Source organism: Saccharococcus sp. Marseille-Q5394, from assembly GCF_946901335.1.
Taxonomy (GTDB): Bacteria; Bacillota; Bacilli; order Bacillales_A; family Planococcaceae; genus Sporosarcina; species Sporosarcina luteola_C.
On record NZ_CAMPPQ010000002.1, the window covers coordinates 1,172,844 to 1,288,186 of the forward strand.

Below are 115,343 nucleotides of genomic sequence, written 5' to 3' on the forward strand. Positions count from 1 at the left end.
TTCCGGAAGGAATCATCGTCTCCAATCCGTTCACTGCCTTAACGGATGTATGGCAGTATATGCTTTTCCCAGTAGTCTTTTCGTTCCTCATGGTGACGATTTTTGATACGACAGGAACGATGATCGGGGTTGCACAGCAAGCGGGGTTAATGAAGGATAATAAAATGCCAAGGGCGCGCCAAGCTCTACTCGCAGATTCAGTTGCCGCCACTGCTGGCTCGATGTTCGGGACAACCCCAACAAGTGCTTATATTGAATCATCTGCAGGCGTAGCAGCAGGTGGACGAACTGGGCTAACTACGGTGACTGTCGCCATTTTATTTATCGTTGCAGCATTTTTCGGGCCGCTTGTCAGTGCGGTTTCAGGCTTGTCTTCCATTACAGCACCAGCATTAATTATTGTCGGCAGCTTAATGATGGGGGCTATTGCCAAAATCAAATGGGATGAGATTGACGAAGCATTCCCAGCATTTTTAATCATCTTAAGCATGCCGCTCACTTCGAGCATTGCAACAGGGATTGCATTAGGCTTCATTTCTTATCCAATCTTAAAGGTTGTAATGGGGAAATGGCGTGCTGTCCATCCACTTGTGTACGTGTTCGCGATTCTGTTCTTTTATCAATTGGCATTCTTGCCGCACTAAACTTTGCAAGTAACGAAAAGAGCAACTCCCGATTTTCTGGGTGGTTGCTCTTTTTTTTGCAATTCATCAACTGAACTCAATGGGAAGCCTAATTCTTTCGTTTTAGACATTTTGGTGATAAAGTAGAAACTTATGTTTACATAGGTAGGTAACGAATTTGCCGCCTTTAAGCTTAGAAAGGTTGAAAACATCATGAAAACATTAACAGGAGCTAAGCGCTTAAAGCTGGCACTGCTTTTAGGGGCGCTTGCAGCGATGGGTCCTTTAACTATTGATATGTATTTACCGTCATTCCCGACAATTGTTACTGCTTTTGGCACAACTCCTTCCTTGGTACAAGTGAGTCTGACAGCGACGTTAGTCGGAATTGGATTAGGACAGTTAGTGCTAGGTCCGATGAGTGATGTTCATGGACGAAAGAAACCGTTAGTCGTTGCACTGATCGTTTATTTGGCCGCCTCCATCCTTTGTGCCTTTGCACCCAATATTGGATTGTTCATTGCGGCTCGTTTCCTGCAAGGATTTGCGGCATCTGCGGGAATTGTCATCTCCAGAGCAGTCGTCCGGGACGTATACAGTGGAAGGGAATTAACGAAGTTTTTCGCACTCCTCATGCTGATCAATAACCTGGCGCCGATTCTCGCACCTCTTCTAGGAGGAGTTATTCTCGCGTTTACGGATTGGAAAGGCATATTTATCACATTAAGTTTTATTGGTCTTTTGTTGGCCATTGTTGTGATTTGGAAGATGGAAGAATCATTATCGCACGATATGCGAGTCCCCAGCAATCTCACCCAGACATTTAAAAACTTCCAATCATTACTGAAAAATCGTAGCTTTATGGGCTATGCACTCGCACAAGGGTTCATTATGGCTGGTATCTTCGCTTATGTCGCGGGGACTCCCTTTGTGTATCAAACGATTTATGGTGTTTCGCCGCAACTATTTAGTGTGTTATTCGGCATGAATGGAATAGGACTCATCATCGGCTCGCAAGTTGTCGGGCGCTTAACGGGCATCGTTTCTGAACAGCGTTTTTTACAGACAGGATTATTCATTTCCGTCACATCAGGCGCATTTTTACTAATTGCGGTTCTTGTACACGGCCCGCTTCTCTCAATCGTTGTGCCCATCTTCTTTTTCGTTGCGTCGATTGGTATCATTGCTACGTCCTCGTTTTCATTGGCGATGGAATCGCAAGGCCATATTGCAGGAAGTGCTTCCGCGTTGCTAGGGTTATTGCCATTCATCTTAGGCTCAATCACTGCACCGCTCGTTGGCATCGCAGGAGAGGAAACAGCAATCCCTATGGGGGTCATCATTTTTGGTACATCTATCATTGCACTTCTCTCTTATTACGGACTTGCACAGAGAAAGAGCGTGGAAACATAACAATAAAAGGCATTTTGGAAGTAGAGCATTCCCGGATGCCTTTTATTAAATTTGCAGCTAAACTGTCAGGGGGCCAGTAAGAAGGAGTTTTATTGTGAATGAAGAATACTATTAATCAGGCGCATTTCCGAAGCAAGGAACTGCGCTTTTATTCTTAGAACAGCATCGCAATTGGACCGTTTTTTTAAGAAAGGAGTTTTGATTTGAAAAAAATTGATGATTTAAAAGCTGGAGTTGCTGTAATTATTTTGAACACAGAGAACCAAGTTTTATTGCAAAAAAGAGCTGATGTGGGTTTGTGGGGAATCCCGTCAGGACATGTGGAAATTGGTGAAACAGTGTCTGAAGCAGTTATGAGAGAAGTAAAAGAAGAGACGAATTTAGATATAAGTATCAAAAAGCTGATTGGTGTTTATTCCGATCCAGATTCACAAGTGTTCAATTATCCAAATGGCAAGGTAGTGCATTTTATTACGACTTGTTTTCTTGCCGAAATTACAGGCGGGGAACTTACATGTAATTCAGATGAATCGCTTGAAATTAAATTTTTTAGTCAGGACAATTTACCAGAAGATTTGTTAACAATGCACCCCCAATGGCTTGAGGATGCTCTTTCAGAAAGGGAAGCGGCATTTATTCGCTAATCAATATTCAATAATCGGGCGTGTTTATACAATCAGGACTTTAATTAGCTTTGAAGAAGCACAAACCGGGTCCATGGTTTGTGCTTCTCTTTATCTTTTTTGTCTTTGCAGCGTAACATTTACGCTCCAATAAAAGCTTTAATGGCATCGATCAAACTATATATACCGAGGAACGTACAAATGACAGCGACGATTCCGCCGATAATATTGGCCTTCACAGAGTTTCCAAATTCACCGAGACGCTTTTTGTTATTCATAATGACAAGAAGCGTAATGACGATTACTGGGAGTAAAATACCGTTCAGCGCTTGTGCGAACAATAACACGTCGAGAGGATTAAAGCCAAGACCTGAACAGACGATGCCGATGATCATCACAGTTGCGAAGACAGTTTTGAAACGCTTGTCCTTCATGCCGTTTTCCCATTTCAACACACTGCTTACGGTCATCGCCGCTCCGAGCGGGGAAGCGAGTGCCGAAGAAAATCCTGCTGCAAACAGTCCGAGGCTCATGAACGCTTTCGCCCATTGTCCTAGAATAGGTTCCAGTTGAAGGGATAAGTCTGCAGCGCTTGAAACTTCAACACCTTGAATCATCGCACCGGCGGTAATTAACACCGCCGCTGTAATCAGTCCCCCGATACTGATCGAGACAATCGTATCAATGCGCGCTTCTTTCAAGTCGGTCGGTTTATTCCAACGTTCCTGTACCATGGAGGAATGTAAAAATAAATTATAGGGCACAACAGTCGTTCCAATCAGAGCTATGATCATAATGATGGAACCGCTTGGGATCGTCGGAAGGAATGCACCTTGGAACAATTCGCCAAGGTTAGGCTTTGCAACAAACATCGTCGTAATGAACGTCAAACTCATGATGGCAATCAAAGCGACCATGATCCGTTCAATCAATTTATAACTTCCGCTCAGTCCAATAAATAAAATGATGATGCCTACAATTGGACCAAGCACATTTGGTGAAATGCCCGTCAACGTTGAAATGCCGAGCGATGTCCCGAGCAGATCACCGGCCATATAAGCAGCACACCCGACGCTGATTGCAATCATGACAAGCCACATGGAGCCATATTTTAAGATGGGATTGGAGAATTGTTCACGAACGGCTTCCCCCAGACCTTTGCGCGTAATGATGCCGAGACGTGCTGTCATTTCTTGCAACACGATTGTCGCGATGATCGAAAAGACGACCGCCCAGAGGATTGCATATCCATACGAAGCACCTGCTCGAGTAGCAGTTGTTACTGTCCCCGGGCCAATAAAAGAAGCAGTAATGATGGCGCCAGGACCAATCACTTTTAATCTATCTAGTAATGATTTTCTCTCTGCAACTTGGACGTTCTCAAGTTCAACGTTAGTCATTGTAGTACACCTCTCGTTTCAACGTTTGAAATATTTCGTTTATTCAGGGTGGATGAAACCAACTAGGATTTCATCATGTGTATATTCTATTTTCTTCTTACTTCATTCTAAATAGTTATAGATCGTTTGTTTTGAAACACCCAGCACAGTAGCGATGCGGTCCCCGGAACCTTGGATTAGGAAAGCGCCTCTCTCTTCCAACTTCTGAACAAAACGAATGCGCTCGTTTCGGGACATTTCGGGAATAGGAACTCCGATTTCAAGCGTTACAGAGCTAATTAAATGATGAAAAACTTCATCAATATTCTTCGCATAAGATTCATCCAGGTGATTACTACTTTCTTCAGCATCGTATACAGTGGTAAATTCTTTAATCACTTGGTTAACCATTGAAAAAGCAGTAATATCGAAGTTTATGCCCAAATAACCAATGACTTCACCTTCATCGTTCCGAATGAAAGAGATGGAGGTTTTCACCATTTTTCCGTCTGTCGTTCGTGTCGTAAATCCAAGTTTATCTTTCACTTCATTGCCATGTTGGCGTAGTTGTTTCAAAATAACTTCGGTTGTAGGGGCACCTACTTCACGACCTGTCACGTTTCCTTGAATATAAACAAGGGAAGATTGGACGTTGCTTAGATCATGTATGACGACTTCACAATTGCTGCCGAAAGTAGCATGAATCATATCAGCAATTGGCTCGTAGCGCTTCAAAATACTGTTAATTTCTCCGTTTGTATCAGCCATTTTTATCACCATTTTTCATTTTCTTATGTAAGCGCTTTAATTGCGCTTTGCATAGAAGTCTTCAACCTCAGGAAAGGGTTGAAGACTTACAAAATTTACGGGAAAGAGAATTACGAGTTTTGTTGTTTGTGGGCAATTTCACCAGCGAGTGCATATAAAACGACTGTTGAAACAAAGTGTGCTGAGTTTTGGTTCGGATCCTGTTGTGGGTAGATTTCCACGAAATCCATCCCGATGACACCTTGCTTACAAATTTCGTAGACAAGCGTTAGCAGCTCATAGGAAGTAAGACCGTTGCCGTCAACTGGACCGCCAGGGTTGAACGCAAAATCTAGCACGTCACTGCAGATGCTTAGGTAGACACAATCTACATCTTTGCTTGCCATTGCATATAGTTCACCAGCAAGTGCTTTTAAGTCTTTCGCATTTCGAATATCGTTAATCGTTACTGTAACAGCGCCGGCTTCCTTCGCATTACGGCCAGCTTCGGGCATATTTCTTGGCCCGTGAATTCCTGTGTGAATAATGCTTTCGTTGCGGACGCCTTCTTGCTCGTATAGACGGGCGAACGGGCTGCATCGTGCATATTGATCACCGTTATGAGAAGGGAGGTTGTCGTAATGTGCATCAAGATGAATGATGCCGACTTTTTTACCCGTTTCAGCAAGCGCTTTCACGATTGGGAAAGTAACGCCATGATCGCCGCCCAAGCCAATAAGAAATTTCCCGCTTTTCCATAGATCGCTCGAAAATTTTGTAATGCGATTCATTGTTTCATCTACATCCGCAGGTACGACATCGATGTCTCCGATATCTCCGATTTTCATATGTTCAAACACATCAATATGATCAAGTTCCGGTAAATAACCGCTATAACGAGCAGAAGTTAAGCGCATCACTTTCGGGCCAAGTTCACAACCTGTGTAATCTCCCCATGTAACGGCTCCTTCCCATGGAATTCCGTATACAACGGCATCTATATTCTCGAAAGATTTAGTAGCAGAGATGTTTTCTGCTCCTAAAAAGCAAGGTGTATTACCATAAAGAATTTTAGTCAATTAAATCAATTCCTTTCGATGTGTTTTGAAAATTAGTCAACTTCTAAAATGAATCGTACTGTTTCTTTGAAAAAAAGTCAAAGGTTTTTTAAATAAATTAAAAATGTTTAGAGGGGCTAAATACTAGTGGAATTGGCTGAGTTCCATTGGGGTCAACTACTTTTACTCGTTAAACAACTCTTCTTTACTATAAATTGGCATTTAATCGCGTATGTCGGTGCCTGTGCATGGTGCATTTATGACAATTCATTAAAAGTTATATAAATACAATGGGAAGCCAACCAAAGACCGATTTGGAAAGCTTCCCGTTTTCTATTTATGCAATTGTAGTGTATTGACTGAATTGTCTCGGTGCCTGTGCACGGTGCAATTATGACAATTCATTAAAATTCATATAAATACAAAGGGAAGCCCACCAAATACTGATATGATGAGCTTCCCATTTTTCATTTATGCAATTGCAGTGTATTAACTGAATTGTGTCATGCACAGGCACCTAAGTAAAAAAATATTAAAAGGCTTTTTATATTGTAGGGAAGGTAATGATGATTTGTCCGTTATTATTTTCGACTTCTATGATTTCGTTATCAAATAGATAAGGGGTGTCATTTTCATCTTGTGGTTTAATCTTCTCGTACATGTTCCTTACGGATAGGACAGGGAATGTCACGGGTATGAATCGCCCTTTATGTAATGCTTTCATATTGCCCATTAAAAATAATTCTTTGCTTGATGCTGCGAAACTTAAGTGGCCAATTTCCTTATTGGAGTCACCCGATAGTAGTTTAACGTTTTGCAATAAGGAAATAATACATAAAATGAAGTCGTTAATTACTTCGGGTGTCATTTTTTCATAGCCTTGGTCGATGAAAAACGCGTTGAAGCCGTTCCGAATCTCCTTAAAGGAGAACAGGTTCTCGATCTTTTGCTTTCTTCCTTTTCCGAGGTTTTCAATGATCTGCTTGCACTCCTCGAAAAATTCTTTGACGAACCCTGTACAATTTTCCCTTTGTACAATAAAGTCTCCCAGTTCCTTCATCACTTTATTGTCTTGCACATCTTCTCTTATAAACAGTAAAAAGCTAAAGACATCTTTTTCATCAAAGCTTCTATCTGCAAACTTAGTGTAGTAGTAATCAACTAATTGTCGCTCTTTTTTATCCATTGTTCGTCACTCCTAAAAATCCTTGTGTAATTGTAGCTCAATGCCATTTCTTAATCATATCATGCAATGTTGTGGGGGATATTATATTCTAACAGGAAATACTCGAAAATTAAATGTTGCACGAAGGAAACATGGCGCATATAATAGCGATAATCTATACAATAAAGACATAAGAGGGTGACTATTGATGTTGGATTATTTTATAGGACTGAATCCGATTGCACAGGCATTGATCGCCACTTTATTCACGTGGGGAATGACTGCTGTCGGAGCAGCTTTGGTCTTTACAACGAAGAAAGTCAATCAGAAGTTGATGGATGGGATGTTGGGGTTTGCGGGTGGTGTAATGATTGCGGCAAGTTTTTGGTCGTTACTCGCACCTTCCATTGAAATGGCCGAACAAAATAGTTCGTTTCCATCGTGGTTTCCGGCAGCTATCGGCTTTTTATTGGGAGGCCTCTTTCTATGGGTTGCGGATAAGATCATTCCCCACTTGCATCCGAGCTCTTCCATGAAAGACGCGGAGGGCATCAATCCTGCCAGTAGACGGCGGAGCACCCTTCTCGTATTTGCGATTACGTTACACAATATACCTGAAGGTTTAGCGATCGGGGTTGCCTTCGGTGCTGTGGCGGCAGGTATGCCATCCGCGACAATGGCAGCTGCTATTGCTTTGGCGATTGGAATCGGGATTCAGAACTTCCCTGAAGGGACAGCGGTTTCAATGCCACTGCGGAGAGACGGAATGTCACGCAGGAAAAGTTTCTTCTATGGACAATTTTCAGGGGCGGTTGAACCTATTTCAGCTGTATTCGGTGTAATTGCAGTAACAACGATGCAACCTCTTCTTCCATTCGCCTTAAGCTTTGCTGCAGGGGCAATGATTTTTGTAGTAGTGGAAGAGGTTATCCCCGGATCACAGGAAAATGGCAATAAAGACTTGGCATCGATATGCTTAATGCTAGGATTTGCAGTCATGATGATACTTGATGTCGCATTTGGATAAGGGATGAACAATACTATCTGCTACTATCCAGAAGACAGCGCTGTATAAAAAAATAATACATTTCATAGAGCAGTCAGTGTGTACTTATTCACACTGGCTGTTTTTATTTTTTTAAAAATGAAGGCACCTGTTTTATGCAGGGATTCTTACGAAAATAAATGATATAGTAATTTTTTTATAATTAAACATCTTTTAAACCTTTCTAATTCACCTCGCTGATCAATTGTGAACAATCGAGATAATTGTTTTGTCACAATAAGATTATTGATCACAAATCCGCCAAACTTTGGACAAAGAAATGTCGTTGATTAGTCATCGTTTCGGCATGGATAGTGTGTAAAGATACATGTATACTTGGATACTCCATGAAGAATCCCAAGTAAATTGGTTTCATGGAAATATTATTCGTAGCATTACTTTAAAGGAGTGTATTTGTGAAATGGATCCGATATTTTTAGCAAGGATACAATTTGCTTCTACAACAATATTTCATTATCTTTTCGTCCCGATGTCAATCGGTCTCGCACTGACGATTGCGATTATGCAAACGATTTATCATCGAACAGGCGATGAAAAGTATAAAAAAATGACGAAGTTTTGGGGAACCATGTTTCTCATTAACTTTGCAGTCGGTGTTGTAACAGGAATTTTACAAGAATTCCAGTTCGGTATGAACTGGTCGACATATTCAAGATTCGTCGGAGACGTCTTTGGTCCATCACTTGCAATCGAAGGACTGCTTGCGTTCTTTATGGAGTCAACATTCATTGGATTATGGGTGTTCGGTTGGGATCGCTTGCCGAAACGAGTTCATTTGCTATCCATTTGGCTCGTTCTGTTTGGAACTGTTCTTTCCGCCTTTTGGATCTTAACAGCCAATTCATTTATGCATCACCCCGTAGGCTTTGAATATTTTGAAGGCAGAGCCCAAATGAATGATTTCCTCGCTTTATTAACAAACCCGCAATTATGGGTTCAGTTCCCGCATGTTTTATTCTCAGCTTTTGCAACAGGTGCTTTTTTCGTTGCAGGAATCAGTGCATGGAAAATTCTAAAGAAACAACAACTAGATATGTTCAAGAAGTCTTTTCAGATATCCATCATCATTGCAACGGTTTCAACAGTTGTCGTTCTGTTCGTCGGTCACCAACAAGCGGTGCATCTCCTTACTACGCAGCCTATGAAAATGGCGGCCGCGGAAGCATTATGGGAAGACAGCGCTGATCCGGCACCGTTTACGGTCGTAGCAAAAATAAACCCTTATGAAAAGACAACGACAAATGAAATACAAATCCCTTATATGTTAAGTGTTTTATCGTTCAATAAATTTAGTGGACAAGTTGAAGGGATGAATACGATTCAGAAGCACTATGAAGAAAAGTATGGGCCTGGCAACTATATTCCACCTGTTCGAACAGTATTTTGGAGCTTCCGTACAATGGTGTTTGCTGGCACAATCATGCTTCTTCTCGGAGTATACGGCTGGTTTGTATCAAGGAGAAACAAACTTGAACAAAATCCATTGTTCATGAAAGTAATGGTATACGCTATAGCGTTACCGTTTATCGGGAATACTGTCGGTTGGATAATGACGGAAATGGGTCGTCAGCCGTGGGTCGTCTTCGGTGTCATGAAAACAGAAGATGCCGTATCCCCGAATGTGACAGCAGGGCAGGTTCTATTTTCGTTAATTTCATTTTCAACGTTGTATGCGATTTTAGCGGGGGTAGCGGTTTATTTATACGTCCGCACAATTAAGCAAGGTGCATATCAGGAAAAAACGGTTGAGGTTGATGCTGATGCTGACGCTGTTGACCCATCCGGTCGGGAGGATGATTATATTTGGAACTAAGTGAATTATGGTTTCTGCTTATCGCTTTTATGTTCACATTATTCTTCGTGCTTGAGGGATTTGACTTTGGTGTCGGCACGGTGGCTAAGTATTTAGGACGCGATGATTATGAGAAGCGAGTGTATTTAAATTCAATCGGCCCGTTTTGGGATGCCAATGAAGTGTGGCTCATATCAGCTGGTGCTGCAATGTTTGCGGCATTTCCACATTGGTATGCAACGCTGTTTAGTGGTTTCTATATTGCCTTTGTGTTCATGTTGCTTGCGTTAATTTTACGCGGCGTCGCATTTGAATTTAGAGGGAAGGTAGATCATCCCGTATGGAAACAGGTGTGGGATTGGGCAATCTTTATTGGAAGCGTTGTCCCCCCATTCCTTTGGGGAGTGGCATTGACGAATTTTATGACAGGTGTTCCAATCGATCAACATAAGGAGATGATCGGTGGGTTTCTACAATTGCTTCATCCATTTGCCTTGCTTGGAGGTGTGATGTTTACGCTTCTTTGCATCGTACATGGGTTGCAATTTATCACACTGCGAACAGAAGGCGAACTACAAGAACGAGCAAGGGTTGCGTCATCGAGATTTGCACCCGCGGTATTGCTTGCCTTGCTTGCTTTTGCCGCAGCAGGTCTTTATAAGACAGATATCTTCACTGCACACGGAACTGGGTGGATAGCGTTGCCACTGTTAGCCTGGGGAACATTGCTCCTCTCAACGATATTGAATAAAAAGAAGAGGAACAGACTCTCATTTTTAATGACGACCATTACAATCATTGCGTTAACCGCAAGTGTCTTTATCGGACTGTTTCCACGTGTCATGATCAGTACGCTTGGCGTAGCAAATGATTTAACGGTCTATAACGCCTCATCGGGAGACTATTCGTTAAAAGTGATGAGTTATATTTCGTTAACGCTGATTCCCTTCGTGCTAGCTTACCAAGGGTGGAGCTATTACGTATTTCGTGAACGTCTCAAAGGGAAGGACCAGTTGGAGTATTAATGAAAAGAAAAAAAGGACTCCCATCTTACCCCGGCAGCCGTTCTCTCTATACGTCCCTGACGTTCCTCATTTTAGTAGAAGCGTGTGCAATCGTCTTTCAAGCCATTTTCTTGGGACGAAGTGTGACATCTTTATTCCAAGGGGCAACTGTTCAAGAAATCTGGAAAGACCTCCTTTTATTCCTAGTATTTTTCGTCATGCGTCACGTTTTATCCCACGTCCAACAACTGTTGTCAGAGCGCTTTGCAGTCCGAACAACGAAAGCGTTACGAGAACAACTTACCGCTTCCTATTTTAAACTCGGTCCACGATTTGCGCAGACTAACGGAACGGGGAGACTCGTTACGCTTGCGATTGAAGGGATTGAACAAGTCAAAACGTATTTGGAGATCACGATTCCACGTATGATCCGTACCTTTATCATCCCTGCGGTACTTGCGATTACTATTTTTACGTTCGACAAAATATCATCCATCATCTTAATCGCCACTGTCCCGATCATTATCATTTTCATGATTTTACTTGGGATGGCGGCGCAAAAGATGGCAGACAAACAGTATAAAACCTATCGCATCCTATCGAATCACTTCATCGATACGTTAAAAGGATTGGAAACGTTAACGTACTTAGGAGTAAGCGAAAGGCATGAAGGCAAAATTGCACGTGTCAGCAAACGATATCGGAAAGCGACGATGAAAACTCTTCGCATTGCATTCCTTTCATCGTTTGCACTCGATTTTTTTACGAGTTTGTCGATCGCATTCGTTGCGGTTGGGCTTGGTTTCCGCCTCATTGATGGTGCGATCGTTCTTCTACCGGCATTAACGATTCTTATTTTAGCACCTGAATACTTTTTGCCAATCCGACAAGTTGGAACGGATTATCATGCGACGTTGGACGGGCAAATTGCCTTGGGACAAATAGAAACCATCATTAAAGAACATGAGGATACAACTCTCCCTGCGATGAACGCGAAAATCGAATGTGGACCGATGAGCAAGATTGCGTTTCATGGAGTAACAGTTAGTGTAGATGAAAAACAGATTGTAAATAACCTGCGATTTGCATGGGAAGGTAGCGGAGCAATTGGGATTGTAGGTGAGTCAGGGGCTGGAAAGTCAACATTCATCGATATTATTGCTGGCTTTTTACAGCCGACTAGTGGGCTGATCGAAGTGAACGAAGAGAAAACACCTTCGCTCATGCGAACGGATTGGACAAGTCAGATTGCCTATATCCCGCAGCACCCTTATATTTTCCCGGCGTCGATTAAAGAAAACATTCGATTTTATGAACCGACTGCCACTGATGAGGAAGTCGAGCAGGTCAGCGATGAAACAGGTCTTCGCGCTCTCGTTGAACAATTGCCTGAACAAGCGGATACCCAAATCGGCGAGGGGGGGCGTTCAGTAAGTGGCGGTCAAGAACAACGAATTGCGATGGCCCGCGCATTGTTAAGTAAACGCCCCATTATTATTCTCGATGAACCAACAGCACATCTTGATATTGAGACAGAATATGAGTTGAAACAATCAATGCTTCGCCTATTTGAAGGGAAACTCGTCTTTCTTGCGACGCATCGCATTCATTGGATGAAGGATATGGATCATGTCATCGTGTTAAAAGAGGGGAGTCTCATCGAAAGTGGTACACATGATGAATTAATTCGGAAACAAGGTGTGTATACAGATTTAATTAGACATAACCGGGGAAGGGGAGGAGAGCTGTGAGAACTTGGATTATCCCTTATATGAAACAACATAAAGGGCGGATGCTGCTTACCGTATTGGTAGGCGTGCTTGGAGTCGCATCTAGTGTGATGTTATTGTTCATATCGGGTTATTTAATTTCAAAGTCAGCCCTTCGCCCGGAAAATATTATGATCGTCTACGTTCCCATTGTGGCGGTACGGGCGTTTAGTATAAGCCAGGCAGTCATGCGTTATTTAGAACGACTCATTGGCCATGACGTCATTTTGCGCATTTTGGAGAGAATGCGAACACGGCTGTACCGTGTTCTGCAACCTCAGGCATTAGTATTGCAATCACGTTATAAAACGGGTGACTTATTGAGTATGTTATCCGAGGACATCGAGCATTTACAGGATTTCTATTTACGAACTGTATTTCCAAGTATCTTATCGCTATTCGTTTATGGTGCATTGATTGGCGTGCTTGGATTATTTGACTGGGTATTCGCCCTCATGATGGCGCTTGTGTTAGCGATTATTGTATTCGTAATTCCTTTTATTTCATTACTCGTGACGCGACGTAAATACATCGCGCTAAAACAAGGACGCAATCAATTATACGCGCAATTAACAGATGCCGTATTTGGCTTATCGGATTGGATTGCCAGTGGACGAATTGAATCATTTTTATCTGATTATAAAACCGATGAACGCGACTTGTTAGAAATTGAAAAGAGAATGAATCGATGGCAACATGTGCGAAATGCTATAGTTCAACTTGTCATCGGCATTGCAGTGATGGCGATGATCGCTTGGGCAGGCAACCAAGCGGAGACAGGGCAAATAGCACCAACTGTAATTGCAGCTTTTGCATTAATGATGTTAGCAATTACCGATGCCCTTTCACCGGCTTCTGAAGCAATTGAACGGATTCCCGCGTATGAAGAATCACTTCGACGTTTACAAGAGGTGGAAACCGAAACCAACGATGCTCCAGGGCACGCTCCGCGGTCAGCGGCAGCAGCTATTCGCGAAGCAAACGGACCAGCGATTGAAATGCAAAACGTATCCTATCGTTATCCAGAAAGTAAGGAAGATGTCATTAGTGGGATGACCTTGACGATTGACAGAGGTAAGAAAGTTGCAATCTTAGGTCGGAGCGGTACGGGCAAATCAACGCTGCTAAAACTTTTGACAGGCGCACTTCAGCCGACAGCAGGAAATGTGTTCATCAACGGTGAACAAGCAAGCCAAAGCTTGCTTGCCAAATCGCTATCAATTTTGAATCAAAAATCACATCTTTTTGATACAACGGTGGAAAATAATATTCGGATTGGAAATCCCGAAGCATCTGATGAAGAGATTTCGGAAGTTGTTGAACAAGCACAACTAACGAAATTACTCGCTTCGATCCCTACAGGACTGAAAACGCCGATGGAAGAAATGGGACATCGGTTTTCAGGTGGAGAACGCCAACGAATTGCATTCGCCCGTGTCCTTTTACAGCAAACGCCGATTGTTATTTTTGATGAACCAACGATTGGACTTGATCCGAAAACAGAACATGACCTACTGCAAACAATGTTCGATGCGGCAAAAGACAAGACGGTCATTTGGGTGACACATCATTTAGCGGGCATCGAACAAATGGACGAAATCATCTTTCTGGAAGAAGGCAACATCGTCTTACAAGGAAATCATGAAAACCTGCTAGCGACTTCATCAAAGTACCGTGCGTTGTATGAAATGGATAAAGGGATTTGATGAGTTGGGAACTGAGCGATAAAGGAGTGGAACTACTCTATTTACCGCTCAGTTTTTTCTTCTGTAAGAACATGACATAATAAGCACTTAGCATGCATGGACGGATTTTCACCGTTCATGCTTTTTTGGTGTGCCCAGCATGGGCGTAGTCTATAGGGTGCAAGTCCCGAACCGCGAAGGCAGAAGTAGCGGTTAGCCTAACGCAAGGGTGTCCATGGTGACGTGGAATCTGAAGGAAGCGGGCGGCAAACCTCCGGTCTGAGGAACACGAACTTCATATAAGGCTATGTACGATTGGGTGAGTTTGCCAAACAAAACAAAGCCCTTTCTGCCGAAGGTCGTATGTAGTAGATGAAGCAGATAGGTGGAGGGAAAGACTACGCTCTTACCTGGGGAGGTCTGATTGAAACGCCAAGTACACTTGGTAACCTATCCAGTGATGGATAGCTGAACAATCAGAAGTCAGCAGAAGCCATAGTACCATTCGAACTCGAGAAGAATGGGAAGGGCTGAACAATTAAGAGAGAACAACATCTTGGCATTCAGTAACCTGTGAAGAACACAGATAACCGATAAGGCATGCCCGAAGGAGGAAGTGGTGAATCCCACTGGGGACTTCGGGATGGTGGAGCAGGACTGGCATAAGAAGAACCGTTGTTCACGGAAAGAGGCGTAACACATGTTGATGGAGCGAATACTATCACGTGAAAACTTGCTTTCTGCCCTAAAGCGGGTGGAGCGCAATAAAGGAAGCCACGGTGTGGATGAAATGCCTGTACAAAACCTACGGAAGCATTTCCTGGAACACTGGGAATCCATGAAAATGGAACTCCTTCAGGGAACCTATGAACCGCAACCTGTCCGCAGGGTCGAAATCCCGAAACCTGACGGAGGCGTGCGTCTATTAGGTATCCCTACCGTGATAGACCGCTTCATTCAACAGGCGATAGCCCAAGTGTTAACTTCCCTATACGACCCTACGTTTTCAGACCATAGTTACGGATTTCGACCAAATCGAAGTGCCCATGACGGAGTGAGGAAAGCGAAAGGATATATACAGGAAGGAAATCGTTGGGTTGTCGATATGGACCTGGAGAAATTCTTTGACAAGGTAAACCATGACAGGCTCATGGGGACACTTGCGAAAAGAATCAAAGACAAGCGTCTCCTTAAGTTGATCCGTAAATACTTGAAATCGGGTATCATGATTAATGGTCTCGTGACAAACAGTGAAGAAGGTACTCCGCAAGGAGGACCATTGAGTCCCCTTCTCTCCAACATAGTCCTTGACGAACTGGATAAGGAATTAGAGAAAAGAGGTCATAAATTTGTCCGATACGCTGATGACTGCAATATCTATGTGAAAACAAAGAAAGCAGGGAATCGGGTCATGAACTCCATCACCTCTTTTATTGAAGGAAAGCTTAAGTTGAAGGTGAATCTAACTAAATCTGCAGTTGACCGTCCGTGGAAGAGGAAATTCCTTGGATTCAGTTTCACCAGTGGTAAGGAACCGAAGGTTCGTATTGCCAAGGAAAGTGTGAGACGGATGAAGATTAAAATCAGGGAAATCACCTCAAGGAAGAAACCCTACTCCATGGAATATCGGATAAACAAACTCAACCAATACCTTATGGGCTGGAGTGGATATTTCGCCTTGGCAGACACGCCAAGCGTGTTCGTTAAGTTCGATTCTTGGATTAAAAGAAGACTCCGGATGTGTATGTGGAAGGATTGGAAGAAACCCAGTACAAAGACGAGAAAACTCATCGGTTTAGGCATCCCGATAGGGAAGGCATATGAATGGGGAAATTCACGCAAGAGCTACTGGAGAATTTCTAAAAGTCCTATACTACACAGAACCCTAGGGAACTCCTATTGGAGTTCCCTAGGGCTCAAAAGTCTAATATCTCGTTACGAAGCTTTGCGTCAACAATCTTAGTTGAACCGCCGTATACCGAACGGTACGTACGGTGGTGTGAGAGGTCGGGAGTTAATCGCTCCCTCCTACTCGATTTGCTTGGAAAAGAGTTTTCCTCTCTCACGCATCTGAAGTAGTAGGTGATACGGTAGATGAACTTTACAAACTCCTAGTTCAATTTGCACTTTTTTGAAACTACTAAAGCTTAATTCTTCTATTCAGTTTATAATTTCATTCATGTCATTAAAGTAATTAATTTGTAATTGACTTACTATTTTATTTGTCTTACAATATTAAAAAGAGATATTTTATAACAGTCAGACTACTAAAAGTCTAAGTGAAGTGTTATGAAATAGTAAACTTTTCCAACGGGAGGGACGCTTATGAATTATGAAGAGAAAATTGAAGGTTTAGGCTATAAACTTTCAGCACCAGCAAATAAGCGCATATTTGAAGATGGGGTACGCACCGGCAATTTGATTTTTGTTTCCGGTAACGCAGCAAAGGTAGATGGGGTTTTAAAATATCAAGGAATTGTAGGAAATACAGTTACAATCGAAGAAGCACAAGATGCAGCGAAAATTGCATTCGTTAACTGTCTGGCTACTGTCCGGAATATGACAGGGAGTCTTAACTCAATTCGGAAAATCGTCAATATTAAAGGGTATGTGGCGAGTTCACCAGACTTCATCGAGCAGCCGGAAGTCATGAATGAAGTCTCAGCCTTGGCCATCGAGGTTTTCGGTGAAGTAGGAGAGCATAGCAGAGTTTCCCTGGGGGCGAGTTCTCTTCCCGGAGGGACACCTGTAGAAGTAGAAATCATTGTTGAAGTAGAGTAACGGAAATTGGGCAATGGATTTGAAATGAAATTGAAAATGAAAAGGGGAAAATAATTATGGAAAATGTATTAGTAAAATCAAGGACAGAAATGCTGGAAGATTTACCACTCGGGATTAAACAATTATTTACGAGTATTACGCATTTAAAAGAAGGAGAAAAGGTGCTCGTCATTACCGATGAAAACAAGTTGGAAATCGGTGAATTTGTTTACAAACATGCAAAAGAGTTTTTTGAAACGACCTTGATGGTAATGCCTACAAGAGAAGGGCATGGAGCCGAACCGACGGAAGCTGTACGAGCTGCCATGAATAATTGTGATGTGGCTTTTGGAGCGACAACGTATTCGATGTATCATTCAAAAGCGAGATTAGATGCTAGTAAGAACGGTCGTCTGCGTTGGATTGGGCTACAAGACTATGCTCTTCACATGTTTGAAGAAGGTGGATTAACTGCAGATTTTGATGAAGTTACTGAAGTGGTCAATCGAGTTGCTCCTCATTATAAAGGAAAAACGTTCACACTTACTGCCCCTGGCGGAACGCATATGGTGTGCAGCATTGAAGGAAGAGACCCTGTATTGGATCATGGGACAGCCACTGTGCCTGGAGCTGCTTCGTTTCCTCCAAACGCAGAAGTTGCATTGGGACCGGTTGAAGGAACTGCCAATGGTGTATTAGTGTTTGACGGCAGCATTCCACATCCATTATTGAACCTTATTGAAGAACCGATCACATGCGTCGTTAAGGATGGCTTCATTACAGAAATACAAGGTGGTCGCGAGGCGGATATTTTACGTAAACTATTGGCGGAATTCAATGATCCGACAGTCTACAATATTGCTGAACTGGGACTTGGGTTGAACAAAGAAAATATCCTTTGCGGCCATATGGCACCTGACGAAGGCTCTTTCGGCAACATCCATATTGGAATCGGTAAGAACTTGAACTTTGGCGGTCATGTCAATTCGCCGCTGCATCTTGATATGGTAATAAAAACGGTGACTTGTGAGATTGATGGCCGAGTTATTATGAAAGACGGAGAATTGCTTGTCTAATAGATGAATAAAACCTCTTAGTATACAAAGTGGTTTTCTCAATAGAAGACAACAGGACGTACTAAGAGGTTGCCAGTAATTCGTCCGCTCCAGTTGGTAAGCGCTTACATGGATACTTGATTCGGAAATAATCATACAAGGGTGAGGATATGAGGATGATTAGAAAATATTCAGCTGCCGTTTTATGCATGATCTTAATGCTAGCCTTAGCCGGGTGTTCCACTTCGGTGAGTAGTGAAGAATTAAGGAGTAAACGAATTATCAGCATTGCAACCGTACAGCCCGATGACCACCCGATAGCACTTGGTTTACAGGCATTCAAAGAACATGTGGAGGAAAATCTGGGGGACCGGTACGAGGTGAGGATTTTCCATAATGGGGTTATTGGCGGAAATTCTGAAGTGCTTGAATTACTGCAGATGGGCTCGTTGGACATGGTTGTGACGAGTGGAAGCAATCTAGAAGCATTTGCAGATGAATATAAGATTTTCAGCTTACCATACTTGTTTAACGATGAAGCTAGTTTCCGAGAAGTCATGGAGAATGAAGAGTTTGTCAATGAGATTTACAACTCAACGGTCGATAAGGGCATTCAGGGCGTTACCTGGTTTGCTAATGGCGTAAATAATATCTACGCCTCAAAGAGAGTTGAAAAGCCCGAAGACCTCAAAGGATTGAAGATTCGTGTTCAGTCCAGTGAAGCGAATGTGAAGATGGTTCAAGGCTTTAATGCAGCGGCAGTCGTTATGGCGTACGGAGAAGTATATACCGCCCTGCAGAATCGTGTCATTGACGCTGGAACGAATCCTGAGATGGCACTTGTGAAAATGAAACATGGGGAAGTGGCAAAATACTATTCACGTACGGAACACCAAATCTTTACAGACGTGTTCGTCGTAAGTACGAAATTCATGGATTCCTTGACGGATGAAAAAGAAGTGTTTCAAGAAGCGTTCAAGTTAAGTACACAAGTTGCCAACGGAGAATGGGACAATCAAATTGCAGAAGCGATTGAGGAAGCAGAAGAAATGGGCGTCGAGTTTATTACCGTCGACAAAAAACCCTTCGAAGAAATGCAGCAGCCTGTCAAAGAAGCTTTGTTGAAGGGGAATCCAAAATTGCAAGAGTTGTATGACCTGGTTCAACAAATCCAGAACTAATGGAAAGAAGATGATAACGATGATCAAGGTGAGAAGCATTTTAGATAAATCGCTTGCTGGGATATGTGCTTTCCTCTTAGCTTTCATGACATTTCTAGCAACGTACCAAGTGATTACACGATATGCCTTTAAAACTCCTAGCACAGTGTCGGAGGATTTGTTGAGCTATTCATTTGTATGGGTATCCTTGCTTGGCGCTGCACTTGTATTTGGGAAAAAAGATCATATGCGATTGTCCATTATTCCAGATAAGTTAACAGGAGCATGGGGTCTAGCGCTATCCATCTTTACGGAATTGCTGATTATGGTCATTGCAGTCATTGTCTTTCTAATGGGAGGAAAGGATTTTGTAGGAGTGGGTGCCATACAGGCTTCGCCTACTCTAAACATAACATTGGATTGGATTTATATGATTCTTCCGATCAGCGGGATATTGATTATCGCTTACAACATCTTGAATATTATCCAAGCTGTCCAAGAGTATAACGGAGATGGAAAGGAGGAATTCCAATGAGTATAGCAGCTTCAGCAGCTCTATTGATTCTTGTGACACTGGCTGTTTTATTACTCTTAGGTGTCCCAATTGGAATTACATTGGTTGTTGCATCGATATTAGCCATTACACAATCATTAGGTTTTTCATCAGCTGTTCCTTCTTCCGCGTTAAAGATGTTTCAAGGAATTAACATTTTCACCTTATTGGCAATTCCTTTCTTTATTTTAGCCGGAAATATAATGAATAAAGGAGGGATTGCGCTCCGGCTCATCAATTTTGCGACAGCTTTGACGGGGAGGATTCCCGGCTCATTAGCTCATACGAACGTTGTAGCGAATATGTTGTTCGGATCAGTCTCCGGTTCCGGGACAGCTGCAGTATCTGCAATGGGGACAATAATGAGCCCTATTCAGAAAAAGAAAGGGTATGACAGCGACTTCACGGCTGCCATTAACATCGCAACTGCACCAACGGGCTTATTGATCCCTCCAAGTACAGCTTTGATCACCTATGCGTTGATCAGTGGGGGAACTTCAGTGGCGGCTCTTTTCCTTGGCGGGGTGATTCCCGGCGTACTATGGGGGCTTAGCTGTATGGTTGTTGCATTTTTTTACACGAAAAAAAATGGCTACGTTGATAAAACACCTATCTCCCTAAAGGAGTTTTTTACAGTAACACTGGAAGCAATTCCAAGCTTATTATTGATCATTATCGTTATCGGCGGAATTGTCGGCGGTATATTTACGGCTACAGAAAGTGCTGCAATTGCAGTCGTTTACAGTTTGCTGTTATCAACGATCTTTTATAAAACATTAAAAATAAAAGAATTGTATAGCATTTTAATTGATAGTGCAAAGTTGTCGGCGATCATCATGTTTTTAATTGGTGCGTCAAATATTTTAGGTTGGGTCATGTCGTTTACGGGGATTCCAAACTTCTTGGCTGATGCAATTTTGGGGATATCAGACAATCCAATCATTATTTTGCTCGCAATCAATATTCTATTGCTGTTCGTCGGAACGTTCATGGATTTAACACCTGCGATTTTAATCTTCACGCCAATTTTACTTCCTGTCTGTTTGGCGTTAGGAATGACACCTTTGCATTTTGGAATTATGCTTACGTTCAATCTATGCATTGGAACAATTACTCCACCTGTCGGTAATATTCTATTCGCCGGCATTAAAGTGGCCGATCGAAAGCTTGAAAAGGTTTTGCCGCATTTATTGCGCTTTTACGGTGCTATTTTCGTAGTGTTGATGTTAATAACTTACATGCCGTGGTTTTCAACATTCTTACCATCATTGGCTGGATATCGGTAATCCGAATTAAGTGAATCCATTCAGCTGGTAACCATTATTTTCTGAATTTATGAAAATAGCATTTGACAGACTAGTTTAATTGTCTTACAATAAGACATATAGAAAGTCACTATTATATTTGAAGGGTGGAATTTACATGGCAACGTCAAGAGCAAAGGCACCGAAAGGAATATTAGGGTTTCCCGTAGCACCAATGGATGCAGAAGGTAAATTGGATTTAGTTGGACTGGGGAAGAATATTGAGTTCTTAGTGGAAGAAGGGTTATCTTCAGTTTTTGTAGCTTGTGGCGCGGGTGAATTGCATGCGATAAGCAATGAAGAATATAGATCCATGGTAGAAGTGGCTGTTGAAAAGACAAAAGGGAAGGTTCCTCTCTATACAGGAGTCGGCGGCAACATTACGCACGCGTTGGAGCAGGTGCGGATTTCTGAAGAGCTTGGCGTAGAAGGGTACTTGATCTTACCGCCGTACTTGATCGAACCATCACAGGATGGCATTTACAATTACTTGAAAGAAATTATTCAAAGCTCGGATTTGAATGCGATCGTCTATCAGCGCGACAATTGTATTTTTGAAGCTGAAACACTTCAAAAGCTGTGCGAACTACCGCAACTCGTCGGGTTTAAAGACGGTATTGGAAATATGGAAAAGAACGTGGAATTCACACACCTAATCGGGGACCGTCTGGAGTGGATCAACGGAATGCCGCTTGCGGAAGTGACGATGGCAGCGTATGTGAACCTAGGATTCACATCGTATTCGTCAGCGATTTCCAACTATATCCCTCACATTTCAGCAAAATACTATGAGGCACTTCTTAGCGATGACAAAGAATTGGTGAATGAATTGTATAAGGATGTTATTTTCCCAATTCACCGTATCCGTAAACAGAAGAAAGGCTATGCTGTTTCGCTGATCAAAGCGGGCATGAAAATCGTCGGTCTTCCTGTCACTACGAACGTTCGCGCACCAATTGCTCCTGTCGAAGAAGGGCATTACGAAGAGTTGAAAGTCATTATCGAAAAGGCTTTGGAAAAATACCCTGCTAAAGTTACAGCGGTCTAATAGGAGGAAATTATGACAACTACAACAGAAGCAAAAACAAAAACCTACTTGAATTACATTGACGGTGAATGGGTCGCGTCTGAAACAGGCAAAACAGGCGTCAGTAAAAATCCGGCTCGAAAAGACGAAGTTGTTGGTGCTTATCAGCTTTCCAACAGCAGTGATTTCGACAAGGCGGCATCTGCTGCACGCAGAGCCCAAAAAGCATGGCGCAAGCTGACCGGTAATGTACGGGGAGATTATTTGTTGAAAGCTGCTTCCATTATGGAAGAGCGTATCGAAGACATTGCAACAGCGATGACTCTCGAAATGGGTAAGACTTTACCGGAAGCGAAAGGCGAAACGGCTCGTGGCGTAGCGATTCTACGTTATTATGCAGGTGAGGGAATGCGGTCGGTAGGCGATGTGATCCCTTCAACTGACAGTGAAGCTTTGATGTTCACGACGAGAGTTCCAGTAGGGGTTGTCGGCGTCATAACACCATGGAACTTCCCGGTAGCCATTCCGATTTGGAAAATGGCGCCTGCTCTCGTCTATGGAAACGCTGTTGTCCTTAAACCGGCAAGTGAGACAGCGGTGACGAGTGCGAAAATCATCGAGTGCTTACATGACGCAGGCATTCCAGCCGGCGTAGTGAACTTGGTTACAGGATCCGGATCTCTTATCGGGCCGGAAATGGCGAACCATAAAGAAATTGACGCCATTACATTCACAGGTTCGAATACGGTTGGCAAACAACTGGCACAAATCGCCGTTTCCAGAGGCATTAAATATCAACTTGAAATGGGTGGGAAAAACCCTGTAATTGTTGCAAATGATGCAGATCTAGATTTGGCGGTTGAAGCTACGATCAGCGGAGGATTAAAATCATCCGGACAAAAATGTACAGCGACAAGCCGGGTCATCGTTCAACAGGATGTCTATGAGGACTTTAAAGGGAAACTACTTGAAGAAGTGGCGAAAATCACTGTCGGAGACGGCATGGATGCAGGAACGTGGATGGGTCCAAGTTCCAGTCAAAGTCAGTTGGACACAGTGCTTTCCGCGATTGAAAAAGGGAAAGCGGAAGGGGCCACACTTCTCCTCGGTGGAAACGAAGTGAAGAAAGAAGGATTGAATGGCTACTTCGTGGAGCCGACAGTTTTTGAAGATGTATCTTCTACTATGTCACTCGCGAGGGAAGAGATTTTTGGCCCGGTCCTTGCCCTGATGAAAGTGGAGACGATCGAAGAGGCGCTTGAATTGGCAAATGACTCGGAATACGGGTTAAGTGCTTCCATTTTCACAACGAACATTAGCAATATGCTGGCGTTCATCAATGAAATGGACGCAGGTTTGGTTCGTATCAATGCGGAAAGTGCCGGAGTTGAACTGCAAGCTCCGTTCGGCGGCATGAAGCAATCCAGTTCCCATTCACGCGAGCAAGGTCAAGCTGCAAAAGAATTCTATACAGCGATTAAAACAGTGTTTATCAAATAAGATGACAAAGCAGGAGTAATGCGATAGATCGTCTAACTCCTTGTCTTTAAAATATCAAAGGATAGGCCAGCGAAACTCGTTGGTCTCTCTTCTGTTTATAGAGAAAACCTACTATTGAGGAGGATACCAATGCGTTTTATTGACGAACAAGAAATCAGAAGCCTCATTACAGTGAAAGATATTATCGATACAATCGAAGAGTATTATTTGAATGACGGTGAGAGCAGATCGTTAATTCCAGATCGTTTGTTCATCAATGACGACGACAATTCCGCTTTGCTCATGCCGTCTTTTTACGAGGATTATTTTGGGGCGAAAGTAATTGGAATCGCGCCTGGAAATGCCGCAATCGGTGAAGCGACGTTACGGGGCATCTTTTTATTGAATGATAGGAAGACAATGAAACCGCTTGCTATAATGGACGCTCGAACGATTACTGCCATGAGGACCGGTGCTGTCAGTGGGGTGGGTATGAAATACTTGGCGGCAAATGAGGCGGATACGGTTGGTGTAATCGGGACAGGAGACCAAGGGTGGAGTCATTTACAGGCAGCATGTGCTGTCAGACAAATAAAGCGGGTTTTGGTGTATAATCGTAGTCAGGAAAGACTTCATCCTTTTATGGAGAGAGCGAAAAAGGAGTTCCCAGCAATTCGCTTTGAAATTTCTACTCCTGAAACGATTTTGTCAGAAGCACAACTCATCATTACGACAACAACTTCAACTGACCCAGTCATTCCTTATGATGGATCCGTGGACCTGACTGGAAAGCATTTCGCAGGTTCAGGTGCGTTCAAATCATTCATGCAGGAAATTCCTGACGCAATCATCAAAGAAGTGGATCACCTCTACGTCGATACGCACGCCGCGTTTTCCGAGTGCGGCGAGATGAGGAAAGCCAGAGAATTCGGCCATAGTGAGGAGACGGTCCCTGAACTGAAAAGCCTTGTACAAGGTGGGGAAAACGATGAGATGAAGCAAAAAACAACGCTATTCAAGTCTGTAGGCATCTCCATTCTTGACATCCTAACGGCGAAATTGGTATATGAACGAATGACGAGCACTGTAAAAGCAATTTAGAAATGAAAGGAGGAGCCTATGAAAGAATATAAAATGGATACAGTCCGCAGAAGCACCCTTTCACAATTGGTATTGGAACAGATTGTCCAACTGCTCATGAATGGACAATTGAAGCCTGGAGATAAGTTACCAGCGGAAATGAATCTGATGGAGCAATTCGATGTGAGCCGACCAGTGCTACGTGAAGCTCTTAGCTCGCTCGAGACCTTGGAAATAATTACGAGAAGGCCCCGCGGAGGGACATTTGTCAACGAAAAAGTCGGCAGCAACCCGTTCAAAGTGATGCTCGCCTTATCCATCAATAATGTTCCAGCAGTTATTGAAGCCCGTATGTCTTTGGAGTTGGGACTTGTCACCATCGCCGCCGAAAAAATAACAGACGACAAGCTCGAGCTGTTAAAGGAAACCATCGACAGTATCCAAGCCAATCCAGAAGGCGACTATGGTCAATTGGATAAGGAATTCCATCGAATCATCGCACAAAGCGCCAACAACCCGGTCGTTGAAGGAATGATAGAATCTCTGCTGATTTCCCACGAAAAAACGGATAGCCTAATTCCGTACCGTGAACCTGATGTCACTGTGGAACATCATTTAGCAATCTACGAGGCGCTGAAAAACAGGGATCCATATGAAGCATTCAAACAGATGTATAAGCATTTGAGCTTTGTAAGGGCGAAACTCTTGGATAGCATTGAAAGAGAATAGGTAGGGAAGGAGTCCGCATTTTGCTGCGGGCTTTTTTAATGGTTTTATAATGCAAGCAGGGACGGATTATTTCCCCGTTCCTGCTTTTTTCGTTGTTGGGAAAATTTTATAGGGAACTGTTCATAAATGTTTACGAATAAAACTGTGTCAAATGACATTCAAGTTGAATAACATGAAGGATGAACGTCTTGTGGCAAAGAGGGATTCAGCAGAGCTATGACAATCCGCTGTAAAGGGGAGTATTATGCCTATTGAAGAAACGATCAGTCTACATGATTTGTTTAGAGTCTTAAAAAGGCGGTCCGTATTCATAATTAGTACGGCCCTATTAGCAGTGATACTATCTGGAATTATAAGTTACCTTTTCTTGACACCTATTTACCAAGCGTCAACACAAATCCTTATCAATCAAAAACAGACGGAACAAATCCAAGTTAATGCGCAGGATATTCAGACGAATATTCAACTCATTAATACATATACCGTCATTATCAAAAGCCCCGCAATTCTCACGAAGGTCATTGAAAATCTGGACTTGGATACAACACCGGCTAAACTTGAAAAAAAGATAAAGGTCGAAACTACACAAGACTCCCAAGTGATAAAAATTAGTGTTAACGATCCGGAACATTATAGATCTGTAGATATAGCCAATACAATTGTAGAAGTTCTCCAAGAGGAAATCCAAATACTAATGAACGTTAATAACGTTTACATCCTCTCGCCGGCTGTCTATCTCGAGAATCCAACACCTGCTAAGCCAAATCCGTTGCTTAATATGACAATCGCGGCTGTCAGTGGATTGATGATAGGAGTAGGAATGGCGTTCCTCATAAATTATTTAGATATGACGGTTAAAACCGAGCGTGACATTGAAGAATTATTAGGATTTCCGGTTATTGGGATTGTAAGTCCGATTTCAGAAGTGGATGTCAATAAAATAAAAGGGTTATTAGGTCGGATATGGAGAAGGGGAAGGCAGGGTGTTTAAGAAGAGAAAGAAAAACACGCAAACAGCGTCACGAAAACTTGTTACGAGAGATGCGCCTAAGTCCATTACTTTAGAACAATTCAGAATGATTCGAGAGAATATTAATTTTTTGAGTCCTGACAAAAAGGTAAAGACTCTTCTTTTCACTTCTTCTTCCTCTGGGGAAGGTAAGTCGACAATGGCAGCAAACGTCGCCATTGTTTTCGCGCAAGCTGGGAAGAGAGTACTTCTAGTTGATGCGGATATGAGAAAACCTACGACACATTATACGTTTAAATCGACAATCTCGCCTGGTCTCTCCCATTTATTAACAAAACAGAGGGGTTTGGACGAGGTAATCAAGAGAACCCATTTCAAAGGGCTGGAACTTGTTACTTGTGGGAAGATGCCTATAAACCCCGCCGAACTCCTTAGTTCAAAAGTGATGGAAGATCTGATCATTGAAATGAAGTCGAAGTATGACATTATCATCATCGACGCACCTCCGATTCTTTTAGTTGCTGACGCCCAAATTCTTTCAAATAAATGTGATGGAACAATTTTAGTCGTCAGTTCTGGAGAAACTGAGAAAAACAATGCTAAAAAGGCGAAGGGATTGTTGGAGAATTCTAAGGCTAATGTCTTAGGAGTCATTTTGAACAATTACAAACTTGAAAAAGACCATTACTATTACAACTACAATAGTGCTAAAGAGTAATTGGCCGTGTCAATCTTTACTCTATTATTGCTAGGGAGGTGAAATGAATGATTGACGTTCACTGCCACATCTTATTTGGTGTAGACGATGGACCGAAAACAATAGAGGATACAATACGAATTGTGGAAAGAGCAGCGAAGGAAGGAATTACAGATATGATTGCAACACCACATGCATTCAGTCCTCATTACCATGTCCCAAAAGAGGAAATCAAAGGGCAAATTCGACTTCTTACAGATTGTTTGCAAGCAGGGGGGTATCCAATCAATCTTCACACCGGACAGGAAGTGAGGCTCCATGAACATGTCGTAGAAAACGTCATAAAGGGTGAAGCGATGACGCTAGCAGGATCGCGTTATCTACTACTCGAATTGCCATCACAATCTATCCCGCTTTATACAGAAAGTGTCATACAATCAATGCTTGAAAACGGAGTTTCACCAATTATTGCACACCCCGAACGGAATAGAGCCATTGCTGAGAAGCCCGCGCGACTCGAACGGCTAATCCGGCATGGTGCCCTTGCACAGGTGAATGCAGGTAGCCTATCAGGTCAGTTCGGGAAAAGTGTTCAAAGACTTTCAATTCAACTCGTCGAAGCGAATTTAATCCATACATATGGATCGGATGTTCATGATACAAAAACAAGACCATTATTGTTCATTGCAGGACTCAACTATCTAGAAAAAAAGAAAAAACTTGATAGTATTGACATCTTACTAAAGAACAACAAACGTATTTTAACAGACGAACCTTTCATCATTCTAGAGCCGGAAATTCCGGCAATGAAAAAATGGTGGAAACCAATCAACTAAAATCCAGTATAGAACTCAGGGGGGGTCTCGTGTTAATCAGAATGAGAATGAGAATGAGTATATTAGCAATTGTCGATTCCCTTATCGTCCTATTTTCAATCTATGTCGGGTATTTCATCTTGCATCCTTACATCAATGTATTTACAAACAAAATGCTCTTTATAAGTGTCGTCACAATTCAAATTGGACATCACTTCTTCGCATGGAAGTTTGGACTCTATAGGAAAGACTGGTCCTATGCTTCCACTGGGGAGCTGTATTCGATTTTGAAGGCAGTAACAATGACCATTACAGTTGTCATGATCGTCCAATTTGTCCTTATGCATGAAGTATCCTTTAGGGCACTCATTCTTACATGGATGATACATATTCTTTTAATCGGCGGATCGAGATTCTCTTTTCGACTCATGCGTGACACGGTCAACCGACAAAAGAACATCGAGACAACCCGCATAATGATTGTCGGAGCAGGCAAGGCAGGGACAATGATAGCTCGCCAAGTCCTTCAGAACCCCGAATCAGGAATGAAACCCATACTCTTCGTTGACGATAATCGCTCTAAAAGTGGATTGGAGATTTACGGCTTGAAAGTCGTACACGGTACAAAGGATATTCCAAAACTAGTAAAAGAATATGAAATTGAAAAGATAGTAATAGCTATTCCTTCCCTTGCGAAACAGGTTATGTTGGATCTGTTGAAAATCTGTATTGAAACCGGTGTGAAGACAATGACAATACCACGCATCGAGGACTTGATGACTGGAAAAGTTTCCGTCACTGACATGCGCGACGTGAAAATAGAAGATCTCCTCGGTAGAGAAGAAGTTGAGCTCGACTTGAAAGCAATCGAAGAAAAGCTTTCAAATAAAACAATTCTCGTCACAGGCGCGGGAGGGTCAATAGGATCAGAAATTTGTCGGCAAGTGAGTAAATTCAAGCCTAAGAACATCATACTTTTAGGCCATGGTGAAAACTCAATCTATAACATAGACATGGAATTACGAAAGAGTATAGAGTTTTCTACAACCATCATTCCAGTGATTGCTGATATCAAAGACCGAATGAGGATTTTTGACGTAGTCAGTGAGTTCAAGCCGGATGTCATCTATCATGCAGCAGCATATAAACATGTCCCTTTAATGGAAGAAAACCCAACAGAAGCCGTCAAAAACAACATATTCGGCACGAAAAATGTCGCTGAAGCGGCAGATGCATTTGACGTCTCCTATTTTGTCATGGTCTCGACCGACAAAGCAGTTAACCCTATGAATATTATGGGTGCGTCGAAACGATTCGCTGAGATGATTGTGCAGAACCTTGCGAAAGAGAGTAAAACGAAGTTTGCTGCAGTGCGTTTTGGGAATGTGTTAGGGTCTCGCGGAAGTGTAGTCCCGTTGTTTAAAGAGCAAATTAAGCAAGGCGGCCCAATTACTATCACAGATCCTGAGATGACAAGATATTTTATGACAATCCCCGAAGCTTCTCAACTTGTCATTCAGGCTGGTACGCTCGCTATGGAGGGGGCGGTTTTTGTACTCGACATGGGTGAACCGGTCAAAATAGTCGACCTGGCGAAGAACTTGATTAAACTCTCGGGGTATCGAGAAGATGAAATCGATATCATTTTCACCGGAATTCGTCCAGGCGAAAAACTTTTTGAAGAGCTGTTAAATGAAGATGAAATTCAAAACGATCAAATTTTCCCTAAGATTTATGTAGGGAAGTCAGCACCAATGAGCAAGAAGGAATTGAACATCGTGCTTGAAAAACTCCTGGAGATTCCGACAGATGAGATGAAGAAGAAGTTGATTGACTTAGCTAACCATAAAACGACTGAAGCATAAAACAAATATCCATTGATTGAATGGGGCAGCATAGGGGATTCGTGAAAAAATCATTCGACGAACGAGGGAGAATCATAATGAATTCAAACAAAATGATTCCCATCCTTCTTGGCATCGCATTAAGCTTTACTACCTTTACGAAAATAAGGTTTATTGGTCCTGTTGGTATAGGGGAACTGTTATTACTCATCACAGCGATACTCCTGATCATCCAACTGGCCAAAAACCAAAAGATATATGTAACTGAAAAAAGCATTAAACTTGTTTCTCTTTTATATTCATTTGTACTATTGGCTTTCATTTCAAATTTGTTCGGCGCATTAAAAGGGACAATTGAAATAATAGACTTTAGGGATACAATTGCATACTTACTCCCGATCGGATTAATTATTCTAATCGTCCATTTACCCGACTATCAAAACGTATTAAAAAAGGCTGCTTTACATTTCTACATTTACTCGCAAGCATATATTTACCTCTGCTTATTGTATTTATTGGTCTTTCGTAACTTCTTCTATATAGACTTCTTTTATTATTACTCAACTAGATTTAGTGGACTTTCTCTTAACCCCAATCAATTAGCTTTATTAACCCTCATCCTACCAATTATCTCTTTATATTTAATGAGCAGAAAAAGAATATCCATTCCAATAGGCATTTTAAATATCGTGGCAGTTGTCTGGATAGGATTGAAAATCGAAAGTGATGCACTCGTTTTAGCTTGGATCCTATCATTTTTTATCTATAGTTACGCTATATTCATCAAAAAGATAAAATTTAAAAATCACCTTAAGGTAATCGTAAATATCTTCGTGCTTTCATTTCTTGTCAGTATGCTGAAAATAGCATTAGACATCTTTAAAAATGTTTCAAATTCGTTTAATGAAGTGAGCAATCAATCATCTATCCGATTTATATTATGGGAAAACGGAATAAAAGCATTTTTGAAATCACCTTTAATTGGTAATGGAACTAAATCACAATCCGGATTAACCTCTCCATTCGAAGGATTTGAAGCGCACAATACGTTAATTGACTTACTTTCGATGTTAGGTCTTTTTGGAGTAATCGTTATCCTATTACTATTCTTATGGGCGATCATTAATTCCGGAAAAAATTTGCACTATCTAATTTTATTACTACAAGTATTAATTTTTTCTAACTTTCATAATGTCATGAGGCAGCCGATTATTTGGTTTGTGTTATTTCTTCTATTGTTAACGAATCATAAACAGGAATTAATGCGATTCGGTGTAGGGAGCAAAATCGGGTAGAGCTTCTTTTATTTGCTTGGGGAGGGATGGATTTAGTAATGGCCGGCTTTAATGGTGTTTTAAATAAATCAAGCGCTGAATTATATTTTCATGACAATGACGTGCTATTTGAAAGTGATTTTAAAATAATTGCTTTTAACGGCAAAATTTACAATGCTCTAGCACTCAAAAAGAAATTAGAAAAAAATAATTACCTATTTAAAACCAATTCGGATTCTGAACTAATCCTTAAAGTATATGAAGAATACGGTGAAGGTTTTATTAATTACTTGCATGGAACGTTTGCGATAGCAATCTGGGATGTATCTAACAAGGAACTAGTAATGGTTAGAGATCGAGTAGGGAAAAAACCGTACTATTATTGCAATGGGCTTGATCAGTTGCTATTTGGATCCGAACTGAAAAAGATAATGGCTCATAACGAACAAGAAATCAATTACGAAGCCGTAGAGAATTTCTTGCGTTTTTATTATATCCCGCAGCCGATGACAATATTTAAGAATGTCTTTCAATTAATGCCGGGGCATTCTATCAAATATTCCTTGGAAAACGATACGTTAACAATAAAAAAGTATTGGGATGTAAACCCGGATGCTACCGAAAAAGATGGACCTTATCGAACCATACAACAACGAGTAAGAGAGACATTGACTAGCTCTGTTCGAGAGCGTATGGAGAGCGAAGAATCGGCTGGTGCTTTTTTAAGCGGAGGCATTGATTCGAGTATTGTTGTAGGTTTGATGGCTGAACAGTCAACTAAGCCCGTAAATACGTTTACGATTGGATATAAGGATCAAAAGCAATATGATGAGTCAGCTTTAGCAAAGACTGTTTCCGCATTGCATAATACAAATCATCATGAACTATTTATCGAATTTGATGACTTACATGAAGTCATCGAAATAATCATTGAAAACTTGGAAGAACCTTTTGCCGATTCTTCCGCGATCCCAACTTACTATGTTTCCCGACTCACTAAACATCATACCCCTGTCGCTTTAAGCGGTGATGGAGGGGATGAATTATTTGCTGGATATAATAAATACACAAGTGTCTATTACCAACAACTGTATTCTAAAATACCAAAGATGATAAGAGAGAAGTTAATTGAAGCTCCTTTACATTTGATTCCGGAAGACAAACGAAATCCAATTACTGCATTTGCTAGGAAAGCAAATAAGTTTACGAGAAGCGCTACGACTGAAATTTTTCAAATGCATGTTAAATTGATGGAATCATACGACCAGGATCAGATTTCCCGATTAGTTAAACATAAATCAATAAACAGGTTTAAGGTAGAAGAGCAGTTGTCTGACTACTTCTCTTATTTAAATACAAATGAGTCAGTGAACAGGATGATGTATACAGACTTCAAATTCGCTTTGCCGAATGACATGTTAGTCAAGACTGACCGAATGAGCAAAATAAATGGGTTGGAAATACGATCACCTTTTCTTGACCATAAAGTAGTGGAATTAGCATATGAAATTCCATTGAAATTTAAAATGCGTCGTGCAAACGGGAAAATCATCTTGAAGGAGACATTTTCAGACCTGCTTCCCAATAAAATACTAACCGCTAAAAAGAGGGGATTTGAGATCCCATTAGCTGAATGGTTCAAGACCGAACTAAAAGAATTGGTAGTTTCCTCTTTGACGAGAGAAACAGTAGAAAAAGTAAATCTCGTTCATTTTGATACAGTCGAAACAATCATTGAAGAACATATGAAGAGTAAAAAAAATCACGCGAATCTTATATGGAGTCTAATTGTTTTGCACAAATGGCATGAAAACTTCCTTAGAAATGTTGAGGGAGGAGAAAAATGAAAATCTTAGTTACGGGTTCTTCCGGTTTTATTGGCTATCATTTATCAGAAAAACTGTTGTTAATGGGTCATGAAGTCATAGGATTCGACGACATGAACGATTATTACGAAACCTCGTTAAAGGAAGCGCGTTTAGGAAAACTAATTCCTCATAAATGTTTCAAGTTTTATCATGCTGATTTGGTAGACCGAAAGAAAGTTCAAACGGTATTCAGCGAAAATGAAATCGATATCGTTGTGAATTTAGCTGCGCAAGCGGGCGTGAGATACAGCATTGAGAATCCTTACGTATATATCGATACGAATATTGTTGGCTTTATCAATGTGTTGGAAATGTGTCGTCAATATAATGTAAAGCAATTACTATATGCATCGTCCAGCTCAGTTTACGGGGCAAATACGACATTACCATTCTCCGTGCACGATACGGTCGATCATCCTCTTAGTTTATATGCTGCGACAAAGAAAGCGAATGAACTGATGGCACATACGTATAGCAGCCTTTACAATTTACCGACGACCGGTCTTCGTTTCTTTACGGTATACGGACCATGGGGGCGACCGGATATGGCTCTCTTCAAGTTTACAAAAAACATTATTGAAGGTAAGCCGATCGATATATTTAACAATGGAAAAATGATGCGCGACTTCACATATGTGGATGACATTGTAGAGTCCATTTCCCGTCTTCTTCATAAACCTGCAATGCCTAATCCGGATTGGTCTGGGAAAAATCCGGATCCTGGCACAAGCTATGCCCCTTACAAAGTATACAACATCGGAAATAATAGCCCTGTGAACTTGATGGACTTCATTTCTGCGATTGAAGAAAAACTAGGAAAAGTAGCGATTAAAAACTTCATGGCATTGCAGGATGGAGATGTTCCTGCCACTTATGCAAATGTCGATGACTTGTATAAGGAAATCGTTTTCAAACCGAAAACATCCATTAAAGATGGTGTCGGCAAATTTGTCGACTGGTATTTGGCGTATTATCAAATAAAGTTGTGAAAGGGTCTGTGATGAATAGAAAAATAGCTGTTATCGGCTTAGGATATGTAGGGTTACCTGTGGCGGTTGCTTTCGGAAAAAAACACCCGGTAATCGGCTTTGATATAAATGAACATCGTATTTCCGCATTACAGACCGGTGTCGATTATACAAATGAAGTAGCGGTGGATGATTTAAGGGAAGCACAGATTGATTTCACGTCTGATAGTGACAGATTGAAGGAGTCTGACTTTTTGATCGTGTCCGTTCCCACACCGATCACTGCACATAAACAACCTGATTTGTCACCTTTACTACGTGCTTCCGAAACAGTGGGCAAAAACCTTCAAAAGGGAGCAATCGTTGTATTCGAATCAACCGTTTACCCAGGCGTTACAGAGGAAGAGTGCATACCTGAATTAGAGAAGCATTCAGGCCTGAAATCGGGCGTCGATTTTTTCGTCGGCTATTCTCCAGAACGTATTAATCCAGGTGATAAAGAACATACATTTACGAAAATCACAAAAGTCGTATCGGGTCAAACGCCTGAAGCTTTGGAAACTATTGCTCAAGTATATAGCGATGTTGTCCAAGCGGGTGTATATAAAGCCAGTTCAATTCGTGCAGCGGAAGCAGCAAAAGTAATTGAAAATACGCAAAGAGACCTTAATATTGCACTTATGAACGAATTAGCCTTGATATTCGATAGCCTCGGGATTGACACGGCAGAAGTATTGGAAGCGGCAGGCACGAAATGGAATTTCCTTAAATTTTCTCCAGGCTTAGTTGGTGGTCACTGTATTGGTGTGGATCCTTATTATTTAACCCATAAAGCACAGACTGTCGGCCACTATCCAGAAGTCATCCTGGCCGGTCGTCGAATAAATGATGGGATTGGACGTTATATTGCGAGGGCATTGGTAAAAAAAATGATAAAGCTCAATCTGCCCGTGCAAGGTGCAAAGGTAACTGTTCTTGGACTGACATTTAAAGAGAATGTCCCAGATCTTCGAAACTCTAAAGTAATAGACGTAATTCGGGAGCTGCAGGAATTTGGTGTGGAAGTGCAAGTAGCCGATCCGCACGCAGATTCTAATGAGGCATTGTCTGAATATCAACTCTCACTGACACCTTACGACAAACTACCACCTGCGGATGCCGTTGTTTTGGCAGTATCTCATATGGAGTATGTCAATGAAGGGTGGTCCCAGTTCGATCGATTATTAAAACATGGTAAAGGAATTGTTATGGATATTAAGAGTGTGCTTGACAAGGCAAGAAAGCCAGAACAGATTCATTTATGGAGATTATAATGAAAGTTTTACAAATTACCAATGTAAGCTTTACTGTAAAGAAGTTTTTGCTGCCACTTGTAGATGAGATGATTGAACAGAAATACGATGTCCATATCGCTTGTTATAAAGATGAGGCTGGATATGAAGTTGAAAAGGATGGCTATGTGGTTCACCACATACCGTTTCAACGAAATATGAATGTCTTTAGCCACTTTAAAAGCATGGTCGCATTAGTGAAATTGATAAGAAAAGAAAGATTTGACATCGTCCACTCACATACCCCAGTTGCCAGTCTCGTTGCAAGAGTGTCAGCACGATTGGTTAACGTACCGTTAAGCGTCTATACTGCCCACGGATTTTACTTCCACGAAAATATGAAACCAATACCCTATAAAATTAATTATTGGCTCGAAAAGATTTGGGCTAAGTATTTTACAGATAAACTTTTCTTCCAAAGCAAAGAAGATTATGAATTGGCCTTAGCGAAATGCTTTCAAAAGCCGGAAAACCTCATTCATATTAGCAATGGTGTCTCGGGTAATCGATTTAACCCGGAATTATACAGCAGAGAGAAGAGTCGAGAGTCATTAGGTAGTAACGATGAAAAAGTAATTATATTTGTTGGGAGATTAGTAAGGGAAAAAGGCATCGTTGAACTCATTGAAGCATTTCATTTGGTTCTGAACGAAATAAAGGACGCAACATTACTGATCGTCGGCGATTCAGTTACTGGGGATCGGGATGGGATGAATGTTGAACAGCTTATTCAATCAATGCCTTTTGAAACAAAAGAAAGGATTCAACTTTTAGGGATGAGAGAGGATATACCCGAACTATTATGTGCAGCGGATTTGTTTGTGTTGCCTTCTTACCGTGAAGGGTTGCCACGTTCAATCATTGAAGCGATGGCAATGGGTAAACCGATTGTCGCGACTGATGTCCGGGGATGCAGAGAAGAAGTCTTTCCTGATGTTAACGGATACTTGTGCAAGGCTAAAGATAGTAACTCATTAGCGGATACGATTATCGAAATATTGAAAGATGAGACCAAGTTGAAGCTGTTCGGGGAAAATTCACGAAGACTATTTCTGGAAGAGTTCAATGAGAAAGTAGTTTTAGAAAGACAGATGAAAGTATTTAACCAATTTAGAGAGGAAAGGTCACTGAACAAAAGACCAAGGAAGTGAGGAATGAAAAACAATCTTACTTTTTTTGAGAGGATTGTAAAACGATCTTTTGATCTTCTGTTTTCTATAATAGGGATCATCATGACAGCGTCGATTATACTGATAGCTTTCCTAATTGCTTCAATCGAAACGAGAAGTAGTGGTTTTTTCATACAAGAACGTGTAGGTAAAAACGGTAAGATTATCAAAGTGATTAAAATAAAAACAATGAAAGATGAAAAGTATAAAGGGTCTACGGTAACAACAAGCCGTGATGCAAGAATCACTATATGTGGCCGGTTTTTCAGGAAAACAAAAATTGATGAGTTGCCTCAGCTATTGAATGTATTGAAAGGCGATATGAGCTTTGTGGGCCCTCGACCGGATGTCCCTGGCTATGCGGATACGTTAACAGGGGAAGATAGGATCATTTTAACGATAAGACCTGGAATTACTGGACCTGCTTCTCTTAAATATAAAAATGAAGAACAGATATTGGCAAACGTAGGTGATCCTGAATGGCATAATGATCATATCCTTTTTCCTGATAAAGTGAAACTGAACGTGGAGTATGTTCGGAATTATAATTTTTTGAGAGATATAAATTATATCCTTAAAACGATATTGGGCGAAAAGAGGAGTAATGATTTGGAGCCGAAAAGAATTTTTCTCTCAACACCACATATGAGTGGGAACGAGCAGAAATATATAGATGAGGCTTTTAAAACAAATTGGATCGCGCCACTTGGAAAGAATGTAGATGAATTTGAGAAAGAAGTCGCCAAGTATAGTGGAACTACCGGAGCAGCTGCTATGACATCCGGGACTGCCGCAATCCACATTGCTTTGGAGTTGTTGGACGTTAGACAAGGAGATATCGTCTTCTGTTCAAGTTTGACATTTGTTGCAAGTGCAAACCCAATTTTATATCTTGGCGGTGAACCCGTTTTCGTAGATTCCGAATATGAGACGTGGAATATGTCACCTGTTGCATTAACACGTGCAATGGAGGAGGCACAACTAAAAGGGAAGCTTCCAAAAGCCGTTGTGATCGTTAACTTGTATGGACAAAGTGCAAAGATGGATGAACTGATGGCAATTTGTGATTCGTATGGAGTTCCCGTAATTGAAGATGCTGCGGAATCACTTGGTTCCTATTATAAGGGAAAGAAAAGCGGTTCGTTTGGTAAGTTTGGCATCTTTTCATTCAATGGCAACAAAATCATTACAACTTCAGGAGGCGGGATGCTCGTATCCGATGACGATGGTAAAGTGGAGCGTGCCCGCTTTTTAGCAACCCAAGCGAGAGAGAAAGCTAGGCATTACCAGCATCAAACTGTTGGCTATAACTATCGTATGAGCAATATTCTAGCAGGGATTGGCCGTGCGCAGTTAGAGGTGCTGGATGATCGTGTAAAGGCAAGAAGAGCCGTGTTTGCCCGTTATGAAAAATCACTTGGAGGAATTGAAGGTGTTTCACTCATGCCGGAGCTGGCAGGGACCTATTCGAATCGTTGGTTGACTGCGATGGAATTGAATCCGGAACTACTGAGCGTAACGGTAAATGAACTGATTGATGCTCTTGAAGTGGAGAATATTGAGGCGAGACCGGTTTGGAAGCCGCTTCATATGCAACCGTTGTTTGCAGGATGTAAGTTTTATCCACATGCAAAGGATGAAATCGTTAGTGAACGCTTGTTTGCGAGAGGAATTTGTCTGCCTTCCGGTTCGAACATGACTGTGAAAGAGCAGGAAAGGGTTATTAGTGTAATTAGAAAGAAACTACAATAGAGATGCGATGAAATCGCATCTCTATTGGCAAAATATTTCATGTGTATCTTCATGAAATAGCGTACAAAAGGTGTTATCAATATATAAAATAGGTGAAAAAATGCCGACTCCGATGTCGTTAAAAAGTAAAACAATCACAGGGGTTTTTTGGAGTTTCACGGATTTACTGGCGAACCATGGCATACAATTTCTCGTACAGATTATTCTTGCTAGGCTACTGCTTCCAGAGCATTTTGGGATTCTTGGGATGGTTTTAGTATTTATATCCGTTTCCAACGCAATTGTGGATAGTGGATTTTCCCAAGCGTTAATACGAGATCAGAATACGACCCAAGAAGACTATTCTACTGTTTTTTATTTCAACTTATTTATTTCGCTAGTCATTTACGGAATTTTATTTAGTACGGCGAATATGTTCAGTGTATTTTTCGAAGAACCCCAACTGACAAACATCATTCGAGTAATTACCTTAGTACTTGTCATCAATGCATTAGCAATTATTCAAAAAGCAATGCTAGTGAAGAAAGTGGATTTTAAAACATTAACAAAGATAAGTCTCATCGCTGTAATTATTTCTGGAGGTCTCACAATATTTTTAGCAATGTCAGGATTTGGTGTTTGGAGCCTCGTTATGAATATGATCGCTTTGCAATCTATTCAGACGGTACTACTTTGGTACTTTAATAAGTGGATACCATCTTTGACATTTAAGGTCCAATCATTTAAAAAATTTTATAGTTTTGGATACAAATTATTACTATCAGGACTTATTGATACTCTTTTTTATTATAGTTATTTCGTTATTATAGGAAAAATGCATCTCACAAATCAACTTGGTTATTATACAAACTCAGTTAAAATTAAAGACCTTGCTTCATTTGCTATCGTTTCGACCGTACAGCGAGTCACCTATCCAGTTCTTAGTAGCATTCAACAAGAAGAAGAACGTATGACATATGGATTTAAGTCTGTTATCAAGACTTCAGCATTTATTAACTTTCCTTTAATGGTTGGTTTAGCAGCAATCGCGAAACCGCTGTTTATTGTATTATTTGGCGATAAATGGATTCCTTCAGTTGCCTATTTTCAATTATTATGCTTTGCGGGTATGTTCTATCCACTTCACTCAATCAATCAAAATGTTCTTCAAGTGAAGGGAAGATCGGACTTAATTTTGCAAATGGAGATTATCAAAAAGAGTTTATTGGCGATTTTGATTGTACTTTCTTTAGTGTTTGGGTTCGGCATTATCGGTTTAATATGGACTTCAGTTATTAGCTCGTTTGTTTCTTTTTTAATAAATTCGTACTATACGTCGAGAGAAATCGAGTATTCGTCTATAGAACAGATAAAGGATCTACTACCAAGTTTTTTAATCTCTTTTATGATGGGATTTGTAGTATTTGAGGTTGGAAGATTCATGGATGGTAATGATCTACTGCAACTTATTAGTCAAATAACCATTGGTATTGCAATTTATATAATTATTAGCAAGATATTGAGAGTACAAGAGTTGAATACACTGTATCAAATGGTTTTGCCGGTAGTAAAGAAAGTTAAGGGGTTCAGTGGACGACGGTGATTTTAGTAAAAAAAATGTATAAATAGAATGAGAAATTAGTTTGATACGACTCATGCTATTTAGAGGAGGAGATTATGGAGCTCACACGGATTACAACTCTGGCTCAACTTGAACAATACCGGGATGATTGGTCGCTCATATTAGAAGAAAATCAGAACACAAATCCGTTTATTGAATTTGTCTGGGTTTATGAATGGTGGAAGCATTTTGGGGATGAATATGATATGCAGATCATGCTCGTCAAAAAGGATGATAGGCCTATAGGATTTGTTCCCTTCATTCACAAAAGACGATGGTTTGGTCATCTGTATTCTTTTATGGCCATCGGTCACGCAAATTATATGGATTTTGTTGTATACAATCATTTGTTACAGGAAGTTATCGAATTTATATTTGATGAACTGATCAAAGAGAAAAGAAATATTGTGTTCTACTTATATGGATTACTTGAAAGTAGTCAAACACCAAGTATTATTGAGGATTATTTACAACAACGAAGTTTAGTTTTTTCACTTCACCGAGTCATCACCCCATTCATTAATTTACAAGATATAAAGCTTGAAGAATACATGGAAAAGAGAAAGAAGCTTCACCGGCTTAATAAAAGAGAAAAGCGGTTACGAGAGAATGGAGAAGTAAAGTTTTCGCGGAGCGCACAAGAAGAAATGGAAACGGTCTTTCAACTACATGACAAACGATGGAAGAAAAAGCGTGACACAAGCGGATTTACGAATGACAAAGATAAAGAATTTTATCGAAGTCTTGTCGGTATTCAAGAAGGCCCAATGCAAACGGAACTCGATGCACTTTACATTAATGACACGATGATTGCTTTCCATTACGGATTCAAATGTCGGGGAAGAGTGCTTTCGTATGTCTTAGGTTTTGATGATAACTTTGAACCGTTTGGCCCGGGAAGAGTACTCGAAAGGGAAAAAATATTGCAATGCAAAAAAGATATGATGACGGTATTTGATTTAAGTATCGGCTATGAACCATACAAATTTGCATTGAATACAAATGTGGATTACACGAGAAAAATGATCTTTTCATCTCCTGCAATGACCGCAAAAATGACACGATCCTTATTATCAATGAAGGAATCATTGATCGAACGACTGAAGAAGAACTATGAATTTGTACTGTTTATCCGAATTACAATCGGTAAGATTCTATTTGTTTTCCGTAACCTATTCAACAAAAAAGAGTCGGCAGGTGCAAGAGGAGAAATACAAGAGTTTTTCATTCGCGTAAAAAAATTCTTATATGAAAAAGAACGTTATTTTGTTTATCGAATGGAGAACAAAGACGTACCTGTAGGAGAAAACGCTAATGACTTTATCGAATTGACGATCAACGACGCGATGAGCAGTCCAGCTATTTCCGAGCAACATTTAGAGGAAATTTGCGAAAAGATGTATCGAGGATATAAGGGGTATTATCCGGCTGGAGATCTAGCATTTGAAGATATAGTTTGGATGAATGATAAGGTACTCCGAATTGGCCCTATTTCCTATAGTGAACGCCTCGGGAGAAAAGCCATTCATTTCAAGAATTGGCATGATGGGAACTTGGAGGCTGCATGCTCCTTTGTCAAGAAAAGCAACAAAGCGAATACAGTGTTTGTAACTGTAAAAGATCATTCGGAAAATGATGCTAGAGTACTCGTAACTGCAGGTTTTTCCAATTGCAAACAAATCTACAAACGAACATTTTTTGGAAATGAAAAGTATGAAATCATTGAATGAAAAATTAGCAGGACAATTCATACTATTGAAAGGGGGAAAGTATGGAGCTCACACGGATTACATCACTGGAACAACTTGAACAGTACCGGAATGATTGGTCGCTCATATTGGAGGAAAATCAAAATACAAACCCATTTGTCGAATTTGTTTGGGTTTATGAATGGTGGAAACATTTTGGCGATGAATACAATGTAGAAATTATGCTCGTAATCCTAGATGAAAAACCGATTGGATTTTTCCCTTTTATCCACAAAACAAGATGGTTTAGTCATACGTATACTTTTATAGCCTTCGGACTTGCAAATTACATGAATTTCGTTGTATACGAACATTTGTTAGACGATGTTATCGAATTCGTATTTGACGAATTGATAAAAGTACAAAAGAATGTTGTGTTTTACTTACATGGATTACTTGAGAGTGACAAGACATCTGATAGTTTAGAAGCTTATGTACAGAAAAGGAAATCTGCTTTTTCAATCCATCGAGTAATTACCCCATACATTCATCTACAAGAAATAGAGCTTGAACAATATAGCGATAAAAGAAAAAGACTCCATCGGATTGACAAAAGGGAAAAGCGATTACGAAAAAATGGAGCAGTGAAGTTTTTACGAAGCAACCCAGAAGAAATGGATTCAGTCTTTCACCTGTTTGAAAAAAGGTGGAAGAAAAGAAGGTCTACAAGTGGATTTACGAGTGACAAAGGTAAAGAGTTTTTTCGAGGTCTTGCCGGTATTCAGGATGGATCGATGCAAACGGAAATTGATGGACTTTACATCAACGACAAGATGATCGCTTTTCAGTATGGTTTCCTTTGCCGGGGAAGATTTGTTGGGTATGTAAAGGGTTATGATGATGATTTCCACGTATTCGGACCTGGAATAATACTTGAAAAGCAAAAGACATTACAATGTATGAAAAATGCAGTGACAATATTTGATTTAAGTATTGGGTATGAACCATCCAAATTCGAATTGAATACAGGTGAAGATTATACAAGAAAAATGATTTTCTCATCTAACTCGTTGATTGGAAAGACTGTTCGTCACTTTTTCACATTGAAAGAATCATTGCTTGAGCGAATGAAGAAAAATTACAGCTTCGTCCTGTTTATCCGCAATACAATTGGGAAGCTGCTTTATGTTAGTAGGAATGTATTCAATACAGAATCTAAAACTATAAAGGAAGAATTAGTCGCGTATTTGACTCGTGTCAAAAAGTATTTATACGAAAGAAAGAAGTACATTGTATATAAGATAGAGAAAAAAGACATTCCAGGTTTATTTGATTCCGGAGATTTTATCGAATTGACGATAGGAGATGCTGTTACTTGTCCTAGTATTGCCAATAGCTATTTGAAGGAAGTTTGTAAAAAGATATTTGCTGGTTACACAGGCTACTACCCCGTAGATTGTTTGTCGATTCATTCAATATTTTGGATGAATGAAAGAGTCATGCGTATCGAAAGCATATCCTATTCAGAAGAACTTCATAAAAAATCTGCATTCATTCAGCATTGGTCGATTGATAATATAGAGAAGATATGCTCATTTGTAAAAAGAAACAACGCGGTGAATACGTTGTATGTGAGTGTGGAAGCTCGTTCAAAATATAAAAGAGCCAAATTGGAAGGTGTAGGATTTACTATAAGCAAATATGTGTTCAAAAGGAGATTCCTTGGTTTTGTACAAGAAATCAGCAAGGATTTTGAATAACATATACCATTACAATAGGTAAGGAGAATTTATATTCAGAAAAAAAAGCATGAGCAAACAAGGCGCAATCATCATCTCGCTTGATTTTGAATTGAATTGGGGCGTACATGATGTTATTTCATTAGAACAGTATCGAGAAAACCTGCTTGGGGTTCGAGAAGCAATACCGCAAATGCTTGAATTATTTCACCGCTTCGATATTCATGCTACTTGGGCAACCGTTGGAATGCTCTTTTGTGAAAATAAAAAAGAGCTGTTGGATAGTTTACCATCGCTCCAGCCAAACTACGAAAACAGTAATTTTTCGCCATATAAAAAACTAAATGTTGTTGGAGAAAATGAGTTAATAGATCCGTTTCATTATGCAAAATCTTTGATAAAGCAAATTGAAAATTATCCGAATCAGGAAATTGCGACCCACACATTTTCGCATTATTATTGTTTAGAAGAAGGACAAAACGAAAAAAGCTTTGAAGCAGATTTACAAGCTGCGTTACGAATAGCTAACTCTAACGGCCATGTCTTTAAATCGATAGTGTTTCCTAGAAACCAGACGAATCAAAGTTATTTACAAGTTTGTAAAAAGTATGGAATTCAATGCTATAGAGGTAATGAACTAGGTTGGCCTTATAGGGCAAGTCGTTACCATAGCGAAGGGATCATGAAACGAGCGCTTAGATTATTGGATAGTTATTTGAATGTTTGCGGACATGATACGTATCGAATTTCGGAAGTTGAGACAAAACCTGTCGTAAATTTGCCTTCTAGCCGATTTTTACGTCCTTACATTGCCAAGTTGAGAATATTGGAGCCTTTGCGTTTACGAAGAATTAAAAAAGGCATAACGTATGCCGCTCAGAAAGGTGAAGTATTTCACCTTTGGTGGCATCCTCATAATTTCGGTAAAAACATCGATGAAAACATTCGGTTTTTGACTGAGATTCTCCAGCTAGTATCAAATTTAAGGAATGAATACGGCTTTGAGAGCCTTAGTATGGCGGAAGCCTCGGACTTAGTATCGAAGGTGAAAAGAGAATGATCAACTTATGTTCCATGAAAAACCTCCATCCGAGATTGAACTGGATGGAGGTTTAGTTTGGAAAATGAATATTTCTGTTAAGACCGGCTCAATAGAGTCGGTCTTTTCTTTCCTGTTTTAAAAACAAGTAAACTGGTCAATCCGATTCAAATCGATTCCGAAATACTCCCATCTGCGCCGGCTTGGTCTCCAGCGGTATCCCGCGACAGACGTACGGCCGACGAATGTAGGGAAGTACCAGAAACCGTTCCGTCTGGAAGTCCAAACAAACGTATACCTGAACAAGCATCCTCTGATTGCGCCTGGGTCGACAGCGAAAAGTGATGGTTGATTACCGCCTGGATAGGACGGTGTGTAGTTCGGCGGTGGGGAAGATGGCGCTTGTTGGCCGCCTTGGCCGCCTTGCCCTGGAAATCCGCCACCCGGAAATCCAGGTCCGCCCTGTCCTGGGAATCCTCCGCCCGGGAATCCTCCGCCCGGGAATCCACCTTGACCAGGAGGAAATCCGCCCTGTCCCGGAGGAAACCCTCCGCCTGGGAATCCAGGTCTGCCTTGCCCAGGAAACCCTCCGCCTGGAAATCCTGGAGAACCGAATGGCAACTGAGCTGCCGAACCTCCATAATTCATGTCGAAATTCTGCATGCCCATGCCGGACATCCAGTCCATGCCGTAGTTCGGCATGCCGGTGCCTGGCATAAATCCTCCCATCCCCTGTCCTTGCATTCCATCAGCCCCCCCTGTATAGCCTTCAGGCAACTGTGGATACCATTGTTCATCCCCGAAATTATTCGTATTCGTCATCATGTCTCTCCCTTCAAGCGATTCCTCCTATCTTATGTAACAATGAAAGAAATGGGTTGGACTCTTGGGTACGAAAACTTTTTTCGTGTATTGGGGTCTAATGTATAGAGGGCAATTGGAGGTGGGGAATTGGCTGAGCAAGAAACTGAGCAAGAAATTGCAAAAAGGGCCATTCATGGAGATGATGAGGCGTTTTTGCAGTTAATCACTTTGAATAAAGAAGCGCTTTTTAGAACAGCACTCGCCTATTTGAAAAACGAAGATGACGCGTTGGACGCTGTACAGGAAGTGACAATGCGCGCCTTTGAGAAAATAAAAACGTTGCGCATGCCGGAATATGCAAAGACATGGCTGATCCGGATTATGATGAATCATTGTAATGACGTCCTTCAAAAAAAGAAGCGTTATGTGTTTGATGAAGGCATGGGTGAATTAAAAGGGATTAGCGATGATTTCACATACATGGAAGTGGAAGAGGCACTTAGTCATTTATCAGAAAAAGATCGGCAATTAGTGCATCTCAAATATCTCCATGATATCAAAATCAAAGACATTGCCGATATGACATCTACGCCTGAAGGAACCGTGAAAACAAGGTTATATAAAGCAGTCAAATCATTACGATCATTTTTCGATGGAAAGGAGGAGGGTCAACTTGCCGGAAGAGGAAAGAAAATTGAAGAAGTGGAAAGAGGAAATTGAGAAGAGGGAAGTCCCTGCGGAACGATTGGACCAAGCTATACAAATCGGGTTCGAAACAGCTAAAAGAAATCGTGAAAATAAAAAATGTGGCTTTTTAAAACGTGGCTTGTGGTCTACAGCTGTAGCTGCCATTCTTATGCTCGTTTTTGTCACATCTATCCGAGTATCTCCTGCCTTTGCAAATGCCGTGTCATCGATTCCAGGATTTTCAGGAATTGTCGAGCTAATCCAAGACAATAAAGGAATTCAAATGGCAATTGAAAATGAGCACTACCAAATTATCGGGACAACAGGCGAAACAGAAGGCGTAAAAGTCACACTCGAAGGCATTATTACCGATGAAACGAGTTTGATCGTCTTTTCAAAAATCGAGAATAATAAAAAGCACCCTGAACGATATTTAAATAGATATCGAATACTCGATACCGACGGGAAGGAAATCCCAAATGATCAATCCTTTGGTACGTCGTGGAACCCCAAAAATGACTTATTAGCGACCAATACGACAGAGATTAAATTTAAGGGTCCAGTGCCGACAGAAGAAATGATTTTGGAGTATCGATTTGCTGATGACATTAGAGATGGTCAAGTAATTGAGACAATTCAAATCCCTTTTAAAGTGGAATTGAAACCCGTGAAAAGAGAACAATATGCAGTTAACAAAACTGTTGTCGTCGATGGACAGAAAATCCACATCCACTCAATCACAATTGGACCAATAAAGACAGCTGTGGAGGTAGAATACGACGCCGAAAATACGAAAAAAATCTTCGGATTCGAAGACTTGCAAATTGTGGATGAAAAAGGTGAGGTATGGAGCGCCATTAAAAACGGATCATCAGCAAGCTGGAGTGAAGATTCCCCTGTTATTAGTTACTTCCTGCAAAGTAATTATTTCAGGGATACGCAACATCTTTACCTCCAGTTCAACAAGCTGATGGCGATGGATAAAGACGAAGCCGAATTGATCATCGACACAGAGACGCAAAAGATCTTAAAGCAGCCAAGGGACGAAAGATTCAACAACTTAAAGATAACTGGCTCGCATTTGGAAATTGAATTGAAAGGCGGAAAAGGGTACTATCATGACCCGTTTTCAACTTTTTATGATGTAGAAGGCAAAGCACTTTCTCCGAAGTCTGGATCCTTTTACCCCGGTGCTGACGATATCAATTACTTTGGACTGGAATTGCCGGACGTGGAATTTAAAAATCCTTTGAAATTTCCATTGCACGCATATCCGTCCTACATTAAAGGCGACGTAAAAATCAAAATCAAGTAGCTTGGATCCACGGATAATTGTTATCCGTGGATTTTTCATTACATCAGCACACTAAAACAACATCACATTACTATAGAACAAATCTTCGTAAAAATCACCAAAATCCTTTTGGCATCGTGTACGATGGACAGTAACAGATGATATTCTCTAGCCGAAAGGATGGTTTGAATGATTGAATTAACCGGATCTACTCTTACACTCGAACAAATGGAAGGTATTTTATATAAAGGGAATAAGGTAGTGTTAAATGCCAATGCATTGGAACGTGTTCAAAAGAGCAGAGAAGCGGTCGATAGGATTGTTCAGAATGACAAGACTGTGTATGGCATCAATACCGGTTTCGGCAAATTCAGCGATGTCAAAATCGACGAAAAGGATACGAAGGCTTTGCAGCTGCACTTGATCCGCTCACATGCATGCGGCGTCGGTGAACATTTTTCTGAAACTGTTTCACGGGCCATGGTCGTTCTGCGGTTGAATGCGCTAATGAAAGGATTCTCAGGAATCCGGGTTGAAGTGCTGGAACGGTTTGCTTTCATGGTGAATAACGGAATTCACCCGGTCATCCCGCAGCAAGGATCACTCGGAGCGTCAGGAGACCTTGCGCCGCTATCCCATTTGGCACTAGTTCTGTTAGGGGAAGGGTTCGTTTGGCGTGATGGGGGGCATATTCCGGCTGAGCGAGTGTGGAGGGAATTCGGGATGGAGCCGATTGTCCTTGAAGCAAAGGAGGGGCTTGCGTTAATTAACGGCACGCAAGCTATGACCGCGCAAGGCGCAGTCAATTACCTGGAGGCGGAAAAACTGGCATATAGCAGCGAATGGATTGCTTCTATGACAATGGAAGCGTTGCATGGAATTACTGATGCTTTCCATCCCGCCATTCATGAAGCGCGCGGTTATAAAGAGCAAGTGGATGTCGCGTCGAGAATGTTGGATTGGCTAGATGATAGCCAATTGACAACGGTGCAGGGGGAAAAGCGTGTTCAGGACGCTTATTCAATCCGTTGTATTCCGCAAGTCCATGGAGCGAGCTGGCAAGTGCTTTCGTATGTGAAGGAAAAACTGGAGATTGAAATGAATGCGGCAACTGATAATCCGCTCATCTTTGAAGAAGGTGAGGTTGTCGTATCCGGAGGGAATTTCCATGGGCAACCGATCGCATTCGCGATGGACTTCTTGAAAATCGGTGTGGCTGAGCTCGCAAATATTTCCGAGCGCCGCATTGAGCGACTCGTCAATCCGCATTTAAATGAAGGCCTGCCACCTTTCCTTAGTCCACAGCCTGGGCTGCAATCGGGAGCTATGATATTGCAATACTCGGCAGCAAGCCTTGTGTCGGAAAACAAAACGTTGGCGCATCCAGCGTCCGTCGACTCAATTCCTTCATCCGGCAACCAAGAAGATCATGTGTCGATGGGGACAATCGGTTCAAGGCATGCACAGCAAATAATAAAGAATGCAAGAAATGTCCTTGCTATAGAAGCGTTATGCGCTGTAACGGGTTGCACGTTCCGAGGCGTCGAGAAAATGGCGCCGAAAACACGGAAGGCGCTGGAAGGTCTTCTGCATGTCGTAACCCCAATTGATGAAGACCGGGTTTTCGGACCGGATATTGAAAAAATCGCAGACTACTTGAATATGTGAGCAGCGGAGGTTGAGCGGAAGGTAGGTGAATACTGACTTTCTGAGTCAGCCTCTATTGTTGATCAATGGTACAGGACCGCTCAAAGCGGGGTGTTTCGCGTTCAAAGCAAGTCAGCTGGCGCTCAAAGTGAGGTGTTTCGCGCTCAAAGCAGGATGTTCCGCGCTCAAAGTGAAGCCCCCTTGCTGCAGTTCTCGTCTAATTGGCAAGTGTTCTCAATCCAAGTTGATTAGTTCTCGATTAATCCAGAAGACTTCTCATTAATCCCCATAAAGTTCTCGTTCCTGCCGGGAAGTTCTCGTTTTCATGGAAATACTTCTCATTCGTTCAAATCGACTCAACCTGTTCAAACACGAGGCAAAGTTTGCTATCATTGAATTATTGGAGAAAGTACGTGTACGAGATAAAGATTTGAGGAGGACAACTTAGTGGAGAATAAACCACATATTTTGCTTATAGACGGCATGGCTTTATTATTCAGATCGTTTTTTGCAACGTCCGCAATGGGACATTTCTTTCCGAACGATGATGGAGTCCCGACAAATGGTGTTCAAGGATTTGCCCGACATGCTTTGACTGCAGCTTCGATTTTCAATCCAACCCATATGGCAGTTTGCTGGGATATGGGGGCGCATACGTTCAGGAATGACCTATTCGATGGCTATAAAGCGAACCGCCCAGCACCAGCGCCTGAACTCGTACCGCAGTTTGATATGACGCGGGAAGTGTCCGAGCTGATCGGTTGGAAGAATTACGGAATTCCAGGAATGGAAGCCGACGATTTGATAGGCTCGCTCGTCTGCGAATGGGAAGGCAAGGCGGATATCACAATCGTCACAGGAGACAAGGATCTTTTACAGCTGCTGCGTCCAGGTGTGCGCATCGCTTTCATGAAGAAAGGCTACAATGTGTACGATATTTATTCAGAAGACCGTTTTGTTGAAGAATACGAGATTGCACCCGAGCGGTTCGTGGAAGTGAAGGCGTTTACGGGAGATGCGAGCGACGGCTATCCGGGTGTAAAAGGAATCGGCCCGAAAACCGCTTTGAAACTCGTGAAGGAATACGGAACGGTTGAAAGTGTCATTGAGTCAATTGGCGAACTAGCTCCAGGCATGAGAAAGAAGATTGAAACGGATATGGATATGCTGCTCTTATCGAAACAACTCGCGCAAATCCATTGCGAGCTTGATTTCAATGATCCGATCGAGCAATTGAGCCTCCCTGACTACTCTGAAGCGAGGGAACACTTGGAGGAAAAGGGCTATTCCATGATTGTCAGACAGTTGAACTCGTTATTTCCGGAGCTGATTGCGTAATCGCTGGCGGTTTATGCGTGAATTTTCCATTTTATGAGGTTTTGAGGGAGTTTATGCGCTTTTAGGAGCGTTTATGCGTATTTAGAAGCGTTTATGGACTTTTGCGAGCAATTATGCGTGTTTGAAGGTATTTATGCGCGTTTAAATGAAGACAATCAAAAACCACTGCTACTTTTCGGCAGTGGTTTTTCTGATCTTTACAAATGAAAGGATGGGCCGATTAGGTTCATAGGCGATTTCGCGGATACGGCTTTCACGGTTCCGCCCTCCATTATCGTGGACGAGTAAAATGAGTCCGCTTTCGCATTCCTTGTAGCCGACGACCGGAACCCAATGATAATCAAAAGCATAATTGCCGAACCAATGAAAAGAGAACCATTTATCGAACTTTGCCGCAACTGGCCGTCCTTCATTGATTTCTTCCTTCATTTCTTCAATCCGACACTTTTCAACCCGCCACCCCGAACCTAACAGTTTGCGGAGATTCCGGATGAAACGCCATTTGAACAGGCCAATTCGAGTCCCCCCGAGCATACGGTAAAGATCATTCACTTGGATGCCCGAATCGTGAAAATGATGGCGGAGGATGGTGAAAGCGGTGACCGGACCACATGCGGAAGGTTGGAAACGCTTATTGATATCGTCGCCGTATTGTGACTTTCCTTGAAAACCTTCCACCTGTTTCATTTGCTGGTCCCTCCATGAAAAGGATTTACAATGTAACTTTTTTCTCTTTCAGAAGGGTTTTAAGTGCCATTCTGAAATTGATATACGATTCGAATTCCATTTGGACGCCGGCAGCAATGATCTTTCTAACAATTAACGGGTTGAAACCGACTGAAATCGGACGGACATCCATTAGCTTCAGCGTATTGTTCAGCATTTGCAGTTCAAGCGCGAGCGAGTCATAATCATGCAGTTCTTTTTCATTCAAATCAGCAGCCGTGAAATCGAACACAACACAATTCACACTGCGATTTTCGTCCAGATATTCCAATACAAGTGTACGGATCAGCTCAAATCGTTCCGTTCCGGTGTAGCCGACAATTGGCACAAGAATTGTGTCATCGACAATGGAAGAAATGATTGGCACAGATGACTTTTTGATCGTTTGTTCCAAAACTGCTATTCGTTCTTTATATTTTTCTATTTCTTTTTCGTAATCCATTTTGCACCTCAGCATATGCGTTTTCTCTTATTATACGATATACCAAATGAAAAAAGGCATAATAAAAGAGGAGTGGGCCAAATTAGCCACTCCTCTACTCGTTATTCCTATGATTTTGGAATCAGTTCACAGTTTCAAGAAAATCGGTTACTTGATCTGGAGTTTTTGCATTTGCGCTATGTAAGTGCGCTTTCTTTTCCCCATTTTGGAATATGAGCAAGCTCGGAATTCCCATCACTTCATATTTCTCAGCGATTTCAGGCAACACGTCACGGTCCACGTCATACCATGTATACATATCATAGTCTTTGACGATTGGATCGATGAACATATCCATGCGTGTGCAGTCAGGGCACCAGCCCGCTTGGAATTTAATTAGCGATTTGTTTTCGCTGTTGATGACCTTGTTGAATTCCTCGGCAGTTGTAATTGATTTCATCATGAACACACTCCTTTACTATATGTATAGTGTACCTTCTTTTTATGAATGAAGATAATAAAATGCCCATAACAATAAATAGGAAATTCATGCATTTCAATATTGCGAAAAAGAAGAGAATGATATAGACTGATAGATATAGATAACGTTTCTATTTTTTTTGCCTGTAAAATGAATGAGTGTTCATTCAAAAGAAAAAGGGAGGCTTCGCATCGTGGCATATCAAATCAAGAAAGCAGCAGTATTAGGTTCAGGTGTAATGGGATCTGGGATTGCAGCCCATCTCGCCAATATCGGCATTCCTGTCCTTCTGCTGGATATCGTTCCAACTAAGTTGACAGAGCAAGAAGAAGCAAAGAACCTTACATTGGAGGATCGGCAAGTCCGCAATAAATTTGCGGCGACAGCTTTGGAGAAACTTTTGAAGCAGAAGCCGGCGCCATTGGCTGCAAAACAGAATCTATCACTTATTGAAGTCGGAAATTTCGAAGACGACTTGGAAAAATTAAATGATGTTGACTGGATCATTGAAGTTATCGTCGAGAATCTGGACATTAAAAAAAGTTTGTATGAAAAAATAGATGCAGTTCGAAAACCAGGTACAATTATCACCTCAAACACATCGGGTATCAGCATTGAAGCGATGGCGGAAGGGCGTTCGGAGGATTTCCAAAAGCATTTCCTTGGCACACACTTCTTCAACCCGCCACGTTATTTGAAATTGCTTGAAGTGATTCCTACTGCGAAAACGGATGAAAGCGTACTCAATTTCATGCTCCAATTCGGAGAGGATCGTTTAGGCAAAGGTGTCGTTATAGCGAAAGACACGCCGAACTTCATTGCCAACAGAATCGGAACGTACGGCCTGCTTGTAACACTTCGTGAAATGGAGAAGCGCGGCTATTCAATCGGGGAAGTCGACTCGGTGACGGGCACGTTGATCGGGCGCCCAAAATCGGCCACTTTCCGTACATTGGATGTAGTCGGTCTGGACACCTTCATGCACGTTGCAAAAAATGCATATGACAAGACGGAAGGCGAAGAGCAGAAAGTGTTCGAACTTCCGGCATTCATGAAGAAAATGATCGACAATGGATGGTTAGGCGCGAAGTCGAAGCAAGGATTCTACCTAAAGGAAGGAAAAGAGATCCTTGAATTAGATCCAGAAACATTCGAATATGGCCCAACGAAGAAATTGAAAACGCCTTCAATTGAGATGGCGAAGCAGCAAAAAGGTCTTGCGAATAAAGTAAAGACACTCGTTTACGCAAAAGATCGAACAGGGGAAATCCTATGGAGCATCCTTTCACCGACACTCCGTTACTCCGCCGAATTGAATGGGGAAATCGCTGATGATATCGTCGCTATCGACAATGCGATGAAATGGGGCTTCGGCTGGCAGCAAGGACCTTTCGAGATTTGGGATGCGATCGGCGTTGCCAAATCGGTTGAGAAGATGAAGGAAGAGAATGTTGCAATTCCTGCATTTGTTCAAACAATGCTCGATAACGGGTTCGAATCTTTCTATAAGGAAGAAGAGGGTGAAATCTTTTTCTACGACGGTGAAGGCTATCAGCCGGTAACTGTCAATGAAAAAGCGATCAACTTGAAGCTTTATAAGAAAAAACACGGCGTCATCAAAAAGAATTCCGGCGCAAGCCTGATCGACCTCGGCGATGGCATCGCCCTATTGGAATTCCATTCCCAATCGAATGCAATCGGTCTAGACATCATCCAGATGATCAATTTCGCGGTTGATGAAGTGGAGAAGAATTTCAAAGGCCTCGTCATCGGGAACCAAGGGAAGAACTTCTGTGTGGGCGCGAATCTAGCGATGATTTTAATGGAAGCACAGGATGATAATACTTTTGAACTTGATTACACCATCAAAGCTTTCCAAAACGCGATGATGAAAATCAAATATAGCCGGAAGCCGGTCGTTGCGGCGCCATTCCAAATGACGCTTGGCGGCGGGGCGGAAGTTTGCTTGCCGGCTGCACATATCCAAGCTTCGATGGAAACATATATGGGCTTGGTTGAAGTCGGCGTCGGTCTGATCCCTGGTGGGGGCGGCAACGTCAACTTGTACACGAAGCATCTGAAAGGATTGCCGAACGGTGTGCACGTCGATTACCAATACGTAGCGAATAAAGTGTTCGAAACGATTGCCATGGCGAAAGTATCGACATCTGCGGAAGAAGCGAAAGAGAACAACTTCCTGAATTTCGCGGACGGCATTAGCGTCAATCCGGATCACCTGATTTATGACGCGAAGCAGGCAGCGTTGGCATTGTATGAAGCCGGCTATACCCCTCCTAAGAAGGAGAAGATCCCGGTCACAGGAGATTCCGGATATGCAACGATGCTTCTCGGAGCGGAAGGCATGCATCTGTCAGGCTTTATTAGTGACCACGACTTGAAAATAGCGAAGAAGCTCGCATTTGTTTTATCAGGCGGAAAAGTGCCTTATGGAACTCTTGTCGATGAACAATACATGTTGGACCTTGAACGGGAAGCATTCCTGAGTCTCATTCAAGAACCGAAATCCCAACAGCGGATGCAGCATATGCTCCTGAAAGGGAAGCCGCTGCGCAATTGATCTGCATAGATAGCAAAAGGAGGAAGTCGAATGCGTGAAGCAGTAATTGTAGCAGGTGCAAGGACGCCGGTCGGAAAAGCGGGCCGAGGGAGTCTAGCAACTGTTCGCCCGGATGATCTGGGAGCTTTGACAATTAAAGAAACATTGAAACGTGCAAATGGATACGATGGACCAATAGATGACTTGATCATTGGATGTGCAATGCCGGAAGCGGAGCAAGGCATGAACGTCGCCCGCAATATTGGGGCGCTCGCAGGATTGCCTGACACAACGCCGGCAATTACGGTAAACCGATTCTGTTCTTCGGGCCTTCAATCGATCGCATATGCGGCAGAGCGGATCATGCTCGGCCAGTCCGAAGCGATCATCGCTGGCGGCGTCGAGTCGATGAGCATGGTACCGATGATGGGGAATACGATCAGACCGAACTTCAAATTGGCAGAAACGGCTCCCCAATATTATATGGGAATGGGCCATACAGCTGAGCAAGTCGCAGTGAAGTACGGCGTAAGCCGCGAAGACCAAGATGCATTCGCTGTCCGTTCACATGAAAAAGCAGCAGCGGCAATTGAAGCTGGCAAATTTATTGACGAAATCGTTCCTGTGGAAGTAGTGAAACGTTTTGTCGACGGAAACGGCAAGTACCAGGAAAAGACGGTCCTCTTTGAAATGGACGAAGGCGTCCGTACGGGTACCTCAATGGAAGTGTTGGGCAAATTACGCCCGGCATTCTCCGTAAAAGGATCCGTCACTGCCGGAAATGCATCCCAAACATCCGACGGAGCTGCATCCGTCCTCGTCATGGATCGCGAAATTGCCGAAGGGAAAGGCTTGAAACCGATCGCGAAATTCCGTTCATTCGCCGTAGGTGGCGTGCCGCCTGAAGTGATGGGCATCGGACCGATTGAAGCTGTTCCGAAAGCATTGAAACTTGCTGGACTATCCATCGAGGACATCGACCTATGGGAGCTGAATGAAGCATTCGCATCCCAATCACTGCAAGTCATCCGCCACTTAGGACTGGATATGGATAAAGTCAACGTCAATGGTGGAGCAATCGCCCTAGGCCATCCACTCGGCGCAACAGGGTCCGTCCTGACACTTCGATTGATGAACGAACTAAAACGCCAAGGCAAGCAATTCGGCGTCGTCACAATGTGCATCGGCGGCGGAATGGGCGCAGCCGGAGTATTTGAACTGCTATAAGAAGTGCTTTATGAGCTTTTAGAAGCGTTTATGCGTGTCTGCGCAGATTTATGAGGCTTACCGGCGTCTTATGCGTCTTTGAAACCATTTATGCGTGATTCCGGTGAATTATGCGTAATTGGGACCGTTTATGCGTATTTGTAGTGAATTTATGCGTTTTAAAATAGACACTTAGGATTGCAGCGAAAGGCGGCGACTCCTGGGGGATTAGCACGAGCTGAAGACCCTGGACTGAGCGAACGCCGTTACGAAGAACGGCGTTTGCGAGCAAAAGCGCAGCGTTGCGAGCACTTGCGCGAGGGAAGCGGCTGAAGCCGTGCCCCCCGGAAAGCGTCCGCCTGTAGCGGAAATCCGTATTTAAATTACTATTTAAGAGGAGGAATATATAATGACTGAAACAACAACAAAGGATTTCATCCGCGGAGGAGCATTCCTCATCGAGGACATCGACGCATCACGCGTATTCACACCAGAAGACTTCTCAGACGAACAAAAAATGATCGCGAAAACAACAGAGGACTATGTGAAAAACGAAGTCCTTCCAGTCGTGGAAAACTTAGAAAAACATGAATTCGAACACTCTGTAAAACTATTGAAATCCGCAGGAGACCTCGGTCTTCTCGGTGCAGACGTACCTGAAGAATACGACGGCCTCGGCCTCGATAAAATCTCATCAGCGTTGATCGCTGAAAAAATGTCCGTAGCGGGTGGCTTCTCCATCACTCACGGAGCGCACGTCGGAATCGGTACATTGCCAATCGTCCTTTTCGGTAATGAAGAACAGAAGAAAAAGTATTTGCCGAACTCCGTATCCGGCGATAAAATTTCCGCGTACGCATTGACTGAGCCAGGCTCCGGATCAGACGCACTTGGTGCAAAAACAACTGCAAAATTGAACGAAGCCGGCACTCACTACGTCTTGAACGGTGAAAAGCAATGGATCACAAACGCAGGATTCGCAGACGTATTCGTCGTTTATGCAAAAGTCGATGGCGATAAATTCTCGGCATTCATCGTTGAAAGAGAATTCCCAGGCGTTTCTGTCGGGGCAGAAGAGAAGAAGATGGGCATCAAGTCATCTTCAACTCGTACATTGATTTTGGAAGATGCACAAGTTCCTGTTGAAAACCTGTTAGGGGAAATCGGAAGAGGCCATGTCATCGCATTTAACATTTTGAACATCGGCCGTTATAAATTAGGTGTCGGCACTATCGGCGGTTCCAAACGCGCTCTTGAATTGGCAATCACGTATGCAAACCAGCGCCAACAATTCAAGACGCCAATCTCTTCATTCAATCTAACGAAGGAAAAGCTTGCAACGATGGCTTCTAAGCTATATGCGACGGAGAGCTTGATCTACCGTACAGTCGGATACTTTGAAGAGCGCAACAGCCAAATGACGGCGGAGCAGCAAAAAGATGGAAAGGCGGTAGCGGCATCAATTGCAGAATACGCGATTGAATGCTCCATCAATAAAGTTGTCGGCTCCGAAGTTCTTGACTATATCGCTGATGAAGCGGTCCAATTGCACGGCGGGTACGGATTCATGCAGGAATACGAAGTGGAGCGCATTTACCGCGACTCACGCATCAACCGCATTTTCGAAGGAACAAATGAAATCAACCGTCTGATCGTTCCTGGTACGTTCTTGAAGAAAGCAATGAAAGGCGAATTGCCATTGCTTCAACAGGCACAAAGCTTGCAGGAAGAGCTTCTTATGATGATGCCTGAAGAAATCGGGGACGAAGCATTGGCTCAAGAAAAAGTGCTCGTGAAAAATGCGAAGAAAATCGGCTTGCTAGCAGCTGGAATGGCCGCTCAACGTTTCGGCACGAAACTCGAAGCGGAGCAGGAAGTCCTAGTAAACATCGCTGATATTGCAAACAACGTCTTCGCTATGGAATCCGCATTGCTCCGTACGGAAAAAGCGGTTGCTAAAAATGGTGAAGAGAAAGAGAAGCAAAAGATCTTGTACACGGAAATCTTCTGTCAGGAAGCGTTCGAAGCAATTGAAAAGGACGCAAAGGAGACACTTCTTGCTTCCGTTGAGGGCGATAACCAACGGATGATGCTTTCCGCATTACGCAAATTGACGCGTTCGAATCCATACAACATCATCGCGAAAAAACGCGAAGCATCCGTTAAATTGATTGACGCAGAAAAATACATCGTTTGATTACACACACCGCCCTGGATTTATCCCGGGCGGCTTCTCTGTTATACTTAGGTAAAATGGAGGTGTTGCGAATTGTCTTTAACATACTACGGGTATCCGAAATGCGGAACTTGCAGGAAAGCGAAAAAGTGGTTGGAAAACGCGGAGTTGGAATTCAAAGAGGTCAACATCGTTGAAAATCCACCGACTAAAGAGGAACTTCAACAAATGATCGGAAACTCCAACCTGGACATTAAGAAGTTCTTCAATGTGAGCGGAATGAAATACCGTGAGTTGAATTTGAAGGACAAGCTGCCTGGAATGACGGCTGATGAAAAGGTCGAACTGTTATCTACGGACGGCATGCTTATCAAAAGACCGATTGTTACGGATGGCTCAAATGTGACTGTCGGCTTCAAGGAAGAAACGTATGAGGAAGTTTGGGGAGCGTAATATACTTTCTTGTCTTTAGCTTCCGAATATGTCAAAATTGAATGGAAATCAATAAATGCATACTTAATGGAGGGGTACGGGATGAACACACCTAAAGAATTTCGTTATTCAGAAGAGCACGAATGGGTAAAGGATGAGAGCGGAAAGTATCGAATCGGTATTACACATTTTGCGCAATCCGAACTTGGCGATATCGTTTTCGTTGAATTGCCGCAAGTTGGAGATGAAGTGAAAGCAGATGAGCCATTCGGAAGTGTTGAATCAGTGAAAACTGTATCTGAATTATATGCTCCGATCAGCGGTAAAGTCGTCGAAGTGAACGAAGAATTGGAAGACAGCCCTGAATTGGTGAATGAATCTCCATTTGAAGGTGCTTGGATGATCGTTGTGGAAGCATCAGACGAAGCTGAGCTAGATGCACTCATGTCAGCTGAAGACTATGACAAAATGACTGTAGGCGAGTAAGTAAATGAAGTGGCGCTTGGACCAAACTCCGGCGCTTTTTTCAATGGAGGGGTGCAGGTGGATACTCATAAAGTCCTCATCGTCGAAGGCGGTTCGGACCGGAAAAGATTACAAAAGGTGCTGGCTGAGCCGGTTGAGATCATTTGTACGAATGGGACAGTGAGTCCGTATCGGATCGATGAGATGCTTATGCCTTATGAGGATTGTGACCTGTTCGTTTTTCTGGATGCCGATGAATCCGGAGAGAAGATCCGGACTTTATTCAAAAGGGATTATCCTGAAGCGATCCACCTTTATACAGAGCGGGTTTACCGCCAAGTTGAAACGACTCCATACAGAGTGCTTGCAGCCATACTCCTCTCCGAAAACTTTGATGTGCATCCCGAATTTTTACTATGAAGGTGATGAAGAGTGGCCACTATTGAGAATTGGACACGTGCGCAATGGGAAGACAGCAAAAATGTTTATCCCGAATCAATATTTTATTTATACACACCAATGTGCGGAACCTGTGCGGTTGCTTCAAAAATGATTGAAGTCATTGCTGCCATGAAACCGGATCTGCCCATTGGGAAGGCTGACTTGAATTATGTGGAGGATCTCGCTGTTGATTATGAAATTGAAAGCGTCCCTTGTTTATTAATTCAGAAGGATGGGGAGATTGTCCATAAAATTTACGCTTTCCAGTCGATTCCGCATCTTCTTGAGAAAATAGATTGACATACCTCAGAAGTTCATGATATAAGTATATCTATTAACTTTAACTGAATATGTCGCTCTTATAAAGAGAGGTGGAGGGAAGTGCCCTATGAAGCCCGGCAACCGTCACGAATGTGAAATGGTGCCAAATCACGCAAAGCATTTGCTTTGAGAGATGAGAGATCGGATTGACGTTTTTTTGAATATAACGTTTCAGCCTTTCTGCTTGTCTGCAGAAAGGCTTTTATTATGGAAAAGATCGTGTAGAGGTGATAGTGATGATTCAATTGATAGACGTCAAAAAAAGTTTTGGCCGGCTGAACGATGAAATCCTGGCGGTGGATAATGTTTCCCTTACGATCGAAGAGGGTGAAATCTTCGGTATCATCGGTTATAGCGGTGCCGGAAAAAGTACGTTGATCCGCCTTTTGAATGGGCTTGAAACTCCGACGACGGGAACAATAAAAATTGGAAACCGTGAAATATCGGCATTCACAGGCAAAGAACTGCGTGAAGCAAGGCAAAAAATCAGTATGATTTTTCAACATTTCAATTTACTTTGGTCCCGTACGGTCAAGCAGAACATAGCATTTCCTCTTGAAATCGCGGGAGTGAAAAAAGCGGAGCGAGAACGGAAGGTGGCCGAACTAATCGAACTCGTCGGACTAAGCGGAAGGGAGAATGCCTATCCATCCGAGCTTTCCGGTGGTCAAAAGCAACGTGTCGGTATTGCACGGGCGTTGGCGAATGATCCTGAAGTACTTCTCTGCGATGAGGCGACTTCCGCGCTTGACCCGGAAACGACAGATGCCATCCTTGATCTGTTGACAAGCATTAATGAACGGCTCGGATTGACGATTGTTCTAATAACACATGAAATGCATGTCATCCGGAAGATCTGTCATCGTGTAGCGGTTATGGAATCCGGAAAAGTCGTGGAAATCGGTCCTGTGCTGGACGTGTTCCAGTCACCGCAAGCTCCGATTACAAAGCGGTTCGTTTCCCAAGTGACGGAACCCGAGGGAACCGAACAGGCACTTGCCCATTTGCCTGGGGGCACACTCATAAAACTAATCTTTGTCGGGGAACGGACGGAGCAGCCTGTATTGGCGAGTTTGATCCGACAATTTGAGATCGACGTGAATATTGTCCAAGGGAATATATCCCACACGAAAGGCGGCGCTTACGGCTCGCTCATTTTACAGCTTGTCGGTATAGAGAAAGATATTGACGGGGCGATTGCCTATCTACATGAACAAGGTGTACAGACAGAGGTGATTGGCAATGATTGAGAATTTATTACCACACGTCAATTGGGATAAAATGTGGGAAGCGACTATTGAAACGTTATATATGACAGGGCTCTCCACTCTGTATACCTTCGTATTCGGGCTGGTTCTTGGCGTACTTTTATTCTTATCAAGCCCCGGCCAGCTATGGAGAAATAGATTGGTATACGGCGTCACTGGAGCATTCGTTAATATATTCCGCTCCATTCCTTTCATCATTTTAATTATCCTGATTATCCCGTTCACGACGTTGCTCGTTGGAACGATCCGTGGTCCGGAAGCGGCCATCCCGGCCCTTGTCATTGGAGCAGCACCGTTTTATGCGAGAATGGTCATGATCGGCCTTCGTGAAATAGATAGAGGTGTTATTGAAGCTGCAAGATCGATGGGTGCTAAAACAAGTACGATCATCTTCAAAGTATTGCTGCCCGAATCGATGCCTGCTCTTATTTCGGGGCTTACAGTAACTTCGATCGCACTTGTCGGATATACGGCAATGGCCGGAGTCATCGGTGCTGGGGGGCTCGGAAACCTTGCATACTATGAAGGATTCCAACGAAGCCGGACTGACGTGATGATTGTCGCAACTATTATTATTTTGATTGTCGTATTTGCAATCCAGATCATCGGCGACTTTGCGGTGAAGAAATTGGACAAGCGATAATTTGCAGGAGTGTCCTGTTAATTATAAATATCATCTAAGAATGGGGAGAGAAATCATGAAGAAGGTATTATCTGCACTACTATTGACGGTTCTCGTGCTTGCTTTGGCAGCTTGCGGGACAAAAGATAAAGAAGATGGGGCTAGCGGAAGCAAGAATGCTGATGGCGGCAATAAAGAATCGACGAAAATCGTAGTCGGCGCTTCCAATACACCGCATGCCGTCATTTTGGAAAAAGTGAAGCCGTTATTGAAGGAAAAAGGAATCGACTTGGAAATCGAAACATACCAGGAATATATATTGCCTAACAAAGACTTGGAATCAGGTGTATTGGATGCGAACTACTTCCAAACCATTCCTTACTTGGAAAGTCAAATTGCTGATTTCGGCTACGACTTTGTCAATGCGGGAGGAATCCATATCGAACCGATGGGTGTTTATTCGAAGGAATATAAATCATTAGATGAATTGCCGGACGGTGCAACAGTCCTTATGAGCAATTCGGTTTCGGATCATGGCCGTGTGCTTGAAATGCTTGAGGAAAATGGCTTGATCACACTTGCTGAGGGTGTTGATAAAGTGAAAGCGGAACTTACAGATATTGTGGACAATCCGAAAAACCTGAAGTTTGAACCGGATTACGAAGCAGCATTGCTTCCAACTCTATACAATAATAATGAAGGCGACGCAGTTTTGATCAACTCTAACTATGCAATCGATGCGGGCTTGAACCCGCTTGAAGATTCAATTGCAATTGAAAAAACGGATTCTCCTTACGTAAACGTCATTACGGTCCGTTCTGGAGATGAAGACAACGAAGCGATCAAAGCGCTTGTAGAAGTATTGACTTCTGAAGAAATTCAGGAATTTATCTTGAAAGAATGGGGCGGTTCTGTCGTTCCTGTTAACTAATTGAGTAAAGCCGTCTGTTTCCGTTTCATCGGAGACAGGCGTTTTTTTGTTTTTTGTCCTCCATAAAGTAGTAAAACCCATAAAGGTGTTCCCATTTATTCTTCACTATGGTAAAGTGGGTTTGTTGTTTTTTTAAACATTTGTACTTTTGAGGAGGACATTTTATGAAGAGGAAGATAGGCCTTATATGGCGAATCATTATCGCCATAGGGCTTGCGGTGGGCATTGGTTTGTTGCTCCCAGAAATACATGAAGGTTTTGCGCATTGGTTCACTAGGTTATTTGCGACGTTCAATATGATTTTCGGCGGTTTTCTAAACTTTGTTGTACCGTTTATTATCATTGCATTTATTGCACCTGGAATAGCAAAGCTTGGTAGCGGATCTGGTAAATTGTTAGGATTGGCTACTGTGCTCGCATATGCTTCTACGATTGCAGCAGGGATTATGGCATTTTTGGCTGCAACGACAATCTTGCCTAAATTCATTGGCGGCATTGGCTCTCAATCTGTTGAAAACGCTGGGAAATCCCCGGCCATAACATTCTTCGAACTTGAAATGACACCCGTAATGGGCGTCATGTCTGCATTGCTGCTCGCTTTCATTTTCGGTATCGGAATGGCATCCATCAACAGCAAAACGATGCTGTCATTCTTTGAAGAATTGAATACCCTTATTGAAAAAGTTATTTCATTCGTCATCATTCCGTTATTACCATTCCATATCTTTGGTATTTTCCTTAACATGACGTACAGCGGACAAGTGGCGAAAGTGTTGTCGGTCTTCTCACTCGTATTCGTCATGGTCATCGCACTACATATCATCATGTTGATGATTCAATATACAATCGCCGGAACACTTTCGAAGAAAAATCCGTTCTTCCTCATGAAAACAATGGCGCCTGCCTATATGACGGCACTCGGAACGCAATCATCGGCTGCTACAATTCCCGTAACGCTGCAACAAGCGAAGAAGACAGGGGCATCCGAGAAAGTGACGGACTTCACAGTACCGTTATTCGCAACGATCCACTTATCCGGAAGTACGATTACGCTAGTATCCTGCTCCATCGGCGTCCTGCTCATGAACGGCATGCCATTCAGCTTCTCGGACTATCTGCCATTCATCCTCATGCTTGGCGTAACGATGATCGCAGCACCTGGAGTTCCAGGAGGGGCAGTTATGGCGGCAGTAGGCCTGCTCAGCACAATGCTAGGATTCGATGAATCAATGGTCGCATTGATGATCGCACTCTACATGGCGCAAGACAGCTTCGGCACAGCCACCAACGTAACCGGCGACGGAGCCCTAGCCATGATCGTTGACCGCCTAACCCCAAAAGTGAAAGGCGTAGAAACGGAATAACTTAAAAAGTAGAAGGAGGAATATTAAAATTCCCTGCCTTCTATTTTTTATTTATAAATAAAGCTATATTCATTGATTCTCAGTAAGCAGCCGATAATTGAAAATGGGTTTCATTTCAAACAAACTAACAAAACGTTGTAATACTCATATTTTCCCCATAAAACGATAATAATTCTTAATGATTTGCAACAACGTGCAGAATGAGCTAAAATTAGAATGATACTAAATAGAGAATGGTTTACCCCGTTCATCTTTATCATATTGGAGGTATTGGAATGGCAACTTTGGAAATCAAAGACCTTCACGTAGAAATTGAAGGTAAGGAAATATTGAAAGGCGTCAACCTAACAATCAATACAGGTGAGATCCATGCGATCATGGGACCTAACGGAACCGGTAAATCGACACTTGCATCAGCAATCATGGGCCACCCAAAATATGAGGTGACTTCCGGATCTGTCTTGCTTGATGGCGAAGATGTCCTTGAAATGGAAGTGGATGAGCGCGCTAAAGCGGGACTTTTCCTTGCAATGCAATACCCGAGTGAAATTAATGGAGTAACGAACGCGGACTTCATGCGCTCTGCAATCAATGCGCGCCGTGAAGAAGGCGATGAAATATCCCTTATGAAATTCATCCGTGAATTGGACAGCAAGATGGACGTCCTTGAAATGGATCAAGATATGGCGACTCGTTATTTGAACGAAGGATTCTCCGGCGGAGAGAAAAAACGCAATGAAATCCTTCAATTGATGATGCTTCAGCCGAAATTTGCAGTACTCGACGAAATTGACTCCGGACTCGACATCGATGCATTGAAAGTCGTTTCAGAAGGAATCAATCAAATGCGCGGAGAAGGATTCGGATGCCTGATCATCACTCACTACCAACGCCTTCTCGACTACATCACGCCTGACTTTGTCCACGTTATGATGCAGGGCAGAGTTGTTAAATCCGGCGGAGCAGAGCTTGCGAAACAGCTTGAAGAGGCTGGTTATGATTGGATTAAGGAAGAATTAGGAATCGAAGATGAAACAGTAGGACAAGAAGCATAAGAAAGGGGACGATTCAAAATGACGGTTGAAACAAAAATGGCATTGACCGAACAGGACGTCCGCTCTTTCTCCGCAAACATGAATGAAGCCGATTGGATGGCAGATTTCCGCGCAGATGCGTTAGCTAAAGTGGAACAGCTTCCGATGCCAACACCAGATAAAACAAAAATCGACAAGTGGAACTTTGTTGAGTTCCCAGTACATGCAGTCGAAAGTTCGACATTCGCGACACTGGCAGACCTGCCTGCTGAAGCGAAGGAGTTGGTTAACGATGATCAACAGAACATTTATGTGCAGCATAATAATACACCTGCATTCCTTTCCCTTTCAGAGGATTTGAAAGCGAAGGGTGTTATCATGACTGATATTTTCACTGCTTCACGTGAGCATGCCGATCTAATGAAGAAATATTTCATGACGGATGGCGTGAAAGTTGATGAACATAAACTAACAGCGTTGCATGCAGCACTTATAAATGGCGGCGTATTCGTCTATGTGCCGAAAGGCGTCGAAATCGCAGAACCGCTTCAAGTTCTGTTTTTACACGACGACGCTCAAGCATCCCTCTTCAACCATGTCATCGTCGTAGCTGAGGCGAACAGCTCTTTGACATACGTGGAAAACTATCTGTCTACAGTCGAAGAGGCTGCAGGACAGGCCAATATCGTTGCGGAAGTATTCGCAGGCGATAACGCGAAAGTCATCTATGGCGCAGTAGACGTCCTTGCAAAAGGATTCACGACATACGTCAACCGCCGCGGAGTAGCTGGAGCGCAGAGCCGTATCGAATGGGCGTTAGGATTGATGAACGACAGCGATACGATTTCTGAAAACATTACGCATCTCGTCGGAAACGGCTCTTCAAGTGATATGAAGACTGTCGTTGTCGGCCGAGGAAGCCAAAGGCAGAACTTCACATCTGAAATCGTCCACTGGGGACTTGATACAGATGCATTCATCTTAAAGCACGGTGTAATGAAGGAGTCTGCTTCATCTATCTTTAACGGCATTGGCAGAATTGCAAAAGGTGCTACAAGATCGAACGCTGTCCAAGAGTCACGGATTTTGATGCTAAGTGAAAAAGCCCGTGGAGATGCGAATCCGATCCTATTGATCGATGAGGACGATGTGACTGCCGGTCACGCAGCGTCGGTTGGCCGTGTAGATCCGCTTCAATTGTTCTACTTGATGAGCCGTGGAATTTCTCAACAGGAAGCAGAACGCCTTGTCATCCATGGTTTCCTTGCACCTGTCGTAAGCAAATTGCCTATCGAGGGCGTCAAGAAGCAATTGACGGAGGTTATTGAAAGGAAAGTGCGCTAATGCTCAGCAAAGACATCCGCAAACATTTCCCGATACTTGACCAGGAAATCAACGGGCACCCGCTCGTTTATTTAGACAGTGCCGCGACTTCACAAAAGCCGCGGCAAGTCATTGAGGCAATCAATGACTATTACGCGTACGATAATGCGAACGTCCACCGAGGTGTCCATACACTTGGCAATAGGGCAACCGATCATTATGAAGGAGCTCGTGAAAAGGTCCGCAAGTTCATCAATGCGAAATCCACGCAGGAAGTGATTTTTACTCGCGGAACGACAACAGCCCTCAACATGGTAGCCCAAAGCTATGGACGTGCGAATGTCGAAGAAGGCGATGAAATCGTCATCACCCATATGGAACACCATTCCAATATTATTCCGTGGCAGCAATTGGCGAAGGAAAAAGGCGCAGTCTTGAAGTATGTCATTTTAGAAGAAGATGGCACACTCTCTCTTGATAAAGTTCGTGAAGCTGTAACTGATCGCACGAAGATCGTCTCGATCATGTATGTATCCAATGTGCTTGGTACGATGAACCCGATCAAAGAAATTACAGAGATTGCGCATGCTCATGGCGCTGTCATGGTCGTCGATGGTGCGCAGGCTGCTCCGCACTTGAAATTGGATGTCCAGTCATTGAACTGCGATTTCCTCGCTTTTTCAGGCCATAAAATGTGCGGCCCTACGGGGATTGGTGTCCTTTATGGAAAGAAAGAGTTATTGAACGAAATGGAGCCGGTTGAATTCGGTGGTGAAATGATCGATTTTGTCGGTCTATACGAATCAACGTGGAAAGAGCTTCCGTGGAAATTCGAAGGAGGCACGCCGATTATTGCAGGAGCGATTGGGCTCGGCGCTGCCATCGACTTTTTGGAAGAAATCGGTTTAGATCAAATTGAAAAGCATGAACACGAGCTTGCAGGTTATGCGATGGAGAAAATGTCATCCATGGACGGTCTGACGATCTATGGACCGCGTGATCCTGATAAACGTGCGGGCATCGTTACATTTAATCTGGATAATGTCCACCCTCATGATCTTGCCACGGTACTAGATATGAACGGAATCGCAGTGCGGGCAGGTCATCATTGTGCACAGCCGCTTATGAAATGGCTCGAATGCTCTGCGACAGCCCGTGCAAGCTTCTATGTGTACAACACGGAAGAAGATGTTGACCGTCTCGTAGAAGGACTCCAGATTGCAAAGGAGTATTTCCAATAATGCCTACAAATAAATTAGACCAGCTATATCGTTCAGTCATCATGGATCATTATAAAAATCCACGGAATAAAGGTGTGCTGGAAGAGAACAATATCACAATCGACATGAACAATCCGACGTGCGGAGATGTCATCCATCTGACCCTCAATGTCGAAGATGGGATTGTGCAAGATGCCAAGTTCGAAGGGGAAGGCTGTTCTATCTCCATGGCATCCGCGTCAATGATGACACAAATGATCAAGAACAAAGACATCGACACGGCGGTAAAATACGCCCACGTGTTTTCGGACATTATGCTTGGAAAAGAAATTGATGAATCCATCGATTTGGGTGATCTCGAAGCCCTTTCCGGAGTCGCCAAATTCCCTGCGCGCATCAAGTGTGCAACACTTGCATGGAAGGCGATGGAAAAAGGTCTCGGGTCAGAAGACGAGCAATAATCCGAAAACGGTTCCCGGCGATAACTTGCATGCCGGGCAACTAGGGTAAAGCAATACAAATGTTAGAACGGAGGAATAATGATGGCTAAGAAAATGCCTGATATTGGCGATTACAAATATGGTTTCGCGGATAAAGACGTATCTGTTTTCCGTTCGGAGCGTGGGTTGACACGTGAAATAGTTGAAGAAATTTCGAGTATGAAAAATGAACCTCAATGGATGTTGGACTACCGTCTGAAATCCCTTGAAATCTTCTACAGCAAACCGATGCCTCAATGGGGCGGAGATTTAGGTTCACTGAACTTCGATGAAATCACATATTACGTAAAACCTTCCGAAGCGACAGAGCGTTCGTGGGATGAAGTGCCTGAAGAAATCAAGCGCACGTTCGACAAATTAGGTATTCCTGAAGCTGAGCAAAAATACCTTGCTGGTGTTTCTGCACAGTACGAATCCGAAGTTGTTTACCACAACATGAAGGAAGAGCTCACAGATATGGGCATCGTCTTCAAAGATACAGACTCAGCATTGCGTGAAAACGAAGAGTTGTTCAAAAAATATTGGGGAACAGTCATTCCGAACACAGATAACAAGTTCGCTGCACTGAACTCCGCTGTATGGTCTGGTGGTTCATTCATCTATGTACCGCCTGGCATCAAACTGGACACACCGCTTCAAGCTTACTTCCGTATCAACTCGGAAAACATGGGGCAATTCGAACGTACGCTGATCGTTGTAGACGAAGGCGCAAGCGTCCACTATGTTGAAGGATGTACTGCACCTGTTTACACAACGAACTCACTCCACAGTGCGGTCGTTGAAATTATCATTAAAAAAGATGCGTACTGCCGTTACACAACGATTCAAAACTGGGCAAACAACGTTTACAACCTAGTTACGAAGCGTGCAGTATGTGAAGCGAACGCAACAATGGAATGGGTCGACGGTAACATCGGTTCGAAGCTGACGATGAAATACCCTGCATGTATCCTTAAAGGTGAAGGTGCACGTGGTATGACATTGTCCATCGCTTTGGCTGGTAAAGGGCAGCACCAAGATGCAGGAGCAAAAATGATGCACTTGGCGCCGAACACGTCATCCACAATCGTTTCGAAATCGATTTCCCAACACGGTGGTAAAGTTACGTACCGTGGGATCGTCCACTTCGGCCGCCGTGCAGACGGTGCACGTGCGAATATCGAATGTGACACGCTCATCATGGATAAACTATCGACGTCCGATACGATTCCATACAACGAAATCTTCAACGACAACATTTCACTCGAGCACGAAGCGAAAGTTTCGAAAGTCTCGGAAGAGCAGCTCTTCTATTTGATGAGCCGCGGAATTCCTGAGCTTGAAGCGACTGAAATGATCGTTATGGGCTTCATCGAGCCATTCACGAAAGAATTGCCGATGGAATACGCAGTAGAAATGAACCGCTTGATTCGCTTTGAAATGGAAGGTTCAATCGGTTAATATAGCAACAAGAAAAACCGCCTCATTGCAGGCGGTTTTTTCTATTTTCAAATCCTGCGCTCATAACAAGCCGCATCGCGCTCATAACCTGCAGTTTCGCGCTCATAACCTGCAGCATCGCGCCCATAACATGCGGCATCGCGCCCATAACATGCGGCATCACGCCCATAACATTCGGCATCGCGCTCATAACCTGTGAGATAATACCATCTAATAAGACAAACTATAAAGCGCACACTTATAATCAATAGTATAGGAGTGTTGCTAAAATGGAAACAAAGCCAAGGATGTATACGTTTGAGGAGAAAAAGGAAGTAGTGGAACTATTTTTTGAGGGCTATACAGTTAAAGAGTTGATGGAGAGATTTGATATATCCAACCGAAGAAGAATCTATGAGTGGTCCAAGAAAGTGCGGGATGCCAATTCATTTGACGTCTTAAGGGATCGGCGTGGCCTGATGAATAAAGGAAGAAAGAGGAAGGAATCCATCGAAGAGGAAAATGAACGTCTGAAATTAGAGGTTTTGTATTTAAAAAAGCTTATACGGCTGAGAGAGGAGTGAATGCGACACAAGCCGATTTTGAATTTGTAGAAGCTCATAAGGATGAGTTCTCAATCACGATGTTGACCAAGATAACCGATCATCTAAGCCGTACTCATTACTATAAACTTCTTGACGGTAAAAAGGGGCCGACGCGGGAAGAACGGGATAAGCCGTTATTGAACAAGATGTTGTCCCTCTATATCACCCACGGAGGAAATCTGGGAAATGAGAGGTTCAAGATCGAGCTTTATGAAAAATATGGTGACGTCGTAAATGTGAAGAAGATTTCACGGATGCGGAGGATGTATAACCTTCCTTTGAAGACGAAACGTAGAAAGCCGAGAAAAGCCGGGGAGATTCATCATATTGTAGGTAACCTGTTAAATCGTAATTTCAAAGCGAAGAGACCTGGAAAGAAACTTTGCATCGACATCACCTACCTGAAAGTCGTCAAGCCACGTGAGAACTTCCTGTTCCTCTGCGCCATCACGGATCTGTACAACAATGAAATCGTTGCCTACAGTATCGGGGAGGACATGACGACAGGGCTGGTGTTCAAAGCACTTGATCAACTAAAAGAAAAAGGACTTGTAAAAAAGAACACGATCCTACACAGTGATCAAGGTGTTCAATTCACAAGTCCCAGATACGTGAACCGGTTGAAGGAAATGAAAATCATCCAATCGATGTCCCGCAGAGGCAACTGCTGGGACAATGCCTGCATCGAAAGCTTCTTCGGCAAGTTGAAGACAGAGATGCCGGGCTTCTCCGTTCCGGAGACCCGTAAGGAGATGATCAAAGCCGTCACCGATTACATCACCTATTATAACGAATTGAGGCCGCAATTGAAATTAAAGAAGAGTCCAATCGCTTACCGGCTGACTGAGGCTGCTTGAGCGGAAGGAACGCAAGGCACTGGCTGGCGACTTTACGTGGAGCAGCAGGCATGATAGCCTCATCGGGTAGAACCAGCTGTCACCGGCTGGTTATCCTGGTTCGGGAATCATGCCTGCAGAGGCTCCATGTCAAGTCGCAAACCGGTATATTTGTAAATAAATGAGATGTGCGCAACAAAAATTACTGAGCGTTTTATTAAGTGTCCTATTGACAGGTAGTAAGTCACCTGCAGTTTCGCGCTCATAACCTGCAGCATCGCGCCCATAACATGCGGCATCGCGCCCATAACATGCGGCATCACGCCCATAACATTCGGCATCGCGCTCATAACATGTGGCATCGCGCTCATAACATGCGGCATCGCGCTCGTAAACCCGGCCCCCGCGCTCATAACTTCTCCTTCCGCGCTTAAAGCCATGATGCAAAATGGCGGAATCCCCTCATCGACATATGATATGATGACATTATTCATCTACGAACCGGAAAGAGGGATCATATGATACACGTCGGATTGACAGGATGGGGCGACCATCCGGATGTCTATTCCCCAACTTCCAAAAAAAATGAGAAATTGATCGATTACAGCTCCCACTTTCCAATAGTTGAGCTGGACGCATCCTTTTATGCAATCCAGCCGGAGCGTAATATCCAAAAGTGGATTGCCGAAACACCAGATGACTTTCAATTCATCGTAAAAGCGTATCAAGGAATGACAGGCCATCAACGAGGAAAGCTGCCGTATTCATCTCCTGAAGAAATGTTCCAGCAGTTCAAGCTTTCCATCGATCCGATGTGGACCGTCGGAAAGCTTGCTATGATTCTCGTTCAATTTCCGCCTTGGTTTGATTGCAAAAAGGAAAACGTGGACCAAATCAGATATATAAGAAGTCAGCTCGATGGCTATGACGTGGCGATCGAGTTCCGCCATCAATCCTGGTACGCTCCCTCTATGCAGGAAAAGACACTTTCATTCCTTAAGGAGCTGGATTTTATTCACACCGTCTGTGACGAGCCGCAAGCTGGCGTAGGAAGTGTCCCGCTCGTTGCTGAAACAACACGAAGCGATAAGGTGTTTGTCCGCCTGCACGGTAGGAATGTAAATGGCTGGCGAAATACGACTGGTGACAATGAAGCATGGCGCAAAGTCCGTTATCTCTATAATTATTCAGACGGAGAACTAGAAGAAATCCGTCAGGCGACCCGAAAACTGGAGAGCGAAGCGGAGAACGTATTTGTCATTTTTAATAATAATTCTGGTGGCCATGCAGCTGAGAACGCAAAACGCTATCAAAAAATGATGGGCATTAACTTCCAGGCACTCGCACCTAAGCAGCTTGACTTTTTTGAGGAGGGGTAATAATGGCGTTTCTGTTGTTAGCAATTATTGGTGCAATATCCGGCGTAATGGGATCCATCGTCGGACTCGGAGGCGGAACGATTCTCGTACCGCTGACACTATTGGTTGGCATCAATTTTGGGTGGATTCCGGGCATCACTCCTCAAAGCGTAGTAGGGATTTCCGTTATCATGATGATCTTTAACGGCCTATCTTCCACTATTTCGCATATGAAAGTGAAAACCGTGGACTACCGAACCGGATGGATCTTCTTCGCAGGCTCCATACCAGGGATGATTCTCGGGGCATTTGTGAATAAAGGAATGGATTTACCATCCTTTAATTTATATTTCGGCATACTACTCATTGTCCTTTCCATTCTTTTGCTTGCACGCAAGTATTTAAAACCGATCCAATGGTTTGTCGAGCACGGCAAGCCAAGGACATTTATCGACACGCAAGGCGAGTCGCATGTATATGGGTATCCGGTATGGTTTGCACTCATATTGACATTCATCATCGGATTCACATCCGGCCTTTTCGGAATCGGAGGAGGAACAATGATTGTGCCTGCACTAATCTTGCTGTTCCTATTTCCGCCGCATGTTGCTGTCGGTACATCGATGTTCATCGTATTCCTATCAGCCATCGTCAATTCGATCACGCATATCTCTCTAGGGCATGTCCCTTGGCTATATGCACTTTCTGTCATTCCCGGAGCTTATATCGGCGGTATGATCGGAACGATGCTTAACAGGAAGATGAGCTCGGAAACATTGGTCCTCGTACTTCGGATCATGCTGTTACTATTCGGAATTAGGTCAATCATTGAGGGGATTTGGGGTTGAGCCATGCAACGCAATGTAGAAACGATCCATATCTATCATACGAATGATATCCATAGCCACTTCGATAGTTGGCCGAAGATTAGCAGATATCTCCACTCACAGAGACAGCTGCACAATTCCACACGGGAAACCTGCTTCATTTTCGACATCGGTGACCATGTCGACCGCTCCCATCCTTTCACAGAAGGGACATCGGGCAAGGGCAATGTCGCATTGTTGAACAGGGCAGGTTACGATGCAGTGACAATCGGCAATAATGAAGGAATTACTATGTCCAAAAGAGCGTTGAGCTCCCTTTACGAAGGCGCTGATTTCGATGTCATCCTTTGCAATTTATCGGAGACGGATGGTTCTCCTCCAAAATGGCTGAAGCCTTACAAGATATACAAAACAGCTAATGGGCTTAGGATCGGGGTCATAGGCGCTACGGCAATGTATACGGAATTTTATACGAAGTTAGGTTGGCATATCGGAGAACCGAGGCAATTAGTCGAAAGTGTGGCCGAACAAATCCGGCGTAGCACGGACATCATTGTCTGCCTATCGCATTTAGGTGTGAATGAAGACAGGCGTCTTGCTGAAGAAAGCGACCTGATTGACGTCATTTTAGGAGGGCATACTCATCATTTATTCCCTGAAGGTGAAATGGTAAATGACACCTTATTGGCTGCTACAGGGAAGTTCGGAGAGTATGTCGGGCATGTTGAAATCCAGTTCGATGCAAACGAGAAAAAGGTCATCGAAAAAAAAGCGGAAGTTATTCATGTGAGCGGGCTGGAAAGCCGGGAAGAGGACGTACAGGAAGTGAATGACCTTATTCATGCTGGGAATGAAGCGTTGGAGGAAAACGTCTTCTATACAAAGATGCCCTTAAAGCAACAGCTCTTCATGGATAGCCCGATGTCTTCATTCTTCGGAAGGGCGATGATTGAGTACACGGGTGCGGACTGTGCGATGTTCAATGCAGGGATATTCCTAGGGAGCCTCGAAAAGGGCTGGGTGACAAAACGCATGGTGCATGCCTTGCTGCCGCATCCGATAAATCCTTGTACGGTTACGTTGGATGGGGCAGACCTGCTGGAGGTTCATAGGCTGTCCAGCAATGAAACATGGCCGGAAACGGAAATTAAAGGTCTCGGCTTTCGCGGCACGTACATGGGGAAAATGATTTTTGAGAGGCTCTTCCGGACAGACGATGGGGAATTATTTGCCGGGAATCGAAAAGTGGAAGTTGGAAAAACGTACAAGGTGGCAACTCTGGATATGTTCACATTCGGATTCTTTTTTCCGTCTTTACAACAGGCGGAGATAGAATACCATATGCCCGAACTGATTCGTGATGTTTTCATCTGGTACGGAATGAAAAGAGACAGCCGAACTGATCTGGATGTGAGAAGCCCACATTCTAATCGAGAATGAACGGCCCCGTTCCTGCATAATATTAGGCAGGAGGGGTCGTTTTGAGATTTTATGGGCAACCGTCTCGAAATTATAAAAAAAGGAATCGGCATCGCGGTTCCAATCATAATGGCAGACCTCGCCGAAAGCGTCGTTTATTGCCACTCATCTTCCCGGCGATTTTAGTGACAATCGCTCTTTTTCTATATTTTGTAAACTCAAAGCTCACTCCGATTTATCTCTCCTATGCGGAAGTTGAAACGGAGAGGATTGCAGCGCATGTCATCACACAGGCAATCAAATCAAGATCTACCGAAATATATGATGTGAATGATATCATCGAAAATGTGCCGAGTGGTTCACCTGGAATGGTTACAAATACGATGAATGCTGAAATCATCAATAAAACTAGGGCGGAAATCCATAGTCTTATAGAGGCATATCTCAAAATGGCTGAAAGCGGGAACTTGGAAATGCTTCCGCTCAGTGAAGACATCGAATATGATCCCGAAGCGATGGAAAAAGGAGGGGGCGTCGTCTTCTTCGTGCCGATGGGGCAAGCGACGGGTCTTCCATTAATCGGGAACTTCGGCCCTAAAATCCCGATACGTTTCCACGTTATCGGGGAAGCACAGACGACTGTCGAGACAGGCATCACTGAGTTCGGCATTAATAACGCGATGATTGAAGTGAATATATTGGTGACTGTCAATGTCCAGATAATCGTCCCGCTTGCAACGCAGAGAAGCGTCGTGGAACAGCGGATACCTGTAGCTATCGGATTGATCCAGAGCCCAATTCCTCAAATCTATAACGGGGGCGGAAACAATCCTCCGCAAATTGAAGTTCCATTCACGCCTGGCAATCAATAATAGCCCTTGAAATATAGAGAAATTGTGTTATGCTAGGTTAACAAAGAGGAACACCGATTAGGTAGAGGCTGCAAGGCTTATTAGTAATGGACGCGAGATTGGCATCGTAGACCGCCCGTGAAAGGAAGTTTTGCCGAAGCTTGGAATGGAACGCCAACCATCCATGCTGGGGTCATTCCGAATAGGAATGACACTGTCATGCAATTAGTGCATGATGAGCTACAGATCGTACGTAGATAAAACATCTTAGATTATCTTACAAACGACCGTAGAATAAGCCGACACCTGATGCACATCCTAGTGCAATGGGTGTCGGTTTTTTTCCTTTGTTTTCACCTATAGTTCTTCAATCAAATATTGGAGGAATGTTTTTATGATAGGCACTTGGGTTTCAATTTTGCCGCCAATCGTGGCAATTGTTATGGTGTTAGTGACAAAGAGGGTACTATTATCACTCGGATCGGGAATTGTAACAGCTGCCTTATTGGTCGCGAGTTTTTCCCCGGTCGATACGTTGCAAAATCTTTGGACAGGCATGATCGTCTCCTTCTGGTCTGAAGGGGAATTGAATACGTATAATATTTTCATCATGGTATTCATTTTATTATTGGGTGTCATTACGGCATTTGTCAGTTTGTCAGGCGGAAGCAGGGCTTTTGCGGATTGGGCAGTCAAACGCATTAAAACGAGACGCGGCGCGAAGCTCCTGACCGTATTGCTCGGAATCCTCATATTTGTGGATGACTACTTCAATTCATTGGCTGTCGGGCAAATTGCGCGGCCGATTACAGATCAGCATCGCATTTCCAGAGCGAAATTGGCATATTTCATCGATTCCACATCCGCTCCGATTTGCGTTATCTCCCCGATTTCAAGCTGGGGCGCATTTCTCATCGGACAATTGGCTCTCATTTTTGGTACGTCTGCCGCAATCAGTTACTCGCCATTATCCGCATTTCTCATGATGGCACCGATGAACTTTTACGTCATCGCAACGTTGGCAATGGTGTTTTTCTTTGCTTGGACGAATATCGATTATTTTGAAATGAAAAGACATGAAACGCGTGCTCAAGAAACAGGGGAGCTTTTCGATCCGAATAAAGAGATTCCGGGCCAATTGAAAGAGGATTTCCCGATTCACTCCTATGGCCGTGTCATCGATTTGATTGCGCCGATCATAACACTTGTCATCGTTACATTAGGGATGATGATTTGGACGGGCTATCGCATTGGCGGCTCGGCGAGCATTTGGACCATTTTCGAAAACACGGATGTACCAATGTCATTGATGGTAGGCGGTCTAGCAGGAACAGTATTGGCAGCTGTCCTCTATATTTCACAAATGGGCAAAAACGAGACTGCTTCGTATAACCTTGTAGGCAAAGCATTCATCAGTGGTGTCAGCGCAATGATGCCGGCGATTCTCATCTTGATTTTTGCATGGGGGTTGACGCATTTGATCGGTGTCCTGGAAACAGGGCCGTTCCTATCAAGTGTCGTGGAACAGTCAAATGTACCTGTCAACTTCCTTCCGGTCATTATGTTTGTCCTCGCAGGTTTGATGGCATTTTCGACAGGGACATCTTGGGGCTCTTTCGGAATCCTGCTTCCGATTGCAGGAACGATTATGATCAATGCCGAGCCTGAACTTCTGCTTCCTGCATTGTCGGCAGTATTGGCAGGGGCTGTTTTCGGGGATCACTGCTCACCGATTTCCGATACGACGATCCTATCATCTACCGGTGCGGGATCCAATCACATTGATCACGTCTCGACGCAGCTCCCTTATGCATTGATTTCAGCAGGTATTGCGACGATCGGCTATATTATTCTTGGGCTTACAGGATCGGTTTGGATCGGACTTGCAGCAGTCATCGTTATAATCGCTGGATTGTTTGCAGTATGGACTTCAAAACGGAATAAAGCAGAAGTGAGGGCTACTTCCTACTGACTTATATGAACTGTCACATCCGCCGGGCACCCGGCAGATGTGGCTTTTTTTTGTGGATGAAGCATAAAGCGGCATCCCCAATCATAAATTTCCACTACCGGTGCACTCCCAGATTCCTGCGATGAAGAGAAAACCCATACAATGAAATGGATATTTATTCAATAAAAAACATTTTGACAATAGATACTAAGACGGATATACTAGTTCTAAGATTATATAATAATCTGAAAATGGTAAATTATTAACAGAGTAAAGGGAGAGGGGAATTTTAATGGAACAGCGTTCGCAATGGGGGACCCGCGCCGGCTTTATATTAGCGGCTGTCGGATCGGCTGTCGGCTTAGGAAACATCTGGCGTTTTCCATACGTCGCGTATGAAAACGGCGGAGGGGCATTTTTTATTCCATACTTATTTGCACTTCTGACAGCAGGGATCCCGATTCTTATCATGGAATTCACGATAGGTCATAAGTATCGTGGTTCTGCGCCACTATCTTTCTTTCGTATGAAAGGAAAAGGGGCCGAATGGTTGGGATGGTGGGGCATATTCGTCTCGTTCGTCATTTCGACGTATTATGCAGTCATTATCGCTTGGGCGATGAAGTACACGATCTATTCCTTCAATATGGCATGGGGGGATGATACAGGAGGATTCCTGTTCGGGAGCGTACTGAACTTGGCGGATACTCCAGGAGAAGTCGGTGGGCTTGTGCCAGGCGTACTTATTCCGCTTGTCCTCGTTTGGGCAATCGCATTCATCATTTTATTAGCAGGAGTTAAACGAGGAATTGAATTGGCGAACAGGATTTTCATTCCGACGCTTGTCGTTGTGTTCCTTCTCGTCGTCATTCGGGCAGTTACTCTTGACGGGGCGCTGCTCGGTCTGGATGCATTCTTTAAACCGGATTTGAGCAAGTTGGCAAATTCACAAGTATGGGTAGCGGCATATGGACATATTTTCTTCAGTCTATCGATTGCCTTTGCCATTATGATCACATACTCCAGTTACTTGCCGAAGAAGTCGGATATTACAAATAACGCATTCATCACTGGATTTGCAAACTCAGGATTCGAATTGCTTGCGGGTATCGGAGTGTTCGCGGCGCTAGGCTTCATGGCGACACAGGCAGGTACGTCGGTCTCCGAAGTTGCTTCTGCGGGTGTTGGACTCGCGTTTGTCGTATTCCCGAAAATCATTAATGAAATGCCGGGAATGAATGGACTATTCGGAGCTTTGTTCTTCCTATCGCTCGTCTTGGCGGGTCTCACATCGCTCATCTCGATCTGTGAGACGTATATCGCGGGGATTTCAGAGAAATTCAACATCTCGCGTACGAAGTCCGTCCTTTTCGGTGTAGGCCTTGCAGCAGTCATCTCCTTGCTGTTTGCTACACGCGGCGGCTTGTATTTCCTAGACGTTGCCGACTACTTCATTAACCAGTTCGGTGTAGCTGCAATCGGTTTGGTCGAAGTCTTCCTTATTGTATGGGTCTTCAAGAAACTTCGTGTATTCGAAGACCATGCGAATGAAATTTCTGATATCCAAGTCGGCCCACTATGGAGAATTTGTTTGAGATTCATTACACCGATCGTCCTTGGCTATATGATGTTCGACTTGTTGCGCATCAATATTTTCAAATTGCATGAGACAGACAATGGAAACTACGAAGGGTATTCGGACGCGTTCATCATGTCTACAGGTTGGATGGTCGCATTGTTCGCCATCGTCATGGCAATCATCTTTACAGTAATGAAATGGAACAAGAAAACAACTGACTCAACAGACTTTGATAATCGATAAGGAGGATTCGCTATGAGTGGTGGAGCAATTTTTATGATGATTCTCGGAATCCTCGTCATTTGGGGTGGACTTGCGGGAAGTATATTTTGGGCAGTGTCTAAATCGAAGAGCAGAGCCTGACTCTGTTCGAATGGAATGACAAAGGAAGAAAGCGCATGCATCATAGCGCTTTCTTTTCTTATTTACACAGTAATCTCTTTGCCATCAATAGTTGTTGGAAGTCAGAATATATGATACATTGACAGAAGTGATATACTGCAAAACAAGCAAATAGGAATGGAGTCGGTTATCGTGTCATGTAGACCAGAAATAGGGAAAAAGACAGAACATGTTCGAAAGCCCGATTGGCTAAAAATAAAATTGAACACGAATGAAAACTATACGGACCTAAAAAAATTGATGCGTGAAAAGAACTTACATACCGTTTGTGAAGAAGCCCGCTGCCCGAACATCCATGAATGCTGGGGCGAACGCCGTACAGCTACATTCATGATCCTTGGTGCTGTCTGTACACGTGCTTGCCGTTTCTGTGCAGTGAAAACCGGATTGCCGAACGAGCTTGACTTAGCCGAGCCGGAACGTGTTGCGGATTCCGTTGCACTCATGAACTTGAAGCATGTCGTTGTTACAGCTGTTGCAAGAGATGACTTGAAAGATGGAGGATCCACGGTGTTTGCTGAAACGATCCGTGCCATCCGCCGTAAAAACCCGTTTACGACAGTTGAAGTATTGCCGTCCGACATGGGAGGCGAGTATGATAACCTCGAGCGCTTGATGGATGCAAAACCTGATATTCTGAATCATAATATTGAAACAGTCCGCAGATTGACACCGAGGGTCCGAGCACGTGCGACCTATGATCGTTCCTTGGAGCTTCTTCTCCGAGCAAAAGAGATGTATCCGGAAATCCCGACGAAGTCCTCCTTAATGCTTGGGCTTGGCGAGACAGTAGAGGAAATCATCGAAACAATGGATGATTTACGCGCACATAAAGTGGATATCATGACAATTGGACAATACTTACAACCAACAAAAAAACATCTGAAAGTCCAAAAATACTACACACCTCAAGAATTTGGAGAGCTGCGCAAAATCGCAATGTCCAAAGGGTTTTCCCATTGCGAAGCGGGTCCATTGGTACGTTCCAGTTATCATGCTGATGAACAGGTCAATGCCGCTGCAAGAGAAAAACAGCGGATTGGTGACGCAATGTTAGAAACAACGGTACAAAGCTGAAAATGGAAGTGATTAGTTTGGTAACGATAAACAATTATGAATACGAAATTCAGATAGACTATCGGGATGGTTTTAACGAGGAAGCATTGGACGCCAGGTTCAGTGACGTGCTATCGAAATACGATTATATTTTAGGTGACTGGGGTTACGGTCAGCTGCGGCTGAAAGGTTTTTATGAGGACCGCAATTCCAAGGCGACTTATGAAACGAAGATCAGCACCTTGCAGGATTACCTTTATGAATACTGCAATTTCGGATGTGCCTATTTTGTCCTCCGGAAAGTTGGCAAGGTGAAGGTGCAGCCAGTAGAGCAGGAACAGGAACAAGAATAAGTAGGATGAACCGCCTTGTACACGGGATGCTGTGGACGAGGCGGTTCATTCGTGTGCCCGTTATGATATGATGGACATGGAGTTTAGACAACCGGGAGGGAACAATCTTGTACTTTATCGATCGTCAAAAAATCAATGAAACGCTAGCTTATATGGAGAGTCTTCTCGCTTTATTCGAAGGGCACCAAAAATGGAATGAAAGTAAAATCCACGCTCTGGCACTTGAAAGGATTGCTCATACAATCGTCGAGTCTATCATTGATGTCGGTAATTCCATGATCGACGGCTTCATCATGCGTGATCCAGGAAGCTATGACGATATTATCGACATTATGGAAGATGAAAAAGTGATTTCCCCGGAAATGGCTGACCCTTTGAAAAAAGTGATCGGGCTTCGAAAAATGATCGTTCGTGAGTTTGTCGACGTGGACAGTGAGGAAATCGAAGCGGTTTTGAACGAAACGAAAGAGGAGATCAAAGCATTCCCCGAGAAGGTCAGATATTATTTGGAGAATGAACTCGGTCCTGTTTCCGCCTTCAGCCCGCTGGAGCAATAAAGAAGGACAAGAGCTAAGCAGATTGAAATAAAAAAGAACCGCACTATGAAATGCGGTTCTTTGCTGTCTTCGTCCAGCTCCGGTTGGCAGCCTCCACTTTTGATCTTAGAAAAGTGGATTTTCTTCAATGAATTGATAAATTCGTTCCGTCAATTCATCAGGTGTGTCAGCCTCGACTACCTCACCATTGACGAGAGCATATAATCCTTCAGCACATTTTGTGCAGTAACTAAGACAGCCATATTCCAACACATCTATGTTTGGATCCCTTTCCAACGCTTCCAATGTCTTCTGTGAACCGTTAGCAAGATTGCTCATACAAAATTCCACGATCGGATTCACGACGATCACCTCACCTACTTGGCATGCTACTCCTATTTTCATCGGTCGTCAAATAGGTTGTCTTATTGTGAAACTTCTCACAAACTGTTATAATCATTGTGGGAATAAATCGGAAAATCGATAGACAAAGGAGAAAACTATGAGAAAACTAGTATTATTAGGTGCAGGCTACGGTAATATGCGCATTTTGCTTCGTCTACTCAATAAAGAATTGCCCACCGATCTGGAAATCACATTGATTGATAGAACACCTTTCCATAGTCTTAAAACAGAATTTTATGCATTAGCAGCAGGAACAGCTCCTGACTCGGATATCCGTGTCGCGCTGCCTGCACATGAAAAACTAAAAGTCGTTGAAGGGGAAATCGCACAAATCAAGTTGGAAGAGAAGGCGATTCAGCTTCGCAATGGTGAAGAAATCGCGTATGACGAGCTTGTCATCGGACTCGGTTGTGAGGACAATTACCACGATGTTCCGGGAGCGGCGGAATACACGAGCAGCATCCAGACAATCGGACAATCGAGAGCTACATACAAGCTGCTTCAAGAGCTTGGCGGGGGAGCGACTGTCGGCATCGTCGGCGCAGGCTTAAGCGGCATTGAACTCGCAAGTGAATTGCGTGAAAGCCGGCCGGACCTGAAAATTAAATTATTCGATAGGGGACCACGCATTCTGAAGGACTTTCCTGAACGGCTAAGTAACTACGTCAAAGATTGGTTCGATAAGCACGAAGTGGAAGTCGTCTCCAACTCAAACATTACAAAAGTCGAAAAGAATATCCTTTACAATCACGAGGACGAAATCCATGTCGACGCCGTCGTATGGACTGCCGGAATCCAGCCGGTCTCAATTGCACGTGAATTGGACGTGGAAATGAACAGAGGACGAATCGTGCTAAACCAATACCACCAAATTCCTGGCCATGAGAATGCATATGTCGTAGGTGACATCGCCGACCTTCCTCACGCTCCGAGCGCCCAGCTTGCAGAGGAACAGGCGGAACAGATCGTCAAAGTGCTTCGCCACGTATGGAATAACGAACCATTGCCGCAAGAGATGCCCGAAATCAAGCTTAAAGGCTTCATGGGCTCCTTAGGAAAGAAACAAGGCTTCGCCTACTTGGCAGACCGCACTGTGACAGGGCGGATTGCAAGATTGCTGAAGTCGGGTGTGCTTTGGATGTACAAATGGCATAATGGGTAATAGTAAAAACCTTTTCCATAACAAGCGGAAAAGGTTTTTTGGTTCTCAGTTAACTTGCTTTATTATCAATAATATTACGCTGGAATAAATCCGTGCTTTTCAAGCTCATTGAATACCGGCTTTAATTGGATATAACCTTCGCCGATCACTTCATCCTCAATAATGACAAGCGGATAGAAATATTCATCATTCCTCACTTGCTCCGCAATGCCTTTCTGTTTAGGATCGATTATGTCCGATTCGATATCAATATATTCAATGTCAACAGATTGCCCCGGATATTTCCTGCCAATTGCTGCCTGAAGCCACTCGTATGTATCCTTTGAAGAAGGCGCGTTCACACAGCTCGCGCAAATAATATCTGCCCCATATATTTCTATTTTCACATTGTTCTTCTCCATAATTACAACCCCTCCGATTCTCTATTGGATTTTTTCTTCAATCCAGTTTATAATAAGTATAATGAAAGGAGAGAAATAATACAATGACAGATACAGCTATGATGGAACCCGTACAAGAAGTTTTAAATAAATTGCGCCCATTCCTCCTGCGCGACGGAGGAGACTGTGAGTTAGTCGATATCGAAGAGGGAGTTGTCAAGCTTCGTCTCCTCGGAGCTTGCGGCACATGCCCAAGTTCGACAATCACGTTGAAAGCAGGTATCGAAAGAGCGTTGCTTGAAGAAGTGCCTGGAGTCGTGGAAGTTGAACAAGTATTCTAATTGAAAAAGGGACTGTCCAGAATGGAATTCTGTGACAGTCCCTTTTTGTTTACATTAATTAAAGGCAAGCGTCAAAAGTCGGCCGCCCCACGCTCAAAGCACTCTACCTCAATTAAAAGTGAATCCTCTAGCGCTGCTCCCTGATTTCCTGCCATCTTTCTTTAGCCATCTCGATGATTTGCGGGTCGGTCGATATCCTTTGACTTTCAATAACCTTTGAAAAATTCCGGATTGCCTCTTCTTTATCACCGATTTGATGAGATAGCTCGGCCATCAAATACAATACCCTTGTCTCGGACATTTGTGTCCCTGCATGATCCCCCGCGGAATACGCTTCTGTATATAAATTACGTGATACCTTCCTGAACCGTATCCCCGAGTCGATGTCGTTCTTGTCATCATATAGCCAGGCGATGCGCAGCATGATGCCCGCCATCGTCAATGATTTTTCCTTTTTTACACCTGCACTTACGTATGCTAGTTTATAAGTTTCAATTGCCTCATCGATCGTCCGTTCATCCCCGAAGGATCTACCGCTCCAGAGGGATGTAATCTTTTGATTGATTTCCTCTTTCACACCAGGTGCGAAATAACTGGAAAACTCATCGGTGAAGGCAAATCCACAGGTGGGGCAAACAGCCACATTATATAAAATCGGATTGATGTTTGAATCCGAATATACAGGTTTAAAGTCACTTTCATGCTTAGAGACACGGACGAAGCGAGAACGGATTTTTGTTGTAGTGAATTTCTCCTTACAGTTCTCGCATTCGATTTTCTTGGCATAAGTCGCACTTACTTCCATTCATCATCACCCTTTCGCACTATGTAATTCATTATACATCATCTTCATTTAATTGGAGTGAAGATAATTGCGTAAATGGTGAAATCATTGATATGATAGAGGAAAAGCGGGAAGGTGGATGTAAATGAAACAACATGTTGAAATTACTGAAGCTGCAGCATTTCATGTGAAAGAAATGATGATTCATAATGGTGAAGAAGGTTCATTCCTTCGCGTTGCAGTGAACGGCGGAGGTTGCAGCGGATTGACATATGGCTTAGGATTTGAAGAAGCAGCGTCCGAGGATGATTATCTATTATCCCAGCATGGCATTCAGATCGTCGTTTCAAAAGACGATGCAGGAATCCTTGACGGGACCAAGGTCGATTATAAGGAGTCCTTGATGGGCGGCGGCTTCACAATTGAAAACCCGAATGCCATCGCATCATGCGGCTGCGGAACTTCATTTAGGACTGCCAAGAAAGTCGGTACCCCGGAAGTTTGCGAATAATATCCTTTAATTACTGCTAATGAGGACGTATTACTTATGATCCCTTTTCCAACCAGATGCTCCTTTCGGCTTCACTTGGTTGGGAAGGGTTTTATTGTTATATTCGAATTAATGATTTAAATCATTATGATGTTGAAAAGGCTTAGTAAAAAGGCTACTATTGAATAGTAGAAGTTTGTCGAATAAAGGCAAATGCCAGGACTGGGCAAATCGTCTCATATACCGATTTTAAACGGACCCGGCACATAATAAAACAAAGGTGGTTTCGATTTTCGTGAAAAGACCGACAATCTTAGTATTAGGTGCGGGTTACGGCGGTTTATCCACAGTCGTCAACTTGCAAAAATCAATTGGCACTGATGAAGCTGATATTGTGCTGATTAACAAAAATGAATATCATTACGAGTCGACTTGGCTACATGAAGCGGCTGCAGGAACATTATCGCCTGAACAAGTTCGTTATGATATCAAAGATGTCATTAACGAAGGAAAAGTGAAATTCGTTCAAGCTGAAGTTCAAGCAATCGATATCCAAGGTAAAGTCGTCACTTCTAATGTCGGTACACATACGTACGACTACCTTGTTATTGCACTAGGCTTCGAAGGTGAAACGTTCGGCATTCCTGGATTGGACAAGTATGCTTTGTCTATCGCTAACGTCAAAGCTGCACGTCAAATCCGTGAACATATTGAATATCAATTTGCCACATGGTCGCTTGAAGAAGAAAAGGACGATAGCCGTTTGACAATCATCGTCGGCGGAGCAGGTTTCACAGGAATTGAATTCCTTGGGGAACTTGGAAACCGTGTACCTGAACTTTGCAAAGAGTTCGATGTACCACAGGAAAAAGTTCGTGTCATCTGTGTAGAAGCAGCTCCAATGGTGCTTCCAGGATTCGATCCGGAATTGGTTGACTATGCGGTAAGACAATTGAAGTCTAAAGGAATTGAATTCTCAATCGGTACTCCGGTAGTAGAAGCGACTCCTGAAGGCGTTAACGTTAAAAAAGGCGAAGATGAGTTTGAATTCATCAAAGCTGGTACTGTCGTATGGGCTGCTGGAGTTCGAGGCAACCGCTTGATCGAACAAACTGGCATCGAAAACATGCGTGCACGTGTTAAAGTTGAAAAAGATCTTCGTGCTCCTGGCCATGCTGACGTATTCATCGTTGGTGACTGCGCATTGATGATCAATGAAGAAACAAACCGTCCATATCCACCAACAGCTCAAATTGCTATGCAGCAAGGTGATATGTGTGCGAACAACTTGATCGCATTGATGAAGGGCAACCCGACATCCGAATTCGTGCCGGATATTAAAGGTGCTATCGCTTCCCTTGGTGATGACGATGCAATCGGTGTCGCTTTCGGTAAGAAACTGATGGGTAAAAAAGCATCATTCATGAAGAAGATGGTTGATAACCGTTCCCTTTATATGATCGGTGGATTAGGCCTTACTATTAAAAAAGGTAAGTTCAACTTACTTAAATAAGAGCTGCAATCATAAGATACTAAACACCCGCCTATTCAGTGGCGGGTGTTTTTTTAGGGGGGGATAGTGTGGCGAATAAAAAACGCGGAAATGTATGGCTCGGTGCAGCGGGTATTGTCATGAACAGCAAAGGCGAATGGCTCGTCGTCAAAAAAACATACAGCGGGTTGAAAGGAATGTGGTCGTTGCCAGCGGGTTTCGTGGAAGGGAATGAAACAGCGGACCAGGCAGCAATCCGGGAAGTGAGAGAAGAAACAGGGCTTGATTGTAAACTGGAAGGGATGGTTGGATTCCGTACAGGTATCCTGAAAGGGGAAGTCAGTGATAATTTGGCGTTATTCTTATTGCGTCCTGAACAGGAAAACCAGCTTTTAACGCCTCAGGAGAATGAAATCTCGGAAGTCGCTTGGAAGACCCCTTATGAACTGAAGGATGATCCGAATGTATCAGCAATGATTCATGAGATTGCAGAAAGGGCTATTGAATCGGGGCTATTGCAAATGGAGCAGATGGAACCGGGAGAATGGTTTGGTTACACATCCTATAAGCTGTTTTATAAAAAATGAATAAAAGTAGTGTTCAAATTTCGACAAATCATTGAAATGGCTTTAATTTATTGAAAGCATATATCCGTTCCTGTAAAATGGTGAATGGAAAGCGGAGGTAGACAACTTGGGAACAATTTCATTGACACATGTCGTTTTATCCATAATTATTTTCATGGTCATGTTTTTCGGAATAGGCTTTTTGCTGAATATGCTACTCCGTATGACGTGGTTGATGGCAATCGTCTATCCGATCGTCGTCATTTTGATAATCGATGAAGTGGGAGTTTTTGAGTATTTTACAAACCCGGGCCATTCATTCAGACTGCTCGGTGAAAAAATCGTCTCTCTTCATGCAGCTGATATTATCATTCTTGCAAGTGGATTAGTTGGCGCAATCATTTCAGGGTTTGTCATCAAGCTGCTAAGGAAGCAAGGGTATCAGATGTTCTAATCGCTTCAGCCGAAAAACACGACTGAAGCAAATCAAGATGCGGAAGGCAACCTAAGATCGCCACGCCCTGATAGTGCCTTAATTTCTGCATAGAACGCAGAAATACGGCAAATCGAACCCTACGCTGTTCGATTCGCAATTACACCGAGGCGTAATTGATCTAACAAAGAAGAAGGTGTTCCCTGTGGGAGCACCTTCTTCTTTTTAAATCACGAAAAACGAATAAATGATGGCGGATATGAAAATGCCCGTCATTGAGCCTGCAAAGACTTCGCTAGGCTTATGGCCAAGAAGGGTTTTCAGTTCCAAGATCTTTTGTGGTCCATCTTTCTGTGGCCAGCCTTTCACCTCTGTCACGAAAGTTTGAAAGTCCACCCTCATTTGGTTGATGATCAAAGCCTGTTGCCCCGCCTGGTAACGGATTCCTGTTGCATCGAACATGACGATGACCGCGAAGATTGCAGACACCGCGAATAAAGGAGATCCAAGGCCGACTTCGTAACCGATGGCAGTCGTCAGCGCAGACACAGCAGCTGAATGGGAGCTTGGCATTCCGCCAGTGGACGTCATCAATTTCCAGTCCAATTTCTTCGTCAATAAAAAATGGATTGGAATCTTAACGAATTGAGCGAAAACAATCGCAAATAATGCCGCGAGGAGCGGAGTGTTTTGCAATATGGACATGATTCCACTCCTTTGCTAATAAAAAATCTACACATAGTATACCATATCGTCACTCAGTGAAAATCGGAAGTCCGATTTTTTTGAATGATTATTTTGGTTCGACTGTGTGTTGGTATATAATAGAGGATGTAGGAAAAGTGGGAGGTAGTCAAATGAAAACATCATTTATGGAACCTGAATTCGGTAATGTAAATTCGGAAGTGCTAGTTATAGGGGTTCCTGAGCATCCGGAAAATATCGAAGGGTGGAAAACATTCGCCGACTCATTCAGTCCGCGTCTAATGGATTGGATCAAGGCCGGTGACATTAAGACTGATTTCAAGAAAATAAGTAAGATGCCAGCACTGGAACCGCTCGGATATGAGCGCATCGTTTTCGTCGGACTCGGAGCATCAAAGAAACTGACTGAAGACCGTCTACGTCAAGTATTCGCGGCTTTAGGCAAAGAATTGAAATCATCTAAAGCGTCATCCACGGCCATTTGGACTGCTCCGTTCACAAATGAGGACCTAACTTGCGAAGATGTCGTCTTCGCCGCTGCGGAAGGGATTGGCATGGGCTCTTATCAATTTGAAGGGTATAAGACTGATTCGAATGAAAAGGACGTCGCGTTGGAAACAGTGACATTTTTAACAGCTGCGGAAAAAGATGAATTGAAGGCGGCATTTGAAGTGGGACGTACATATGCAAACGCGGTGAATGAGGCGCGTACGCTTGTCAATACACCGCCAAATATACTTACCGCAACAAAAATGGCGGACTATGCCAACGAACTAGCAGAGAAATATGATTTCGAAATTGAAATACTAGGCAAGAAAGAGATGGAAGAACTCGGCATGGGGGCAATCTTGGCGGTCAACAAAGGCTCCGTCGAAGAACCGCGGCTCATTGTGCTGAAATATGCCGGGACAGAGCAATGGGAAGACGTCATTGGTCTCGTAGGCAAGGGCGTCACGTACGATACAGGCGGCTACTCATTGAAACCTCGCGAAGGAATGGTCGGCATGAAAGGTGATATGGGCGGGGCAGCAGCAGTGCTTGGTGCGATGAGCATCATCGGCGAACTGCGTCCAGCGAAAAACGTCATCGGGGTCATCGGTGCGACGGACAATATGGTTTCAGGTGAAGCGTTCAAGCCAGATGACGTCATTACGTCTCTCAGCGGAAAGACGATTGAAGTGTTGAACACCGATGCGGAAGGAAGACTTGTTCTTGCTGATGCGGTCACGTACGCCAAGCAATCCGGCGCTAACTACCTGATTGATGTGGCAACGCTGACAGGAGGCGTCATCGTCGCGTTAGGAAATGATAAAACCGGCGCTTTGACAAATGATGAAGCATTCTTTGAAGAGTTCATGCAAGCATCATTGGAAACAGGTGAATTCGTATGGAGACTTCCGCTTACGGAAAGCGATAAGAAACGGATTCGGAAAAGCGACGTCGCTGATTTGAACAACTCTCCGGGCCGTGACGGCCATATGATCTTCGGAGGTGGGTTTGTCGGTGAATTCGCGGAAAGCACTCCATGGATCCATCTCGATATCGCAGGCACGTCAGACGCATCTGCAGCCCATGACCTTGGTCCAAAAGGGGCGACAGGTGTCATGGTCCGTACACTTGCTACGCTTGTTGAACGTATGGCGGATGCAGAGCCGACTCAATAAAAATAATTACTAACAACCTAGATGCTATGACCAGACGTTATTGATCCGGTTCATGGGCATCCGTCCCTCCTCACTTAGCCCGTCACGAATAGGATAAGTGAGAAAGGGGGATATAAATGGTTCGTTTTGATAATAGGTACCGCCGTTTTGACAGACGGCATGACGGATTTGGGTTTGGATTTGGAGTAGGGGGGCCTTTTCTAGGAGGCTTGGTTGGCAGCTTTCTTGGGAATGCTTTATTCCCGCCTTATTATCCTTATAACTATCAGTATGGATATCCATACAATTACTACCCTTATGGTTATGGGTATCCTCCGTACTACAATTATCCACCATACAGATACCCTTATTAAAAAAACACACTCGGATTCCTCATTGGAATACCGAGTGTGTTTTTAATCTTTTAGCCTTTTCATATTTTGCTCTCTCGCCTCTTTGACAGCTTCCTTCAAATCATCTCCGACAGTCAAATCAGTTGGCTTGACTCCTGACATATAAGCGGCACGACCCATCAAATGGCCACCGATCGGTGAAGTGATGAATAAGAAAACGATTCCAAGAAGCAGGGAGATGCTGAAATGGTCCTCTTTCAACCAGAAATGAAAGAACACGCCGAGCAAAATACTTAGAACACCTAGCGTAGCACTTTTCGATGCTGCGTGTGCACGCGTATAAACGTCGGGCAATCGTAAAATACCGATCATCGTCACAAAGGTGAAAATGAGACCGACGAGAATCGACGTTACTATTAAGATATTAGCAATTACGGTCACGTTCAATGATCTCTCCTTTCTCAATGAACTTGGAGAATGACACGGTACCGATGAACGACATGATTGCTATCAGTAAAATGACATCAATGAAAAAGGCGGTGTCGAATAGAATCGAAATAAGTGCGATTGCCGAAATGAGCATGACACCTATTCCGTCAAGTGCGATGAGCCGATCAGGCACAGAAGGTCCGCGGAATACACGGAACATGATGCCAATCATCGACAATACGACGAGGATCAAGGATACCCATATGAACGTCATCATGCTCGGCTCACCTCCATAATCGCTTTTTCAAATGAATTTTTTATCGAATCAATCGCCTCATCTACATCATCTACATCGATTGCGTGGATGTATAAAGTCCGTTGATCGTCGGATACATGAAGTACAATCGTTCCAGGCGTCAATGTGATCAAACTCGATAAAAGTGTAATTTCCCAATCTTGCTCCAGCTCGGTCGGCATTGCGAAAATCATCGGCTGGAGCTTTAGTTTAGGACGAATGACAAGCATCAAAACAGAAATATTTGAAAGCGTCAATTCTTTGAAGAAGAGGAGCGTCAATTTAACGGCCGCCCATAGACGCCAAATATAAAGCCTTGATGTGAAAAAGCGTCTCGTAATGATAATCAAGATCAATCCGATCAAGTATCCAATGATAAAAGTTGACGCAGTCAATGAGGAGTTCATGAACATCCAAATGACAGCGATAAAAAAGTTCAATAGTATTTGAAAGGCCATCGACATCTACTCCTTACTTTAACACCGCATCAATATAGATGGATGGTTGTAGTAATACGTCCGTGGCGTCTGTCACGTATGGTATGAGCCATTCTGTGCCGACCCCGTAAAGGACCGATAGGACGACTAGCACGATTGTCGGAAGCATCATACGCGCGTAAGGCTTCCTTTTCGTTTTAGGCAGTTCCATTGGCTCTCCCCAGAACGCATAGATGAAAATCCGGATTACGGAGAGCAGCACGATCAAGCTGGACGCGAGGATAATGATGCTTCCCCAAACATTGCCCGCTTCAAATGCACCTTGTGCAATTAGCAATTTGCCGATGAAACCACTTAACGGCGGAATGCCTGCCAACCCGAAGGCGGCAATCAAGTAGAACCATCCAAGCGGGGCATGGGTTTTCATCAATCCACCCATTTTCCGCAAATTCGACGTACCGGTGACATAAATGATGATGCCGATTAAAAGGAATAATGCCCCTTTTATAAGCATGTCGTGCACCAAGTAGAAAATGGCGCCTGAAATACCGGCTTCATTCATTTGAGCGGCTCCGAATAGGATGACTCCAACCGCAATGACGATGTTATAAATGATGATCTGCTTCAAATCGAAGTACGCCAATGCTCCAACGCAGCCGACGATAACCGTCAGGACAGATACAACCATTAAGATTTCATGGGTGACTCCGACATTGTGGGTGAAAAACAATGTATAGGTCCTCATAATTGCGTACACACCGACTTTTGTCAGCAACGCCCCAAATAGGGCGAGCACTGGGACAGGCGGTGCTGCGTATGATCCAGGCAACCAGAAGTAGAGGGGGAATATCGCTCCTTTTACCCCAAATACGATCAGCATGAGAACTGCAATCACCGTAATGATTCCAGGTTGGCCGATTTCTGTAATTTTCACCGAAATATCAGCCATGTTCAACGTACCGACGACTGAATAAAGATAAGCAACTGTAATAACGAATAGCGCTGAAGAAACGACATTGACAAGTATGTACTTGATCGATTCACGCAACTGTTTTTTTTCGCCACCAAGGACAATCAATAAGTAAGATGCAATCAGCAACACTTCAAAAAAGACAAACATATTGAATATATCGCCTGTCGTGAAAGCACCGTTCACACCGGTCACCATGAACAGGATGGCAGGATAGTAGAAGAACCTTTCCCGCTCTTCGCCGATTGCGGTGAAGCTGTAGACAACGACGAACAATGTTATCAATAGAGTTGTCGTCACTAGCAATGCGGAGAACATGTCCGAAACCATCGATATTCCGAACGGGGCAGGCCAACTGCCGAGCGTGACAGCTAGAACCCCTTCCGACTTAACGGTTACTAGCAAGTAGAACGAAGCGATCAGGCTGATGATGACACCGACCAATGACAGCGCTCGTTGGATTCGGACATTCTCTTTAAAGAACAGCAACAGAATCGCAAAAAGGAAAGGGAGGATGATCGGTAATAAAGGTAAGTTAATCATGTTCATCATTTCCTTTCAGTTGATTCATGTCATCGGTTTTATGAACAGCATAAGCACGGTAAGCCATGACGAGCATGAAGGCTGTCACACCGAAGCTGATGACAATTGCTGTTAAAATGAGCGCTTGCGGCAGTGGATCTGCAAAGTCCGTAACGCCTTCCGAAATGACCGGCGGCGCAAGTCCTCCAAGCCCTCCCATCGTCAGGATGAGCAAATGGGCGCCATGACTTAACAAACCGGTGCCGATGATAATTTTCAATAGACTTCTCGATAGGATCAAGTAAACTGCGGCGGTGAACAACACACCGATTAAAATAGCCATTACCAATTCCATTACGAATCCCCTCCAATTGACTGGATGATTGTAATAGCCGACCCGACGACGACGAGGAATACACCCGCGTCAAACACCATCGCCGTATGAAGGGAAGTCACCCCGAATAATGGCAAGGAAAAGTCATCGAAAGCATGTGTGAAGAACGGGACATTAAAGAAGATTGAACCAGCTGCTGTCCCGAGCGCCAATAGCAAACCGATCGCAGTCATGATCGTGAAATTGAATGGCAATGCTTTCTGTACGGTATTCAAATCAAAGGCTAACAATAGGAGGACGATTGCCCCTGTTGTCAGTAAGCCGCCGACGAAACCTCCACCCGGTGTATAATGCCCTGCAAAGAAAATATGGATGGAAAAAAGGAAAATGATGAAAAATATAACTTTTGTCGTCGTCTGTAAAATGACGTCATTTGTTTTCATCTGTACTCTCCTTTCTCGCCAAACGAAGTTTAATCATTCCTAGAACGCCGATTCCTGCAATCGCAAGGACGGCAATTTCGAACAATGTATCAAAACCACGGTAGTCCACAAGGATGACGTTAACAATATTGCCTCCGCCGGCCTCCGTTTCGACAGTGTCTTTGTAATATTGGGAAATGGAAGCGACAAGTTTCTGTGAATGGGAAGACAATGCAACCAGCGTCACAGTCACGCCGACTCCGAGAGCAATAATGCCGTTAACCAGCTTATTGCTTTTCGTTTCTCCATGATCGGATAGCTTTGGCAAACGTTGGAATGCCAATAGGAACAGAGCAACCGATACTGTTTCAATGACCAATTGTGTAAGTGCTAAATCTGGTGCTTTGAAAATGACGAAGAACAGTGCGACCGAGTAGCCTACTGCGCCGAGTGAAATAATCGCCCCGAGCCTCGTTTTGGAGAGCAAAACGAAAGCGACTGCTAGTAGAAGAATGACGGCATTAATTAAACCGTACACACTTATTTTTGAAAAGCTGGACATGTCCACGACAAATGCATCTTGAAGGAAGAGCATCGCTACCGTCGTAACCGACAAGAATGCGAAGATGAATAACAGATACGTACGGATGAGCCCAGTCATGTACATGCGGGATAGCCTGTTCATTCCTTTTTCACTGAAAGTCATCGTTGCGTCATATAATCCATTCAAGGACAGTGACTCAGGTTGAATACCGTAGAATTTCTGCCATTTCGACAGCGACAAGTAAAGAAGACCACCGATAAGAATGATTCCGACCGTCATCCACAGTTCTACAGATGCGAAGCCATGCCAAGCTGAAACATGAACTTCTACTTCCGAAGGGTGGGAATATTGATAAGGCTGGATTGCCATGACAGCAGGCTTAACGAGCCACTTCCCGACAACATTCGGAATGAAGAAGATCCCGACGACAAGCATTGCTAGAATCACCGGGGATATGAGCATCCCAACAGGTGCTTCATGAGGTTCGAGCGGTAACGTTTCAACTTTCCGTTTTCCGGTGAATGTCTTGAACACAAAGTAAACGCTGTAAATGAACGTGAATACACTTGCTATCCACGCAACGACAGGGAAGACGATTCCCCATGTGGCGAAATTGAATAGTTCAAAATGACGGATTGCAAGCATCGATTGTAAGAACATCTCTTTACTAAGGAATCCATTGAAAGGCGGCAAGCCCGCCATAGACATAGAACCGATGAATGCAACAGTGAAACTGACAGGCATGATGCTCATCAGGCCACCAAGCTTACGGATATCTCGCGTCCCCGTTTCATGGTCGACAATTCCCGCAATCATGAACAAGCTGCCTTTGAATGTTGCATGGTTGATCAGATGGAAAATCGCAGCGAACATTGCAAAGGAGAATAACGCTTCATCCACGTGGAATGTAATAGCACCGGCTCCTAGAAGAGACATGATCAAACCGAGCTGACTTACCGTTGAAAATGCGAGAATTGCCTTTAGATCCGTTTGTTTCACCGCAAAGAGTGAACCCCAGAACAACGTCAGCAATCCAATACCTGTTACAAGCCAGATCCACACTTCCGACACTGCGAAAATCGGAGTGAATCGGGCAACAAGATATAATCCCGCCTTGACCATTGTTGCTGAGTGCAAGTATGCACTAACAGGTGTAGGCGCTTCCATTGCATCTGGCAACCAAATGTAAAAAGGAAATTGTGCGGATTTCGTGAAAGCTCCTAGCAAAATAAGAACAAGAGCCAAAGTGAAGTATTCATGCCCCACAAATGAGGAGGATCCGGCAATCAATTCCCGAATGGAGAACGTGCCTCCCATAATTCCTAGAAGGACGAACCCTCCAAGCATCATCAGCCCGCCGAATACAGTTACCATCATCGATTTCAATGCACCGAATCTGGAACCGTCACGGGTGAACCAATATCCAATCAATAAAAATGATGAAATGGATGTCAGCTCCCAAAACAGATAGAGCGAAATAACATTATCCGATTGGACGACCCCGAGCATTGCGCTCATAAAAAGAAGAAGATAGACGTAGAAGTTGCCTAGCTTCTCCTTGTTCTTATCCAAGTAAAAGATTGAATACAATACAACGAGTGCTCCGATCCCTGTAATCAGCAGGGAGAATAAAATACTCAACCCATCCAAATAGGATACGAATGAGATGCCGAGCGTTGGAATCCATTGTAGTTCAGATAAGGCATGTCCACCGTCCATCGTCGTTTTGATGAACGTTGTATAATAAATGAATAAAACAACGGGGACGAGTAATACGAACCAACCAGTATGTATACCTTTTATCTTTCTAAATAGGAATGGTATGAACAAGGCCGCCACGATCGGCAGGAAAATCAGTAATACGAATTCCAAAGTAATCCTCCTTCCAATGAGTAAATCATTATTATTTACATTGTTTTAAAGTATAACGTAAATTGCAAGGGCTTGCATAGGGAACAATTAGACAATCGTTGCGAAATTGGTTTCTCTTCCTATATTATAGGGAAAGATAAAATATTTACGTTCGGGGTGTCAAATTGAGAAATCCTTATCTTTATGGCTATTTGCCGTTTTTGACCATTATTCTTTTCAGTTTAACGTTCGGTGTCTATATGGTGAGTGCATCGATTGTTTTCTTCGGCCAGATCGGTCTTTATGCAGGCATGCGGGAATTTCTGACGGATACACAGCTGCGCCTTTTTCTTCTTGTCATTTATTCGCTTGCTTTTTTTATGATGTTTTCGGCGTTGAAGCTAATTGCGGAAACAATTCATGAAACAGCGATGTTGTTCTTTTCGATTGATGCGGTAGGGGAGTCGTATAGTGAAGCGAAAAGCGGTAATCTCATCTATTTTATTGGTGCGCTTGCTTCGGTAGGCGGGATACAGTCGGTGAAGATTCTGCTGGCGGTTTTCCTGTTGACGACATTTGTCTACTTTATCTTTACTATGTTCAAGTTGAGCAAGTTCATGACGATGCCGAGCATGGTAGGTTTGTTGGTTTTTGAAATTCTTGTTTGGGGCATCTTTTTAACTGGTATCATTTACATAGTGTTGAAGCTTTATAACGGGGTTCTTGCGAGTCTTCCGGTGGTATAAACTATAAATGTTGATTTCAGCTACAGGCGGACGCTTTCCGCGGGCGTCGCTTCAGCCTCCTCACTACGCTTTCGCTTCGTTGCGGGGTCTTCAGCTGACGCTTATCCCGCAGGAAAAGCCGTAACGAAGAACGGCTTTTGCGAACAAAAGCGAAGCGTTGAGAGCATATCTTTGCACTTCGCCGCCTTTCGCTTCAATCAACGGTAACAACATTGTATACAAACATCATCATTTTGGAATATATAATAATTCATTAAAAGCGCGCAGGTGTATTTTCTGGTTGCTTTGACGTTGGATGGAGGCGGGTTTGTCGTATCCGATCCATACGGCTGTTGTGTACTGATCGTTCATTCCAGCAACCCACAAGTCTTTGTAGTGGTCTGTCGTTCCTGTTTTAGCGCCTGTATACGTTGTCGTATAGCGGATTCCTTTTCCGGTCCCGTTCAATACGACGTCTTCCATTAAAGTGCGAACTGTCCCAACGGTCGAGGGGGACCAGGCTCTCACCGGTTCGTCTTTCCAGTCGTATAGCACATTCCCTTCCCGGTCCTTCACAGCTCTGATTGCGTGGGGAGTTGAATACATGCCATCAACGAAACTGGAATATGCGGAAGCGAGTTCGAGAGGTGTCACTCCTCTATGGAATCCGCCAAGAGCGGCGGGGTAGGTGTAATCCTCTTCGGTTACATTTTTGAAGCCGAAGATTGTTAAATGACTAAAAGCTTCTTTAATCCCAACTTTACGGAACAGACGCACTGCCGCTGTGTTATGACTACGTCGGAATGCTTCCTTCACGGTCGTCATCCCGTACGTATAGCCGCCAATATTCGTGGGGCAGTATGAACCGATGCAAATATTGCTGCTGTCGATTGGTGTACTCTCCTTGTAAGGTCCGCTTTCAAGATAAGGGGCGTAGACAAGCAATGGCTTTATAGCAGAGCCGGGCTGTCTGACAGCCTGGTAGGACCTGTTGAAGTCCCCTTTGCGAAAACCTTTTCCCCCGTATATACTCACAATTTCTTTCGTTGTATTATCAATCACTGCTGCACCCGCTTGTAGATCCTTCATTTTTAAGAGGGAAGACAGGGAGGTTTCATCATGTTTTTGCTTTACGGGATCCAGGGCCGTTTCAATTTGGATTCCGTCGGCGATTACATCCGCAGTCCGTTTTTTCAAAGCTACGATTTTCGATTGCCTTTCACTTTGTGTCGTTGAAGCTGCGATTGATGCCGTGAACCCTTCAGAATGACCGATTAATTCTTCCAGCTCGGCTAATACGTATGAGCTATACATGTTGAATTTATTTGCCTTGGCTTTCACATTCAACACGATCTCTTCCTGCTTCCACGTTTCGGCTTCCTGCTCCGTAATGACGCCGTTCGTTGATAGAACGGATAAGAGAAGCTCTTGCCGCTTTTTTGTTAGGTCGAAATGACGCAGTGGATTGTATTTGGAAGGATTGTTCGGGATTGCAGCAATGAATGCCATCTCCGCAGGACTTAGCTGATCAAGCGGACGATTGAAATAATAAGTGGCGGCTGCTCCGATTCCATATACTTGATTGCCGAAAAACATTTCGTTCAAATACATACCGAGGATGTCATCTTTTGACGACTGTTTCTCAAGTTCAGCCGCGTAAAGCAACTCTTTGAATTTACGTTCATATGTCTTTTCTGTCGTCAGGAACCGCATTCTGACAACTTGCTGCGTAATTGTCGAGGCTCCCTGGCTCATGTCTTCACTTCTCGCATTGATGGCGAATGCCCGAACGATAGCTGCGACATCATACCCTTTATGTTCAAAAAATCCTTGGTCCTCACTAATTAGGAATAGTTGCTGAATAAAATCGGGAATGGAATCCAACGGGAGTGGCTGTCTCCATTCCACATACTCCTCGGCAAAAATCTTGCCGTTCCGATCTGTCATTGATATTGGAATACTGATGGCTGGTTCGGTAAGTTCAATCGTTTCGCCAATTGTATTTTTCAAGACCTGCGCTTCCGACCATTCTCTGGCAACGCCTTGCTGAATGAAATAGAGCAGGGGAATCATCATTAGTATTAATAAATAGCTCGTGAGTCTTTTCACAATAGCCCCCCTTCCTATTAAAAAATAATAGCACATTTCCGATTTGGAAATGTGCTAAATTCACATATTCGTTTGTCTGTTCTCCTCCGCTAGGAAGTCTTCAAAGTCCTGTACGGGCTTTCTTTTTGCATAATAGAGGAAACCAAATCCTATTAGGAAAAGGACTCCCGTCAAAATGAACACGGACGAAATGCCGATGAACCCACTGACAATCCCGCCGAACATCGGTCCAATAATATTGCCGAGGAAACGGAAGCTCGTATTATAACCCATCACTTCCCCTTGGATATTCACCGGAGCTTCCCTCCTGACGAGGGCAGTCGTGATAGGGATCATCCCGCCGATGGCAATCCCGAACAGAAGTCGGCAAATCATCAACTGCCAGATGGACGTGACAAATGCCTGCGGAATGATGAAGATAAAGGATAGAAGAAGCAGAGCACCGAGCACTTTCTCATATCCGATGTCATCCCCCATTTTCCCCCATTTCCGGGCGAAAAGAAGATTGCCGACCCCTGCGGCACTAAACGTCAGACCCGCCAGAAATGCTACATTTTGTGAATCCGTTAGACTGGCCACGTAAAGCGATAGAAGCGGCTGGATGCTGAAGTTCCCGATTTGGATCAACGCGGTTACGATCATGACATTCAGCATTAATCGGTGATGAAGTAAACCGCCAAGTATCGTCTTCCTTGAGTAGTTTATCGCCTTTTCATTTTTCACTTTCTTTTGTTCCTTAATGCCAAACAAAACAATCAGTGCCGCCACAACGACTGAAAGCGAAGTGATGATGAATGTATATTGGAATCCGAATGCATCTGCCATTAATCCGCCTAACACGGGTCCAAAAAGAGTCCCCGTCACACTTCCCATTTGCAACGTCCCTAGCTTTTTACCGGCTTCTTCCCTTGCCGTCTGGGATGAAACAAACGCGAGTGATGTCGGTATGAAGCCGGTGACGACCCCGTTGAATAACCGCAGGATGAAGAATGTTTCGACAGAATTGACGAATCCCATCATAAAGACAGATATTGCAATTCCGAAGCCATTAATAATCAATATCGGTTTAAATCCGTATTTATCGGCAATCCGTCCCCAAATCGGTGACATGATTAATGCTGTTATGAACGTCGCCCCGAAAATCAATCCCGCCCATTTTTGGACGTACGCATCTGAATGATTTCCGAATGTTTCTATGTATAAAGATAGGAAAGGCATGATCATCGTCATCGTACCGGCAACGAGGAAGTTTGCGACCCAGATGATGATGAAATTCCGTTTTTGTACATTCATGTTAGTGACCCGCTTTCATTTGATACGCCGACTTTCTCATGCACCTCGGCGACGCATTGATTGGCAAACGTTATCAGAGTAGGGATTCCCTTTGCTTGATGCCAGTAAACGTATGTATGTTTCATTCATTATAGGACATTTCGGAGTCCGAAGGAAATTTCGTGCTTATCAATCGAAAAAAATATAGGGTTATGGTAAACTGTTTCAGGGTGAATGATTATGAAAAAGATGTCGCTAGCTTTGCTGTCGATCTTTCTAGTATTGCTGCTTGCCGCTTGTGGTCAAGGTGATCAAAAAGAGCAAGAAAAAGCAACAAATGGATCGGCGACTACGCAAAATGAAGACGAAGTACAAGACCAACTATCTGATGACAAGTCATCAGATGAAGCGACCAATGAGGAGGCCACTACAATGTATCCACAATTATCGAATGAAGTTGCAGCGAACGAAGCTCTTGTCGTCATGAATACGACAATGGGTCCGATTAAAATTAAACTATTTCCAGAACAAGCGCCAAAAACAGTCGAGAACTTCTTGACACATGCAGAGAACGGTTACTATGACGGAATCATCTTCCACCGTGTCATTAAAGATTTCATGATACAAGGCGGCGACCCGACAGGTACAGGTATGGGTGGGGATAGCATCTACGGTGATTCATTCGAGGATGAATTCACGATGGATCTATTCAATTTAAGAGGGGCATTGTCGATGGCGAATGCTGGTCCGAACACGAACGGCAGCCAATTCTTCATCGTACAAGCTTCAACTCCACCGGGAACAGCAGCACAACTTACTGAACGTGGCTGGCCTGAAGAAATCGCCAAAGCGTATGAAGAGAATGGCGGAACTCCTCACCTTGATCAGAAGCATACCGTTTTCGGTCAAGTGATCGAAGGAATGGACATTGTGGATAAAATTGCAGCTGCTAAGACAGGAAGAGCAGACAAGCCGGTTGAAGAAATTTCAATCGAGTCGATTGAAATCATCCAGAAATAAGACAGGTTAGGAAGTGTACGTAAATGAACGTTTTGCTAATGCCGTTCCTTTACTTTCCAGAAGATAAATCAGAATATATTCCAGCAGCGATTTCCTTTTTCTTTTTCATGATTCTTCTTGTGATCACGTTTATGTGGATCAGGCGGAACTCGAAAAAACAGGAAGAGGAAACACGTGAACTGGAAGAACGAATCTTGCGCGAACGCCGCGAAGCGAGAGAAAAGCAAGAACTTCAATAAAAAATGCATGATCCGATTTTATGGATCATGCATTTTTATTATTTATTGCATAGCTTTAATAAATCTTGCCACTCCATCTTCAACAATCAACCGGGGAGCAGCAACGTTCATGCGAAGGAATCCATGGCCTGCTTCGCCATACTTCGATCCTGGCTCGAGCGCAAGTTTTCCTTTATTCAAAAGCCTGTCCATCATCTCTTCTTCAGAAAGTCCGGTTCCTCGGTAATCAATCCACAATAAGTACGTCGCTTGCGGTTTTTGAATCTGGATTCCAGGAACGGCCTCCGTTACTGTACTGATGACATAGTCCATATTGGATGAAATAGTCTCGAGCAAGTTTTCCAGCCATTCTTCACATTCCGTGTATGCGGAAATTAGGGCTGAAGCGGCAAATGCATTCAATTCCATTTGACCGTGAGCCAACGCACTTTGCTGCAATGCTTCCCGAAGGTCGTCCTCTTTTGTAATCATGACTGCAGCCTGTACACCCGCCAAGTTGAATGTTTTTGTAGGTGCGACACAAGTGATGACGCGTCCGCCTTCTTCTTCTGCTAACACAGCTAAAGGAATATGCTTGGATCCAGGAAGGACAAGGTCTGCATGGATTTCATCGGATAGGATCAACACATCATATTGTTTACAAAGGCGAAGGATATTCCGCAATTCCTCTTCTGTCCAAACAACGCCCCCTGGGTTGTGCGGATGGCATAAGATGAATAGCTTAACACCTTGCTGCAAGCTTTTTTCAAAAGCATCGAAGTCGATCGAGTAGTTGCCGTTCTCTTCGCGTAGTCTGCACTCAACAATATTCCGCTTCTGATGCCCTGGTACATTGAAGAACGGCGGATACACAGGCGATGTAATTAAGATATTATCTCCGGCACTCGTGAACGTCTCCACAACCGTAGCGATTGCAGGAACGACGCCATGATGGAAGAGCATCCAATCATTTTCAGTTTCCCATCCATGGCGTGATGAAAGCCAAGTCCGGACGGAGTCTTTACACTTTGCACATATATATGAATATCCGAAAACACCATGATCCAGGCGTTCCTGCATGGCTGCAAGGATTGGTTGAGGTGCCTTGAAATCCATATCAGCAATCCACATCGGCAAGACTTCAGAAGCGTCTTCCAAGCCGTAAATGGCTTCCATATTGCCCCATTTCACAGAACGGGTATTTTTTCGATCAATAACTAGTTCGAATTCATTCATGCTAATATCCCTCATTTCCTTTTTTCTTTTCCATTACTATGCTATCATAAATGCAAGAAAAGAAAAAAATAAGGTGACTTATCGTGCAAACAATCGAAATGAATAAAAAAGCAATCTTGCTGCTCGAAGAATGGGATCCTTTTAATGTCGGCAGAAAAGCATATGAACTAGAAATTGCCGATGTTGTTGCAGAGCTTCAAGTTCTTGATCATCCGACCGATCTTGCAAAACGGATCCGTGAGATCTATGAACATTCTTATGAACTATGGATTCCGATAGAGAAATGCATGCAAATAGCTTATAAGTTAGTGGCGATAAAATACGAAGCAAAATGTATAGTCTAAAATTATTCCGCATCTACGAAAATGTAGATGCGGTTTTTTTATTTGAAACATTTAAGGAATTCCTTTCGTATCATCATCAGAGGGGATAGGGAGTGAGGGGACAGTATGGAAGAGACCGATTTGATTCTACGTGCGCAAAACGGGGAAAGGGAGGCGTTTGCGCAATTGATGGATCTGCACTATAGAACTGTCGAGAGGTTTTCGTATCAATGCGGCGTTCGCCTTGATGATATACCGGATGTGACACAGGAAGTATTTATCAAGCTGTACAGGTTCCTGCCGCAATTCAATCAGCAGAGGTTCACGACCTGGTTATATAAAATTACGTTAAATACAGCACGTGATTACTACCGGAAAGAGGGTAGAGAGACAGCGAAAGAAGAGCGGATGAAAAATGCCGGTCAAGCATCATCACAACAATCGACCGAATTCCAAGTTCTCCTTTTTGAAGAAGACCGTGAATTGCATGAATCAATTCAGCTACTGGATGAAAAATATAGGATCCCACTTATCTTGTTTTATTTTCAAGACTTAACGTATCACCAAATTGCGGATGTCATGAATATTACATTGGCAACAGTGAAAACCCGTATTTTCAGGGCAAAAGACAGCTTGAAAAAAGTGATGGACATGAAGGGAGGGGTAACACATGGCCAATGACAATTTTGAGAAACGGATGGAGTTTTTGAAAAAGTCGTATGAACGTGTTCCCACCTCATTTGATCCGGAAGAAGTATTTCGGAAGATTGATGAGGAAAGCATCTCCCGTAAGAATGAACAGAAAAAGCCGACCAAACATGGAGTGAGGCAGCAAATCACAGTTTGGGCGATGAGTATAGCGAGCATTTTTATTATCGGGTTTATTGGAACCGGATATATTATTGAACAGAAGCAGAAATCCGAAGAGGGAACTATCGAAACTACGTTGACTGATCAAGTAATTGAGGATCTATTTAAGCAATATGAGGAAGAACGGGAAAAACGCCGTGAAATGCTGAAGTTGGATGAAGTCTATTTTAAACATTACGCGAGTCGTGCAGATTCAACGATGAATTTATTGAAGAATAAAAGTTTCTTGGAAATGGTGAGGAATGGAAAAGACCAAACTGACCTACAGGAGATTTATATTCAAGCAATAGAAGAATTGAAGCTTCCGTCCGAAATGCTTGTGGACTTAAAACAACATAATCTTGCGGAAGATGAAAAAGGCAGCATTCGTTTTTTAGCAGATTACCGCGAAAAGATCCAGATGCTCATTGAAATTTACAACCAAATAATAAAAGAGAACAAAGAGGCTGTAGCCGCATATGAAGTGGATCATTCTGTCGATAAGGCCGAAATCATGATGCTGAGTACCAAAGGTTTCCCGGAGCAGCTACAGAATATAATCGGGACAATGCGTGAACACTCAATCCGACTGTATTCCGAGAAATATTCAGGGGAAATAAAGACAAGATATTTCAACCATTTTATTTATAAAGACTTAAATTCACGGTTGCATCCTAATACGAGTGCATACACCACGATGATTTCACAAGAACCATACATGTTTGGACCAATTCTTGAATACCCTGTGCTCGAAACGAGCTCGATCGTTACAGGTATGGAGTATACTCTCCTAGAAGGTGAACAGAATTCAAGTTTATATCCAGTCATAAAATCTTATTACATTACATTGTTCAATGAAATTATGAAAGGCAGTGAACACACGAAAATAGTTGACGCGGATGGTGTATTGCTTCCCGAATACCAAGAGGCGTGGAAAAATATGGCGGGCGGTGGTCAAGCAACGCCATTGCGCTACATCCTGGATCCGATTATCAAAGAGATGGAGGCTTCGGGCTGGCGAAAATCAGCGAGTTGGGAAGCGCTAACCTATTATGATTTGGAGGAAGCGCTTGTCCTGTACCGAGAAGGAGTACTTGAGGAATATATGTATGGAGAACGACCTGATTTTCAGGATGTTACCATTCAGCTACCGAATGATTCATTCGAAAAGGAAGTTCAAGCTATATATACCGATTTCAAAAAGACATACTCCAAGTCCATTTTGAAAGGCGTCTCGCCTGTTCACGTTCTCGGAGTATTCGATTACGCCAATGAAATGGATGACCCTCGAACAATGTATTATTTGTTCAATGAAAACACGTTGAAGCACAACGAATCCGGAATTGATTATACCGTAGATTATTACGTTGATAATTGGCGCAAAGGGCTTCCGTTCCTCCGCAATGCAACGGAGGTTAAATTTTACAAAGACAAGGCTTACCGCCATGATATGTCGTTCCACACAACTCTTGAATTTACTGGAGTCGATCGTGCAGTATCGATGGTTTATAGTGAAGAAGGAATTTGGGAACTGGGGACGCTATGGATGGATAGATTGCCTATGTACGATATGAGCCCGGAAAGGGATTTCCAAACTGAAGTCATGGATATGAGTGCTTTTAACTATGAATTATTAATTGGCACCGACAATGTTGATAACTATTTGAGATGGAGTCAGCCTTTGGATGTCCTTGGTTTGTATTTCTATGCAGGTAATAATGGTTTCTATGAAAAGCAGTATGAGCTATTCTATCAAGGAGTTGACTCGGAAGTTGTTGATAAAGATACCTATTTGGAGAATCCCGAGAAGTATTTCCTGCCTTACGACGACAAGATGTATAGGAAAGCCTCCTTCCAAGGTCTGGAACAAGACGAGGGCGGAAACTGGCCTGGCATCGCAACGCTTACTGTCGACACAGAACTGTTTCCTGATCTGCCATCCGAAAGGAAATTCCATATGGTTTGGACGGAAGATGGATGGCGAGTGAAATTCAACCCATTAGAGCATTAACAATAGTTTAAAAGACGAAAGACTGCCGAAATATGGCAGTCTTTTTTCTGTCTATTTGGTATAGTTGAAGTAGGTGTAGTTTTGCGACGGGGGGATTAGATTGGAAGATGTAGAGAAAAGAATCCTTCAAGGGGATCAGGAAGCTTTCAAGGAATGGCTGGGCATGCATATCTGGAAGATTGAGCGATTTGCCATACAATATGGAGTCTCATTAGAACAGTCTGCAACAGTGGCGGAAACTGTATTTAGAAATAGATTTGAAAGTAGTATCGAGTTAACAGAGGATGATTTAAAAGAAAGTTCGCTTTTAAAAAGTACGTTGAAAATGTTGGATGGCATGCAACCGGCAGACTTATCAGATGGTTTATTCCTATTTGAAGAGGATGACGAACTGCACCGCAGGCTAGTTGCATTGCCAGAGAAATGCCGGGTACCTTTCATTCTCAATCGCTTCTATAATAAATCAAGTAAAGAAATTGCGGAAATAACAGGAATGACAGTGCAGCTAGCCGAACAGGGTGTTGCCGAAGCCATTGCGATATTAGAAGAGCCTAACTTGGATAAAAAACTGGAGTTTTTGAATAGATCCTATGAAAGATTTCCACGATCCTATAATGAAACGAATATATTTCACGCGTTAGTAGAGGAATCGCCATTGAGTGAAAAGAAGAGTGAAACCATTATAAGAAAGAGGCCGTACTTGTTTTGGGGAATGGGTGCGAGCATCCTGTTGGTCTTGTTGTTATTTATCACTTATACAAATAGTGAGGCCTATCAAAAGAAATCTGCTGAAAAATTCATTGAGAAGGCCGGAGCTTCATTCCAGAAAGAATTGGAGCGTAATTCATATCTGGCCGGTATTTCCATTAAAGATAAGAAAGAGAACCTTTACACGGAATGGTATGGAGAAGAAACAATTAGGAAGTTCGATGTATTCATTAACCGCCTAGAGGGTCAAGTGAATAGAAGTGGAAGGATTGACAAGAAAAAAGCTGATGAAGAGTATGGCTTGATTGTTAAAGAGTTGGAAGTACCTTCCGAAATGGTGAAGAAGCTATTAAAAAAGCCTTTAGTGGATGACGAAGAGAAAAGTATGGCTTTCATGAATGAGTACTTTGGAAAGGTTAATAAGCTTTATCAATCTTATATGAATGTACTCTATGAGAATGAAAAATTAATACAGGGTGCTGAGTGGAATGTGGAGGGAGGTTTTGATTATGAGTCTTTTACCAAGAGCAAATCGAAGTACCCTCAGGAGTTCCGGCAAGCGATTGATGGAATGATGGAGCAAGGATATTCACTAAAGAGTGTACCCTATGATAATTATGTGTACCCTGAATTCGGACAACCGGAACTGACTGTTGTCCTACGTGAAAACCTGAATCCTACTATGGATATTTATATATCCTATTTGACGGGATCTTTAGTTGACTTCCATCTCAGTCCGATTGAGGAGCAAGTTGACCTTCTATTGCAAACTGAAAAGGCGGCATTAAGGGCTGAAGGACACCAGGAGCTCTATTCAAGTATATTTAACTCCTACACTTGGATGTTGTATTCAGTGACAGGAATGGTTGGTCAACTGGAGATCCGTGATTCTACTGGAACTATCAAAGAGGAATATAAAGAGGCGTGGACTCGCATTGCCTTCAATGGGAAAAATTCACCTTCAGGTCACATAATGAGGGAAGTTATAGTAGAAATGGAGGACTCAGGCTGGACTACATCACCTTATCTCGATAGTCTAGAGTATTTCTTCATCGAAGGAGAATTGAAGCAATTCATAAGGGAGATGAAGAAATGAGAAAATGATTGAATCTTTACAATTTACCCGTCAAATCTTTTGATTGGAAAGGGCTCACTATGGTATAATTGCGGATGGCCGTATAGGCAGATTCGATACCAAAAAGATTGGGAGCTGTTTCACATGAGTAAAAAATATGAAGTGGGGGAAGAGTTGACTGGCAAGGTGACAGGCATCCAGCCATATGGAGCGTTTGTCGCACTTGATGAAGAGACGCAAGGTCTCGTCCATATTTCAGAAATCACATATGGGTTTGTCAGAGATATCAATGACTATCTAGCTGTAGGCGATGAAGTGGAAGTGAAAGTGTTGGAAGTCGATCGTAACGCAGGAAAAATCAGCCTTTCCATCCGCGCACTCCAAGAGGCGCCAATCAACCACCAAAAAACAGGCCGACCTCGCAAATCGCTGCAAGATAAAGTGAAAGAGCAGGATGCAGAAGGCTTCAATTCATTAAAAGACAAATTGAAAGACTGGATAGACCGTTCGGGGTATTAAACAAAAGGCATCCGACCATCCGGAGTCTAGACGGTACAACAAACTAAAAACGAAAACGGGAGATGGCATTTTGAGCCTATCTCCCGTTTTTTAGTTTCCTCAATCGATATTGAAGGTTCTGCCTGCTCATGCCAAGTGCATTTGCCGTTTTTGTAATATTATCATCGTGAAGCTTCATCGCTTTTTGTAAATAATATTCTTCCGCTTCCTTTAAGTAGCGGTCTAGCGGAAGAAGCCCCTTTTCAGGATTCACGATGAAATCGACCGCCTGTGTAGGTGTATCGCCCATTCCATCGCATTTTAATCGGAAATGAAGAGGCAGCATTTCATACGTGATTTCCGTCTCAGTAGTGGCGAGGGAAGAGATTTCATCAAGCAGGAATTCAAGTTCCCGCATATTCCCTGGCCAATCATAGCGAAGGAATAGTTCTTCCACTTCCTTCGTGATTCCGACGAGGGAATTCCCGAACCTTTCCCTCCGTCTCGCAAAATAGGTAGTGACAAACGGTACGATATCTTCTTTTCGTTTCCGTAACGGGGAAATCCGTATTGTAAAAGAAGCGAAGAAGTAATAGAGATCCTTCAATAGGCTTCCTTTTGCAATCAATTCGACAGGGTCGTCGCCGATGCTTGCGATAAATTGGCGGTCGTTTTGAGTTGAATTTTTTAAGAATGTAAAGAGTTTCTGCTGAAGAGAAATGGATAATAAATCGATGCGCTCACAGAATAACGTGAACGGTTCCGATATAGTCAAGTCATCGTCGAGCCGATTGATCAGTTCGGCGTCAGATTGGTGACAATGAAGCGTAAGAAAGCGTCCATTGGCAGGTGACGCTTCGTAATGAATGCTTTCAGCTAGTAAATCTTTCCCGGTACCTGACTCGCCGATGAGGAGCACGGGCAATTTTGTCCCCGATGCTTTGCGTGCTGTCGATACGACCGTCTTCATTTCGTCCGAAGCGGCGACGATCTGATTAAATGTGACAGGATCACTGTTTTTCCGCATTGGGTGAAGGACGAACCTCTCAAGTGCAGTGACGTCCCTTGCAATCTCCACTGCGCCAACGAGCCCACCATCATGGAACACCGGATATGTATCGTTGATTGTCGTAATTTCGTGTCCTTTCCGATTCCAATACGTCTGCTTTACATTCAATTTGTCCATGCCGCTTTGAAGTACCTTCAATAATGTACTTTCTTCCTGATCAAAATTGAATAATTCCAAGATGGAGCGGTCGCCGACTTCTTCAAGCTCCAACCCTTCAATCGCTTTCATCTTATCGTTATAGATAACGGTTCTGCCGGAACGATCCACTGCATGGATACCGACACCGGCCCGATTCACTGCGAATTCATATAAGGGAAAAAGGTTCTTTTCGATTTTATTCACGAATCAACACCGTCCGTTTACGTTTTTTTGCAAAATAAACAAAAACACTTGAATTATGCAACAATCTCTTGCATTATTATATATGGAACTATCGATTAAATGCAAATATATTTTGCGGCTAACTAACTGAGGAGGAGTAACATGATCCCATACAAACACGAACCATTCACAGACTTTACACTAGCTGAAAACAAAAAAGCATATGAGGAAGCTTTGAAAACCGTCGAAGGCTATCTAGGGCAAGACTACCCGTTAATCATCGGCGGCGAACGCATTATGACGGAAGACAAACTCGTTTCGATGAACCCTGCAAATAAAGAAGAAGTGATCGGACGTGTTTCAAAGGCGAGCCGAGATCTTGCTGAAAAAGCGATGAACGTTGCTGACGAAACGTTCAAAACTTGGAGCAAAGTGAAGCCGGAATTCCGTGCGGATGTATTGTTCAAAGCTGCGGCGATTATTCGTCGCCGTAAACATGAGTTTTCAGCGCTTTTGACAAAGGAAGCGGGTAAGCCATGGAACGAGGCGGATGCAGATACTGCTGAAGCGATCGACTTCTTGGAATACTACGGGCGTCAAATGCTTACATTGAAAAATGGCATGCCAGTTGAAAGCCGTCCTGGCGAATTCAACCGATTCGATTATATTCCTCTCGGAGTAGGCGTAGTCATCTCGCCTTGGAACTTTGCATTGGCGATTATGGCGGGCACGACTGTAGCTGCATTGGTTACAGGAAACACGGTCCTATTGAAACCTGCATCCACAACAACTGTCGTTGCATATAAATTCATGGAAGTGCTCGAAGAAGCGGGAATGCCTGCTGGAGTTGTCAACTACATCCCGGGTTCAGGCGCGGAAGTTGGCGACTACCTCGTTGACCACCCAAGAACACGTTTTGTTTCCTTCACAGGTTCACGTGAAATCGGTACGCGTATTTACGAGCGTGCTGCAAAAGTTAACGAAGGCCAAATCTGGTTGAAACGTGTAATCGCTGAAATGGGCGGTAAAGACACAATCGTTGTAGACAACAATGCAGATCTTGAATTGGCGGCCCAATCGATCGTCAAGTCAGCATTCGGATTCAGCGGACAGAAATGTTCTGCATGTTCACGTGCAGTCATCCATGAAGAAGTTTACGATCAAGTCGTGGCACGCGTTGAAGAATTGACGAAAGAATTGACGTACGGTGATCCTACGAAACAATCGAACTTCGCTGGACCGGTTATCGACCAGGCTTCATTCGATAAAATCATGAGCTACATTGAAATCGGAAAAGAAGAAGGACGCCTAGTTGCGGGTGGAGAAGGGGACAGCTCAAAAGGCTTCTTCGTCGCACCGACTGTATTTGCAGACGTTGATCCTAAAGCGCGCATTATGCAGGAAGAGATTTTCGGACCTGTCGTTGCCATTACAAAAGCGAAAAGCTTCGACGAAGCAATCGAGATTGCGAACAATACGGACTACGGCCTGACTGGCGCAGTCATCACGAACAACCGCGAGCATATCGAACAGGCTCGTCAAGATTTCCACGTAGGAAACTTGTACTTCAACCGTGGCTGCACAGGCGCTATCGTCGGCTACCAGCCATTCGGTGGATTCAATATGTCCGGTACCGACTCCAAAGCGGGCGGCCCAGACTACTTGCAATTACACATGCAAGGTAAGACAACATCGGAAACTCTTTAAAGCGTAGGGCGCCTGCCTAGATGCGACAGGCATAAGGCGAAGATGTGAAGTGGCGTTTTTTGCCACATAGCAGCTTTGCCTTATGACCCCGAGCATCTGGGGCCCGAAGCTGGATAACACTATAATTAAATAGGAAGCAGTTCCCTGAACTGCTTCCAGCTATACATACAAATGGGGAGGGGAAATACATGTCGGTTTCTGAAAAGATCATTTCACAAACGAATAAATACGGGGCGAACAATTACCATCCACTGCCAATTGTCATTTCTGAAGCGGAAGGTGTTTGGGTTAAGGATCCAGAGGGGAATAAATACATGGATATGCTTTCCGCGTATTCGGCAGTGAACCAAGGACACCGCCACCCGAGAATTATCCAGGCATTGAAGGATCAGGCGGATAAAGTAACGTTGACTTCACGCGCATTCCACAACGACCAACTTGGCCCGTGGTATGAATTGATATGCAAACTGTCCGGGAAAGACATGACATTGCCGATGAATACTGGGGCTGAGGCTGTTGAAACAGCTATTAAAGCGGCCCGTCGCTGGGCATATGACGTCAAAGGCGTTGAGGAGAATAAAGCTGAGATTATCGGTTGCAACGGAAATTTCCACGGGCGTACGATGACAGCGGTCTCCCTCTCATCTGAAGCGGAATATAAGCGCGGTTTCGGTCCGATGCTTCCAGGCATCAAATTGGTGGATTTCGGTGATTTGAAAGCATTGGAAGAAGCGATCACTCCGAATACAGCAGCATTCATCATCGAACCGATCCAAGGGGAAGCGGGTATTCTTATTCCACCTGCGGGTTATATGAAAGCAGCTTACGAACTTTGTAAAAAACAAAACGTCCTATTTATTGCCGATGAAATTCAGGCAGGTCTTTGCCGTACAGGTAAAATGTTTGCTTGTGAGTGGGAAGGCTTCGAACCCGATATGTATATTCTGGGGAAAGCATTAGGCGGCGGAGTGTTCCCGATTTCTTGCGTCGCAGCGAACAAAGATATCCTCGGAGTGTTCAATCCAGGTTCCCACGGCTCGACATTCGGTGGAAATCCAATGGCGTGTGCTGTCTCAATCGCTTCTTTGGAAGTTTTGCAGGATGAGAATCTTGCAGACAAATCACTTGAACTAGGAAATTACTTCATTGAACAATTGAAGAAAATCAACCATCCGTCAATCAAGGAAGTACGAGGACGCGGTCTGTTCATCGGTGTCGAACTGACAGAAGCGGCACGTCCTTATTGCGAACAGCTGAAGGAACTCGGGTTGCTCTGCAAAGAGACGCACGATACTGTCATCCGTTTTGCACCGCCTTTAATCATATCAACAGAAGAACTTGACTGGGCATTGGATAAAATTAATAAAGTTTTTGCAAGTTAAATAAATAGTACCCAAAATTCTCCCGGTGTATGGTACAATATGTGCGGTAGAAAAATACATTATGAAATCAAAGAGGCGAACTTTTACATGACTGAAAACCTGAATCTGTTTACGTCTACACAAGTTGTCATTAAGGAAGCACTTGATAAACTAGGCTATGATGAAGGAATGTACGATCTTCTGAAAGAACCAATCCGTATGGTGGAAGTTAGAATCCCTGTCCGCATGGATGACGGGAAAGTGAAAGTATTCACTGGTTTCCGCGGTCAACATAACGATGCGGTCGGTCCAACGAAAGGCGGCGTCCGTTTCCATCCAGCGGTTACTGCTGATGAAGTACGCGCGTTGTCAATGTGGATGACATTGAAAGCGGGAATTGTCGATTTGCCATATGGCGGCGGTAAAGGCGGAATCATCTGCGACCCGAGAGAAATGTCCATGGGTGAACTAGAACGTTTGAGCCGTGGGTATGTACGAGCATTGAGCCAGGTAATGGGACCGACTAAGGATATTCCAGCACCGGACGTTTTCACGAATGCTCAAATCATGGCTTGGATGATGGATGAATATAGTAGAATTGATGAATTCAACTCTCCTGGTTTCATTACAGGTAAACCGATTGTTCTTGGAGGTTCTCAAGGACGTGACCGTGCAACTGCTGAAGGTGTAACGATCATTATTAATGAAGCGGCGAAAAAGCGTGGAATCGATATGAAAGGTGCACGGATTGTCATCCAGGGATTCGGAAACGCAGGAAGCTTCCTATCCAAATTCCTTCATGATGCAGGTGCAAAAGTTATCGGAATTTCCGATGCTTATGGCGCACTTCATGATCCGGACGGATTGGACATCGACTATCTATTGGATCGTCGGGACAGCTTCGGAACGGTTACAACACTTTTCGATAACACGATCACGAATAGTGAACTATTGGAATTGGATTGTGATATCCTCGTTCCAGCAGCTATTGAAAATCAAATTACTGAAAAGAACGCTCATGATATTAAGGCGACAATCGTTGTTGAAGCTGCAAATGGTCCAACGACATCTGAAGCTACGAAAATTCTTACAGATCGAGGAATCCTCCTTGTGCCTGACGTTCTAGCAAGTGCTGGCGGCGTAACAGTTTCCTACTTCGAATGGGTTCAGAACAATATGGGTTATTACTGGACAGAAGAAGAAGTTCGCGAAAAAATGACGAAGAAAATGGTTGACGCGTTCGAAAACGTATATAATGTTGCGTCAACAAGAAATATAGACATGCGTCTAGCTGCATATATGATCGGAATCCGCAAAACTGCGGAAGCATCAAGATTCCGCGGCTGGGCTTAACAAAAGCGTAGGGTGGCGGTCAGCTGCGACAGGCATAAGACAGATATGCGAAACGGCGCACTTTGCCGTACAGCAGAGCTGACTTATGACCCGAGCAGCTGCCACCCGGAGCTGGACGATAACAATAAGAAAGCATCTCCTGGTTAACGGGAGATGCTTTTTTATATTTCTTCAGGCTCCGCTACAGCGACGTGTTCCACCTCATTCTCTCGCATCGCATCAAAAAGCAACCCTAACGAAATGAGTCCGGAAATCCCTACGATAATATAAAAGAATCGGGCGAACGGTTGGGCGTGACCGTCGGCAAGTTGGGCAACGACATCAAAGCTGAACAGACCGACGACTCCCCAATTCAATGCACCTATAATAGTAATGGCAAGCGCTAGTTTTTGAACCAAAATGTCACCTCCTAAGGCTAGGATTCCCAATCCAAACCGTTCCATACTTGCATCGCTCAATTCATTCTTGGATAATGTACAGTAGAAATAGGAGGTTATCTATATGAAGGAATTTGTTTTTCAAAACCCTGTTAAATTGATTTTTGGTAAAAACTCCATAACAAAGCTTGCGCAGGAATTATCGGCTTATGGCAATAGGATTCTCATTGTATATGGTGGAGGGAGCATTAAAAGGAATGGTCTTTACGATGAGTTGGTGGAAATTCTGAAGGAAGAACAAAAGGAAGTGTTTGAACTTGCAGGCGTGGAGCCGAATCCACGTGTCAGCACTGCAAGGAAAGGGGCGGCACTTTGTAAAGAGCATAATATTGATTTTATATTGGCAGTCGGAGGCGGCTCTGTCATTGATTGTACGAAGTTAATTGCGACAGCTGCAAAATATGATGGCGATCCGTGGGATTTTGTCATTAAAAAAGATTCCCCAAAAGATGCAATTCCATTTGGGACGATTTTGACGTTGGCGGCAACTGGTTCTGAAATGAATGCTGGCTCCGTTATTACTAATGAAGAAACAGAAGAGAAGTACGGGTGGGGAGGACCATTCAACTTCCCGAAATTCTCTATACTGGATCCGACTTATACGCTTTCCTTGCCTAAAGACCAAACCGTTTACGGCATTGTTGACATGATGTCACACATTTTTGAGCAGTATTTCCATAGCGCAACGAATACACCGCTTCAGGACGAATTGTGTGAAGGGGCTTTGCGGGCAATCATGGCAGCAGGTGAAGAACTCGTTAATGATCTGCAGAACTATGACCTGCGTGAAACAATCCTATTAGGCGGAACTTGGGGATTGAATGGATTTTTAGGCATGGGGAATAATGGCGGTGACTGGGGAACGCATGATATTGAACATGCCGTGTCGGCAGTTTACGATATTCCTCACGCGGGAGGATTGGCGATTCTATTCCCACATTGGATGAGACATACGCTAAAGCTGAATCCAGCTCGTTATGCAAAGTTGGCAGTCAACGTCTTTGGAGTGGATCCAGAGGGGAAAACAGATGAGGTTGTTGCAAATGAGGGTATTGATAAACTAAGGGCGTATTGGACAGCTATTGGTGCACCTGAACGTTTATCGTATTACGGCATCGATGACTCAAAGATCGACATCATGGCGAAGAAGGCTGCAATCAATGGACCTCTAGGCAGGTACGCGCAATTGAGTGAGGAAGAAGTGAGATCCATATTGGTGGCTTCGTTATAATGAAAGAAGGCAGAGGGGGAATTTATTCATTCCGCCCTCTGCTTTTTAATTTCCGGCAGTTTCCTTCGTGTCTCTTCAGACATAGTTGTCTCGTTCACCCCTTGCCAAGTTTTGATGCCGTCGTCTTCATCGAAAGATATCAATGCCTCCCGAACGCCTTTCTGCTTCAGCACTAAAGCCATTAGCCTGTCCCTTACATCATCGATATATGCGACAGTTTGTGAAGGATCCACCTCGGCAATCACTTCGACATGAAGGTATTCACCTTCTTTAATTACTTCGACTTTTTGGATATCCTTTATATCGGGATCTTCAGCAATAATTTGTGCAATATGGTTCAACATCTCTTCATCGGTCTCACCGATTGCCCCCCTGGCATTCTCTAGGAACACCCTTCCGACGACGTAAAACATCATAATACCAATTATCACGGATGCAATCCCTTCTGCTTGAAGGAATCCAACGAAATGGGCAATCAAGACCGCCATGAATGCCAATAAACCGCCTATAGTTGCAACCATGTCTTCCATGAAGACCAATTTAGTAGCGGGCTTGGCTTTATTCAAATGAGTTAAGCTGAAGGTGAA

Annotated in this window: 110 protein-coding genes, 1 pseudogene and 2 riboswitches (2 of these 113 cut by a window edge); of the genes and pseudogenes, 84 read left to right on the forward strand and 27 right to left on the reverse strand. The window is 43.4% G+C overall.

The window, feature by feature from the left end; translation table 11 throughout:
• The 3 genes from OC538_RS16525 to OC538_RS16535 form a co-directional block, all read left to right on the forward strand.
• On the forward strand, window positions 1-644 hold the 3' end of the coding sequence (locus OC538_RS16525) for an NCS2 family permease (RefSeq protein ID WP_251696811.1). Its footprint begins 655 nt before the window's first position; only the last 644 of its 1,299 coding nucleotides appear in the window; the start codon falls outside the window, past its left edge; the stop codon is at window positions 642-644.
• Window positions 645-836: 192 nt separating this feature from the next.
• Window positions 837-2,036 (forward strand): Bcr/CflA family multidrug efflux MFS transporter, encoded by a 1,200-nt coding sequence (locus OC538_RS16530; RefSeq protein WP_262177402.1) that lies wholly within the window; start codon window positions 837-839, stop codon window positions 2,034-2,036.
• Window positions 2,037-2,239: 203 nt separating this feature from the next.
• Window positions 2,240-2,680, forward strand: a complete 441-nt coding sequence (locus OC538_RS16535; protein WP_251696807.1) for an NUDIX domain-containing protein — start codon at window positions 2,240-2,242, stop codon at window positions 2,678-2,680.
• A 119-nt stretch (window positions 2,681-2,799) separates the two neighbouring features.
• Here the strand turns inward: OC538_RS16535 and OC538_RS16540 are convergent, their stop codons facing one another.
• The 4 genes from OC538_RS16540 to OC538_RS16555 all read right to left on the reverse strand — a co-directional run bounded on the left by OC538_RS16540 (window position 2,800) and on the right by OC538_RS16555 (window position 7,029).
• Window positions 2,800-4,059 (reverse strand): Nramp family divalent metal transporter, encoded by a 1,260-nt coding sequence (locus tag OC538_RS16540; protein WP_262177405.1) that lies wholly within the window; start codon window positions 4,057-4,059, stop codon window positions 2,800-2,802.
• A gap of 102 nt (window positions 4,060-4,161) precedes the next feature.
• Window positions 4,162-4,806 carry a transcriptional regulator gene (locus OC538_RS16545; RefSeq protein ID WP_262177407.1) on the reverse strand — a complete coding sequence of 215 codons (645 nt, stop codon included), beginning with the start codon at window positions 4,804-4,806 and terminating at the stop codon, window positions 4,162-4,164.
• 110 nt (window positions 4,807-4,916) lie between these two features.
• Window positions 4,917-5,864 carry an agmatinase family protein gene (locus OC538_RS16550; RefSeq protein WP_262177409.1) on the reverse strand — a complete coding sequence of 316 codons (948 nt, stop codon included), beginning with the start codon at window positions 5,862-5,864 and terminating at the stop codon, window positions 4,917-4,919.
• A 523-nt stretch (window positions 5,865-6,387) separates the two neighbouring features.
• Entirely contained in the window at window positions 6,388-7,029 is a 642-nt protein-coding gene (locus OC538_RS16555; RefSeq protein ID WP_262177411.1) for a hypothetical protein, read from the reverse strand.
• A 187-nt stretch (window positions 7,030-7,216) separates the two neighbouring features.
• Here OC538_RS16555 and OC538_RS16560 point away from each other — a divergent pair, with 187 nt between their 5' ends.
• The 30 genes and pseudogenes from OC538_RS16560 to OC538_RS16705 all read left to right on the forward strand — a co-directional run bounded on the left by OC538_RS16560 (window position 7,217) and on the right by OC538_RS16705 (window position 44,246).
• A complete protein-coding gene (locus OC538_RS16560) occupies window positions 7,217-8,035 on the forward strand; it encodes a ZIP family metal transporter (protein ID WP_262177413.1) in 819 nt (272 codons plus the stop codon).
• Between the two features lie 439 nt (window positions 8,036-8,474).
• Window positions 8,475-9,887, forward strand: a complete 1,413-nt coding sequence (locus tag OC538_RS16565) for a cytochrome ubiquinol oxidase subunit I (RefSeq protein ID WP_262177415.1) — start codon at window positions 8,475-8,477, stop codon at window positions 9,885-9,887.
• A 29-nt stretch (window positions 9,888-9,916) separates the two neighbouring features.
• Window positions 9,917-10,891, forward strand: a complete 975-nt coding sequence (gene cydB, locus OC538_RS16570; RefSeq protein WP_262177846.1) for a cytochrome d ubiquinol oxidase subunit II — start codon at window positions 9,917-9,919, stop codon at window positions 10,889-10,891.
• Window positions 10,891-12,621, forward strand: coding sequence for a thiol reductant ABC exporter subunit CydD (gene cydD / locus OC538_RS16575; RefSeq protein WP_262177417.1), 1,731 nt, complete (start codon window positions 10,891-10,893; stop codon window positions 12,619-12,621). Before cydB ends, cydD begins: the two co-directional genes overlap by 1 nt.
• Window positions 12,618-14,345, forward strand: a complete 1,728-nt coding sequence (gene cydC, locus OC538_RS16580) for a thiol reductant ABC exporter subunit CydC (RefSeq protein ID WP_262177419.1) — start codon at window positions 12,618-12,620, stop codon at window positions 14,343-14,345. The genes cydD and cydC overlap by 4 nt, the downstream gene beginning before the upstream one ends.
• A 679-nt stretch (window positions 14,346-15,024) precedes the next feature.
• Window positions 15,025-16,287: a group II intron reverse transcriptase/maturase gene (gene ltrA / locus OC538_RS16585; protein ID WP_262175895.1), complete on the forward strand. Its 1,263-nt coding sequence runs from the start codon at window positions 15,025-15,027 to the stop codon at window positions 16,285-16,287.
• Window positions 16,288-16,649: 362 nt separating this feature from the next.
• Complete coding sequence (locus tag OC538_RS16590) at window positions 16,650-17,105, forward strand: RidA family protein (protein WP_251696790.1); 456 nt, start codon at window positions 16,650-16,652, stop codon at window positions 17,103-17,105.
• 56 nt (window positions 17,106-17,161) lie between these two features.
• A complete protein-coding gene (locus tag OC538_RS16595; RefSeq protein ID WP_251696788.1) occupies window positions 17,162-18,160 on the forward strand; it encodes an aminopeptidase in 999 nt (332 codons plus the stop codon).
• Between the two features lie 155 nt (window positions 18,161-18,315).
• A complete protein-coding gene (locus OC538_RS16600; protein WP_251696786.1) occupies window positions 18,316-19,320 on the forward strand; it encodes a TRAP transporter substrate-binding protein in 1,005 nt (334 codons plus the stop codon).
• A gap of 19 nt (window positions 19,321-19,339) precedes the next feature.
• Entirely contained in the window at window positions 19,340-19,834 is a 495-nt protein-coding gene (locus OC538_RS16605; RefSeq protein ID WP_262177424.1) for a TRAP transporter small permease, read from the forward strand.
• A 2-nt stretch (window positions 19,835-19,836) separates the two neighbouring features.
• Window positions 19,837-21,138, forward strand: a complete 1,302-nt coding sequence (locus tag OC538_RS16610) for a TRAP transporter large permease (protein ID WP_262177848.1) — start codon at window positions 19,837-19,839, stop codon at window positions 21,136-21,138.
• Window positions 21,139-21,274: 136 nt separating this feature from the next.
• Window positions 21,275-22,204, forward strand: a complete 930-nt coding sequence (gene kdgD, locus OC538_RS16615) for a 5-dehydro-4-deoxyglucarate dehydratase (protein WP_262177427.1) — start codon at window positions 21,275-21,277, stop codon at window positions 22,202-22,204.
• A gap of 12 nt (window positions 22,205-22,216) precedes the next feature.
• The gene (gene gucD / locus OC538_RS16620) at window positions 22,217-23,683 is read left to right on the forward strand and encodes an alpha-ketoglutaric semialdehyde dehydrogenase GucD (protein WP_251696781.1); all 1,467 of its coding nucleotides are present in this window, start codon (window positions 22,217-22,219) and stop codon (window positions 23,681-23,683) included.
• A 129-nt stretch (window positions 23,684-23,812) separates the two neighbouring features.
• Window positions 23,813-24,763 carry an ornithine cyclodeaminase family protein gene (locus tag OC538_RS16625; RefSeq protein ID WP_251696779.1) on the forward strand — a complete coding sequence of 317 codons (951 nt, stop codon included), beginning with the start codon at window positions 23,813-23,815 and terminating at the stop codon, window positions 24,761-24,763.
• 18 nt (window positions 24,764-24,781) lie between these two features.
• Window positions 24,782-25,471: a FadR/GntR family transcriptional regulator gene (locus OC538_RS16630; protein WP_262177431.1), complete on the forward strand. Its 690-nt coding sequence runs from the start codon at window positions 24,782-24,784 to the stop codon at window positions 25,469-25,471.
• A 250-nt stretch (window positions 25,472-25,721) separates the two neighbouring features.
• Window positions 25,722-26,462, forward strand: a complete 741-nt coding sequence (locus tag OC538_RS16635; RefSeq protein WP_251696879.1) for a Wzz/FepE/Etk N-terminal domain-containing protein — start codon at window positions 25,722-25,724, stop codon at window positions 26,460-26,462.
• Window positions 26,455-27,159: a CpsD/CapB family tyrosine-protein kinase gene (locus tag OC538_RS16640; RefSeq protein ID WP_316044318.1), complete on the forward strand. Its 705-nt coding sequence runs from the start codon at window positions 26,455-26,457 to the stop codon at window positions 27,157-27,159. The genes OC538_RS16635 and OC538_RS16640 overlap by 8 nt, the downstream gene beginning before the upstream one ends.
• Before the next feature lie 47 nt (window positions 27,160-27,206).
• A complete protein-coding gene (locus OC538_RS16645; protein WP_251696776.1) occupies window positions 27,207-27,974 on the forward strand; it encodes a tyrosine-protein phosphatase in 768 nt (255 codons plus the stop codon).
• Between the two features lie 53 nt (window positions 27,975-28,027).
• A complete protein-coding gene (locus tag OC538_RS16650; protein ID WP_316044319.1) occupies window positions 28,028-29,818 on the forward strand; it encodes a nucleoside-diphosphate sugar epimerase/dehydratase in 1,791 nt (596 codons plus the stop codon).
• A 77-nt stretch (window positions 29,819-29,895) separates the two neighbouring features.
• Window positions 29,896-31,092: an O-antigen ligase family protein gene (locus tag OC538_RS16655; RefSeq protein WP_262177434.1), complete on the forward strand. Its 1,197-nt coding sequence runs from the start codon at window positions 29,896-29,898 to the stop codon at window positions 31,090-31,092.
• 26 nt (window positions 31,093-31,118) lie between these two features.
• The gene (gene asnB, locus OC538_RS16660; protein ID WP_251696772.1) at window positions 31,119-32,918 is read left to right on the forward strand and encodes an asparagine synthase (glutamine-hydrolyzing); all 1,800 of its coding nucleotides are present in this window, start codon (window positions 31,119-31,121) and stop codon (window positions 32,916-32,918) included.
• Window positions 32,915-33,928 (forward strand): NAD-dependent epimerase, encoded by a 1,014-nt coding sequence (locus OC538_RS16665; protein ID WP_262177437.1) that lies wholly within the window; start codon window positions 32,915-32,917, stop codon window positions 33,926-33,928. Before asnB ends, OC538_RS16665 begins: the two co-directional genes overlap by 4 nt.
• 11 nt (window positions 33,929-33,939) lie before the next feature.
• Window positions 33,940-35,220, forward strand: coding sequence for a nucleotide sugar dehydrogenase (locus OC538_RS16670; RefSeq protein ID WP_251696768.1), 1,281 nt, complete (start codon window positions 33,940-33,942; stop codon window positions 35,218-35,220).
• Complete coding sequence (locus OC538_RS16675; protein WP_262177442.1) at window positions 35,220-36,389, forward strand: glycosyltransferase family 4 protein; 1,170 nt, start codon at window positions 35,220-35,222, stop codon at window positions 36,387-36,389. The genes OC538_RS16670 and OC538_RS16675 overlap by 1 nt, the downstream gene beginning before the upstream one ends.
• Before the next feature lie 3 nt (window positions 36,390-36,392).
• Window positions 36,393-36,980, forward strand: a pseudogene (locus OC538_RS16680) (sugar transferase); the annotation flags it as partial.
• A 72-nt stretch (window positions 36,981-37,052) separates the two neighbouring features.
• A complete protein-coding gene (locus OC538_RS16685) occupies window positions 37,053-38,159 on the forward strand; it encodes an aminotransferase class I/II-fold pyridoxal phosphate-dependent enzyme (protein WP_251696873.1) in 1,107 nt (368 codons plus the stop codon).
• Between the two features lie 70 nt (window positions 38,160-38,229).
• Window positions 38,230-39,741 (forward strand): lipopolysaccharide biosynthesis protein, encoded by a 1,512-nt coding sequence (locus OC538_RS16690; protein ID WP_262177445.1) that lies wholly within the window; start codon window positions 38,230-38,232, stop codon window positions 39,739-39,741.
• 74 nt (window positions 39,742-39,815) lie between these two features.
• Window positions 39,816-41,489, forward strand: coding sequence for a GNAT family N-acetyltransferase (locus tag OC538_RS16695; protein ID WP_251696763.1), 1,674 nt, complete (start codon window positions 39,816-39,818; stop codon window positions 41,487-41,489).
• Between the two features lie 41 nt (window positions 41,490-41,530).
• Window positions 41,531-43,207 carry a GNAT family N-acetyltransferase gene (locus tag OC538_RS16700; RefSeq protein ID WP_262177449.1) on the forward strand — a complete coding sequence of 559 codons (1,677 nt, stop codon included), beginning with the start codon at window positions 41,531-41,533 and terminating at the stop codon, window positions 43,205-43,207.
• A 49-nt stretch (window positions 43,208-43,256) separates the two neighbouring features.
• Window positions 43,257-44,246, forward strand: coding sequence for a polysaccharide deacetylase family protein (locus OC538_RS16705; RefSeq protein ID WP_262177452.1), 990 nt, complete (start codon window positions 43,257-43,259; stop codon window positions 44,244-44,246).
• 117 nt (window positions 44,247-44,363) lie between these two features.
• Here OC538_RS16705 and OC538_RS16710 read toward each other — a convergent pair whose 3' ends face one another.
• The gene (locus OC538_RS16710) at window positions 44,364-45,047 is read right to left on the reverse strand and encodes a hypothetical protein (protein WP_251696757.1); all 684 of its coding nucleotides are present in this window, start codon (window positions 45,045-45,047) and stop codon (window positions 44,364-44,366) included.
• Between the two features lie 129 nt (window positions 45,048-45,176).
• Here OC538_RS16710 and OC538_RS16715 point away from each other — a divergent pair, with 129 nt between their 5' ends.
• The 4 genes from OC538_RS16715 to OC538_RS16730 all read left to right on the forward strand — a co-directional run bounded on the left by OC538_RS16715 (window position 45,177) and on the right by OC538_RS16730 (window position 49,995).
• Window positions 45,177-45,749: a sigma-70 family RNA polymerase sigma factor gene (locus OC538_RS16715; protein WP_251696755.1), complete on the forward strand. Its 573-nt coding sequence runs from the start codon at window positions 45,177-45,179 to the stop codon at window positions 45,747-45,749.
• Window positions 45,724-47,031: a DUF4179 domain-containing protein gene (locus OC538_RS16720; protein ID WP_262177459.1), complete on the forward strand. Its 1,308-nt coding sequence runs from the start codon at window positions 45,724-45,726 to the stop codon at window positions 47,029-47,031. The genes OC538_RS16715 and OC538_RS16720 overlap by 26 nt, the downstream gene beginning before the upstream one ends.
• Before the next feature lie 168 nt (window positions 47,032-47,199).
• Complete coding sequence (hutH, locus tag OC538_RS16725; RefSeq protein ID WP_262177461.1) at window positions 47,200-48,678, forward strand: histidine ammonia-lyase; 1,479 nt, start codon at window positions 47,200-47,202, stop codon at window positions 48,676-48,678.
• Between the two features lie 426 nt (window positions 48,679-49,104).
• Window positions 49,105-49,995: a 5'-3' exonuclease gene (locus OC538_RS16730; protein WP_251696750.1), complete on the forward strand. Its 891-nt coding sequence runs from the start codon at window positions 49,105-49,107 to the stop codon at window positions 49,993-49,995.
• A 168-nt stretch (window positions 49,996-50,163) separates the two neighbouring features.
• On the opposite strand, the gene OC538_RS16735 is transcribed toward OC538_RS16730, so the two are convergent.
• The 3 genes from OC538_RS16735 to OC538_RS16745 form a co-directional block, all read right to left on the reverse strand.
• Entirely contained in the window at window positions 50,164-50,682 is a 519-nt protein-coding gene (locus OC538_RS16735; RefSeq protein WP_262177466.1) for a hypothetical protein, read from the reverse strand.
• Between the two features lie 25 nt (window positions 50,683-50,707).
• On the reverse strand, window positions 50,708-51,163 hold the full coding sequence (locus tag OC538_RS16740; RefSeq protein WP_251700977.1) for an STAS domain-containing protein: 456 nt from the start codon (window positions 51,161-51,163) through the stop codon (window positions 50,708-50,710).
• A gap of 121 nt (window positions 51,164-51,284) precedes the next feature.
• Window positions 51,285-51,602: a thioredoxin family protein gene (locus tag OC538_RS16745; protein WP_251696871.1), complete on the reverse strand. Its 318-nt coding sequence runs from the start codon at window positions 51,600-51,602 to the stop codon at window positions 51,285-51,287.
• Between the two features lie 214 nt (window positions 51,603-51,816).
• Between OC538_RS16745 and OC538_RS16750 the strand changes: the two genes are divergently transcribed.
• From OC538_RS16750 to sufB, 16 genes are all read left to right on the forward strand, one after another.
• Window positions 51,817-54,201 (forward strand): 3-hydroxyacyl-CoA dehydrogenase/enoyl-CoA hydratase family protein, encoded by a 2,385-nt coding sequence (locus OC538_RS16750; protein WP_262177471.1) that lies wholly within the window; start codon window positions 51,817-51,819, stop codon window positions 54,199-54,201.
• Between the two features lie 30 nt (window positions 54,202-54,231).
• Complete coding sequence (locus OC538_RS16755) at window positions 54,232-55,407, forward strand: acetyl-CoA C-acetyltransferase (protein ID WP_251696742.1); 1,176 nt, start codon at window positions 54,232-54,234, stop codon at window positions 55,405-55,407.
• 388 nt (window positions 55,408-55,795) lie between these two features.
• Window positions 55,796-57,583 (forward strand): acyl-CoA dehydrogenase family protein, encoded by a 1,788-nt coding sequence (locus OC538_RS16760; RefSeq protein WP_251696741.1) that lies wholly within the window; start codon window positions 55,796-55,798, stop codon window positions 57,581-57,583.
• Window positions 57,584-57,655: 72 nt separating this feature from the next.
• On the forward strand, window positions 57,656-58,015 hold the full coding sequence (locus OC538_RS16765; protein ID WP_262177478.1) for an arsenate reductase family protein: 360 nt from the start codon (window positions 57,656-57,658) through the stop codon (window positions 58,013-58,015).
• A gap of 81 nt (window positions 58,016-58,096) precedes the next feature.
• Window positions 58,097-58,480, forward strand: coding sequence for a glycine cleavage system protein GcvH (gcvH, locus tag OC538_RS16770; RefSeq protein WP_251629303.1), 384 nt, complete (start codon window positions 58,097-58,099; stop codon window positions 58,478-58,480).
• 57 nt (window positions 58,481-58,537) lie between these two features.
• Window positions 58,538-58,879, forward strand: coding sequence for a toprim domain-containing protein (locus OC538_RS16775; protein WP_262177481.1), 342 nt, complete (start codon window positions 58,538-58,540; stop codon window positions 58,877-58,879).
• A gap of 12 nt (window positions 58,880-58,891) precedes the next feature.
• Entirely contained in the window at window positions 58,892-59,200 is a 309-nt protein-coding gene (locus tag OC538_RS16780; protein WP_410055882.1) for a thioredoxin family protein, read from the forward strand.
• 56 nt (window positions 59,201-59,256) lie between these two features.
• Window positions 59,257-59,361: riboswitch (SAM riboswitch) on the forward strand.
• Window positions 59,362-59,457: 96 nt separating this feature from the next.
• Window positions 59,458-60,471, forward strand: coding sequence for a methionine ABC transporter ATP-binding protein (locus tag OC538_RS16785; protein WP_262177483.1), 1,014 nt, complete (start codon window positions 59,458-59,460; stop codon window positions 60,469-60,471).
• Window positions 60,464-61,132: a methionine ABC transporter permease gene (locus OC538_RS16790; protein WP_262177486.1), complete on the forward strand. Its 669-nt coding sequence runs from the start codon at window positions 60,464-60,466 to the stop codon at window positions 61,130-61,132. Before OC538_RS16785 ends, OC538_RS16790 begins: the two co-directional genes overlap by 8 nt.
• A 55-nt stretch (window positions 61,133-61,187) precedes the next feature.
• Window positions 61,188-62,042, forward strand: a complete 855-nt coding sequence (locus OC538_RS16795) for a MetQ/NlpA family ABC transporter substrate-binding protein (RefSeq protein WP_262177488.1) — start codon at window positions 61,188-61,190, stop codon at window positions 62,040-62,042.
• 164 nt (window positions 62,043-62,206) lie between these two features.
• Window positions 62,207-63,406: a dicarboxylate/amino acid:cation symporter gene (locus OC538_RS16800; RefSeq protein WP_262177491.1), complete on the forward strand. Its 1,200-nt coding sequence runs from the start codon at window positions 62,207-62,209 to the stop codon at window positions 63,404-63,406.
• Between the two features lie 275 nt (window positions 63,407-63,681).
• Window positions 63,682-64,461, forward strand: coding sequence for a Fe-S cluster assembly ATPase SufC (sufC, locus tag OC538_RS16805; protein ID WP_262177493.1), 780 nt, complete (start codon window positions 63,682-63,684; stop codon window positions 64,459-64,461).
• Window positions 64,462-64,479: 18 nt separating this feature from the next.
• Entirely contained in the window at window positions 64,480-65,784 is a 1,305-nt protein-coding gene (gene sufD, locus OC538_RS16810; RefSeq protein ID WP_262177496.1) for a Fe-S cluster assembly protein SufD, read from the forward strand.
• On the forward strand, window positions 65,784-67,004 hold the full coding sequence (locus OC538_RS16815) for a cysteine desulfurase (RefSeq protein ID WP_251700967.1): 1,221 nt from the start codon (window positions 65,784-65,786) through the stop codon (window positions 67,002-67,004). The genes sufD and OC538_RS16815 overlap by 1 nt, the downstream gene beginning before the upstream one ends.
• On the forward strand, window positions 67,004-67,444 hold the full coding sequence (sufU, locus tag OC538_RS16820; protein WP_262177501.1) for a Fe-S cluster assembly sulfur transfer protein SufU: 441 nt from the start codon (window positions 67,004-67,006) through the stop codon (window positions 67,442-67,444). Before OC538_RS16815 ends, sufU begins: the two co-directional genes overlap by 1 nt.
• Before the next feature lie 81 nt (window positions 67,445-67,525).
• Window positions 67,526-68,923: a Fe-S cluster assembly protein SufB gene (gene sufB, locus OC538_RS16825; protein WP_251696728.1), complete on the forward strand. Its 1,398-nt coding sequence runs from the start codon at window positions 67,526-67,528 to the stop codon at window positions 68,921-68,923.
• 22 nt (window positions 68,924-68,945) lie between these two features.
• Here the strand turns inward: sufB and OC538_RS16830 are convergent, their stop codons facing one another.
• Window positions 68,946-69,104: a hypothetical protein gene (locus OC538_RS16830; RefSeq protein WP_262177504.1), complete on the reverse strand. Its 159-nt coding sequence runs from the start codon at window positions 69,102-69,104 to the stop codon at window positions 68,946-68,948.
• Window positions 69,105-69,192: 88 nt separating this feature from the next.
• Here OC538_RS16830 and OC538_RS16835 point away from each other — a divergent pair, with 88 nt between their 5' ends.
• Together OC538_RS16835 and OC538_RS16840 are read left to right on the forward strand one after the other, a co-directional pair.
• Window positions 69,193-69,486, forward strand: a complete 294-nt coding sequence (locus tag OC538_RS16835; protein ID WP_262173613.1) for a helix-turn-helix domain-containing protein — start codon at window positions 69,193-69,195, stop codon at window positions 69,484-69,486.
• Window positions 69,483-70,364 (forward strand): IS3 family transposase, encoded by an 882-nt coding sequence (locus OC538_RS16840; RefSeq protein WP_262173614.1) that lies wholly within the window; start codon window positions 69,483-69,485, stop codon window positions 70,362-70,364. The genes OC538_RS16835 and OC538_RS16840 overlap by 4 nt, the downstream gene beginning before the upstream one ends.
• 107 nt (window positions 70,365-70,471) lie before the next feature.
• On the opposite strand, the gene OC538_RS16845 is transcribed toward OC538_RS16840, so the two are convergent.
• Window positions 70,472-70,837 (reverse strand): hypothetical protein, encoded by a 366-nt coding sequence (locus OC538_RS16845; RefSeq protein WP_262177506.1) that lies wholly within the window; start codon window positions 70,835-70,837, stop codon window positions 70,472-70,474.
• Between the two features lie 24 nt (window positions 70,838-70,861).
• Between OC538_RS16845 and OC538_RS16850 the strand changes: the two genes are divergently transcribed.
• The 10 genes from OC538_RS16850 (at window position 70,862) to OC538_RS16895 (ending at window position 80,696) form a co-directional block, all read left to right on the forward strand.
• A complete protein-coding gene (locus tag OC538_RS16850) occupies window positions 70,862-71,722 on the forward strand; it encodes a DUF72 domain-containing protein (protein ID WP_262177508.1) in 861 nt (286 codons plus the stop codon).
• Between the two features lie 2 nt (window positions 71,723-71,724).
• On the forward strand, window positions 71,725-72,549 hold the full coding sequence (locus tag OC538_RS16855) for a sulfite exporter TauE/SafE family protein (RefSeq protein ID WP_251696724.1): 825 nt from the start codon (window positions 71,725-71,727) through the stop codon (window positions 72,547-72,549).
• A gap of 3 nt (window positions 72,550-72,552) precedes the next feature.
• Window positions 72,553-73,968: a bifunctional metallophosphatase/5'-nucleotidase gene (locus OC538_RS16860; RefSeq protein WP_262177512.1), complete on the forward strand. Its 1,416-nt coding sequence runs from the start codon at window positions 72,553-72,555 to the stop codon at window positions 73,966-73,968.
• A gap of 41 nt (window positions 73,969-74,009) precedes the next feature.
• On the forward strand, window positions 74,010-74,819 hold the full coding sequence (gene yunB / locus OC538_RS16865) for a sporulation protein YunB (RefSeq protein WP_251696722.1): 810 nt from the start codon (window positions 74,010-74,012) through the stop codon (window positions 74,817-74,819).
• 54 nt (window positions 74,820-74,873) lie between these two features.
• Window positions 74,874-75,049: riboswitch (Lysine riboswitch) on the forward strand.
• 143 nt (window positions 75,050-75,192) lie between these two features.
• A complete protein-coding gene (locus OC538_RS16870; RefSeq protein WP_262177514.1) occupies window positions 75,193-76,770 on the forward strand; it encodes a Na+/H+ antiporter NhaC family protein in 1,578 nt (525 codons plus the stop codon).
• A 271-nt stretch (window positions 76,771-77,041) separates the two neighbouring features.
• Window positions 77,042-78,571 carry a sodium-dependent transporter gene (locus tag OC538_RS16875; protein ID WP_251696720.1) on the forward strand — a complete coding sequence of 510 codons (1,530 nt, stop codon included), beginning with the start codon at window positions 77,042-77,044 and terminating at the stop codon, window positions 78,569-78,571.
• 12 nt (window positions 78,572-78,583) lie between these two features.
• Window positions 78,584-78,691: a methionine/alanine import family NSS transporter small subunit gene (locus OC538_RS16880; protein ID WP_147057075.1), complete on the forward strand. Its 108-nt coding sequence runs from the start codon at window positions 78,584-78,586 to the stop codon at window positions 78,689-78,691.
• A 156-nt stretch (window positions 78,692-78,847) separates the two neighbouring features.
• Window positions 78,848-79,807, forward strand: coding sequence for a lipoyl synthase (lipA, locus tag OC538_RS16885; RefSeq protein ID WP_251696719.1), 960 nt, complete (start codon window positions 78,848-78,850; stop codon window positions 79,805-79,807).
• Between the two features lie 17 nt (window positions 79,808-79,824).
• Window positions 79,825-80,139, forward strand: a complete 315-nt coding sequence (locus tag OC538_RS16890) for a YutD family protein (protein ID WP_251696718.1) — start codon at window positions 79,825-79,827, stop codon at window positions 80,137-80,139.
• A 107-nt stretch (window positions 80,140-80,246) separates the two neighbouring features.
• The gene (locus OC538_RS16895) at window positions 80,247-80,696 is read left to right on the forward strand and encodes a DUF86 domain-containing protein (protein ID WP_251696717.1); all 450 of its coding nucleotides are present in this window, start codon (window positions 80,247-80,249) and stop codon (window positions 80,694-80,696) included.
• 105 nt (window positions 80,697-80,801) lie between these two features.
• Here the strand turns inward: OC538_RS16895 and OC538_RS16900 are convergent, their stop codons facing one another.
• Window positions 80,802-81,038, reverse strand: coding sequence for a YuzB family protein (locus OC538_RS16900; protein ID WP_251629353.1), 237 nt, complete (start codon window positions 81,036-81,038; stop codon window positions 80,802-80,804).
• A 139-nt stretch (window positions 81,039-81,177) separates the two neighbouring features.
• Between OC538_RS16900 and OC538_RS16905 the strand changes: the two genes are divergently transcribed.
• Window positions 81,178-82,242 carry an NAD(P)/FAD-dependent oxidoreductase gene (locus OC538_RS16905; protein ID WP_251696715.1) on the forward strand — a complete coding sequence of 355 codons (1,065 nt, stop codon included), beginning with the start codon at window positions 81,178-81,180 and terminating at the stop codon, window positions 82,240-82,242.
• Window positions 82,243-82,316: 74 nt separating this feature from the next.
• Here OC538_RS16905 and OC538_RS16910 read toward each other — a convergent pair whose 3' ends face one another.
• A complete protein-coding gene (locus tag OC538_RS16910) occupies window positions 82,317-82,643 on the reverse strand; it encodes a YuzD family protein (protein ID WP_262177524.1) in 327 nt (108 codons plus the stop codon).
• 83 nt (window positions 82,644-82,726) lie between these two features.
• Between OC538_RS16910 and OC538_RS16915 the strand changes: the two genes are divergently transcribed.
• Window positions 82,727-82,963 carry a NifU family protein gene (locus OC538_RS16915; protein WP_060210554.1) on the forward strand — a complete coding sequence of 79 codons (237 nt, stop codon included), beginning with the start codon at window positions 82,727-82,729 and terminating at the stop codon, window positions 82,961-82,963.
• Between the two features lie 127 nt (window positions 82,964-83,090).
• On the opposite strand, the gene OC538_RS16920 is transcribed toward OC538_RS16915, so the two are convergent.
• On the reverse strand, window positions 83,091-83,768 hold the full coding sequence (locus OC538_RS16920; protein WP_262177527.1) for a DUF2225 domain-containing protein: 678 nt from the start codon (window positions 83,766-83,768) through the stop codon (window positions 83,091-83,093).
• A 124-nt stretch (window positions 83,769-83,892) separates the two neighbouring features.
• Here OC538_RS16920 and OC538_RS16925 point away from each other — a divergent pair, with 124 nt between their 5' ends.
• The 4 genes from OC538_RS16925 to OC538_RS16940 all read left to right on the forward strand — a co-directional run bounded on the left by OC538_RS16925 (window position 83,893) and on the right by OC538_RS16940 (window position 86,749).
• On the forward strand, window positions 83,893-84,258 hold the full coding sequence (locus OC538_RS16925; RefSeq protein ID WP_251696707.1) for a HesB/IscA family protein: 366 nt from the start codon (window positions 83,893-83,895) through the stop codon (window positions 84,256-84,258).
• 274 nt (window positions 84,259-84,532) lie between these two features.
• Complete coding sequence (locus OC538_RS16930; protein WP_251696706.1) at window positions 84,533-85,750, forward strand: NAD(P)/FAD-dependent oxidoreductase; 1,218 nt, start codon at window positions 84,533-84,535, stop codon at window positions 85,748-85,750.
• A gap of 68 nt (window positions 85,751-85,818) precedes the next feature.
• Window positions 85,819-86,316: an NUDIX domain-containing protein gene (locus tag OC538_RS16935; protein WP_262177531.1), complete on the forward strand. Its 498-nt coding sequence runs from the start codon at window positions 85,819-85,821 to the stop codon at window positions 86,314-86,316.
• Between the two features lie 106 nt (window positions 86,317-86,422).
• The gene (locus OC538_RS16940) at window positions 86,423-86,749 is read left to right on the forward strand and encodes a YuiB family protein (protein WP_262177534.1); all 327 of its coding nucleotides are present in this window, start codon (window positions 86,423-86,425) and stop codon (window positions 86,747-86,749) included.
• 204 nt (window positions 86,750-86,953) lie between these two features.
• On the opposite strand, the gene OC538_RS16945 is transcribed toward OC538_RS16940, so the two are convergent.
• Window positions 86,954-87,433, reverse strand: coding sequence for a divergent PAP2 family protein (locus OC538_RS16945; RefSeq protein WP_262177536.1), 480 nt, complete (start codon window positions 87,431-87,433; stop codon window positions 86,954-86,956).
• A gap of 152 nt (window positions 87,434-87,585) precedes the next feature.
• Here OC538_RS16945 and OC538_RS16950 point away from each other — a divergent pair, with 152 nt between their 5' ends.
• The gene (locus OC538_RS16950) at window positions 87,586-89,097 is read left to right on the forward strand and encodes a leucyl aminopeptidase (protein WP_262177538.1); all 1,512 of its coding nucleotides are present in this window, start codon (window positions 87,586-87,588) and stop codon (window positions 89,095-89,097) included.
• A gap of 395 nt (window positions 89,098-89,492) precedes the next feature.
• On the opposite strand, the gene mnhG is transcribed toward OC538_RS16950, so the two are convergent.
• Genes mnhG through OC538_RS16985 form a run of 7 tightly spaced genes read right to left on the reverse strand, consistent with a single transcriptional unit; the run spans window position 89,493 to window position 95,254 of the window.
• Window positions 89,493-89,870: a monovalent cation/H(+) antiporter subunit G gene (gene mnhG / locus OC538_RS16955; RefSeq protein WP_262177856.1), complete on the reverse strand. Its 378-nt coding sequence runs from the start codon at window positions 89,868-89,870 to the stop codon at window positions 89,493-89,495.
• Window positions 89,854-90,135: a Na(+)/H(+) antiporter subunit F1 gene (locus OC538_RS16960; protein WP_262177540.1), complete on the reverse strand. Its 282-nt coding sequence runs from the start codon at window positions 90,133-90,135 to the stop codon at window positions 89,854-89,856. Before OC538_RS16960 ends, mnhG begins: the two co-directional genes overlap by 17 nt.
• Window positions 90,132-90,611, reverse strand: coding sequence for a Na+/H+ antiporter subunit E (locus OC538_RS16965; protein ID WP_251696696.1), 480 nt, complete (start codon window positions 90,609-90,611; stop codon window positions 90,132-90,134). Before OC538_RS16965 ends, OC538_RS16960 begins: the two co-directional genes overlap by 4 nt.
• Before the next feature lie 13 nt (window positions 90,612-90,624).
• Complete coding sequence (locus tag OC538_RS16970) at window positions 90,625-92,103, reverse strand: Na+/H+ antiporter subunit D (protein ID WP_251696695.1); 1,479 nt, start codon at window positions 92,101-92,103, stop codon at window positions 90,625-90,627.
• A complete protein-coding gene (locus tag OC538_RS16975) occupies window positions 92,096-92,437 on the reverse strand; it encodes a Na(+)/H(+) antiporter subunit C (protein ID WP_060210564.1) in 342 nt (113 codons plus the stop codon). The genes OC538_RS16970 and OC538_RS16975 overlap by 8 nt, the downstream gene beginning before the upstream one ends.
• Window positions 92,437-92,859, reverse strand: a complete 423-nt coding sequence (locus tag OC538_RS16980) for a Na(+)/H(+) antiporter subunit B (RefSeq protein ID WP_251696693.1) — start codon at window positions 92,857-92,859, stop codon at window positions 92,437-92,439. The genes OC538_RS16975 and OC538_RS16980 overlap by 1 nt, the downstream gene beginning before the upstream one ends.
• A complete protein-coding gene (locus OC538_RS16985; protein WP_316044320.1) occupies window positions 92,846-95,254 on the reverse strand; it encodes a Na+/H+ antiporter subunit A in 2,409 nt (802 codons plus the stop codon). The genes OC538_RS16980 and OC538_RS16985 overlap by 14 nt, the downstream gene beginning before the upstream one ends.
• Window positions 95,255-95,418: 164 nt before the next feature.
• Between OC538_RS16985 and OC538_RS16990 the strand changes: the two genes are divergently transcribed.
• Window positions 95,419-95,979 (forward strand): DUF5366 family protein, encoded by a 561-nt coding sequence (locus OC538_RS16990; RefSeq protein ID WP_251696691.1) that lies wholly within the window; start codon window positions 95,419-95,421, stop codon window positions 95,977-95,979.
• 228 nt (window positions 95,980-96,207) lie between these two features.
• Here the strand turns inward: OC538_RS16990 and OC538_RS16995 are convergent, their stop codons facing one another.
• Window positions 96,208-98,067: a transglycosylase domain-containing protein gene (locus tag OC538_RS16995; protein ID WP_262177545.1), complete on the reverse strand. Its 1,860-nt coding sequence runs from the start codon at window positions 98,065-98,067 to the stop codon at window positions 96,208-96,210.
• Window positions 98,068-98,127: 60 nt separating this feature from the next.
• A complete protein-coding gene (locus OC538_RS17000; RefSeq protein WP_251696687.1) occupies window positions 98,128-99,360 on the reverse strand; it encodes an MFS transporter in 1,233 nt (410 codons plus the stop codon).
• 219 nt (window positions 99,361-99,579) lie between these two features.
• On the opposite strand from OC538_RS17000, the gene OC538_RS17005 reads away from it, so the two are divergent.
• A complete protein-coding gene (locus OC538_RS17005; RefSeq protein ID WP_262177548.1) occupies window positions 99,580-100,359 on the forward strand; it encodes a peptidylprolyl isomerase in 780 nt (259 codons plus the stop codon).
• Window positions 100,360-100,382: 23 nt separating this feature from the next.
• Window positions 100,383-100,598 carry a hypothetical protein gene (locus tag OC538_RS17010; RefSeq protein ID WP_262177551.1) on the forward strand — a complete coding sequence of 72 codons (216 nt, stop codon included), beginning with the start codon at window positions 100,383-100,385 and terminating at the stop codon, window positions 100,596-100,598.
• 42 nt (window positions 100,599-100,640) lie between these two features.
• On the opposite strand, the gene OC538_RS17015 is transcribed toward OC538_RS17010, so the two are convergent.
• Entirely contained in the window at window positions 100,641-101,813 is a 1,173-nt protein-coding gene (locus OC538_RS17015) for a MalY/PatB family protein (RefSeq protein ID WP_251696682.1), read from the reverse strand.
• Window positions 101,814-101,896: 83 nt separating this feature from the next.
• Here OC538_RS17015 and OC538_RS17020 point away from each other — a divergent pair, with 83 nt between their 5' ends.
• The 5 genes from OC538_RS17020 to yugI all read left to right on the forward strand — a co-directional run bounded on the left by OC538_RS17020 (window position 101,897) and on the right by yugI (window position 107,298).
• Window positions 101,897-102,157: a DUF1871 family protein gene (locus OC538_RS17020; protein WP_251629402.1), complete on the forward strand. Its 261-nt coding sequence runs from the start codon at window positions 101,897-101,899 to the stop codon at window positions 102,155-102,157.
• Window positions 102,158-102,262: 105 nt separating this feature from the next.
• Window positions 102,263-102,817, forward strand: coding sequence for an RNA polymerase sigma factor (locus tag OC538_RS17025; protein ID WP_251696680.1), 555 nt, complete (start codon window positions 102,263-102,265; stop codon window positions 102,815-102,817).
• Window positions 102,807-104,996, forward strand: coding sequence for a hypothetical protein (locus OC538_RS17030; RefSeq protein WP_262177557.1), 2,190 nt, complete (start codon window positions 102,807-102,809; stop codon window positions 104,994-104,996). The genes OC538_RS17025 and OC538_RS17030 overlap by 11 nt, the downstream gene beginning before the upstream one ends.
• A 100-nt stretch (window positions 104,997-105,096) precedes the next feature.
• Window positions 105,097-106,800, forward strand: a complete 1,704-nt coding sequence (locus OC538_RS17035; RefSeq protein WP_262177560.1) for a sigma factor-like helix-turn-helix DNA-binding protein — start codon at window positions 105,097-105,099, stop codon at window positions 106,798-106,800.
• A 123-nt stretch (window positions 106,801-106,923) separates the two neighbouring features.
• Window positions 106,924-107,298: a S1 domain-containing post-transcriptional regulator GSP13 gene (gene yugI / locus OC538_RS17040; RefSeq protein WP_251696676.1), complete on the forward strand. Its 375-nt coding sequence runs from the start codon at window positions 106,924-106,926 to the stop codon at window positions 107,296-107,298.
• 76 nt (window positions 107,299-107,374) lie between these two features.
• On the opposite strand, the gene OC538_RS17045 is transcribed toward yugI, so the two are convergent.
• Complete coding sequence (locus OC538_RS17045; protein WP_262177564.1) at window positions 107,375-108,688, reverse strand: sigma 54-interacting transcriptional regulator; 1,314 nt, start codon at window positions 108,686-108,688, stop codon at window positions 107,375-107,377.
• 141 nt (window positions 108,689-108,829) lie between these two features.
• Between OC538_RS17045 and pruA the strand changes: the two genes are divergently transcribed.
• The 3 genes from pruA to OC538_RS17060 all read left to right on the forward strand — a co-directional run bounded on the left by pruA (window position 108,830) and on the right by OC538_RS17060 (window position 113,088).
• Window positions 108,830-110,374: an L-glutamate gamma-semialdehyde dehydrogenase gene (gene pruA, locus OC538_RS17050; protein ID WP_251696672.1), complete on the forward strand. Its 1,545-nt coding sequence runs from the start codon at window positions 108,830-108,832 to the stop codon at window positions 110,372-110,374.
• Between the two features lie 188 nt (window positions 110,375-110,562).
• Window positions 110,563-111,756, forward strand: a complete 1,194-nt coding sequence (locus OC538_RS17055) for an ornithine--oxo-acid transaminase (protein WP_251696670.1) — start codon at window positions 110,563-110,565, stop codon at window positions 111,754-111,756.
• An 87-nt stretch (window positions 111,757-111,843) separates the two neighbouring features.
• Entirely contained in the window at window positions 111,844-113,088 is a 1,245-nt protein-coding gene (locus OC538_RS17060; RefSeq protein ID WP_251696668.1) for a Glu/Leu/Phe/Val family dehydrogenase, read from the forward strand.
• Between the two features lie 161 nt (window positions 113,089-113,249).
• Here the strand turns inward: OC538_RS17060 and OC538_RS17065 are convergent, their stop codons facing one another.
• Complete coding sequence (locus OC538_RS17065; protein ID WP_251696666.1) at window positions 113,250-113,486, reverse strand: DUF378 domain-containing protein; 237 nt, start codon at window positions 113,484-113,486, stop codon at window positions 113,250-113,252.
• Between the two features lie 103 nt (window positions 113,487-113,589).
• On the opposite strand from OC538_RS17065, the gene OC538_RS17070 reads away from it, so the two are divergent.
• Window positions 113,590-114,756, forward strand: a complete 1,167-nt coding sequence (locus tag OC538_RS17070; protein ID WP_262177570.1) for an iron-containing alcohol dehydrogenase — start codon at window positions 113,590-113,592, stop codon at window positions 114,754-114,756.
• Between the two features lie 26 nt (window positions 114,757-114,782).
• On the opposite strand, the gene OC538_RS17075 is transcribed toward OC538_RS17070, so the two are convergent.
• Window positions 114,783-115,343, reverse strand: partial view of a cation diffusion facilitator family transporter gene (locus OC538_RS17075; RefSeq protein ID WP_251696663.1) — the 3' portion only. Its footprint extends 462 nt past the window's final position; 561 of the gene's 1,023 nt are visible here — the last part of the coding sequence; the start codon falls outside the window, past its right edge — the gene reads right to left on this strand; its stop codon occupies window positions 114,783-114,785.

Bases quoted from the DNA above. Each gene is read 5' to 3' on its own strand.
- OC538_RS16530 (WP_262177402.1), top strand. From the start codon at position 837: ATGAAAACATTAACAGGAGCTAAGCGCTTAAAGCTGGCACTGCTTTTA.
- OC538_RS16540 (WP_262177405.1), bottom strand. From the start codon at position 4,059: ATGACTAACGTTGAACTTGAGAACGTCCAAGTTGCAGAGAGAAAATCA.
- OC538_RS16545 (WP_262177407.1), bottom strand. From the start codon at position 4,806: ATGGCTGATACAAACGGAGAAATTAACAGTATTTTGAAGCGCTACGAG.
- OC538_RS16555 (WP_262177411.1), bottom strand. From the start codon at position 7,029: ATGGATAAAAAAGAGCGACAATTAGTTGATTACTACTACACTAAGTTT.
- OC538_RS16560 (WP_262177413.1), top strand. From the start codon at position 7,217: ATGTTGGATTATTTTATAGGACTGAATCCGATTGCACAGGCATTGATC.
- OC538_RS16565 (WP_262177415.1), top strand. From the start codon at position 8,475: ATGGATCCGATATTTTTAGCAAGGATACAATTTGCTTCTACAACAATA.
- cydB (WP_262177846.1), top strand. From the start codon at position 9,917: ATGTTCACATTATTCTTCGTGCTTGAGGGATTTGACTTTGGTGTCGGC.
- cydD (WP_262177417.1), top strand. From the start codon at position 10,891: ATGAAAAGAAAAAAAGGACTCCCATCTTACCCCGGCAGCCGTTCTCTC.
- ltrA (WP_262175895.1), top strand. From the start codon at position 15,025: ATGTTGATGGAGCGAATACTATCACGTGAAAACTTGCTTTCTGCCCTA.
- OC538_RS16590 (WP_251696790.1), top strand. From the start codon at position 16,650: ATGAATTATGAAGAGAAAATTGAAGGTTTAGGCTATAAACTTTCAGCA.
- OC538_RS16595 (WP_251696788.1), top strand. From the start codon at position 17,162: ATGGAAAATGTATTAGTAAAATCAAGGACAGAAATGCTGGAAGATTTA.
- OC538_RS16600 (WP_251696786.1), top strand. From the start codon at position 18,316: ATGATTAGAAAATATTCAGCTGCCGTTTTATGCATGATCTTAATGCTA.
- OC538_RS16605 (WP_262177424.1), top strand. From the start codon at position 19,340: ATGATCAAGGTGAGAAGCATTTTAGATAAATCGCTTGCTGGGATATGT.
- kdgD (WP_262177427.1), top strand. From the start codon at position 21,275: ATGGCAACGTCAAGAGCAAAGGCACCGAAAGGAATATTAGGGTTTCCC.
- gucD (WP_251696781.1), top strand. From the start codon at position 22,217: ATGACAACTACAACAGAAGCAAAAACAAAAACCTACTTGAATTACATT.
- OC538_RS16625 (WP_251696779.1), top strand. From the start codon at position 23,813: ATGCGTTTTATTGACGAACAAGAAATCAGAAGCCTCATTACAGTGAAA.
- OC538_RS16630 (WP_262177431.1), top strand. From the start codon at position 24,782: ATGAAAGAATATAAAATGGATACAGTCCGCAGAAGCACCCTTTCACAA.
- OC538_RS16645 (WP_251696776.1), top strand. From the start codon at position 27,207: ATGATTGACGTTCACTGCCACATCTTATTTGGTGTAGACGATGGACCG.
- OC538_RS16650 (WP_316044319.1), top strand. From the start codon at position 28,028: ATGAGTATATTAGCAATTGTCGATTCCCTTATCGTCCTATTTTCAATC.
- OC538_RS16655 (WP_262177434.1), top strand. From the start codon at position 29,896: ATGAATTCAAACAAAATGATTCCCATCCTTCTTGGCATCGCATTAAGC.
- asnB (WP_251696772.1), top strand. From the start codon at position 31,119: ATGGATTTAGTAATGGCCGGCTTTAATGGTGTTTTAAATAAATCAAGC.
- OC538_RS16665 (WP_262177437.1), top strand. From the start codon at position 32,915: ATGAAAATCTTAGTTACGGGTTCTTCCGGTTTTATTGGCTATCATTTA.
- OC538_RS16670 (WP_251696768.1), top strand. From the start codon at position 33,940: ATGAATAGAAAAATAGCTGTTATCGGCTTAGGATATGTAGGGTTACCT.
- OC538_RS16675 (WP_262177442.1), top strand. From the start codon at position 35,220: ATGAAAGTTTTACAAATTACCAATGTAAGCTTTACTGTAAAGAAGTTT.
- OC538_RS16685 (WP_251696873.1), top strand. From the start codon at position 37,053: ATGAGTGGGAACGAGCAGAAATATATAGATGAGGCTTTTAAAACAAAT.
- OC538_RS16695 (WP_251696763.1), top strand. From the start codon at position 39,816: ATGGAGCTCACACGGATTACAACTCTGGCTCAACTTGAACAATACCGG.
- OC538_RS16700 (WP_262177449.1), top strand. From the start codon at position 41,531: ATGGAGCTCACACGGATTACATCACTGGAACAACTTGAACAGTACCGG.
- OC538_RS16705 (WP_262177452.1), top strand. From the start codon at position 43,257: ATGAGCAAACAAGGCGCAATCATCATCTCGCTTGATTTTGAATTGAAT.
- OC538_RS16710 (WP_251696757.1), bottom strand. From the start codon at position 45,047: ATGACGAATACGAATAATTTCGGGGATGAACAATGGTATCCACAGTTG.
- hutH (WP_262177461.1), top strand. From the start codon at position 47,200: ATGATTGAATTAACCGGATCTACTCTTACACTCGAACAAATGGAAGGT.
- OC538_RS16735 (WP_262177466.1), bottom strand. From the start codon at position 50,682: ATGAAACAGGTGGAAGGTTTTCAAGGAAAGTCACAATACGGCGACGAT.
- OC538_RS16740 (WP_251700977.1), bottom strand. From the start codon at position 51,163: ATGGATTACGAAAAAGAAATAGAAAAATATAAAGAACGAATAGCAGTT.
- OC538_RS16745 (WP_251696871.1), bottom strand. From the start codon at position 51,602: ATGAAATCAATTACAACTGCCGAGGAATTCAACAAGGTCATCAACAGC.
- OC538_RS16755 (WP_251696742.1), top strand. From the start codon at position 54,232: ATGCGTGAAGCAGTAATTGTAGCAGGTGCAAGGACGCCGGTCGGAAAA.
- OC538_RS16760 (WP_251696741.1), top strand. From the start codon at position 55,796: ATGACTGAAACAACAACAAAGGATTTCATCCGCGGAGGAGCATTCCTC.
- gcvH (WP_251629303.1), top strand. From the start codon at position 58,097: ATGAACACACCTAAAGAATTTCGTTATTCAGAAGAGCACGAATGGGTA.
- OC538_RS16785 (WP_262177483.1), top strand. From the start codon at position 59,458: ATGATTCAATTGATAGACGTCAAAAAAAGTTTTGGCCGGCTGAACGAT.
- OC538_RS16790 (WP_262177486.1), top strand. From the start codon at position 60,464: ATGATTGAGAATTTATTACCACACGTCAATTGGGATAAAATGTGGGAA.
- OC538_RS16795 (WP_262177488.1), top strand. From the start codon at position 61,188: ATGAAGAAGGTATTATCTGCACTACTATTGACGGTTCTCGTGCTTGCT.
- OC538_RS16800 (WP_262177491.1), top strand. From the start codon at position 62,207: ATGAAGAGGAAGATAGGCCTTATATGGCGAATCATTATCGCCATAGGG.
- sufC (WP_262177493.1), top strand. From the start codon at position 63,682: ATGGCAACTTTGGAAATCAAAGACCTTCACGTAGAAATTGAAGGTAAG.
- sufD (WP_262177496.1), top strand. From the start codon at position 64,480: ATGACGGTTGAAACAAAAATGGCATTGACCGAACAGGACGTCCGCTCT.
- OC538_RS16815 (WP_251700967.1), top strand. From the start codon at position 65,784: ATGCTCAGCAAAGACATCCGCAAACATTTCCCGATACTTGACCAGGAA.
- sufU (WP_262177501.1), top strand. From the start codon at position 67,004: ATGCCTACAAATAAATTAGACCAGCTATATCGTTCAGTCATCATGGAT.
- sufB (WP_251696728.1), top strand. From the start codon at position 67,526: ATGGCTAAGAAAATGCCTGATATTGGCGATTACAAATATGGTTTCGCG.
- OC538_RS16830 (WP_262177504.1), bottom strand. From the start codon at position 69,104: ATGCCGAATGTTATGGGCGTGATGCCGCATGTTATGGGCGCGATGCCG.
- OC538_RS16835 (WP_262173613.1), top strand. From the start codon at position 69,193: ATGGAAACAAAGCCAAGGATGTATACGTTTGAGGAGAAAAAGGAAGTA.
- OC538_RS16845 (WP_262177506.1), bottom strand. From the start codon at position 70,837: ATGAATAATGTCATCATATCATATGTCGATGAGGGGATTCCGCCATTT.
- OC538_RS16850 (WP_262177508.1), top strand. From the start codon at position 70,862: ATGATACACGTCGGATTGACAGGATGGGGCGACCATCCGGATGTCTAT.
- OC538_RS16855 (WP_251696724.1), top strand. From the start codon at position 71,725: ATGGCGTTTCTGTTGTTAGCAATTATTGGTGCAATATCCGGCGTAATG.
- OC538_RS16860 (WP_262177512.1), top strand. From the start codon at position 72,553: ATGCAACGCAATGTAGAAACGATCCATATCTATCATACGAATGATATC.
- OC538_RS16870 (WP_262177514.1), top strand. From the start codon at position 75,193: ATGATAGGCACTTGGGTTTCAATTTTGCCGCCAATCGTGGCAATTGTT.
- OC538_RS16875 (WP_251696720.1), top strand. From the start codon at position 77,042: ATGGAACAGCGTTCGCAATGGGGGACCCGCGCCGGCTTTATATTAGCG.
- OC538_RS16880 (WP_147057075.1), top strand. From the start codon at position 78,584: ATGAGTGGTGGAGCAATTTTTATGATGATTCTCGGAATCCTCGTCATT.
- lipA (WP_251696719.1), top strand. From the start codon at position 78,848: ATGGAGTCGGTTATCGTGTCATGTAGACCAGAAATAGGGAAAAAGACA.
- OC538_RS16905 (WP_251696715.1), top strand. From the start codon at position 81,178: ATGAGAAAACTAGTATTATTAGGTGCAGGCTACGGTAATATGCGCATT.
- OC538_RS16910 (WP_262177524.1), bottom strand. From the start codon at position 82,643: ATGGAGAAGAACAATGTGAAAATAGAAATATATGGGGCAGATATTATT.
- OC538_RS16915 (WP_060210554.1), top strand. From the start codon at position 82,727: ATGACAGATACAGCTATGATGGAACCCGTACAAGAAGTTTTAAATAAA.
- OC538_RS16920 (WP_262177527.1), bottom strand. From the start codon at position 83,768: ATGGAAGTAAGTGCGACTTATGCCAAGAAAATCGAATGCGAGAACTGT.
- OC538_RS16925 (WP_251696707.1), top strand. From the start codon at position 83,893: ATGAAACAACATGTTGAAATTACTGAAGCTGCAGCATTTCATGTGAAA.
- OC538_RS16945 (WP_262177536.1), bottom strand. From the start codon at position 87,433: ATGTCCATATTGCAAAACACTCCGCTCCTCGCGGCATTATTTGCGATT.
- OC538_RS16950 (WP_262177538.1), top strand. From the start codon at position 87,586: ATGAAAACATCATTTATGGAACCTGAATTCGGTAATGTAAATTCGGAA.
- OC538_RS16960 (WP_262177540.1), bottom strand. From the start codon at position 90,135: ATGATGACGTTCATATGGGTATCCTTGATCCTCGTCGTATTGTCGATG.
- OC538_RS16965 (WP_251696696.1), bottom strand. From the start codon at position 90,611: ATGGCCTTTCAAATACTATTGAACTTTTTTATCGCTGTCATTTGGATG.
- OC538_RS16970 (WP_251696695.1), bottom strand. From the start codon at position 92,103: ATGATTAACTTACCTTTATTACCGATCATCCTCCCTTTCCTTTTTGCG.
- OC538_RS16975 (WP_060210564.1), bottom strand. From the start codon at position 92,437: ATGGAATTGGTAATGGCTATTTTAATCGGTGTGTTGTTCACCGCCGCA.
- OC538_RS16980 (WP_251696693.1), bottom strand. From the start codon at position 92,859: ATGAAAACAAATGACGTCATTTTACAGACGACGACAAAAGTTATATTT.
- OC538_RS17000 (WP_251696687.1), bottom strand. From the start codon at position 99,360: ATGAATGTACAAAAACGGAATTTCATCATCATCTGGGTCGCAAACTTC.
- OC538_RS17005 (WP_262177548.1), top strand. From the start codon at position 99,580: ATGAAAAAGATGTCGCTAGCTTTGCTGTCGATCTTTCTAGTATTGCTG.
- OC538_RS17010 (WP_262177551.1), top strand. From the start codon at position 100,383: ATGAACGTTTTGCTAATGCCGTTCCTTTACTTTCCAGAAGATAAATCA.
- OC538_RS17015 (WP_251696682.1), bottom strand. From the start codon at position 101,813: ATGAATGAATTCGAACTAGTTATTGATCGAAAAAATACCCGTTCTGTG.
- OC538_RS17025 (WP_251696680.1), top strand. From the start codon at position 102,263: ATGGAAGAGACCGATTTGATTCTACGTGCGCAAAACGGGGAAAGGGAG.
- OC538_RS17030 (WP_262177557.1), top strand. From the start codon at position 102,807: ATGGCCAATGACAATTTTGAGAAACGGATGGAGTTTTTGAAAAAGTCG.
- yugI (WP_251696676.1), top strand. From the start codon at position 106,924: ATGAGTAAAAAATATGAAGTGGGGGAAGAGTTGACTGGCAAGGTGACA.
- pruA (WP_251696672.1), top strand. From the start codon at position 108,830: ATGATCCCATACAAACACGAACCATTCACAGACTTTACACTAGCTGAA.
- OC538_RS17055 (WP_251696670.1), top strand. From the start codon at position 110,563: ATGTCGGTTTCTGAAAAGATCATTTCACAAACGAATAAATACGGGGCG.
- OC538_RS17060 (WP_251696668.1), top strand. From the start codon at position 111,844: ATGACTGAAAACCTGAATCTGTTTACGTCTACACAAGTTGTCATTAAG.
- OC538_RS17070 (WP_262177570.1), top strand. From the start codon at position 113,590: ATGAAGGAATTTGTTTTTCAAAACCCTGTTAAATTGATTTTTGGTAAA.